The sequence below is a fragment of the Devosia limi DSM 17137 genome, assembly GCF_900128975.1.
Taxonomy (GTDB): Bacteria; Pseudomonadota; Alphaproteobacteria; order Rhizobiales; family Devosiaceae; genus Devosia; species Devosia limi.
The window spans coordinates 1-111,153 of the sequence record NZ_FQVC01000012.1 but is presented as its reverse complement, the minus strand read 5'-3'; the positions used below and the strand labels follow the sequence as shown (position 1 = coordinate 111,153).

The following is a 111,153-nucleotide window of genomic DNA, read 5'->3' as shown; positions in this document are numbered from 1 at the left end:
ATCGCCTTTATTCAGAACCGCTATATGCAGACCCCGTTCTGGCGCGCGGTGATGCAGGTGGTGCTGGGCGGATCGCTGGTATTTGCCGCGGGGATTTTGATCGGGAATGCGTAGGGCGTTTCCGCACGCCCGGCGCAGTCCTTAGACACGGAGTCATTCCCGCGCAGGCGGGAATCCATTCTTGGGTGCTGTGCTCGAGACGAATGGATTCCCGCCTGCGCGGGAATGACCCGGTGAAAGGGCAACGACCAATGTGATGGACTAGGCCACCTTCGGCCTTAGGGCCTCGAGGCGGTTGTCGAGAATGACGCCGATCTTGGCGCATTCGACGGCGATTTCGGCGATGAAGTCGGCGAGCATGTCGCGCTCCAGCGCGGCGAGGCTGCGGACGACCATGGCGGTGTCGCGGTGCAAAGGCTCGAAATCGGTGGGTGCGATTTCAACGAGGCGGCCGGCGGCGACGTCATCGGCAATGGCCGAGGCGACGAAAAAGCCCAGGCCTTGCCCCTTGAGGGCGAGGCGGCGGGCGGGGCCGGTGGGCAGATCGACACTGGTCTTGGCCATGCGCACCAGGGCGGCGGCGGTTTCGGGTTCGGCCTGCCACCAGCGCAGCGAGATGACGCGGGGCACCAGTTCGAGCACCTCCTCGATGCTGGGCCGGGCCGGCAGGCGGGCGGCGATTTCGGGGGCGACGACCAGCGGCACGCGCTCGCGCATGATCATCAGCGGCACGAGATCGACGATCAGTGGATCGAGATTGGGCCAGCACAGGATGCCCATTTCCACTTCGCGCTCATGCAGCATGGCGGCGATCTGGCTCTGGCGGCCCTCATTCACCACCACGTCGACGCCGGGATATTTTTCCTGAAAGCGCAGGAGGCTCTCGGTGATCAGTGGCGAGACGAGGCTGCGGAGCGAGCCGATGGCAATGCGGCCGCGCTCGACCCGGCGCAGGGCTTCGCGGGCCTCCTGCGCCGTGCCGATGATGCGGCGGGCAAAGGGCAGGAAGGTCATGCCCTGATCGGTGAGGGTGACGGTGCGGCCGCGCACGAACAGGGTGACGCCCAGCAATTGCTCCAGCGCGCGGATGCGCATGGAAGCGGTGGCCTGGGTGATGTTGAGATAGGCGGCCGCCCTGGTGAAGCTCTGGTCGCGCACGATGCGATCAAAGGTGCGGAGCTGATCGAGGTCCATCGGGATTGCTTATGACGCTGGGCAAATTGCGGGGTATTTTCAGCCTAGCATTGGCATGGGTGATGGAAAAGGGTGGAGGCTCTATCGCGGGGTCCATCCCGGGGGAGGCCGGGTTCATGCCGGTGGGCGTGGTGATGGCGGGAGGCTTTCAGCATGGATTCCGGCCTGCGCCGGAATGACCCGGTGGGTGGAGGATGACCCAGCCGATCAGCTTGACTGATTGCGGGCCCGCGATTCCTCGGCGATCTGGCGTTTTCTGGCCTTGGCTTCGGCGGCGAGGCGGGCGGCGTCATCGCCGAGATGGGCGAGGCCGCGGGATTTGGCGAGATCCATCTGGCGCTGGCGCTCGGTGGCGGCGGCGTGCTTGGCGGTGTCGCCGACGCAATGGGGGCAGGCAATGCCTTCGTGATAGGCCGGATCGGCGCGATCGGCTGCGGTCAGCGGGTGGCGGCAGGCGCGGCAGAGGGTGGCGTCGCCCTCGACAAGGCCATGGCCGACTGAGACGCGCTCGTCAAACACGAAGCATTCGCCGGCAAAGCGGCTGTCCGCCTCGGGGACCTGTTCGAGATATTTGAGAATCCCGCCCTTGAGGTGGAACACTTCTTCAAAGCCCTGGCTCAAGAGATAGGACGAGGCCTTTTCGCAGCGGATGCCGCCGGTGCAGAACATGGCCACCTTCTTGTCGCGGGCGGGATCGAGGTTTTCGGCGACGTAGTCCTTGAACTCGGTAAAGCTCTGGGTGGCCGGATCGAGCGCGCGGGCAAAGGTGCCCAGGCCCACCTCGTAATCATTGCGGGTATCGACCAGCACCACATCATTGCGATCGATCAGGGCGTTCCAGTCTTCGGGCTCGACATAGGTGCCCACCAGCCTGGCCGGATTGGCCTCGGGGGCACGCAGGGTGACGATCTCGGACTTGAGGCGTACCTTCATGCGCAGGAACGGCATGGCGGAGGCGTGGGAGAACTTGATCTCGGCGCCGGCGAGGCGTCCGGCGAAATCGGGACCGGTGAGGAGATAGGTTTCGAGCGCGTCGATTGCGTCCGCGGTGCCGGCGACGGTGCCGTTAATGCCTTCGGGGGCGAGGATCAGCGTGCCGCGGATATCGTGGGCGCAGCAGAATGTGGCCAGCAGCGGCTGCAGCGCCGGGGCATCGGGCAGATCGGCAAATTTGTAGATCGCCATGACCTTGTATGGAACATCGGCTTGGGGCAGATTGGTCATATCGATTTCCGGTGGGCACATTGCTACAGCTTTCTGCGCCCGCTCATACCATCCGCCCCGCCTGTGCGCCAAGCGCCGTGGACCGGGACAAATCGCAAATGTTCGGGAGATGATCATGACCTATCGGGCCGATCCGGCGCGCTATGACAGCATGCAATACCGCCATTCGGGCAAATCCGGGCTGCAATTGCCGGTGATCAGCCTGGGGCTGTGGCAGAATTTCGGCGGCACCCGCGACTATCCCGGCGCCATGGAAATCCTCGGCCATGCCTTCGATGCCGGGATCACCCATTTCGACCTGGCCAATAATTACGGGCCGCCTCCCGGCTCGTCGGAAGAATTGTTCGGGCAGGTGATGGCCCGCGATTTCCGCCCCTATCGCGACGAGATGATCGTTTCCACCAAGGCGGGCTACAATATGTGGCCGGGCCCCTATGGCGAATTCGGCAGCCGTAAATACCTGACCGCCAGCCTCGACCAGTCGCTGAAGCGGCTGGGGCTGGACTATGTCGATATTTTCTATTCGCACCGCTACGATCCCAAGACGCCGCTGGAGGAAACCATGGGCGCGCTGGCCCAGGCGGTGCGCGCCGGCAAGGCGCTCTATGTGGGGATTTCGAGCTATCCCCAGGCGGAGACGCGCGAGGCCTATCGCATCCTCAAGGAAATGGGGGTGGCCACCACCATCCACCAGCCGAGCTATTCGGTGATCAATCGCTGGATCGAGAATGACGGCACTATCGATGCCTGTGGCGAACTGGGTATCGGCATGATCGCCTTTTCGCCGCTGGCGCAGGGGGTGCTGTCGGGCAAGTATAATAGCGGGCAGGTGGAAGGCACGCGCGGCGAGAACCCCAATGGGTCGCTGCGGGCCAGCCATATCGAGCCGCGGGTGCTCGACGCCGTCGACAAGCTCGGGGTGATCGCCAAGTCGCGCGGGCAATCCATGGTGCAGCTGGCGCTGAGCTGGGCGCTGCGGCGGCCGGAAATGACCTCGGCACTGGTGGGCGTGCGCACCATCGAGCAGCTCAAGGACAATCTGGGCGTGCTGAACAATCTGAGCCTGAGCGCCGAAGAAATCGCTGCTATCGACGAGGCGACCAAGGGCGGGCAGATGGAACTGCATCCCAGCCCGCGCGGCTGGCTGCGCTAGGGTTTTTTGGGCGTGACGTAAGCGAGGGGTGGGCCGAGTGCCCGCCCTTTTTTTGTTGGCTGGTGGAAGGAGAAGGCGCCCCGGGTTTACGGTTGGTGCCCGCATGTCGTTAACTTCACCGGGCTGTCCCCGGGCTTGACCCGGGGATCACTCTGAGCGCCTGCCGGGGGAGAGTGGCCCACGGGTCAAGCCCATGGGCAGCGCGGTGGGGGTGGAGGGCTCTTTACGCATTAAGCACACGACGCAGCGATGGTTCCCTCACCCCAGCGCTCCTCCCAACACCTCCCAAAGGGGCGAGGGGCAGACGTCAGGCCAGCATGGATTGGTGGGCGGCGACGCCGGCGATGGAGCCGCTGGACAAAGCGAGCGGCACGCTGTGCATGCCTGACGCCAGATCGCCGCCGGCATAAATGCCGGGCACGCTGGTGGCTTGGCGTTCGAGCAGCTTTGTCGCCAGGCCGAGCGGGGTTTCGACCATGTCGACGCCGAGCTGGGCGTGCAGAGTGCAGGCCGGCGCATTGCGCGGATGGGCGAAGAGAGCATCGAGCCCGACCGAGCGGCCATCGGCGAGCGCAATGGCGCTGAGCTGGCCGGCCTGGTTTTCCAGTGCGGTCACCTTGGGATCGACGATGGTGACGCCCCGCGCCGCGAGGCGGTCGCGGTCTTCGGCTGGAATATCCTTGCCATCGGCAAAGAGGGTCAGATCGCGGCTCCAATCGAGCAGGAGGCTGGCCATATGCAGCGAGAATTCCGCGACATAGAGCAGGCCGAGGCGCTGATCGCCCACTTCAAAGCCATGGCAATAGGGACAATGCAGCACCGACTTGCCCCAGCTTTCGGCAAAGCCGGGCAGGTCCGGGAACTGGTCGGTGATGCCATAGCTCAGCACCAGGCGGCGGGCGCGCAGGGTTTCGCCATCGTCGCTGGTGATGCTGAAATCATCCATGGCGCCGCCGGCAGCGGCAGCCTTGGCATTGATGATGCGGACGCTGGGATAGGCGGCAAGTTCGGCGCGGCCGGCGGCCAGAATATCGCCCGGCGCCTTGCCGTCATGGCCGAGCACGCCATGGGAATGGGCGGCGAAGCGATTGCGCGGCAGGCCGCTATCGAGCAGGGTAACCTTGCGGCGGGCGCGGCCCAGCTGCATGGCGGCGGTGAGGCCGGCAAAACTGCCGCCGACGATGATGACATCATCCATGGGATGGAACTCCAATCTTGGAATGGGGCTTCAATGCTGCGGCAGCCGCGATCTCGGCCAGCGAGACGCGCTTGAGCCGGGCCGCCAGCAGCGCTTCGGCATCGGTGAGGAAATCGCCCATCAGCTGATCGACACTTCGAACGATCATGCAGGTCTGATCGCCCGGATCGCTTTCGGTGCGCAGCAACAGGCTTTCGCCCAGAGCGGCATAAACGTCGAACAAGGTGATTTCGGCGACCGGACGCAGCAGGCGCCAGCCGCCATTATGGCCTTTGGTGGAGGCGACAAGGCCGGCCTCGCGCAATTCGCCCATGACGCGGCGGACGACAACCGGATTGGTCATCAGGCACACCGAGAGCGTGGTGGAGGTCTGGGCTGCATCGGGCTGGGCTGCAAGGTGGACCAGAGCGTGCAGGGCGATGGAGAGGCGACTGGAGCGTTTCATGTAACTTTATTTGTTACATTTGGATATCGCTGTCAACCCGGCTAGGATGAGGTTTTAGCGCCGCGCCGGAGATTGCTGATGAAACTGCTCCTTGCCATGACCACGACACTCCTCACGCTGGTGACGCCCGCCCTGGCCTTTGAAGCGCCGGTGCAGGGCGTGATCGAAGGCTACAAGGCCAGCAAGCCGATGCGCATTGCCGATGTGGGCACGCTGATGCGCCATAGCGAGCGCTGGTGCTATCTTGAAGATGCCGGGAGCTGTGCCTGGTGGGATGTCTATCTCGAGGTCAGCGATACCGGCGCCAGCTTCGAGATCGGCAATGCCTGGGACGAGGCGGTCGATATCGCCTTTGTCGATCGCGGTGATTTTCGCGATGGGCGGTTCATCTGCGAAACCGGCGCCGACTGGGTGCCATCGGTGCGGGCGACAAGACGGGCCGACGGCAGCATGATCGGCGGACGGGAACTGGCGGCGCTGAAGGCCGAGATTGCCGGGCCGCAAAGCGCCGAGGTGCTCAACTGTTTTGATTATCTCTATATGGGCAGCGACGATCCGGAAAAGACGGTGACGCTGCTGCAGCGGCAATATGTCGATGATGTGCATCAGGCCGGTCGCGACACTCTGGTGACGCTGCATTTTGATCCCGAGAGCGCCGCCGCCCTGACATCGCGCTGGTAGGGTTTTGGGGTGAAGCTTCTCCGGATGGTCCATTTGCCCGCAGCGAGGAGCGACGATGGCGGGATCGGGGAGAGGCGTTGCAGATGCCAGCCCCCCGCTGCCGATTTCAGGCGCCCTGCTGGGCCAGCCATTCAGCATCCGGCTCGATCGGGGTGATGATGTCGAGCAGCACGCCATTGGGATCGGCCATGATGAAATGGCGCTGACCGAAGGGCTCGTCGCGCAGCGGCTGCAGGATGGAGAGGCCGGACGCCTGGGCTGCAGCATATTCGGCAGCGGCGTCCTCGACCTCAAAGCTCAGCAGCAGGCCCGTCGTCGGGGTGCGGCCGCTTTCCGGGATGGTTTCATGGTCATAGACAATCAGCGCCAGTTCGGTGGCGGCGTTATTGGAAGAGCGCAGCTGCACATACCAATCGCTGTCGAACAGGCGCTGGAAACCCAGATGACGTTCATAGAAAGCAGCGGCCGGGGCGACATCGCGCACCAGCAGGAGCGGGTAATCTCCGGTGATCTTCATATTGGCTCCTTGCGAATTGGCAGCACAAAGTACATGCTGCATGTATCTTTTTGATAACATACAGGCTGCATGTATGCAAGGCGCGGATCGAATGCTGAGTGGCAAGGCGGCGGCAACGCGGCAGATGCTGATTGCGGTGGCGCGACAGCTGTTTGCCGACAAGGGCTATGCCGAAACGGGCACGCCGGAGATCGTCGCAGCGGCGGGGGTGACACGCGGCGCGCTCTATCACCATTTCGCCGACAAGGCGGCCTTGTTCCGGGCCGTGGTGGAAGAAGAGCATGCGCTGCTGGCCATGGCGATCAATAGCGCCACGGCGGGCGACGACGAGACGGGCCCGGTCAAGGCGCTGCTGGCGGGGGGCGATGCGTTCCTGTCCGCCATGCAAGATGAGGGGCGCCGGCGGATCCTGCTGATCGATGCGCCTGCGGTGCTGGGGCGGGCGGAACTGGACGCAATCGACGGGCGGCATGGCTTGCGCACGCTGATCGAGGGGGTGGGCGCGGCGATGGAGGCCAAGGCGATCCGCGAGCTACCCGTGGTGCCGCTGGCGCATCTGCTCAACGCGCTGTTTGACCGGGCGGCGCTGGCGGAGGCCGAGGAATTGGGGGATTACCGCAAGGCGATCCGGGCGCTGATCCGGGGGCTGAAGGTTTAGGCTGTGGCGAGTGGAGCAGGAGATTACCGCCGGCGCGAGAATGACTCGGATGTAAGCCGCACGAACGCTCCACTGGGCTGTCCCCGGGCTTGACCCGGGGTCCCTCAGAGCGCGTGCCGTGGGGAGAGGGACCCGCGGATCAAGTCCGCGGGCAGCGCGGTGGATGGGGTGGGAATGGGTGTCAGAGCCAGGCCTTGCTTGCCCCGCTGCTCCAGCAGTCGCCCCCCTGCTCCAGCGCCTCCACCCGAGCGGCAAGCGTTTGAACGGCGGCCATGAGGGGGGCGAGGAAGGCGTCGTAGCGGAGGCCTTGTTCACTCTCGGGATCGGCGGGGTCGGCGAGGATATGACCGGCAAAATCGGGACAGTTGAGCTGGGCGAGCGTTGCGGCGACGTCCTGGGCGAGGAGGCCGTAATGCGTGCGGCGGCCGGGGCGGGGCTCGGGATCATTGCCGCCCACCAGCCAGCGATAGCGCACCGGATTGAGGGCCAGGATGAAATCGAGGCCGAGATCGGTGGGGGCGATGTCGGTTTTCTGCCTGGCATCGGAGGTCTGGATGGTGCCGGTGGCCGACCAGAGCGAGGACCAGCGGGCGCCGCTGGCGCCGAGCGTGGCGGCATTATCGGTCGTCGGGCGGATCGCGGCGGCGGCGGTGAGCGTGCCGGAGGCACTGTCGATGGTGATGGCGTTGAGCCAGGTGGCGCCGTCGGGGCTGACCTTGAGCCGCCAATTATTGTCCCCCATCAGCCCCATTTCGGCGCGGCCGGACCAATTGGCCTGAAACAGCAGGCTGGCCGTATCGGCTGAGCCTGCCTTGTTGAGCTTGAGTTGATGGCCATTGCCGGCATGGGTGAACAACGTTGCTGCCGCCGCGACGGCGAGGCGATTGGTGGCGTCGGCTGCGGTGTTGATGCCGATACCGGGCACCCCAGCGGGACCGATGGAGGCCAAGGCATGCCAGGCGCCAGCGTGGAAGGCCAGAAGGGCCTGTTCGGCCCTGACCCAGACCTGCCAGCCGGGGGCGGGATCGTAAAACAGCCAGGCGCCGGACTGGAAGGCGGCGATCTTGTTGCTGTGGCCGGCCCAGGCGCCGGTCGCGCCGGGGGCGACGATATGGGCCTCGCCCAGCACCGGGCTGGCGGGCGGAACCGTGAGATCGCGGGCATCGACCACCGGCTGAACCAGCGCATCGAGCGCCTGCAGGGCCTCGTTATGGGTCACGTGTTTCTGGGCCTGCTGGCTCATGATGAAGGGCAGGCTGAGGCGGGCGGTCTGGTCCATGGCAATCTCCCAATGCGTTGGGGTGAGTTTAGGACCGGGGTGATGGGGCGGGGATAAAGCGGAGATCCGCCACAGCTTTGATAGCGAGAAAACTGGATCCCGGCTGTCGCCGGGATGACGCCGTGGCTGGGGAGGTCCCGGAGCAAAACCGCCAATGCCATCCCGTTGCGGGGCATGGAAAATCCGATTAGGGTCCAGCCAAAGGGAGTGGTCTTACAATGGCATCGGATTGGTATTGTTATGTGGTGGAGAGCGAGTGGATGCCGGCCGATCTGGCGGGCGCGGCGCGCTATACGATCGTGCTGCACAATAGGAGCGCGGCACCGCTGAGCGGGTTTCGACTGGGGATGTCGGGGCCGGCGCTGGTGGTGGCGGAGGGGCCGCATCAGGGCTGCAGCGTCGTCACCAAGCTGTCGAATTATTGCGAGATCGCGCCGGAGGCCGGTTTTGTGCTGGCGCCGGGGGCGAGCTGGACCGCGAGCCTGACGCTGGCCTTTCCGGCGCGGCATTGGACCGATGGGGCCTTTACCGCCATGCTGATCACCAGCGATGGCCAGGCGCAGGCGGTGCTGACCAAGCCTGCCACCAATGCCGGGGCGACGACGCCGCCCAAGCGCGGGGTGATCCGGCATCCGGTCGCCGAGCCGGGTGTGGCGCCCTATGCTGTTATTCCCTGGCCCAATGACGTCGCGGCCAAGGGCAATCGCACCGCGCCATCGGGGCTGACGCTGAGCGCTGGCGAGGCCGAGGGGCAAGCGGCGGCGGCTGGTTTTGCCGATCTGGTGGGGCATTTGTTTCCCGGCGAGGCACTGGTGCGCAGTGCCGAGGAAGGTGGCTATCCGGTGGCGCTGGCTGTCGATGCCAGCCTCGGCGCGGAGGCCTATGCCATCAGTTTTGCGGCGGGGAGCGCCAGTGTGCGGGCCAATGGGCGGACGGGGCTGCTCTATGGGCTGATCACGCTGGGCCAGATGCTGCGTGGGGCGCGGCTTTATCCGCAGAGCTTTACCTTTCCCACCGGTGGCAGCATCAGCGATGCGCCGGGGATGGAATGGCGGGGCTGCCATTTCGACGTGGCGCGGCAGTTTTATGCCAGCGGGGAAGTGGCGCAATTCCTGCGCACCATGGCCTGGAACAAGCTCAACCGGCTGCACTGGCATTTGAGCGATGACGAGAGCTGGCGGGTGGAAATCGACGCCTATCCGGAGCTGACCAGCAAGGCGGCGTGGCGCGGGCATGGGATGAGCATTCCGCCGCTTTTGGGTTCGGGGCCGGAGCGGAGTGGCGGCTTTTACAGCAAGGCCGTGGTGCGCGAACTGGTGGCGCTGGCGGGATCGCTGGGGATCGAAGTCGTGCCCGAGATCGACGTGCCGGGGCATTGCTATGCGCTGATCCAGACCGTCTCGACGCTGCGCGACCAGGGCGAGAACGGGCAGTATTTCTCCATTCAGTTCTTTGACAATAACAGCCTCAATCCGGCGTTGGACCGGGTTTACGAGGTGGTGGAAACCATCTTTGCCGAGCTGATCGAACTGTTTCCCTCGCCCTGGTTTCATGTGGGCGCCGATGAGGTGCCGCATGATGCCTGGGACAGCTCACCCCAGGCGCAGGGGCTGATGAGCCGGGTTGGGGGCAGCGAGGCGCGGAACCTGCAGGCCTATTTCCTGCAGAAGGTGCAGGCGTTTTTGACCCAAAAGGGCAAGATCACCGGGGCCTGGGAAGAGGCATCGGAAGGCGGCGGCATCGACAAGGCGAATTGCTATCTGGTGGGCTGGCGCAATGTGGAGGCCAATCAGCGGCTGGCCGGCGAAGGCTATGATGTCGTGGTGTCGCCGGCGCAGCGCTATTATCTCGACATGGCCAATGGGCCGGACTGGTTCGAGCCGGGCGCGGCCTGGGCGGGCTGGTCCAGCCTTGAAATGACCTATGCGTTTGTGCCCGATGCCGGGTGGAACGCGGCGGAGCGGGCGCATTTCAAGGGCGTGCAGGGCGCGATCTGGAGCGAGCCGATGACCGAGCGGGCGGTGTTCGACCGGCTGGTCTATCCGCGGCTGTCGGCCATTGCCGAGACGGGCTGGACGCGGCCGGAGAGCAAGAGCTGGGCGCGGTTTGTGGGCAGCGTGGCGCTGATGCCGGCGCTCTATGGGATGCGGGAGTGACACGACGGGTCGCGCTGGTTCGCACGGAATGGAGTGCTTGCGGGGAGTGGCCCACGGGTCACGTGCGTGGGCAGCGCGGTGGGTGTGGGGAATTGGGAGCCGCAACGTGCATCATCACACCGGGTCATTCCCGCGCAGGCGGGAATCTATTCTTCCTCCCGGCGCCCATTCAAGAATGGATTCCCGCCTGCGCGGGAATGACTCCGGGGAGGTAGAGAGAGGAAAGATCACTGAGTGGCCCACGGGTCAGGCCCGAGGGCAGCGCGGTGATGGGGGTAGCATGGAGTTTCCGCCACCGAAGTCGGGCCAGCCGCACCCCACCCTTGATCCCTCCCCGCAAGGGGGAGGGATCAAGGGTGGGGTCAGGCGGGCGAGAGTGCGGCGGCGGGGCGGCGGGTGGTGATGATGAAGGTCACGATGAAGGTGGCGCTCATCAGCAGGACGATGGTGGGCGCGGGGGCGGAGTCGATGAAGAAGCTGGCATAGATGCCGACCAGCGAGCAGATCACCGAAATAGCGGTGGCGATCAGCATCATCGGGGCGAAGCGCTTGGAGATGAGGAAGGCGATGGCGCCGGGGGCGACCAGCAGGGCGATGACCAGCACGATGCCGACGGCAGTCAGCGCGGCGACGATGGTCAGCGAGAGCAGCGCCAGAAGGCCGTAATGCAGCAGGCGCACCGGCAGGCCGATGGCGCCGGCCTGTTGCGGATCAAAGGTGAACAGCAAGAGATCGCGCCATTTGGCGAGGACGATGACGGTGACGACGATGGCAATAGTGCCGGTCTGGATGATATCGCCGGTGCTGACGCCCAGGATATCGCCGAACAGGATGTGATCGAGATGCACATCGGTCTGGATCGAGGTGTAGAGCACGATGCCCAGACCGAACAGGCCCGAGAACACCACGCCCATCACCGTATCTTCCTTGATGCGGCTGTTTTCCTTGAGGAAGCCGGTGAGCAGCGCGCAGCCCATGCCGGCGGCGAAGGCGCCGACACCGAGCGGCAGGCCAACGATATAGGCCAGCACCACGCCGGGCAGCACCGCATGGGAGATGGCGTCACCCATCAGCGACCAGCCCTTGAGCACCAGAAAGCAGCTGAGTAGCGCCGTTGGCACCGCCACCAGCACGGCGATCAGCATGGCCTGGGTCATGAAGGGGAACTGGAACGGCCAGAGCGCGTAGGTGAGCAAATCGTTCATCGCTTGGTCTCCCCGCTGGTTTGCGCCGCGACGCGGCGGCGGGCGGCAAGCATGCCGTGCTTGGGGGCGAAGAAGAAGGCGAGGAGGAAGACGCTGGTTTGCAGCACGACGATGACGCCGCCGGTAGCACCATCAAGGAAGAAGCTGAGATAGGCGCCGAACAGGCTTGAAAGCGCGCCGACCAGGATGGCGATAAGCAGCAGGCGCGGAAACCGGTCGGTCAACAGGTAGGCGGTGGCGCCGGGGGTGACGACCATGGCAATGACGAGGAAGGCGCCGACGGTCTGCATGGCGGCGACAGTGCAGGCGCTGAGCAGGGTAAAGAAGATCACCTTGAGCACCGGCGGGTTGAGGCCGATGGAGCGGGCATGGCTTTCATCGAAGAAGGTGACCATCAGATCCTTCCACAGCACCAGCATGACGGCGAGCGACACCACCGCGATGATGACCAGTTGCAGCGTATCTTCGGGCGTGACCGCCAGGATATTGCCGAGCACGATGGTCTGGATGTTGACCGAGGTGGGCGAGATCGAGACCATGAACAGGCCGAGCCCGAAAAAGGCGGTGAAGATCAGCCCGATAATGGCATCTTCCTTGAGCTTGGTGCGCTGGGTGAGGAAGAGCATGGCGGCAGCGGCAAGGCCCCCGGAAAAGAAGGCGCCGAGCGAAAAGGGCAGGCCCAGCATATAGGCGCCGGCGACGCCGGGGACGATGGAATGGGAGAGCGCGTCGCCGATCAGCGACCAGCCCTTGAGCATCAGATAGGCGCTGAGAAAAGCGCAGACGCCGCCGACCAGGGCCGAAACCCAGATGGCATTGACCATGTAGCCATAGCCGAACGGCTCGAGCAGGAGGTCGATCATGGCTCGGACCGGCCCGATTGCTGGGGTTCCATGTTGCCGGCCTCGCCGTAGAAGACCAGCGGCCGCTCGTCATCGGTCAGCACCGAGACCTGGCGCGGATCATTGTCGGCATGCAGGCCCGCGCCGGCGAGAACGAAGTGGCGCAGCGCACCGCCAAAGGTGTCCTCGAGGTTTTCACGGGTGAAGATTTCGGCGGTCGGGCCATGGGCGAGGACGGTGCCGGCCTTGACCAGCACGGTGCGGTCGCAGAATTCGGGGACCGAGCCCAGATTGTGGGTGGAGACCAGCATGACCTTGCCCTCGTCGCGCAGCGCGGCAAGCAGGGCGATGATGGCCTCCTCGGTGGTGACGTCGACGCCGGTAAACGGCTCGTCGAGCAGGATCACCTGCCCTTCCTGAGCCAGGGCGCGGGCGAGGAAGACGCGTTTCTTCTGGCCGCCCGAGAGTTCGCCGATCTGGCGCTTGCGGAAATCCAGCATGCTGACCCGCTGGAGGGCCGAGGTGACCATGTCATGGTCGCTCTTTTTGGGGATGCGCAACATGTTCATGTGGCCATAGCGGCCCATCATCACCACGTCCTCGACCAGCACCGGGAAGTTCCAGTCGACATCTTCCGATTGCGGCACGTAGGCGACGAGATTGCGCTTGAGCGCCGCCTTGCCGGCAAGACCGAGGATTTCCACCCCACCTGCCGCCAGCGGCACGAAGCCCATGATGGCCTTGAACAGGGTGGATTTGCCCGAGCCATTGACCCCGACCAGCGCGGTAATGGTGCCGCGCGGGATGGAGAAACTGGCATGGCGCAGCGCCGTGTGGCCATTGCGATAGGCGACGGTGATGTCGTTGACGGCAAGGCCTGCGGACATCGGCTGGTTCACGGGGTCAGTCCTTCGACAATGGTGGAGGTGGTGACAGCCAGCAGGTCGAGATAGGTCGGCACCGGGCCATCGGCCTCCGACAGCGAGTCCACATAGAGTACGCCACCATATGCCGCGCCGGTTTCGCGCGCCACCTGCTGGGCAGGCTTGGCTGAGATGGTGGATTCCGAGAAGATGGCCGGGATGGCATTTTCACGAACGGCGTCGATGAGGCGGCGCACCTGCTGGGGCGTACCCTGCTGGTCGGCATTGATCGGCCAGAGATAGAGCTCCTTGAGGCCGAAATCGCGGGCCAGGTAGGAGAATGCGCCCTCGCTCGTTACCAGCCAGCGGCGCTCGGCGGGAATAGCGTCGAGCGCGGCATGGATGGGCGCGACCGTGGCCTGGATCTCGGCGGCATAGGCTGCGGCATTGGCATTGTAGGTCGCGGCATTGGCCGGATCGAATTCGACAAAGGCCTTGCGGATATTTTCGACATAGATCAGCCCGCCGGCGGGCGACATCCAGGCATGAGGATTGGGCTTGCCTTCATAGGGCCCTTCGCCAATGCCCATCGGGTCGATGCCATCGGTCAGCACGACGCTGGGCACATCGGACAGATTGGAGAGGAACTGCTCGAACCATTGTTCGAGATTGAGGCCGTTCCACAGGATCACATCGGCATCCTGGGCGGCGATCAGATCGCCGGGGGTGGGCTGGTAATTGTGAATCTCGGCGCCGGGCTTGGTGATGGAGACGATATCGGCGGCATCGCCAGCCACATTGCGGGCCATGTCGGCCAGGATGGTGAAGGTGGTGACGGCCTTGAGGCGGTGCGGCGCAGCATCCTGAGCATGGGCGGGTGCAGCAAACAGGACGGCAGCGGCAAGCGAGAGGACGGCAAGAACACGACGATGCATTGAATACTCCAGGACTGCGGCCCGACATAGATAGTGCAATTGCAAATCATTCGCAAGAAGACATTTGCAATTGCATTCCGTTTGCAGAAACGGCGTGGCGCGTGGTCGGGGATCACCACGCCCGCAGTCGAATGCCGGCTGCGCATGCCGCACGCCCATTGCTCCGCGCGAGCGGCCCAAGCGCGGGACGGCACATGAAGAATAGTGCGGGTGTGGGAGGCCAGGTCCGTCCCGGCGTGAGCGGATATTGGCATGAGCCGCGGCCTATTGCCTGGGGCGCTCACAGGTGAAGGTCGTCCAGACCGCAATTGGGCATCCGCGGCGATGGTCTGGATTGGCGTTAAAGATGATAGCCGCTGCCGCGCCTATAAGATGCCAAGCCGCTTGGCCTGCTGCCGTGCTTTCCGGCAGGTGTCGCGCGTGACGTTCGGGGCAAAGCGATCTCCCCATTTTGGCGCGTCCCGCTTTACGGCCGCCACAGAGACACCCCAGAGCGCCGCGGTTTGCTGGATCAGCGCCTCCAGCGCCACCGGATCATAGGGGATCTGGCACAGTCGATCACCATTGACCCAGAAACCTACCGCCGCGGCGGCGGAATCAAGGTCTGACCAACCAGGGGGGCTCAGTGGAGAAAGCAAAGACTCGCCCACCGCCGGCGCGACCGTCAGCGGCGCCAGTACGAGCATCAGCGCAAATCGTCTCATGCATCCCCCAACCGGTTTGACGATGGACACATCGCTATGGCCGCATGGGGCCAGCCATTGCCGCACCGCCAGTGGCGCGATCTAGCGGGCAGATGGGCGCAGCGGCGTCTGGTTGGTTCGCGCGCATGCTGCGGCGACCGGCGTGCGCCCCTTGAAATCGGGGTGCGAGCGCAAAGCCGTCAGAATTCGGCTCTTCTGCGAGTCAAACGTGGCTTTGCACATCACCATCTGGGTCAGTGCGCCGTTCAACGAGAAATAGTATGGCTGCGACCGCCCATTCCCTTCCGCGAAATAGACCGCAATTGCGGTATCCACCTTGAGGTCCTGCGCCGTGTATTCGATGGTTTGCGCGGCGCTGGCCGGGCTAAGGTGCATGGCCGCAGCGGCGGCAACAAGAAATGTGGTGACCAGTCCGGTTCGCATGTTCATCGGTATTGCCCGCGTGTTGTGAGGTCACCATGTCGGCTTCTCATAGTGACGGCATGACGTGACCGGCAGCTATTGGGAATTCTGACTATAGCCGTGACGAGCCGGACCGGGCGCCCCCTACTCTGCCTTGCCGTCCGCGACGCGAATACGGCGGCGGCAGGTTTCCGCGATCTTCTCGTCATGGGTGGAAATCAGAAACGTGGTCTTTTCGTTCTGATTGATCTCGGCGATCAGCGCCATGACCTGCGTCGCGGACGCGCGATCGAGATTGCCTGTCGGCTCGTCCGCCAGAACAAGCTCTGGCTGATTCATCAGGGCCCGGGCAATGGCCACCCTCTGCTTCTGTCCGCCGGACAGCTTGGTCGCCAGAAAGTCCATCCGACTTTCGAGCCCCACCCGGACCAGCAGTTCGCGGCCGCGCGCGCGTGCCGCTGCCGTTTCGCGCCCGGCCTGCACTGCCGCCGGAAAGATGACATTTTCCAGCGCGGTGAAATCGGGCAGCAGGTGATGAAACTGGAAGACGAAGCCGATATGGCGATTGCGGAACTCCGTCAGGTCGCGGTCGCCGGCCCGCGTCAGGTCCTGGCCCAGCATGACGTGTTCGCCGGAGGTCGGCTGCATCAGGGTGCCCAGGATGCTCAGCAAGGTACTCTTGCCCGACCCGGACGGGCCAAGGAGGGCGGACAGCTCACCGGTGGCAAGCGTGAGGTTCAGCCCCTTCAGAACGCGGGTTTCGGCCTCTCCCTCGCCCTCGCCATAGGTCTTTACCAGGTTGCGAACCTCGAGAAGGGTACTCATTGGCCGATCACCGAGACCGGATCGACACGAGCGGCAGCGCGCGCCGGCAGGATCGAGGCCAGGATCGCGCCAATGGCGGTCAGGCTGATCGCCAGGCCGTAAGCACCCTGGCGCACATCGACGGGCAGCCCGCCCGGCGGCGCCAGTTCCGGCACGGGAAAGGGCGAGAGTGCAGCATAGCCAATTCCTGCCCCGATCAGTCCGCCAAGGATGCCGATCAGCGCGCCCTGGGTGACGAAGACGAAAATGACGAAACCGCGCCCGGCTCCCATGGCCCGCATGATACCGATCTCGGGGCGACGCCGGTAGGTCGACAGCAGGAGGGCGCTGGCCACGCCGATAATGATGGTGACGAGCGCGAAGGCCTTGATCAGGTTGCCCGAACTGGCCTGTGCGCGCAGGCCATCAAGCAGTTGCGCATTACCCGCCGTCCATGGCGTTGCCTCGAGCCCGGTTTCGGCTGCGATGCGGGCGGCATAGGCTTCGGCCTGGTTGAGGTCGTCGAGCTTGACCTCGATGCGCGAAATCCCCTGCGGAAGGTCGAACAGCGTGCGGGCGGAAGACAGGCTGACAAAGGCCGCGCGGGCATCCAGGGCGTCAACGCCAAGCTCAAAGATGCCACTGACCACCAGCGAGCGTTCCACGCCGCGGTCAGACTGCAGCCGCACCACCTGACCGACGCCGATGCCCAGATCGCCCGCCAGGGTGCTGCCGATGATGATGCTGGCATTGCCCAGGTCGGTGGAGCCATCGACCAATGCCTTGCCGATATCGGCGATGGCGGAGACCTTGGCCGTCTCCACGCCGGTGACCCCAACCGGCGCGGTGATCAGGCCCCGCACAAGAAAGCCGTTGCCCACGATCTGCGGCGACGTGGCCGCGACGCCGGGCATGGCATCGATCAGGGGCAGGAACGCATCGGCAGTGCGCAATTGCGTGCGCTGGCTGGTCGCCCGCTGTTCAACCACCAGGGCGCCCGCGCTTTGGGGGAGCAGCGAGATAGGATCGCGCGCCGGCTCTTCGATCGTCACATGGGCGATGTTGCCAACGGTGCGCTGCACCAGGAAGACGGCCAGACCGCCGATCAGGGCGCTCATAAAAACAAACACAAAGACGCCGACGCCAACGCCGGCGATCAACAGGCCTGTCTGGGTCTTGCTGGCGGTGAGATAGCGCAGCGCGATCTTGAAGCCATAGAGCATGGTGCTACTCCGCCTCGACGCTTTGGCCGGCCGCGATGGCGGTTGGGTCGACAATGACCACGTCCCCCGCACTGAGCCCCTGCGTCACGATAACCCGCGGGGCCGGCCAATCGGAAAACTCGATCGGCCGCACCGCCGCCCGGCCATCGTCGAGCACGAGGACGTGGCTGTCAGTGCCTTGGGTGATGATGGCGCCGCGCGGGACGGTGAGCGCGGCGTCTGTCTCGGCGATGATGATATTGGCGTTGATGGTCAGCCCCACCGGGAGATCGACGGCCTCGTCGAAGGCGATCTTGATGGCACGACCGCCGGTGGCGGGATCGATAGAGGGTGAGGCAAACACCACGCTGCCATGCTGCGGCACCGTGTCGCCGACCGGCTTCAGCAGGGCCTTGAGGCCATTGCGGATGCGCGAGGAATAGAGCTCGTCCACGTCCGTCGCGACCAGAAGGTCATCGAGATTGGCAATGGTAAGGAGCTCGGATTGCGGATCGACGAGCTGGCCCCTGTCGACCTTGCGGTCGAGCACAACCCCGCTCAATGGCGCGACGATCGTGTATTGCGCCAGCTGGTTGCGCGCCTGCTCCAGCGCCGCCTGCAACCGGGCGACCTCGTTGGCGGCCGACAGAACGGCCAGAGCGGCGTCCTCTCGTGTCGATCGGGCAGCGTTCTCGCCCAAGGCGTTGGCGCGATCTGCATTCGCCTGGGCCTGAGCCTGGCTGACAAGGCCGGCGTCGAGCGCGGCACGCGCCTGATCCACCAGGGTCCTGGGTTGGGTGGCATCGAGCTGGATCAGCGTGTCGCCCGCCGCAACGCTGTCCCCCTCGTCAACCAGAACATCGCGTGCCTGCGCGGAGACCGCAGCGCGCACCGTGACCGTGTCGCGCGCCACCACACGGCCATTGACGGCCAGCACCTGCGCAAAGGGATCGGCGGACACAATCTCGACCGCTACCCGTGTTGGTTTGGGCTCCCATGGGCGCTCAAGAGAGGCATAGGTGGCACCGGCCAGCACCGCCAGGCCAGACAGGATCAGCCACCATGACCAGCGCCGCCTGGTCCGAGGAGCCTTTTGTGGATTTGTGACGCCGGCCATTTTTCTGTCTCGATTGATATACGAAATCCAATACGGGTGTAAGAACGTTTTGGATTGGCAGAACAGTCACGGATTGCAAAATAGCCATGCCCCGCCCCAAAGGCAGCCGAGATCGGGACTATGAGGCGCGACGGCAGGCCTTGATGGCACTGGCACGCGGGCATCTGTCCGCGCCTGCGGGACGCGGTGCGAGCTGGCGCGATCTGGCAGCGGCCTGCAAGGTTTCCGTTTCAACGATGAACCACTACTTTTCGAGCCGGGGCGAATTGATTGCCGCCATCATGCGGCATGCCGAGCAGGAAGGCGCGCCCTATCTGGTGATGGCCAGTACGCCATCAGGCGAATTTCAGGCTTCCATCAGCGCGCTTGCCACCATGATATCGCGCGGCTTCGAGCATGGCGTGCTGCCGCTTCAGGTCATCGGCCTGGCCGAAGGCTTTGCCGACCGGCAAATCGGCGACGCCTATCTCGGCCACCACCTCGAACCGGTTCTGGGCGCCATAGCCTCGCGTCTCGAGGCCCATATGGATGCCGGAGCCATGCGGCGCTGCAATGCCCGCTTTGCCGCGATTGAACTGCTTTCTCCCCTCCTGGTCGTTCATCTCCATCAGCAGGCGCTGGGCGGACATCGGACCTACCCCATGGCGATCCAGGACTTCCTCGAGCAGCACACCCGCAGCTTTGTTCAAGGCCACGCCCCCCAGGCGCCTGGCAATGCCGAAGGCCGCCGAGGTCCGTGACGAAACGGGCGCTTGCATTTCATACGGCGCCATATTATTAGCCGCCTTATGATAACAATCGACCATAAGCATTCTGCCCTGATCGCGGAAGCCGAGCGGCGCGGCACCGGGCAAGCGGACAATCTGCGGGCCTGCTTTGAAGTGCTGGCCCTGGCTGCCGCCATTGACCGGGACTGCGCCGCCAGGCTGGCGCCCTACCAGCTGTCCGAGGGCAAGTTCGTGCTGCTGTTCCTGTTGCGGGAACGCCAGGACGGGCTGTCGCCGCACGAGTTGGCCGAGCGGGCCGGCGTCACCCGGGCGACGGTGACCGGGCTGCTCGATGGGCTGGAACGCGATGACTATCTGCTCCGACAGCCCCATGAGAGCGACCGGCGCAAAAGCCGTATCGTGCTGACGGCCAAGGGGGAAGCTGCGGCGGCGGCATTGTTTGACGCGCATACGCGCTGGATTGCGCATTTGTTCGAGGATTTCACCGCCGAAGAGCGGCAGGTGCTGAGCGGCTTGCTGGCACGCGTGCGGGGCAAGCTGGGCGTTTCGGCGTGAGCAAGGGCGTGGCTGATATCGATCCGGGCCAGTTGGAGCGGCTCAATGCCGGGCTGGTTGAGGCGGCGACGCTGACCGAATGCCTCGCCGTCGATTTTGCGGCACTGATGCAGCAGGCCCTGCCTGACATGGGCAGCGCAGCGGTGCACAGCATGGCGGCGGCAGCGGGGAGCGGCATTTCCAAGCGCATGGCGCTGGCGGGGCAGCTGATCCTGGAACGGGGGCCGGACATGGCAGGCGCATTGCAGGCGCATGGCTCGGACACCGTGCGCGGCTGGGCCTGCTTTGTGATCGGGGCGCGGACCGATCTGGGGCTGGAGGAGCGGCTGGACCTGATCCGACCGCTGGCCGATGACAGCCATTTCGGCGTGCGCGAATGGGCCTGGATGGCAGTGCGGCCGCATCTGGTGGCGGAGCTGGAGCCGGCAATCGCGCAACTGGCCGGCTGGACGGACGATGCATCGGAGCGGGTGCGGCGCTTTGCCAGCGAGGCCCTGCGGCCGCGCGGGGTCTGGTGCGCCCATATCGCGGCGCTGAAGCAGCAGCCGGACCTGGCACTGCCGATATTGGAGCCGCTGCGGGCCGACCCGGCAACCTATGTCCAGCTCTCCGTCGGCAATTGGCTGAACGATGCCAGCAAGGACCAGCCGGACTGGGTGCAGGCATTGTGCGCGCGATGGCTGGCACAATCGCCGGTGGATGCCACGGCGCGGATCAGCAAGCGGGCGCTGCGGTCAATAAAAAGCTGAACCCGGCGGCCATCAGAAATATTCCTTGACTAGAATATTCCTTTTTGTGAATATTTAGGCATGGACATGATTTTAGCTGCCTTGGCCGACAGCGCACGCTGGCGCATTCTGGAACTTCTGGCGGAGCGGCCGCGCTCGGTCGGGGAGCTCGCCGAGCTGACCGGCGCGCGCCAGCCGCAAACCACCAAACACCTGCAGACCCTTGGCAAGGCCGGCCTCGTCACCATGGTCCCGCTGGGACAGCGGCGGGTTTACGCGATGACCACCGGGCCGTTGCTGGCGGTACAGCAGCGCCTGGGGGAATTGGTGGCGGTGGCGGAAATCCATGGCGGCGAAATCGACGTGGTGATGCGCTACCGCGCCGCCATCGAGGCTGACCGGGCCAAGGCGGACGGCGAACGCTGGGCCGATGGCCGCAGCTTCGTGTTCGAACGCCGGCTGGACGCACCGCCTGAACTGGTCTGGCAGCATTGGGTGGATGCCGAACGGCTGGCCAGCTGGTGGGCGCCGCCCTCGATGACGGTCACCGAATGCGAGCTGGAGCCCCGGCCGGGTGGCCGGGCCGTACTCGAATATCGCGATGCCGAAGGGCGCTATCGCTCGGAAGGACGGGTCGAGGCCGCCGAAGCGCCGGACCATTTGGTCTTTGGCCTGTCGGTGCTGGACGCGGCCGGGGCGATATTTTTTACCGGTCATTATGACCTGCGCCTCGCCGCCGTCGCGGGTGGCACCACGTTGCAGCTTGGCCTGCGCATCACCGAAACCAGCGTCGCTGCCCTGCCCTATATCGCCGGCATCGAAACCGGCTGGGGCCAGGTCCTCGATCAGCTCACCGGCGCCATCGCCACCTTCCAGAACACAGGAGCATCACAGTGACCAACCGCAAGGTGACTGCCAATATCAGCCTGACGCTTGATGGGCGCTATAGCGGCCCGAAGGGGCCATTCGATATGGGGGCGATCATTCCCTATGCGATCACCGATGTGGCGCGCAATCATCTGGGGCGCATCTGGGAGACCGCGACCATGGCCGTGCTGGGGCGCGTCAATGCCGAGGGGTTCCTGGGATATTGGCCGACCGTGGCCAATGACGAGACCGCCGATCCGCGTGACCGGGCCTATGCCAAATGGCTGACCGAAACGCAGAAAGTGGTGTTCTCCTCGACGCTGACCACGCCGCCGCAGGAGCGGACGCGGCTGGTCAATGCGCCGGCGGCCGAGGTCATTGGCGCGCTCAGGGCCAGCGGCAGCGGGGACATCCTGATCAATAGCAGCGCCAGCATCATCAGACCGCTGCTGGCGGCGGACATGATCGACCGGCTCTATCTGATGATCTGCCCCGAAATTGCCGGTGGCGGACAGCGAATTTTCGAGGACGGCCTGCCAACATCGCAATGGGCATTGACGCATTTCGAGGCCGGCACGCAGGGCGAGATTGCCCTGGTCTATGACCGCAGGCGCTAAGACCTAACCCGCTCCACCTGTATCCAGAATACGAAAAGGCGCCTTTCGGCGCCTTTTTGCTTGGCTTGGTGTCGCCCTAGAATTCGGACCAGTCATCCTTTAGAGCGGTATTGCCGCGGCTGAGATAGGAGGCTGCGGCGGCCTTGACCTTTTGCAGGCCGCGCAGAGCCTCGCCCTTGACCTCGGCCCGGCTGGGTTCGGGCCGGCGTTCCTGGCGCATGCGGCGATCATCGATAGTGAAGACCTCGACCACGCGATCGAGCTCGATGGCCTGCGCTTCGGTCTGTTCGATCGAGGCATTGATTTCCTCGACCAGAGCAGCGTTGTGCTGGGTCATCTCGTCCATCTGGCGCACGGCCACATTGACCTCTTCGATGGCCGAGGCCTGGACGCGGCTGTCCCTGGCAATGCCGTCCATCAGCACGTTGGTGGCACGAACGGATTCGAGCATCACGGCCAGCTTGCCCGAGGCTTCGGCGACCAGCTTGGTGCCGGCATTGACCTCGATGGCGCTCTGCTCGATCAGCACCTTCACTTCGCTCGATGCTTCCGCCGACGACTGGGCCAGGCGGCGCACTTCGACGGCGACAACCGCAAAGCCCTTGCCGGCTTCACCGGCGCGCGCCGCTTCGACCGAGGCGTTGAGCGCCAGCAGATTGGTCTGGAAGGCGATGTCGTCGATCATGCCGATAATGTTGGAGATCTTGGACGACGAGGTGGTGATCCGCTCCATGGCATCATTGGCCTTGTGCATGACCTGGCCACCCTCTTCGGCAGACTGGGACACCGCATTGGCCTTGCGCGAGGCCTCGTCGGCCTTGGCGGCATTGTCGACCACGGTCACCGCCAGCTGCTCCATGGCGGCCGAGGTTTCCTCGATCGTTGCGGCCTGCTTGGTGGTGCGCTCGGACAGGTCATTGGCACCCGCCAGAATCTCGTTGGTGGCGGTCTTGAGCGCGCCCGAGGTCTGGCGCAGCTGGCCGACGACTTCGGTCAGCTTGTCGGCCACGGCGTTGATGTCGGACTTGAGGGTCGCGAACGCGCCCTGATACTGGCCTTCCATGCGGCGGGTCAGATCGGTATTGGCGAGCGCACCCAGCACCTGGCTGGTTTCATCCAGGCCATTGTCGACGGTCTGGACCAGATTGTTGACCGAGCCGGCCAGCGCATTGAGCTCGGGATCGGGGAATTCGGCGCTGACGCGCTTGGAGAAATCACCGGCGATGGCGGCGTCAACGACTTCGCCGAAGGCGAGCTGGAGGTCGCCCATCATCTGGCTGCGAGCATCGCGGTCGCTGATGATGCGCGCGGCGTCCGCCTCGGTCATTTCGGCGACCTTCTTGCCGTTTTCACGGAACACTTCGACGGCGCGGGCCATGGTGCCCAGTTCGTCGGCGCGGTTGGTGCCGGTGACGACAGTGTCGAGCTTGCCATCGGAAATCTTGACCATCTGGGCATTCAGCGCATTGATCGGCCTGGTCAGGCTGCGGACCAGAAGCCAGCCCATCGCCATCAGAACGGCAATGATGGCCAGCGCGATGCCGCCGCTGGTGAGGGCGTTTTCCTTGTAGATCGCGTCGATATCGGTCTTCAGCACGCCGGTGCCGATGGCCCAGGACCAGGGGGCGAAATTCTGCACATAGGTCAGCTTCTCGATTTCCTCATCGGCATTGGCGCCGCTGAACAGGAAGGTCGTGAAAATCGAGCCCATGGTGCGGGCGCCGTCGGTATATTCCTCGATGAAGCGCTTGCCGGTCGAATCGACGCGGTCGCGCATGTTGGTGTTGACCACATCGGGATTGGTGTTCACCAGCATGACGTAATCATGGGTGACGGCAAAGACGTAGTCTTCCTTGGAATAGCGCATGGCGCCGAGACCGACCTTGGCCTGCGCCTGGGCCTCGGCAAGGGTGAGCTCACCAGACTCGACGCGCGCCTGATAACTATCGAGCATGCTTACGGCAGTCTCGATGACGCTCTGGATCTCGGTTTTCTTGAGAGCGATCAGGTTGGAATGGATGTTGTTCAGTTGAAAACTGACCAGCCCGACGAAACCGACGACGAACATAACCAGCAGGAAAGACATTCGGCGCGCGATGCTGCCGGTGACGAACTTAAGCATTATAGACTCTAGTGTGGATACGGACCCGCAGGCCCTGAGCGTTGCCGAAAGACCTGGATCGGCCATCGCAGAGAACGCATATTGAGTGCATCCCCCCTGCAAGGGCAAAACGTTAGCCTTGTGATATCAATGGGTTAGGCTTGGCGCATCTTGGTTAAGAATACGACAACGGCCATGCGGATGGTGACAGAATGGACAAGAGGTCGCAGCCAGTGGGGCGGGTCATGGTTGTTTGCGCCCCCGGCCCCCGGCAAGCGCGCGCGGCGCCGATGGCGGCGGCAGAGCGAGCAGCTGACTAGGCGCTCAGCATCTGAACGGCGTTGAACAACTCTGCTTCGTCGCGGGCGGCGCGGACCTTGTGGAGGGTCTCCTCGCTGCGCAGCGAGCGGGCGGCGAAGGACAGTACCTTCAATGCCGAAGACGCATCGCCCATGGGGCTGAGGACCAGAAAGACAATATCGACCGGCTCGTCATCGATCGCGTCGTAATCAACAGGCTGATCGAGCGTGGCAAGGAAGGCGAAGGGGGCCGCAATACCCGGCACGGGCGCATGGGGGATGGCGATCCCCCGGCCGACTCCCGTGGAGCCCAATTGTTCCCGACCATTGAGGGCCGCGAGCACCAGGTTTTCATCGATCCCGGTGGCGCGGGCCGCGCGGGTCGATAGCTTCTGCAGCAATTCTTCCTTGGTGCGCGCTGAAAGCCCGACCGTCACATTGCTGGATAACAGGCAATTTGCGGCAGTCATTGTTCGATCCTGTCAGGAATTCGGCAAGAGCGGGTCAGGTCCAGGCTCCATTATTATCGCACTGCCAACCCTTATAGCAGAATGCTGGCCGGATTGGACAGGGTAGCCAGTCCGGGCGGGGCCGGCGATGGCGGCCGGTCATGAAAGGACGGGCCGGCGGCGTCAGCCGGCGGATTCCGCTTGATGCGGAGCGGGCGGGCGGGCAGCTTGATCTGGTCTCTGCGGAACGACACGTTCAGGTTCGCAAATCCATAGGGATCGGAGCGCTCAGGACGAAATGCACTTCACGGTCACACGCGCGCGATATTCACCCGCCCGGCAGCGCCTGAGTTTTTCGGCGAGCGGGGAGCGCAATGGCGTGCGCTTCACCATTGTCACCGATGTCAAATGCCGCGACCCCAGGACGGCGGAGAATACGCATCTGGTCGCCCTGCTGAAGATCCAGGAATTGTTCCAGCGCTCGGCGCCATCGGGACGGTAGCGCCCCGATGTACTTCACCGGCCAGAAGGCGCATGGTTGGCACCCAAGGAGACTTCCCATGACATCTGCAGACAACACCGCGCCCTCGCGGCGCGCGGCGCGCCTCATTGGGGAACAACCGCAATGGTAAGCGGCAAGGATGACGGCGTGCGAGAGACCCACGAGTACACGGTGGAAGTCTATGAGCGGGGCAAGCATGGCAATGCGGTGGCCCAGGACGGCGCGCATCGCATTTCCGCCAATAGCGCACTCAGCGCCGCAGCGCGCCTGCTGGCCGAAAGTCTCAGCCCGATCGGCGACGTGACGACGCTGCGTGCCAAGGTGTGGCGGGTGGAAGAGGGCGGCAATGTGCTGACGACGCTGCTCTATCGGCGCAACTGATCCTGCCAGCCTTGCCCGCTCTCTGGCGGTGCGCGCCTGCGTCGCCTTGTCCGTGCGGCTGGTCCTGGTTAGGCAGGCAGCACCCACTGGACAGCTGATACGCCCCGATGGCGAGCAGACTTCAAGAAGCGAGACGCGGCATGCAAAAACACTGGTCGCAGGTCGAGTACCTGCATCAAACGGTCACCAATCCGAATATTCACCTGCGCGGTACCCATAGCTATTACAGCCATGCCTGGACGGGCAGCTTCGAAGACAGCGTGGTGCGCTATCACTATGGCGACGAATTCAGCCGCAATGCCTGGACGCCGCAATGGCCGATCGACCAGCTGCATATCGGCGACTATGTCTGCATCGGCGCCGAAGCCATCATCCTGATGGGTGGCAACAATACCCACCGCACCGAATGGTTCAGCCTCTATCCGTTTGGCGATGTCATCGCCGAGGCCTATGAGGGCAAGGGCGATACGCGCATTGGCGATGGCGCTTGGCTGGGGATGCGCGCGGTAATCATGCCGGGGATTACCATCGGCGAAGGCGCAGTCGTCGCCTCGGGCGCAATCGTCACCAAGGATGTGGCACCATACACCATAGTCGCCGGCAATGCGGCCAAGCTGGTGCGCGCGCGTTTTGACGAGGCGACGATTGCCAAGCTGCTCGCGCTCAATATTTATGATTGGCCGGTGGAAAAGTTCGACGCACTGCGTCCGACGGTCTGCGCCAGCGATATCGACGCATTGATCGCCGCCAGCGAACGCTGGGACGCGGCAACGGCCTGAATGCGCCGAATCCCCGCGCCTTAAACGGCGCGGGGGATCGGTGCGGCCTCGGGCGCGTCGGCAATTGCCCGGATGGCCTGATGCTGGCTCAGATGCACGCCACCCGACAGATGGGCCAGAAAGTCGGTGCCGGCCAACCGATCCATGACCGGGCCCTTGACCTCCGACAAGTGCAGCCGCACGCCCTGGTCGCCCAGCTGGCGGTGGATGGTCTCAAGGCTTTCCAGCGCCGACAGGTCGATGGCGTTGACCGCCGAGCAGAGCAGCACGACATGCTTGATGCTGGGATCGGCTGCGACCTGGCTCAGCACGAAATCTTCCAGATAGCGCGCATTGGCAAAATAGAGGCTTTCATCGACGCGGATCGAGAGCGTACCGGGCTGGGTCTCGACCTTGTGGCGCTTGACGTTGCGGTAATGCTCGGTACCCGGCACCTGGCCGACAATGGCGGCATGGGGCTGCGACGAGCGATAGAGAAAGATCAGGATCGAGGCGCCCACGCCGAGCGAAATGCCAACCTCGACACCGAGCAGCAGCGTGCCGGCCAGGGTGAAGGCGACTGCGGCGAAATCGGCACGGGAATAGGCCCAGCTGCGCTTCAGGATGGAAAAGTCCACGAGTGTCAGCACGGCGATGACAATGGTGGCGGCCAGGGTTGCCTTGGGCAGCAGCGCCAGGAACGGGGTCAGGAGCAGGGTGGCGCCGGCAATGCCGATGGCGGTGAAGGCGCCGGCGGCAGGGGTGGAGGCGCCGGCATCGAAATTGACTACGGAGCGGGCAAAGCCACCGGTAACGGGATAGCCGCCACCGAGGCCGGCGGCGATATTGGCGGCGCCGAGCCCGACCAGTTCACGATTGGGATCGATGCGTTCGCGGCGTTTGGCGGCAAAGGTCTGAGCGACCGAGATCGACTCAACGAACCCAACCACCGAGATGATCAGCGCCGGCACCAGCAAGGCCTGGACCGTATCGAGATTGAAGCTGGGCAGCGAGAGAAGCGGCAGCCCCTGCGGCACCTCGCCGACCAGCGCCACGCCCTTGGAGCTAAGGTTCGCCAGTCCCGACCAGGCCATGGTCAGGAAGACCACGAAGACCGGGCCAGTGCGGACGATGATATTGGCGAGGCCTTTGGCAACGCCGAAGCGGGCCAGCCAATTGCGCAGGTCCAGCCGGATCCATAACAGCAGGGCCAGCGCGACGACGCTGACAGCGACGGTGTCCATGTTGATGGCGCCGATATTGGCGACGATGGACATGATCAGCTCGGGCATGGCGTGGCCCTCGGTGCGGATGCCGAGCAGCCCCCCGACCTGGCTGGTGGCAATGATCAGGCCCGAGGCGGTGATGAAGCCGGAAATGACCGGATGGGACAGGAAGTTGGCGATGAAGCCAAGCCGCAACAGGCCCATGAGGGTGAGCATGACGCCCGATAGCAGTGCCAGCACGATGGCGGCGCTGGCATAGTCGGCCGATCCCTCGACGGCGACGCGACCGATGGCGGCCGCGGTCATCAGCGAAATGACCGCGACCGGGCCAACGGCCAGGGCCGTCGATGTGCCAAAGATGGCATAGGCGACCAAGGGCAGGACCGAGGCATAAAGACCAACTTCGGGCGGCAGCCCCGCCAGCAGCGCATAAGCGAGCGACTGCGGGATCAGCATGATGGTGACGATAACAGCAGCGATGAGATCGCTGGTCAGCGTGCGGCGATTATAGCGCGCGCCCCATTCCAGGATCGGGAAGAAGGTCTTGAGGTGCATCGGTTCTTACTTGGCCAGGGTCGCGTAAAGGTTGGCGGCACGGCCGCCGGAGCGGCAATAGCCCAGCACCGGGCCGGGCAAATCTGCCATTGCCGCCTGGAACCGAGCGATCTGCTCGGGCGTGGCGGGGCCTGAGATCGGGATATGGACGACGGAAAGGCCAGCCTGTTCGGCGGCAAGTGCGATCTCGGCGAAGCTCGGCTGGCCCGGATCCTCATTGTCGGGGCGAGCGCATAGAATGGCTGCATAGCCGGCGGCGGCGAGTTCGGGGACTTGGTCGGCCCGGATCTGGCCGGTTACGGCAAAATTGTTATCAATCTGGCGAATGGTCATTTTGGTGCTTTCTTTGCAATGGGGGATCAGAGGCCGTTGATCGGCACTTTGAGGAAGACCTTGCCGTCATCATCCTTGGGCGGAAGTTTGCCGGCGCGCATATTGACCTGCAGCGAGGGAATAATCAGCCGGGGCATGGCGAGCGTGGCGTCGCGGGCTTCGCGCATGGCAACGAAACTGTCCTCATCGGCGCCACGGCCGACATGAATATTGTGTTCGATTTCATCGGCCACCGTGGTTTGCCACTGAATGTCACGGCCATTGGGACCGTAATCGTGGCACATGAACAGGCGCATCTCGCCCGGCAGCGAAAGAACCCGCTGGATCGAGCGATAGAGGGTGCGCGCATCGCCGCCGGGGAAATCGGCGCGGGCCGAGCCACCATCGGGCATGAACAGAGTATCGCCGACGAAGGCGGCATCGCCAATCACATGGGTCATGCAGGCCGGGGTATGGCCGGGCGTGTGCATGACATGGGCGACAAGCCCGCCGATCTCGTAACTGTCGCCATCGGTGAACAGACGATCGAACTGGCTGCCATCGCGCTGGAACTCGGTGCCCTCATTGAAGATCTTGCCGAATGTTTCCTGCACCAGCTTGATGTTTTCACCAATGCCGAGCTTGCCGCCCAGCTTGCTCTGGATATAGGGCGCGGCGGACAGGTGATCGGCATGGACATGGGTTTCGATCAGCCATTCGAGCTTGAGCTGATGCTCCTCGATATAGGCGATGATGCGGTCGGCACCCTCATAGGCAATGCGGCCGGCGGCATAGTCGATGTCCATTACTGAATCGATTACCGCGCATGCGTTGGATTGGGGATCCTTGACCACATAGGAAATGGTGTTGGTCGGTTCGTCGAAAAATGCCGTGACCTCAGGTTTGATCGACAGATCCGGGGTGAAGGGAAGTGTAACCATGGTGTGTTTCCTTTCAGGCAGTTTGCGGCCGGGCGGCGGCGAGTGACCGCCGAGCCATCCGAGCGATGGCAATGCCAGCCAGCATCGAAGCAACGAAGATCCAGGCAGAGCTTTCGCCAAGCCCGAGCGCCGGAATGGCGCCGCCAGGGCAGAAGCCTGCAATGCCCCAGCCTACGCCAAAAATGGCCGCCCCGGCGAATAGCGAGCGATCGACCTTGCGTTTGGCAGGCAGGTGGAAGCGCGTATCCAGCACCGGCGCGGGGCGGCGCAGCACAACGCGGTAGCCGATGGCGGTTACCAGCAAGGCACTGGCCATGACAAAGGCCAGCGACGGGTCCCAGGCGCCGGCGACGTCGAAGAAACCGAGCACGACAGCTGGGTTGGCCATGCCGGACAGCACAATGCCGGTGCCGAAAACCAGTCCGGTCAGGCCGGCAAGCAGAATGGACTTCATGATGGGAATACCAGGTGGCGAATGACATAAACGGTGAGCACGGCAGCCGCCATGAAGGTGGCGGTGGCGAGGAGCGAGCGGGGCGACAGGCGGGCAATGCCGCAGACACCATGCCCTGACGTGCAGCCCGACCCCAGATAGGTGCCGATGCCGACGAGCAGGCCGCCGATAACAATCCAGGAGGTTGGCACGGGACTCTCAAAGCCGACAGCCGGACCGCCCAGCATCAGCAGCAGGGCCGGGGCGGCAATGGCCCCGACGAGAAAGGCGGCGCGCCAGCCCCAATCGGCAGAGACGGGCGGCAGCACGCCGGCCAGAATGCCGGAAATGCCGACAATGCGACCGTGAAATGCCATCAACAACACGGCCGAGAGCCCGATAAGGGCACCGCCAAGAACAGAAAGCAAGAGAATGGCCGTCATAGCAGACCGCTGGCGGCAGGGAGGGACATCAGAAATTCCTTGAATTTGGGCACAGGCCGGTGGTAATTGGATCAACGCTCATTCTAATATTAGAAATTTCTAATATGGTCAACATGAAAATCGAACGGCTCGAAGCCAATGCGGAAGAGGCCTCGCGCCTACTCACGGCCATGGCCAATCCGAAGCGCCTGCTGATCCTGTGCAACCTGCTCGATGGCGAGATGAATGTCGGCGAGCTGGAAGAGCGGATCGGCCTCGGCCAGTCGCCGCTATCCCAGCACCTGTCCAAGCTGCGGGCGTGGAATTTCGTCAAGACGCGGCGCGAGGGCCAGCAGGTCTATTACGCGCTGGCCTCGGACGCTGTGCAGCAGGTGCTGACAACGCTTTATGGCATCTACTGCGCTGATGACGTGGCGACGCAGAGATCAGAGCCGGGCAATGGCATTGGCCAACCGGGTCTCAAAGCGGGCTAGTTGATCGGCATCGACCGCCTCGGCGCCATGCAGCGATAGCATCTGAAAACGCGCCTGCGGGGCGCAGGCACCAAGCAATGCCGATTTGAGCATGGTGCGGACCGGGCGGCGCATGACCAGACGGTCGATCCACCAGGGCGAGCCGAGCGTCGTTACCACGAGGCAGGATTTGAGCCGGGTCAGGCGCGGGGTAATCGGCGTGCCGTGGTCATAGGCAAAGCCGGGTGCCCAGACGCGATCGAACCAGCCCTTGAGAATGGCCGGCACCGCAAACCACCAGGTGGGAAACACCAGCACCAGAACATCGGCGGCGGCGAGGCGCGCCTGTTGCGCGATGATATCGGGCGTCGGCGCCGGCGTGCCGTAATGATTGGTGCGCTCGCTGGCACTGAGGAGCGGATCGAAACCTTCGGCGTAGAGATCCAGCACATCAACGCTGGCGCCGCGTTGCTGCAGCGCCGTGGCGGTGACCCCGGCCAGATGGGCGCAGAGGCTGTCGCGCAGCGGATGGGCGAGAACGAGAAGGGCCTGCATACCAGCTCCAAAACCAAACCGCCGCGCTGGGGGCGCGGCGGCTGGAGCATTGATCAGGCCGGCAGCGGGGTCAATTGTCGTTGCTGCGGCGGCGATACTCGCTGGCGAGATAAATCACGCCGATGGAGAAGACGATGCCGATACCCATCTGCATCCAATCCACCCGGGCCAGCAGATCGGTAGCGAAGGCGGTGAAGTCGAACGGCAGGCCGCTGCCGAACCAATTGCTGATGTAGCCATCGACCAGTGGGAAAGCGGTGCGGTATTCGAAGAACTGCCAGCTCGACGAAATGAAGGGATGCAGGCTTCCCCCGAAAATCGCCCATTGCAGCACCGAGATCAAAGTCGGCAGCAAGAGGGTCAGCGGAATGGCCCAGCGGCCGACCACCGCGCCGAACGCCCCGACCAGAGCCATGAACGGCATATACCAGAGCAGGCCCAGCGCAAACGCCAGCAAGGTAGCGCCGGCGACATTGACGTAACTGAGCAGCACGCGCGCCGGCATGCCGGCATCGAAGGCAACGCTGGCCCAGCCCTGCCCGCCACCCAGCAAGGCGGCAGCCAGCACCACGGCGCTGAGCAGGCCACCGCTGATCAGAGCAGCAAGAAAGATGCTGGCCGGGAATATGGTCAGCGCCGCGACCAGCTTGGACAGCAGCACCTTGAAATCGCTGACCGGCATCGACTTCCAGAACAGCATGGCATTGTTGCGCTTGTCGGCGGCAAAGCCATCGGCGCAGTAGAAGAACAGGGCGGCGATCAGGTAGAGCGCCCAACCGAAGGAAAAGCCGAGAAAGCCGACCTCAAAGACAATGCTGGGGGTGAAGGTGGCCAATTGCCCCGAGGCGCGGAAATCGGCCTTGCCGACGGTGAAGGCCAGGATAGCCACACCCAGCCCCAGCGCCACCAGCACGGCAGGCGCGATCAGAAAAGCGCCGCGATGTTCGATGAACTCGCGACGGATCAAAGCAAGAAAGGCTTTCATCGAGCCGGCTCCGGATTGGCAGTTGGACGCTGCATCAGCGCGACGAAGAGATCGGACAGGGTAGGCGTGGAGAGCCGACCGAACGGCTCGAGCTGGGCGCGGTCAACGCCCTCAAAGATCATCACCGTCTGGCCGAAGCGGGTTTCCTCGAACACCGGGTGCAGCGCGCGGGCGGCCTCCATATGGGCGGGATCATTGACCACCAGCTGGGTGAACTTGTCGTTCACCGTCTCCATCTGCATGTGCAGGATCAGATCACCATCGCGGATGAACATGATGTCGGAGAGCATGAACTCGATCTCATCCACCTGATGGGTGGTGATGATCAGGGTGCGCTCCTCGGTCATGTAATCTTCGAGCAGGCGCCGGTAGAAGCGCTTGCGATAGGTGATGTCGAGCCCGAGCGTCGGCTCGTCAAGCACCAGCAGCTTGGCATCGATGGCCATGACCACGGCCAGATGCAGCTGGGCGATCATGCCCTTGGAAAGCTGCTTGATCTTGGCATCGGGGCGGATATCGGTGCCCTCGAGAAAGCTCTGGGCCTTCTGCTGCGAGAAATTGGGGTGGATATTTGCGAGCAGCGCGAACAGCTCGCGGACCCGCAGGAACCGCGGCAGGCTGGCAACGTCGGAAATGAAGGCGACGTTTTCCATCAGATGAGCGCGGCGGGCAAAAGGGTCTTCGCCGAGCACGCGGATGGTGCCCTGGCAGCTGGTGAGGCCCAGCATGGCATTGAGCGTGGTGGTCTTGCCGGCGCCATTGTGGCCGATCATGCCGTAGATGCGGCCGGGCGGAATGTCGAAATCCAGTCCGTGCAGGATCTCCTTCTTGCCGAAGCTCTTGCGCAGGCCACGGGCCGAGACGATGGGTTCCACGGCGGAGGTCAGGTCAGTCATTTTGGGTTTGCCCCTGAGACGGTGTTGCCGGTTTTTGCAGAAGTGTCGTCAGATCCAGCTGCAGCGCAGCGATCTGGGCCCGGATGCGGGGCCATTCCTCAGTCAGAAATTTATCGCGTTCATGGGCGAGCAGTTCGGCTCGCGCTCCAGCCTTGACGAACATGCCCAAACCCCTTCGTTTTTCCACGACCCCGATATCGACCAGAGCTTCAAACGCCTTGGTCACCGTCAGCGGATTGACCGAGAGGTCTGCCGCAATCTGGCGCACCGAAGGCAGGGCATCGCCCTCCCCGACCGACCCGCGCAGGATCATTTCGATAAGCCGCTGCCGGATCTGCACGAAGATCGGCTGGCTGGTGTGAAAGTCATCCATGTGTGGCGCCTATGTAGTGTGCTGGTTTTGTAGCACACTACGCATTCGAGTCAAGTGGGATGTTTGAGCAAGGAGATTTCTGCGCGGGAATGACTCCGGGGCGAATGCCGCTGGGGATATATCTAGCCGACGAGGACGGGCTGGGTGCAGCGAACGCCATAGACCCTAACGTCGGCCTCGCCGATCTTGAGACCAAGGGTTTGCAGCAGCTGGGCGACGACACCATCGAGGGCCGGGGTAATCGGCATCAGCAAGCCCTTGAGCAGGATGCCGACACCATCGAGCGACAGGCCAAGCCCCAGCACCGGCACCTGCAGCTTGAGATTACCGAGCAGGGACCCGCTGAGCGAACTGACAACGGTCGAGGTGTGCGCCGTCTTGACGGTGCCCGCGGCAATCTCGGCGGAGGAGAAGGTCAGCGGCACCGGAGTGATCTGGGCGATCTCAACGAGTGAGGAGGCCAGCACCTTGAGCACGGTCAGGCCGAGCAGCTTGACCTCGACCAGGGTGGCGAGGCCGACATGGGGCGGGGTGTTGAAATCGCCAAAGCTGGCGGCATTGACCACGCCGACCATGACCCGTGCCGCGCCGGGGCGAGTGAGAATGGTGGCGGCGCCGGCCGGATGGCCGGGTGACGGACAGGTCGCGCTGCCGACAATGCCTTCGGCATGGGCGAGCTCGATATACAGCGGCAGGTGCACCAGATTGCCGAGCAGGGCCGCCCCGCCGAGGACACTGGCATTGAGGCGCAGCCGCAACTGGGCAGTGCGCACTACGGTGCCGGTGGGACCGATAGCATACCAGCTGCCGCCCTGTGGCGGCTCACCGACCGCCAGCTCGGCCGTCAGCCCGAGCACGCCGGGCAGGCTGGCGCCGAGATCGAGCGCCACCTGACGATTGCCATCGCTGAGCCCGGCGCTGGCCGAGAGCAGTTCCAGCGCCGATATGCGTGTGAAGAGCCCCTGGCCCTGGCCGCTGCCGATGCGCAGCTGGGCGAGATCGCCCAGATTGAACAGTTTTGACAGCGGCACGCCGCCATTGTTGCCGGCAGCATTGGCGATGACCTGGGCGGCGGTGCGATCGGCGCCGGTCAGCACGGCTGCGAGGGCGGCGGCGATCTCGCCGTGATCGGCCCTGGCCTGCAGCAGATCGGCATAGGTGCCGGCGGTGATCCCCATCCTGAGCGCCAGCGCATCGAGAAAGGCGAAGGCATCGACCTTGGCATCGAGCAGATTGCGGTAATCGAGCGCGGTCAGCGCGATATTGGTGCCGAGCAGACTGTTGAGCACTCGATTGGCGATGCCGTCGGTGAGGCTGGCGAGGCGCGAGCCAATGGAAAACGATACCTGCGGCGTGACGGTGGCAGTGCCGATGGCGCCGATCATCGGCGCTTCGCTCCAGCCGCGCGCGAAGTGGAGAATGCCGCGGCGCTGGAAATGCACCCGCACCGCATTGACCGGGGTGGCGCCGGCGACAAAGCGGGCACTGGGCGCCAGCGCCGGATCGGGCCGATAGGTGCCGGTCTGCACCTGCAGGTCACCACTGGCAGCAGTGAGTGCCGCCAGGGTCACGGTCGGATCAATCAGCTGGTTTTCGACCAGCACCGCGCGGGCGACGGTGGCAGCATTGGTGGGATCGCGGGCGGCGGCCAGTACCGCCAGATCAACGCCATTCTGCAGGCTGCGCCGTTCGCGATAGAGCGACGCCGCATCCACCGCAAAGGCCGAGACGATGACCGACACCGAAAACCCGGCCGCGAACAGGATGGCCATATTGCCATTGCGATCGGCCAGAAAGCGCCGCCAGAGGTTCATAGGCCGCCCCGGCGAATGGTGGAGGTGAAGGTAATGGTGGTGCTGGGCAGCGGCAGCGGCGGATAAAGGTCCCAGATCGGCAGCCGGCTGGCATTGTAGCGCAGCGTCACCAGATATTGGCTGGGATCGCCAGGCTTATCGCCGATGCTGTAGGTGAGCTGGGCGGGGACGATCAGCAGGTAATCGCCGGCACTGGCCTTGAGATAGGCATCGACAAGGAGATTGCGCTCACTGGCATCGAGCCCGGCCACGGAGACGCGCGCCGCATCGGCGGCCAATTGCTGGATGGAATGGGCGGCACCGAAATAGACGCCATAGGCCAGCATGCCGGTCAGCATGAGGATGAAGACAGGAGTGAGGATGGCGAATTCGACCGCAGCGGTACCGCTGACATCGCGCCACCCTTCGCGCGCTTCCGAGGCCATGACCACGTCCCTAACCAGGCTATGAACGGGGCAGTCTGCCCGATCAGGGTTAGAACGGCTTCAACAACTCTCTCGGGAAAACTACGAGGGCCTGAACCCGGGAACGCACAGCGGAGTTGCTGTCGCCGAGAAGGTGACTTTCCCTCCCCGGTTTGGCGCGATAGGTTGCGCCGCCCTGACCTGGACCAGCCTGTTGCGTACCCGATCCTATATATTGCTCGATCCCGAGCCCGATGCCGCGCTGATGCGCTTCATTGCCATGGCTGCAGAAACCACCGGGTTTCTGAAAGGCGCGCAGGGCGGGCCGATGCCGGGATGGCATACGCCGGGGCGCGACAATGCGGCGGCGCTGCAGCGCCTACATGACGCGCTGGCGCTGCGCTATCCACAGGCCGGCAAGCCGTTCTGGGCGGTGCGGATGTGGACCAATCTGGTCTGGCAGCCGGCCTATCTGGCGGCGACGGCGGTGCATTACCACGGCGCCCTGCCCGACCTCAGCGCTATCAGCCAAAAAGTCGAGGGCGTTCATGTCGATGGCTATCGCCTGAAGCCCGGCCCGCAGCTCGAGGGCGACGTCGAGACTTTGATTGATGCGGCCGGGGCGCAATTGCGGGTGCTCAGCGAGGCGATGCTCGACGAGGTCAATGCCTTCGTCAAGCTCAAGCCGATCCCAGCCAAGCGGCTGCTGACCGACCGGATGCTGGGGATCATGGTGCGGCTGGCGCGGCAACGGCCGGACCTCTCGCCCGCCGTGATCGCAGGCTATTCCAACCGCTGGCTGGCGGCGATGGGGCTGACCGGTCAGGGGGAACTGGAATTCATCACCCTGCATGACGGTCGGCAGGCGCCGATCATTGCCCGCAAGGGGTGCTGTCTCGATTACCTGATCGAGCCGGATTATTACTGTGCCTCCTGCCCCAAGCAGAGCGACGCGGTTCGGCTGGCGCGACAAAAAGCCGATGCCGAGACGGCGCTGGCTGGGTAGTTTGTGTTTTGGGGCGACCCAGCAAGTGCACCCACCGGGCTGCCCACGGTTGCTTGACCCGTGGGTCGCTCTCACACGGTGTGGGCGGCGAGAGGCCCACGGGGCAAGCCCGTGGGCAGCGCCGTGTTTGGGGGAACACAGGAACTAGACAAAGGACATGGACCGGCACGCGGCACAGCCAAAAGCTAGTCGAATTCCTCGTTTGGATAGACGCCCCAGAGTTCCTCCTGGCGGAGGTAGCCGGAATAGGTGGAGGAGCGGCCGCCTTCGGGCTGGTGGGTGGCCGAGACTTCGCACCAGGAACCGTCGCATTCCTTGATGGCGACGCGCAGGCCCGGGCCAAGTCGGGCGCGTTCGCCACTGTCGTCGCTTTGCCTGGCGCGCAGCGCGATTTCGGCATTGGCCATCAGTGGGGTGACATAACCGACGCGATTGCCGGACAAGAGATTCTGGTGGACCCAGCCCTCGTCGCCATCGACATCGCGAATCTTGCGCCAGGTATCGAATTCCTGGACGATTTCGACCGGCATGCCAGCCTTGAGATAGACCCAGGCGACTTCATATTTGGTGCCGGGACCGACCCGCACATTGATGGGCGTCGACCGGGTCGAGGCGAAGCGCGGCAGCGGTAATCCACTGGGATTGTTGGCCTGCGCAAAGGCTGGCACGGACAAGGCCATGGTGAGCATGGCCAGGCATACCGCGACAAGGCGGGTGATGGCGCGGCTCAGATTGTGGCGGGAGGGGGCAAACACTAGGCCACCGATATGGTCAATCATGACTTTGCAGAAGGAACGGAATTGCCCTATCACTACGCGATGATCCTTAATGGTCACTGAAAAGGGGCGTCCGGCAAGCGCCCGCCCCACCTCATTCCGGAACGCATGACCAGCTCCAAACCCAAAATTCTGGTGACCCGACGCCTGCCCGAATCGATCGAGGCGCGCATGGGAACGCTGTTTGAAACCGATGTGAATGAAGCCGATGTGGCGCTGACCGGTGACGATATTGTGGCGGGGCTGCAGGGCAAGGATGTGTTGGTTTCCTCGATCACCGACAGGATCGACGCCGGATTGATCGCCCGCCTGCCCAGATCGGTGCGGCTGATCGCCCAGTTTGGCAATGGCATCGACAATATTGATGTTGAAGCGGCCTGGGCGGCGGGTCTGACCGTGACCAATACCCCCAGCGTTCTGACCGAAGACACCGCCGATATGGCCATGGTGCTGATGCTGGCGCTGCCGCGCCGGCTGGTCGAAGGCACCCAGATGCTGGTGCGTGATGGGGAATGGGCCGGCTGGTCGCCGACCTCGATGCTGGGCCGGCGGCTGCGGGGCAAGGCCCTGGGCATTGTCGGCATGGGCCGCATCGGCACGGCCGTGGCGCAACGAGCCAAGGCCTTTGGCCTCAACATTCACTATTTCTCGCGCAACCGACGGCCGCCCGGGGTGGAAGAACCGCTTGAGGCCACTTATTGGCCCGACCTCGATGCGATGATCGAAGCCGTCGACATAGTTTCGTTGCATACGCCCCATACCCGCGAGACCTATCACATCCTGAGCGCCGAGCGGTTGGGCCGGATGAAGCAGGGCAGCTTTGTGGTCAATGTGTCGCGTCCCGAGCTGATCGACGAGAATGCGCTGGTCGCCGAAATCGAGCGCGGGCATCTGAGCGGGGCGGCGCTGGACGTATTCGAGAACCGCAGCGGGATCAATGCACGGCTGCTGGCGCTGGCCGAGGCCAACAAGGTGGTGCTGACAGCGCATATGGCGTCGGCGACGCTGGAAGCGCGGATCGAGATGGGCGAGACGGTGATCGTCAATATCCGCACCTTCATGGATGGACACCAGCCGCCGCACCGGGTGCTGCCCGATGGCCGCCATGGGCTGGGCCGCAATACGCTCGCCTGACCGCGCGCCGCGCAGCTGCGTGGATTGACGAAAAAGCCCCAAGCGCTTAGATCGAGCCAATGAGCAAAGACCATAAGTCCACCGGGCCTACCCAGCGCATGCTGCGCGTCGGCGAACTCGTTCGCCACGCCCTGGCAAGTATTTTCGCGCGCGGCGATATCGAGGACGACGCGATGCGCGGCGCCGTGATCACCGTGCCCGAAGTGCGCATGACCAATGACCTCAAGATTGCCGATGCCTATGTGATGCCATTGGGCGGCCAGCATGCCGAGGAAATCGTCGCGGCGCTCAATCGCCACCGCAAGTTCATTCGTGGACAGGTGGCGCCGCAGCTCAATCTGAAATTCGCCCCCGAACTGCGGTTCTTCGTCGATGATACCTTCGAGGAAGCGGCGCGCATCGACGCCTTGCTGCGCTCGGACAAGGTGGCGCGCGATCTGCAAGACGACGATGAAAATCAAGATCGGGACGAGAACCAGTCTTGAGCGCCCCCAAGCGCGTCAAACGCGCCATTTCGGGTTGGGTGATCCTCAACAAGCCCTATGACATGACCTCGACCCAGGCCGTGGGCAAGGTGCGCTGGCTGTTTGGCGCCGCCAAGGCCGGTCATGCCGGCACGCTCGACCCGCTGGCCACCGGCATCCTGCCGATCGCCCTGGGGGAGGCCACCAAGGCCGTGCCCTATGTGCAGGACGGCACCAAGATCTACCGCTTTGCCATCGCCTGGGGCAGCAGCACCACCACCGACGACACCGAAGGCAGCGTCGTGGCGACCTCCGAGCATCGCCCGTCGCAGGCCGAACTCGAAGCGGTCTTGCCCGAATTTGTCGGGCTGTTCTCGCAGGTGCCGCCGATTTTTTCAGCGCTCAAGATCGATGGCGAGCGCGCCTACGACCTGGCCCGTGCCGGCGAAGCGGTGGAACTGGCAGCGCGCGAAATCCGCGTCGACGCAATCAGCCTGGTCAGCCATGGCAGCGAGACGACAATCCTTGAAGTGACCTGCGGCAAGGGCACCTATGTGCGTTCGCTGGCGCGCGACATTGCCGAGCGGCTGGGCACGCGGGGACATGTGTCAATGCTGCATCGCGCCGCCGTCGGCCCGTTTACCGATACCCAGTCGATCACCATCGAGATGCTGGAAGCGGTGGAAGGCGAAGCGCGCGATGCGCTGCTGCGCCCGGTGGCCGACAGCCTTGCCGGCCTGCCGGAACTGCGGCTCAATCCGACCCAGGCTGCCGCCGTGCGCCATGGCAATTCGGTCTTGCTGACCGGTGCGGGCGCGCCGGTGACGCTGGACGATGCCTGGGCCAGTTTCGGCGGACAGGTGCTGGCGACGGGCTGGGTCGAATTCGGCCAGTTCCAGCCCAGGCGGGTGTTCAACTGATCAGCGAAACGGCGGGGACTTGCCCCGCCGTCATTCTTCCTAGTTCAGGAAGAAAATGATGATGATGATCAACCAGATCGGCACGCCGAGCAGCCACAGGCCAATACCTCGAAACATGGATTTGTCCTTTCGTTAGCTGGGTTAGAAGCGACGGAAGATGTCGGCGAACATGGTGTTGCTGTCGCGGTGATTGCCACCCTTCTGGGCCGCCCAATAGGCACCGATGGCAGCGATCAGCAGCGATGCGGCCAGCAGGAACGCCGCGATGATGCCGGTATTGCGGGCAATGCGGGCGGCCTCCAGAGCGTTCTGGCGGGCAGCCTCGACATTGGCGATCACCTGATCGACGCGGGCGGTCGCCTCTTCGGGGGGAATGCCGGTATTGGCGGCAACCACATTGGCCAGATAGGCGCGGTCTTCGGCAGCGACAGTGCCGTCACCCAGGGCGGCCATTGTAAAGATCCGACCGGCTTCATCACGGGCCAGCGCAGCATCGACCGGCTGGCTCGAGCGGAACAGCGTATCGACGAAATAGGCATTGGGATCGAGCGAGCCTTCGGCGCCGTTGGAAGCGGCCTGCGTCGCGGTGGCGGCAGCGAGCCCCGCAGCATTGCCGACTGCACCGACACCGGCAACGGCGAGCACCGCGCCGAGCACGGCCGAGCCGGCCCAGACGAGAAGGCCATGAGCCCCGTCGCGCAGATCGCTCTCGTCTTCGGTGGCGTCGAAATTGCGACGGCGCAGACGACCGGTCAGATAGCCACCCGCCATCAGGCTGGAGACGAGAACCCAGATCAGCCAGGTGCCGGCGGCAATGCCGATAAAGATCGGCGAGGCGCCTTCGCGGGCGTTGAAGTCAAGGAAGTTCAGCCCGACAGCCGAGCCGAAGCTGAGCAGGACGATGGAAATGGCGGAAGCCAGCACGATGCCAGCAATCACCGCCGGCCAGTCGACATAGGAGGACTGGTCACGGGCGGATGATGTCGTCTCGACGACGGCTATTCCAGCCGGGGCGTCAATGGTCATGGCGTTTTCTCCAGTAAATGGGTGCGTCCCGAGTTCAAGCGAGGCCGATGAACGACAGGATGGCCATGACGATCACGACGAGGCCGACGAGATAAATGATCGAGTTCATGGGGTGAGCCCTTGTTTGTTGACGGTTAGGTCAGGACAACTGACGGGGCGCGCGTTTTGTTCCAGTAAGTCACCGCGAACCGAACAAAGAAAAAGGCGGGGTTGCCCCCGCCTTATCCTGTCAACCTGGCTTGAACCGCCTTAGAGGCCGTCAGTGACCACATGGCTGAAGGCGCCTTCGGGCTCCTTGGTGATGGCCGGGTTATCCGGCGAGACCGCCGAGAGCAGCGTGTCGACGGTCTGGCGATAGGCAGCTTCGTCCAAGGCGCCGGTAGAGCCTTCAGTCAGCTTGTTGATCTCGGAGACCTGATAGACCTGGTCTTCCAGGGTCATGGCGCCAGTCATGTCGTTATCAAGCACGATCTGGGCGGCTTCCTCGGGATTGGCGCGGGCATATTCCCAGCCCTTCATCGAGGCGCGGACGAATTTGGTCATCTTCTCGACAAAGGCGGGATCGGCCAGCTTGTCTTCCATGACATAGAGGCCGTCTTCGAGCATGCCGACGCCTTCATCGCGATAATTGAAGACGGTCAGCTCTTCTGGAGTAATGCCGGCCTTCAGCACCTGACCGAATTCATTATAGGTCATGGTGGAAATGCAGGCGGCCTGCTTCTGGATCAACGGATCGACATTGAAGGCCTGTTTCAGCACTTCGACGCCATCGGCCCCGCCCTCGGTGGACAGGCCCAGCTTGGCCATCCAGGCATAGAACGGATATTCATTGCCGAAGAACCAGACGCCGAGTGTCTTGCCGGGGAAATCGGCGGTGGTTTCGACGCCGGCTTCCTTGAGGCAGGTGAGCAGAAGACCCGAGGACTTGAACGGCTGGGCGATATTGACCAGGGGCACGCCGCGTTCGCGCGCGGCCAGGCCCGCCGCCATCCAGGTGGTGATGACATCGGCACCACCGCCGGCGATCACCTGTTCGGGGGCGATATCGGGGCCGCCCGGCTTGATTTCGACGGTCAGACCTTCCTCGTCATAAAAGCCCTTGGCCTGGGCGACGTAGTAGCCCGCGAACTGGCCCTGGGTGACCCATTTGAGCTGCAGGGTGACATTGTCCTGCGCCCATGCTCCCTGTGCTGCCGCAAGCGTCATTGCGCCAGCCATCGCGCCGATAAGAAGATGCTTCATATTCGACTTTCCCCTGAGTTTGGCATGTCTATGCACCACGCACAGACGGATGCCAGAAAGTGACACCCCTCTCGATGAGGGTGATCACTCCGTAAAAGAGCGAACCCGCGACAGCCGCCACCGCGATTTCAGCCCATACCATGTCGACATTCATCCGGCCGACTTCGGTCGATATCCGGAAGCCCATTCCCACAATGGGGGTCCCGAAAAACTCTGCGACAATTGCGCCGATCAAGGCCAGGGTCGAGTTGATCTTGAGGGCGTTGAAGATGAAGGGCGCCGCTGCGGGCAAGCGCAACTTCAAGAGCGTTTGCCAGTAACTGGCGGCATAGGTGCGCATCAGATCGCGCTCAATGCTGGAGGCGGCATTTAGACCGGCCACCGTATTCACCAGCATCGGGAAGAAGGTCATGATGACGACGACGGCGGCCTTGGATTGCCAGTCGAAGCCGAACCACATGACCATGATCGGCGCCACGCCAACGATGGGCAGCGCTGAAACGAAATTACCGAGGGGCAACAGGCCCGATTTGAAGAAGGGCGAGCGATCGATGAGGATCGCCACGACAAAGCCCAGCCCACAGCCCAGCGCATAGCCGATGAGCACCGCCTTGAGGAAGGTCTGCTGGAAATCGGCCAGCAGCGTCGGCACGCTGGAGGTGATGCGGGCCCAGATCATCGAGGGCGGCGGCAGGATCACCTGGGGCACATTGGCGCCGCGGGTCACCACCTCCCAGACGACAAGAATGGTGACGCCAAAGACGATGGGGATGAGCAGGCCCAGTCCGGCATTGTCGCGCGTGGCAGGGGCCAGCGCCCTGGACAGCCGCTCGACAAACAGCCAGGCAAACAGCCAGGCCGAAATCAGCGCCATCCAGAAGAAGGCCGGGGCCGGCACATAGACGCCGAGCGCGGTCAGAACGGCGACTGCGCCGAGCACGGCCATGGCGCCATCGAGCCACAGGCCCAGCGGCACCCATAAGCGGATCAGCGAGAAGGCGCCAACGGCCAGGAACGCCTTGAGCAGCAGGCCGGTTTCCAGCGGGGTGGCAAAGCTCAGTGCCAGTCCGGCAGTGCAGAGGCCACCTGCGACGAGAGCGAGAAAATATTGCAGCTGGCTCATGCCGGACGTGCCCCCATCTGACGGGCGACCAGTTTTTCGACCAGGCCCACGGAAATCACCAGGATCGCCGCAAGGATGGACGCGGCGAACAGGGCCGACCAGATCTGCACGGTCTGGCTGTAATAGGAGCCGGCGAGCAGGCGCGCGCCAAGCCCAGCCACTGCGCCGGTCGGCAATTCGCCGACAATGGCACCCACCAGGCTGGCGGCAACGCCCACCTTGAGCGAGGTGAACAGATAGGGCACCGAGGCGGGCCAGCGCAGCTTCCAGAAGGTCTGGCTGGGCGAGGCATTATAGGTGTGCATCAGATCAAGCTGGATGGCTTCGGGACTGCGCAGGCCCTTGACCATGCCGACCGCCACCGGAAAGAAGCTCAGATAGGCCGAAATGATGGCCTTGCTCATCAGGCGCGCCGGATCGGTGGGAATGCCCAGCGTGCCGGTGAAGATATTGAAGCCGATGACGACGATCAGCGGCGCCAGCGCCAGAATGGGAATGGTCTGGCTGGCAACAATCCATGGCATCAGCGAGCGGTTCATCGCCTCGCTATGCACGATCAGCACGGCCAGCGCGATGCCGAGCACCGAGCCCATGAGAAAACCCAGAGCGGTGGCCGAGAAGGTCACCCAGGCGTGAAACAAGAGGCTCCGCGGCTTGTTGGGAGCAACCAGAACCGTGGTGTTCCAGAGTTCGCCCATAACCTGGTGCATGGTGGGCAGCACGGGCTTTTCCTGGTTCCAGGTATCCTGCACGAACTGGGTCATGGGCACATCGGTGGTACCGGCGCGGCGGTAAACGTCGTTCTGCCACTGCGCATTCATGCCGATGGCAGCGGCATACCAGACGATGAGAAGGCCAATGAGGACGATGATGATGGGGAAGGCTTTGTTCATCGGTGGCCTTCCCTTTGCGAGACGCCACCCTTGATCTCTCCCCGCAGGGGGGAGTGTGTCGACTTTGACAGTGGCAAAGGAAGCGCCGCCATCACGCGTGCTCCTCGTAGGAGTGTCCGGCCCGCAGGCCGTCGCGCACGCGGGCGGCGATGGCGAGGAATTCGGGGGTTTCGCGGATATCGAGCGGGCGCTCGGCGGGGAGCGTTGACTCGATGACGTCGGTGACCCGGCCAGGGCGCGGGCTCATCACCACGATCTTGGTCGAGAGATAGACCGCCTCGGGAATGGAATGGGTGACAAAGCAGATGGTCTTTTGGGTGCGCGCCCAAAGCTTGAGCAGCTCGGAATTGAGGTGATCGCGGACGATCTCGTCCAGCGCCCCGAAGGGTTCGTCCATCAGCAGGAGATCGGCATCGAAGGCCAGCGCCCTGGCGATGGAGGCGCGCTGCTGCATGCCGCCGGACAATTGCCAGGGATATTTCTTCTCAAAGCCCGAGAGATTGACCAGATCCATAGTGCGCTTGATCCGCTCGGCCTGCTCGGCCGCGGAATAGCCCATGATTTCGAGCGGCAGGGCGACATTCTTTTCGATGGTGCGCCACGGATAGAGCGCCGGGGCCTGGAACACATAGCCATAGGCGCGCTTTTCGCGGGCCTGGCGCGGGGTCATGCCATTGATCAGCAGCGTCCCGGAGGTGGGCTGTTCCAGATCGGCAATCGTGCGCAGGAACGTGGTCTTGCCACAGCCGGAGGGGCCGATGAAGGAAACGAACTCCCCCTTGCCGATGCTGAGATTGACATTGCTCAGCGCATGGACAGGACCGTCATTGGTGGCAAAGGTCAGGCTGAGATCGGCGGCGGAAACCACCGTGGCGGGCAGCGGGCCCTTGTCCTCGATAGCGGCGGATGAAGCAGTCGTCACGGACAAGAGCAAGACCTTTCTCAGGAAATGGGTTTCTGCTGGGCAGAAGCGCAAGAATTTTCTGCACCTCTCCCCTCGGGGGAGAGGTCGGGCTTCGCAAAGCGAAGGCCGGGTGAGGGGGCCTTGGCCAGCCGCTCGGCTAGCGTCGCAAGGACACCATCGATATTGGTCAGAACGTCGTTGTTCCAGAAGCGGACGACAGCATAGCCGTGAGCGGCAAGCACCTGTGTCCGCTGATCATCGCGCGCCGATTGGCTGTGTTGGCCTCCATCGAGCTCAACGATCAAATCGGCCTCTCGGCAGGCGAAATCGGCGATGTACGGCCCGACTGGATGCTGGCGCACAAATTTGTGCCCGACCAACTGGCGGGCGCGCAAGCGCGACCAGAGCTTGCGCTCGGCATCGGTGGAATTGACGCGCAGAGTTTTGGCGGAACGGGCAGCAAATGTCGTCTTGAGCGAGGTCAAAAGGCCCCCTCCCCCGCCGCTCCGCGGCGACCTCTCCCCCGAGGGAGAGGTAAGGTATGCGCCAGACCCAAGCCCATGCTCAAACCCCCGTCGCGGGGATGCCCGATCGTTCCACCTTGCGGGGGGCAACGATGTCTTTCCATTGCGAGAGGGCGCGGTTGACCGGATTTTTCGCTTCGCGGGCGACGAACTGGCCATGGCCCGGCTCGGCCTTGATCTCGTCTTCGACGATCGAGACCTTGCCGCGGCTGAGGACGTAGCGGGGGAGCCCGGTCAGTTCGAACCCTTCAAACACGTTGTAATCGATCACCGATTGCTGCCTGGCGGCGGAGATGGTCTTGGTGCGCTTGGGGTCCCAGACGACGATATCGGCATCGGCACCGACGAGGATCGCGCCCTTTTTGGGATAGCAGTTGAGGATCTTGGCGATGTTGGTCGAGGTCACGGCCACGAATTCGTTCATAGTCAGGCGGCCGGTATTGACGCCACGGCTCCACAGCACCGGCAGGCGATCTTCCAGGCCACCAGTACCATTGGGAATCCGGGAGAAATTGCCGATGCCATTGCGTTTCTGATCGGTGGTGAAGGCGCAGTGGTCGGTGGCGACGACCTGCAGCGAGCCCGATTGCAGGCCGGCCCAGAGCGAATCCTGATGCGCCTTGGAGCGGAAGGGCGGCGACATCACCCGGCGGGCCGCATAGTCCCAGTCGGGGTTGAAATATTCGGTTTCGTCCAGCGTCAGGTGCTGGATCAGCGGCTCGCCGAACACCCGCATGCCCTTGGCGCGGGCGCGGCGGATGGCTTCGTGGGACTGCTCGCAGGAGACATGCACCACATAGAGCGGTACCCCGGCCATGTCGGCCAGCATGATGGCGCGGTTGGTGGCTTCGCCCTCGACTTCGGGCGGGCGTGAATAGGCGTGGCCTTCGGGACCATTATTGCCGGCATCGAGCAGTTTCTGGGTCATGGCGGCAACGACATCGCCATTTTCTGCATGGACCAGCGGCAGCGCGCCCAAGTCGGCGCAGCGGCTGAACGAAGAGAACATCTCGTCGTCATTGACCATCAGGGCGCCCTTATAGGCCATGAAATGCTTGAAGCTGGTAATGCCGCGATCGACCACTTCGGCCATTTCGCGCCAGACCTGTTCGTCCCACCAGGTGATGGCCATGTGGAAGGAATAATCGGTCGAGGCCTTGGAGGTCTTGTTGTCCCACATCTGCAGCGCTTCGAGCAGGCTCTGATTGGGATTGGGCAGGCAGAAATCGACCACCATGGTGGTACCGCCGGCCAGGGCGGCGCGGGTGCCGCTTTCGAAATCATCAGCGGAATAGGTGCCCATGAAAGGCATTTCGAGATGGGTATGGGGATCGATGCCGCCCGGCATGACATAGCAGCCGGTCGCGTCGAGCACTTCATCGCCGGCCAGGTTGGGGCCAATCTCGGTAATGGTGCCGTTTTCGATACGCACATCGGCGGCGTAGGTCAGGTCCGCCGTAACGACGGTGCCGCCTTTGATGACTGTGCTGGTCATGCTCTCTCCCTATCATTTGCTTACAAAGATCGCCGTGGGCCCCTCAGCGCCACGGCGATCCGCTAGACTATCAACTTACAATCCGGGCAGTCTCCACCACGGCGTGGAACAACACGTCGGCACCGGCCGCCGCCCACTCCCTTGAGATGTCCTCGGCTTCGTTATGGCTGAGGCCATCGACGCAGGGGCACATGATCATGGTGCTGGGTGCGACGCGATTGGCCCAGCAGGCATCGTGTCCTGCGCCCGAAATGAGGTCCATATGCGAATAGCCGAGCTTTTCGGCCGCGGCGCGGACGCGATCGACCAGTGTCGGATCGAAAGCGACGGGATCAAAATGCCCGACGGCCTCGACCGCATAACCGACGCCCATGGACTTGGCGATTGCCTCGGCCTCGGCTTCGATGCGGGCCCGCATGGCCGTGAGCTTGGCGAGATCGGGCGAGCGCAGATCGACCGAGAACACCACGGTGCCGGGCAGCACATTGCGCGAATTGGGTGAGAACTTCATCTGGCCGACGCCGGCAACAGCACCGGGCTGATTGTCCATGGCGACGGTCTGGACCATTTCGAGAAGGCGGGCCATGGCGAGGCCGGCATTGACACGCATGTTCATCGGCGTCGAACCGGTATGAGCTTCCTTGCCGGTCAGGGTGAATTCGAGCCACCACAGGCCCTGGCCATGGGTGACCACGCCGATCTGCTTGTTCTCGGCTTCGAGGATCGGCCCTTGCTCGATATGATATTCGAAATAGGCATGCATCTTGCGCGCGCCGGTGACTTCGTCACCGAGCCAGCCAATGCGCTTGAGTTCGTCGCCATAAGTCTTGCCGTCCTGGTCCTTGCGCCCATAGGCGTAATCCTGATCCAGAACGCCAGCGAAGACGCCGGAGGCGAGCATGGCGGGAGCAAAGCGGGCGCCCTCTTCATTGGCCCAATTGGTGACGACGATGGGGTGCTTGGTCTGGATGCCCAGATCATTCATGGTGCGCACGACTTCGAGACCGGCGAGCACGCCCAGTACACCATCATATTTGCCGCCGGTCGGCTGGGTATCGAGATGGCTGCCGATATAGACCGGCAGAGCATCGGGATCGGTACCAGGCCGGGTCATGAACATGGTGCCCATCTGGTCGACGCCCATGGTCAGCCCCGCCGCGTCGCACCAGCGCTTGAACAGGTGGCGGCCTTCGCCATCCTCGTCAGTCAAGGTCTGGCGATTATTGCCGCCGGCAATGCCGGGACCAATCTGGGCCATCTCCATAAGGCTATCCCAGAGCCGATCACCGTTGATGCGTAGGTTTTCTCCTGGGGCAGACATATGGTCGACTTTCTATTTGACGCTGGGGAACGAGAATTCGGCGCCGCCCTTGATGCCGGCGGGCCAGCGGGTGGTGACGGTCTTGAGGCGGGTATAGAAGTGAACGCCTTCCGGACCGTAAATGGCATGATCGCCGAACAGGCTCCGTTTCCAGCCACCGAAGGAGTGGTAGGCCACCGGCACCGGGATCGGAACGTTGACGCCCACCATGCCCACTTCGATCTTGTCGGCAAATTCGCGGGCGGCGTCGCCATCGCGCGTGAAGATGGCGGTGCCATTGCCGTATTCGTGGGTGTTGATGAGATCGACCGCCTCGGCATAGTCCTTGGCGCGCACCACCGACAGGACCGGCCCGAAGATCTCTTCCTTGTAGATGGTCATATCTGCCGTGACGTTATCGAACAGCGTGCCGCCGACGAAATAGCCGTTCTCATAGCCCTGCAGCGTGAAGCCGCGACCATCGACGACCAGATCCGCGCCCTGCGCGACGCCAGAGTCGATATAGCCCAGGATCTTGTCGCGGTGCATCTTGGTAACCACCGGACCCATTTCGGCGTCCTTGTCGGTGGCCGGGCCAATCTTGAGCGATTCAACACGTGGCTTGAGCTTGGCGACCAGCGCATCGGCGGTTTCCTTGCCAACGGGCACGGCAACCGAAATGGCCATGCAGCGCTCGCCGGCCGAACCATAACCAGCGCCCATCAGCGCGTCTGCCACCTGATCGAGATCGGCATCGGGCAGGATGACCATGTGGTTCTTGGCGCCGCCCAGCGCCTGCACGCGCTTTCCGGCTTTGGTGCCGCGTTGATAAACGTATTCAGCGATCGGGGTGGAGCCGACAAAGCTCACCGCCTTGATATCGGGATGGTCCAGAATGCCGTCGACCATTTCCTTGTCGCCATGGATGATATTGAGCACGCCCTCAGGGAGCCCCGCTTCCATGAACAGGTTCCAGGCCAGCATCGAGGCGCTGGGATCGCGCTCGGACGGCTTGAGGATGAAGGCATTGCCGCAAGCGATAGCGGCCGGATACATCCACATCGGCACCATGGCCGGGAAGTTGAACGGCGTAATGCCGGCGACGACGCCGAGCGGCTGACGATCGGAATAGGAATCGATCGACGGGCCGACATTGCGGCTGAACTCACCCTTGAGCAATTGCGGAATACCGCAGGCAAAATCGACACAGTCGATGCCACGCGCCACTTCGCCCAGAGCGTCGTCATGCACCTTGCCATGCTCACGCGAAATCTCGCGGGCCAGATCATCGGCATATTGGTCGAGCAGCGCCTTGAACTTGAACATGACGCGGGCGCGCTTCATCGGCGGGGTATTGCCCCAGGCGAGCTGCGCCTTCTTGGCCGAGGCGACGGCGTCGTTCAATTCGCTCAGCGTCGATAGCGGCAGTTCGGCCGAGACTTCGCCGGTGGCGGGATTGAACACGGGAACGCGGCGGCCGGTCGAGACATAGCGTTTGCCGGCAACGGCATTTTCGATGATGGTCATGGAATAGCCCTCAGAACCGTGCGGATGCCGTCGACCAGCTCGTCAATATGATGCTTCTGCACGATCAACGGTGGGCTCAGGGCGATGATGTCGCCAGTGGTGCGGATCAGGAAGCCGCTCTCGAACGCCTTGACGAAAGCCGAGAAGGCACGCTTGGTCGGCTCGCCCGCAATCGGCTGCAATTCGATGGCGCCGACCAGACCGATATTTCGGACGTCGATGACATTGGGCTCGTCCTTGAGCGAATGCAGTGCATCGGCCCAATAGGGCCCAAGCTCGGTGCCGCGTTGCAACAGCCCCTCTTCCTTGTAGGTTTCGAGGGTGGCAAGGCCAGCCGCCGAGGCAATCGGATTGCCCGAATAGGTATAGCCATGCATGAACTCGATGACGTGTTCGGGCCCCTGCATGAAGGTGTCGTGGATTTCCGAAGAGACCAGAACGGCCCCCATCGGGATAACGCCATTGGTCAGGCCCTTGGCGGTGACCATGATGTCCGGGGTCACGCCAAAGTAATCGGCGGCGAACGGGGTTCCCAGCCGACCGAAGCCGGTGATGACTTCGTCAAAGATGAGCAGAATGCCATGCTTTTTGGTGATGTCGCGCAGGCGCTGCAGATAGCCCTTGGGTGGGATCAGCACGCCGGTCGAGCCGGCCACCGGCTCGACAATGACCGCAGCAATGGTCGAAGCATCATGCAGCGTGACGATGCGCTCGAGCTCATCGGCCAGGTCCAGGCCATGGTCGGGCTCGCCCCTGGTAAAGGCGTTCTTGGCCAGGTTATGGGTATGGGGCAGATGATCGACGCCGGTCAGCAGCGTGCCGAACATCTTGCGGTTGCTGACAATGCCACCGACCGAAATGCCGCCGAAATTGACGCCATGATAGCCGCGCTCACGCCCGATGAGACGGAAACGGCTGCCTTCGCCCTTGACCCGATGATAGGCCAGCGCAACCTTGAGCGCGGTTTCAACCGATTCAGATCCGGAATTGGTGAACAGCACGTGATCGAGGCCCTGGGGCGCCAGCTGCACCAGCTGGTTTGCCAGCTCGAACGCCTTGGGATGGCCCATCTGGAAGGCGGGCGCATAATCCAGCTCAGCGGCCTGCCGCGCGATCGCTTCGGTGATCTTGGGGCGACAATGACCGGCATTGACGCACCAGAGACCGGCAGTACCGTCCAAGACCTGGCGGCCATCGGAGGTGGTATAGTGCATATCTTTGGCGCCCACGAACATGCGCGGTGCCTTCTTGAACTGCCGGTTCGCGGTAAACGGCATCCAGAAGGCGCTCAAGTCGTTCGGCGTGACTGCGGCAGAATTGGACACGTCGATCTCGCTCCCCTTTATTATGACTTAATTGGTCATATTTATTGGCTCTTGACGTGGGAACGTGTTACCAAGAATTTTGACCAGTTGGAAAAATGTTAGCACTCCCAGTGTTTCCCGCAAGGCGAAAATGGGGCCACCCAAGGTGAAAAATGTCGAGAGCGCAGTGATGGCCAAAGGTGAGGCCAAGCCAATTGCCGCAACCACCGCCAAGAGCGGTGCAAAGTCGCGGCCCCTGACCCGCATCCAGCGTGAAAAACAGGACATCATCCTGGAAGCGGCGCTCGACGTGTTCTCCATGCACGGCTTTCGCGGCTCGACCATCGACCAGATCGCCGAGGTGGCGGGGATGAGCAAGCCCAACCTGCTCTACTATTTCCCGCGCAAGGAAGAGATCCATCGCCGGCTGATTTCCGCTCTGCTGGTGACCTGGCTGGCGCCATTGCGCGAAATGGACGCCGCTGGCGACCCTTTCCCCGAAATCCGCTCCTATATAAGGCGCAAGCTGGAAATGGCCCGCGACTTTCCGCGCGAAAGCCGCCTGTTCGCCAATGAAATGCTGCAGGGTGCACCGCGCATCATCGAGATGATCGAGGTCGATCTCAAGAACCTTGTCGACGAAAAGGCCGATGTGCTGCTGACCTGGATGGACCAGGGCAAGATTGCGCGCACCGACCCCTATCACCTGATCTTTTCGATCTGGGCGACAACCCAGCACTATGCCGATTTCGACGTACAGGTGCGCGCCGTGCTTGGCCCGGCGCGCGGCGGCGAAGGGCGCTTCGAGGATGCGGCCCGCTATCTCGAGCACCTGTTCCTCTATGGCCTGACCCCGCGCCAGCCGGTGACGGTCAAGTAGCCGGGGACGGCCTGGCGGCCCGCTCCGGCGCCAGCGCCAGCACGACGAGGCCCAGCACCGTCACCAGGGCTCCGGCGACGACCGGCAGGCTGACCCAGCCATGGCCGAAAAGGCCTTCGAGCAGGATGACGAAGATCGGGGTCAGGTAGCCATAGGCAATGACTTTGGCGGCAGGCAGGTGCAGCGAGGCGAACTGGACGAAGAAGAAGCTCATGGCCGTCGGAAAAACCGCCAGATAGGCGATGACCCACCAGACCAGCGGCGGCAATGCGGTCCAGTCGGTGGCGAGAATTTCCGGAAAGCCATAGGCCGCGATCCACAGCGTTGTCGCCGAAAGGGTGAAAAAGCTCGCCAGCACCGCGGGCTCGCCGCGGCTGAACTTGCGCAGCAGCGGCGTATAGATGGCGTAGCAGACGCAGCCGGCAAAATAGATCACCTCCCCCTTGCCGATATCGAAGGCGCGCAAGGCGTCGAGATCGCCACGAAAGATCACCCAGACCGAGCCCAGACCGGCAAACAGCAGGCTGAGGAGCCCGATCGGACCGGTGCGCTGGCCCAGGATCAGGAGGCCGAGCCCCGCTGCCATCAGCGGAATGAGGGTGAATACGGCGCTGGTGGCGACCGGTGCGGTGAATTGCAGCGCGATGAACATCGAGCAGAAATAGATGGCCATCAATAGCCCCAGCACGCCAAAGCGCCAGGGCGCCGGTGGCAGTCGCATGGGCTGGCGGGCGACGGCGAAGGCCATAAGTCCCATCAGCATGGCACCGAGGAGGAAGCGGATGGCGTTGAGTGCGATCGGCCCGATCTCATCGACCACCAGCGCCCCCGCCGTGAACGAGCCGGCGATCATGGCGGCAAAGCCCAGCATGGCCAGATGGGCAAGCAGGCGTTGCGTGCGCGGATGGCGCAAGCCGGTTGATGGGGTGACGATCTGGTTCATGGCAAGGCGACCTCAAGGACAATCGGCCGACGCAGAGCGGCGGCCGATCAGGGATAGCAGCTGGGCGACGTCACCGCCCAGTCGGGATTGCGGGGGCGCCGTCACAGACTGATAGCGGCAACCAGCAGGAAGGCGCCGCCCAGGCCGGCATTCATGATGCTGGCGGTGACATGGGAAGCGCGGTCGGCACCCTCATAGTCCCAAAAATTGTGAAACAACACTGTCGCGAGCACGACAAAGACAATCAGACCAACACCGCCCAGCGCGCCGAACGGGCCGATGGCAGTCAATGCGCCGCCAACAATCTGCAGCCCGACGCCCATGATGGCGACGATGTTGGGCAGGGGCACACCCCGCGCCGTCAAAGCCTTGGTCAGCGCCCCGATATTGGGAATGTTGCGCAGGCCGAAAACGAAGAAGGAGCCGCCCAGCAACAGGCGAGCGAGCAGGATCAGTGTTGAATTGAGATCAGTTGGCACGGCAAACCCTCAACAGCGTGAATGGAGTCATCGTCCTATGACGAACGGTGGGCGGACATTTCGACAGGCAGGAGGCAAGACCCCTGCCGAAGCCGTCACGCCGCTTGCGGGTCGACGGGATGGGGCGTGCGGAAGCCGACCGCGATACGGTTCCACACATTGATCGCGGCGATGGCAACCGAAAGCGCGGTGATCTCGGCGTCGGAAAAATGGGCCCGGAGCGGTTCGAAATCGGCATCGGATGCCCGGCTCTGCGGCAACAGGGTCAGTGCTTCGGTCCAGCCGAGAACTGCCCGCTCCTGCGGGGTGTAAACGGGCGATTCCTGCCAGGTGGCAATCAGATTGATCCATTGCTCGCCAAGGCCGTCATGGCGCGCTTCCCGGGTGTGCATGTCGACGCAATAGGCGCAGCCATTGATCTGGGACGCGCGAATCTTGAGCAGGTGAACGAGGTGCACAGCCAGGCCGGAATGCTTGACGACGTAGGTGTCCAAAGCGGCAATGGGCTGCATGGCTGCGGGCGCGGCGACATAGGGATTGAGACGAGCTTGCATGGAAAGGTCCTCAGGGGGTTGATGTCGAGCGGCGCTGGCGCTGCTCCAGAAAGGCGCAGCCGCGCGCTTCAATAGCCGCGCCCAGCGGCGTGGCGGGATCGGTTCGCAGATCGGCCAGCGACACCTTGCGCAATTCGGCCCGGTAGGATTGTTCGGCCCGCAGCATGGCGACATTGACGGCGCAGGGCCGGGCGAAGAATTGGCTGTCGAGCGGATTGGGGCCCTGCTTGCGGATTTCGGCGCAGCGGAAGGCAGGCGCCGAACCCTCGAGCGCCAGCACAATATCAAGGAGGCTGATCGCTGCGGGCGCCCGCGCCAGCCGGTATCCGCCCTTGGGCCCAGGCACCGAGGCAAGAATACCGGCATTGGTCAGGGCCTGCAGATGCTTGAGCAGGTAGCTGGCCGACACGCCATGGAACTCGGCCAGCGCCGTCGCCGGCAGGACGCCATCCCGGTCAAGCCCGGCCAGCAGCAGCGTGCTGTGAATGGCCTGCTCGACCCCCTCGCCCAGTTTCATCGCTCAACTCCGTATCGTGGATATAATTTATCCACGATTCTGGTGTCCGGTCAAGCGGCGGGCAGGCCAAAAAAAAGGGGTGGCCGAGGCCACCCCTGCAGAGACTTGCTGTTACCGGTCTATTCCGCCGGTTCGACCACGGCCGGCCTGGCGTTGGGATTGTTGGGATGGCTGGTCCAGTTGGCATATTTGCCGGTGACGATGCGGCCGGTGCGTTCGTCGACCGAGCCAACCGGCAGGGCTTCCATGGTGATACAGTCATCGACCGGGCACACATTGACGCAGAGATTGCAGCCAACGCATTCGTCGTTCATCACCTCGAAATGACGCTTGCCGTCCTTCTGCTTGGTGATGGCCTGGTGGGAGGTGTCCTCACAGGCAATGTGGCAGCGGCCGCATTTGATGCAGAGATCCTGATCGATCTTGGCCTTGGCGATATATTCGAGATCTAGATATTGCCAGTCGGTGACATTGCGCACCGCCCTGCCAGTGATTGCCTCGAGGTCGCGATGGCCCTTTTCATCCATCCAGTTGGAAAGGCCCGAGATCATCTCGTCGACGATCTTGAAGCCATAGGTCATCACCGCAGTGCAGACCTGCACATTGCCGGCACCCAGGGCGATGAACTCGGCCGCATCGCGCCAGGTGGTGACGCCACCAATGCCCGAAATCGGCAGACCATAGGTTTCCGGATCGCGGGCGATTTCGGCGACCATGTTGAGGGCGATAGGCTTGACTGCCGGGCCGCAATAGCCGCCATGGGTGCCCTTGCCGCCGACGGTGGGGACCGGGGCGAAGTCGTCGAGATCAACTGCGACAATCGAATTGATGGTGTTGATCAGGCTGACTGCATCGGTGCCGCCGGCCTTGGCGGCGCGGGCAGGCTTGCGGATGTCGGCGATATTGGGGGTCAGCTTGGTGATCACCGGCATACGGGTATATTGCTTGCACCAGCGCACCACCATTTCGATATATTCGGGCACCTGGCCGACCGCGGCGCCCATGCCGCGTTCGCTCATGCCATGAGGGCAACCGAAATTGAGCTCGATGCCATCGGCCCCGGTTTCCTCGACCAGCGGCAGGATGGCCTTCCAGGCATTTTCCTCGCAGGGCACCATGATCGAGGCGACCAGCGCCCGGTCGGGCCAGTCCATCTTGACCTGCTTCATTTCCTGCAGGTTGAGCTGCAGGGAACGGTCGGTGATCAGCTCGATATTGTTGAGGCCGAGCAGCCGCCGGTCAGCGCCAAAGATAGCGCCATAGCGGGGGCCGTTGACATTGACCACCGGCGGGCCTTCCTCGCCCAGCGTCTTCCAGACCACGCCGCCCCAGCCGGCCTTGAAGGCGCGGACGACGTTATAGGCCTTGTCGGTCGGCGGGGCCGAAGCCAGCCAGAACGGGTTGGGCGACTTGATGCCGACGAAATTGTTCCGAAGATCAGCCATTTGCTCCTCCAGACAGATAGCGGTGCATGCTCTCGGCCGCGTCGCGGCCTTCGGCGACGGCGGTGACGGTCAGGTCATCGCCACCAGTGGCGCAATCACCGCCGGCCCAGATGCCGGGAACCGAGGTGCGCCCCTCATCATCGACCTCGATCTTGCCGCCGGCAAGGCTGAGGCCGCCGCCATCGCTGGCGAGGGTCTGGCCGATGGCCTTCAACACCTGATCGGCGATGACAATGGTGGTTTCGCCGGTTTCGACCAGGCGACCATCCACCAGCGTCGTATAGGCCAGCTCGATGCCGGTGACCTTGCTGCCATCGGTCAGCACGCGCTTAGGGGCCATCCAATGGCGAATGGTGACGCCCTTGGCGGATGCCAGATCCTGCTCGAAGGGCGAGGCGCTCATGTGCTCCTTGCCGCGACGATAGACCATGGTCACCTCGTCGGCACCCAGCAGTTTGGACTGTACCGCCGCATCGACCGCGGTCATGCCACCGCCGATAACGACGACACGGCGCCCCACCGGCAGCGCCGCCAGATCGCTGGCCTGGCGCAGTTCGGCGATGAAATCGACCGCGTTGCGGACCCCGGCGCTGTCCTCGTTTTCGGCGCGCAGCGCATTGACGCCGCCCAGCCCCATGCCCAGGAAGACCGCGTCATACTTCTCCTGCAATTCGTCGAGCGTAAAGTCCTTGCCCAAAGCCTTGCCGTTGATGATCTCGATGCCGCCAATGGCGGTGACATAGTCGACTTCGGCCTGCGCGAAGCCATCGGTCGACTTGTAGGAGGCGATGCCATATTCGTTGAGCCCCCCAGCCTTGGGGCGGGCATCGAACATCACCACATCATGACCCTTGACCGCCAGGCGATGCGCGGCGGCAAGGCCGGCCGGGCCGGCGCCGACCACGGCAATGGTCTTGCCGGTGGACGGCGCACGTTCGAAGAATTGCGCCTTCTGGGACATGGCGATATCGGTTGCGTAACGTTGCAATAGCCCGATCCTGACGGGCTTGCCCTCGGCCTCCTCGCGCACACAGGCTTCTTCGCAGAGCTGTTCGGTAGGGCAGACCCGGGCGCACATGCCGCCCAGAATGTTCTGCTCGAAGATGGTTTCGGCGGCACCCAACGGATTGCCGGTCGAAATCTCGCGGATGAACAGGGGAATGTCGATGGCGGTGGGACACGCGTTCATGCAGGGCGCGTCATAGCAAAAGTAGCACCGGTCGGCCTCGACAAAGGCCTCATGCCGATCCAGCGGCTCGTGCAGATCGGCGAAATTGGTTGCGTATTGACCAGGGTCTAATCGTCCGGGCGCAATGCCCTCCTTGAGAACACCTTGTGCCATCTTGACTCCCTTGCTGCTGTATTCCCCGAGATGAGGCTAACGCAGCTCCAATTTTTTATCAATTGGTCAAATAATGGATGATCCTGCATGCGTCCGGCCCTGTCTCCCGGCAAAACAGGGCGCCACAATTGCGCCACAATTGCGCAGCGGTCGCCATATTCAGATCAGAATTGATGCGGGAACCGCAGGAAATCGCGACATTTGGCGGCTTTCAGCGGAACTGTGGCAGCGCTGCCGCAGTAGAGCAAATGAATCCGCAACAACCCTGAATCAACTGCCCCCGTCCTACGAGTCAAATCGATGACGGATTCAAATCCTACACTTCGACGAAAAACGGTCGATGAGTAACGTGAGTATCAATCGGATTCCCACGGCAAATCCGCAACAGTTTCAGAACTGCGACCAATTGCGCCCAAGCAGCCCACATTATGGCCTGCCCCAAGCATTAATCAGCAGCTCACCTTAACATCGTGAGTTTTGAAGCTTGATCAGAAAAGTCCTGTCCGCCGCCGCCATTGCTGCTGCTCTCCTTTCCGTTTCGACAGCAGCCGCTTACGCCCAATGCGGTGGCGCATCCTGGTACGGCCCCGGCTTCCATGGGAAGAAGGCCGCATCGGGTCAAACCTTTAACGAGAACGCCATGACAGCGGCGCATCGTAGCCTTCCCTTCGGCACCAAACTGCGCGTGACCGACCAGCGCACCGGCAGAGAAGTCCAGGTCACCATCAATGACCGCGGCCCCTTCGTGGGCAAGCGCATCATCGACCTATCCAAGGCCGCAGCCACTGAACTGGGTTTCCGCAATCGCGGCGTCACCTCGGTCTGCATCGAACAGATCTGAGCCAGACTAATCAGCGTCAGCCGACCATGAGCGGGCCGCCCCAAGGGGCGGCCCTTCGTATTTGGCGCTTATGCCCGCAAGCCAAGCGCATCCACAGCCGCGACTTGCTCCGGCTCCAGCGGCCCCTGCCGTTCGGCGTCCAGCGCCTGGTCCAGTTCACCGACGTTTTTGACCCCCAGCACCAGCGTATCGACCCCGTCCATGCCCAAGGCATAGCGGTGCGCGATCATGGCGGGATCAGCACCCCATTGCCGACAGAGCGCCCGATAGGATGTGGCCCGGTCGAAGTCGGATTGATCGAAGCGGGCCTCACCCGGCAGCCTGCGGTCAAACCCCGCCGTCAGCGCCCCGGCCTGGACGGCCCGCACCCCCATAACGCCCACTCCGTTGGCCTTGGCCGCAGCGATGACGGCGCGGGGATCGCCGGGAATACCGGTGCCATTCATGGCGCCGGCGCTATCGAGCAGATTGGTGATGGCCTGCACTGCTGCAGGGCGGGTACCGGACGAAAGCACGGCGATGGCCGTATCCGTCAGATTGATGCCAGTAATTCCCCAGGCGCCGATCAGCCCTTCGCGTACCAGCCGTTCAAAGGCCGGCACCACCGCCTCGCGATAGAGGGTCAGGCCGGTGGAGCGCTGATCGCGTGGCGGCTCGGCGCTGGGATAGGTGAAATCGTCGGGACGGATTTCACTGTGTAGGAGCATCATGTCGACCCGCGCCAACCGCATGGCGGCAAGGCTCTGCTCCAGCGAGGCGCGCAGCCGCTGATAGACCTCACCGGCCGGAGGCGAACCCAGCCCGCATTTGGTGGTAATGCGAACCCCTTGCGGCAGGCGTCCCTCGAATGCCTTGGCGATCATCCGTTCGCAATTGTGGTAGCCCGGCGCGGTATCGATCAGATTGATGCCGGCATCGACGGCACGATGCAGGGTGTCGACAGAGTCAGCGTCGGAGGCAGCGCCCCAGCCCTGCCCGATGCCGCCACCGCCCAGGGTGAGGCGACTGACCGGGCCAAAATGTCCAAAATAATTCTGCTGCATGGATTTTCTCCTCGGGTGGGTGCGGTCAATTGCCGATGCGGTCGCGCACGAAGCAGTCGATTTCGCTGCGGGCAACGCCCATATCGGCCAGCAGGCGATCGTCGAGCATGGCGAGCTTGCGGATGGCGGCACGGTCCTGCTGCCAGGCCCGGAAGCGCCGGCCGAAACGCGTGAACATGAAAAGTCTCCCTGTCGGCTGAACAACGGCAAGGCGAAGCTGGCGCCGGCCACTGACGTGACCCGCTTTTCAATCCTGGCTGTATTTGACTTGCCGTCCGGCGCGACATCGGCGCCGCTACCGCCATACTTGCGCAAAATTGCCTGCTGCCGCTATGCTCAGGATCGCAATACATTTTGCAGAAATGAAAAATGGATTTTGGTTGGGACGACCTACGCGTATTTCTGGATGTAGCGCGGCTAGGCGGGCTGAGCGCGGCGACATCGACCACGGGGCTAAGCGCCGCCACGCTGGGCCGCCGGGTGATGGCGCTGGAGCGGCAGGTGGGCGAGCCGCTGTTTCACCGCAGCCAGACCGGCTATCGGCTGACCCGGGCCGGCGAGGAATTGCTGGCGCGCGCCGAGGATGTCGAGGCAGCGATGATCTCGCTCAAGCACTGGCGTGACGGCAGTGTCGGCGAGCGGGTGGTGCGGATTTCAGTGGGCCCCTGGACCTCGGCATTTCTGGCCTGCCATATCGGCGAACTCTGGACCACCGCCGACCGTTTTGGGGTGGAACTGGTCACCGCCAACCAGAAGATCGATATCGGCCGCCGCAATGCCGATCTGGGCCTGCGCAACGAGCGGCCGACCGAGCAATGGCTGGTGCGCCGCCAGATCGGCAAGGCAGCCTTTGCAATCTATTCGGGGGTGAACCTGATCAATGGCATCAAGGCCGGGCTGTTTGTCGGGGTCACCGGCGATAGCGGACATACCCACAGCTCGCGCTGGATCCAGGCGCATCACGGCGACCGTATCGGGGTGCGCGGCAATGATCCGATGAGCGTGCGCGAACTGGTGGCAGCCGGGGCGGGCCTCTCGGTGCTGCCGTGTTTTCTGGCCGATACCGATCCGCGGCTGATCCGGGTGGCCTCGCCCATCCCCGAACTCGAGACCGATCTCTGGCTGGTCAGCCATCATGAAGAGCGCCACACCCAGGCGGTGCGGATCGTTGCCGACCGGCTGGAAACGCTGATGCTGGGGGCGGCGCCGCTGCTGCGGGGCGAACAGCCGTTGCATGGAGTCTAGCGCGCCATTAGCACGCAATTAGCACTCGGGGCTTACCATGCGCGGTGGGAACGCAGCGGTCGAGGGACGCGACCAGATGAAAGCCACAGCCTTTGTCGTCGGACCGCAGGACGGCCCCGGCGCAGCCTTGATTGACTTGGCGAAAAGCCTCGATTTTGGGGCGGTGCTGCCCTATGGCGGCATTGCCCGGGCGGAGCAGCAGGCGCTGCAGACGCCCGTCTGCTATTTCCTGTTCGCGGCCGTAAACGATGTCGAGACGCTGCGCAGCGTTGCCGAAACCATCCGCTTTTGCCCGAGCCGCCGGGTGCGGTTTTCGCCACTGATCTATTTTTCCGAGAGCCCGCTCACCGACACGATCAGCCGGTGCATCAGCATGGGGTTTGATGATGTCATCACCATGCCGTTCACCCGCAGCCGCATGGCCGACCGCATCGCCCGGCAGGTCGGACGAAGCCTGACCTATTTCGAGACATCGGGCTATTTTGGGCCCGACCGCCGCGACCGCGTCACCGCCCCGGCCCAGGCCGCCGAAAGCCGGCTGGGCGGCCAGTTCCGCCGACTTGAAATCGTGCGCAATCTGATGACCGGCATCAATGTGCTGCGGGACGACCACTACGCCCAAGGCTGATAAGCACTCAGTCCTGTCACCGTGCTTCGCTCAAGCGCCCCTGTCACCCGATTGCATCGTTACAACAAAGTGCCTGAAACGGTTCAAAGCGCTATTTCGCTGCCCGGCGAATTGCACTAGCGTTTGAATATTGCGGTTTGCGAGTTCTTTCGGTCATGAAATTCGGCATCGACCTGCCCCCCCAGTTGCGGGTCTATGGGGCATTTTTCCTATATTCGTTTTGCATGGGGAGCCTGTTTCCCCGCATTCCCGATATCCGGGCCGCCATGGCGGTTGCCGAAGGCGCATTGGGGCTGGCGCTGATCGGCTCGGCTGTCGGCACATTGATCTCGCTGACTTTTGCCGGGCCGCTGCTGGAACGGTTCGGGCACCGCCGCACCCTGCTGGTCGCGACGCCGCTGCTGGCGCTGGCCTATGCTATTGCCGTCACCGCGACGACCCCGCTTACCTTCTTCCTGCTGCTGCTGCCCGTGGGCCTGCTGATCGGCGGGCTGGAGATCATCATCAACCTGGAAGCCGACCGCACCGAGCATGCCTTGGGCAGGCGAATCATGAATCGCGCCCATGCGTTCTGGAGCATCGGCTTTTTCACCTCCGGCCTTATCGGCTCCTTCATTGCCCAGGCCGGAATCTCCCCGCAGGTCCACCTGTTTGCCATGGTGCCGCTGGTGACCATCGGCGTCGCCGTGTTGCTGGGCCGGTTCGAACCGGCAGCACATCGCGTCAGCGCCAGCGACACTGCCGGCCCGCGCTTCGCGCGGCCCACCCTTGCCATCATCGTGCTGGTCTGCGTGACGCTCTCGGCCATGGTGCTGGAGGGTGCCGGTGCCGACTGGTCGGCGATCTACATGCGCGACGTGTTTGCCGTCGAGCCGTTCCTGGCTGGCTTCGCCGTGGCACTGGGCGCCGGCACTCAGGCGGTAACCCGCTTCTTCGCCGATCGCTTTGTCGAGCGCTACAGCCCGGTTCTGGTCGCGCGCACGCTGCTCGGCATTCTGGGGATCGGGACCTTGATGGTGTTCTATGCGCCCAATGCGGGCATCGCGCTTCTGGGTTTTGCCCTGATGGGCGTGGGCACCAGCGCCATCTTCCCGCTGGCCATGTCTGCCGCTGCCCAGCGCACGGATCGCCCCGCCGCGATCAATGTCGCGGCGCTGGCGCAGATTTCCTTCGTGGCGTTCCTGATGGGGCCGCCATTGCTGGGTTTCGTGGCCGAGCATTTTGGTATCCGCTGGGCCTTCGGATTTGGTATTCCCCTCGTTGTCCTCAGCCTGATTGCCGCCAGCGCGCTGGCGCCCCGTTCCAAGAAGATCACCTAGACCATGACGCCCGCACCCCAGCACCGGATCTATGCCTGCTTCTTCCTGTTCGCATTCTCGCTGGGTGCGCTGCTGTCGCGTCTGCCCGATCTGCAGGTGCAATTGGGCGTGACCCATAGCCAGCTCGGCATGACCATTATCGGCATGTCGATCGGCTCGCTGATTTCGCTGACCTTTTCAGCGCCGCTGATCGAACGGCTGGGCGCGCGCAGCACTGCCTTCATTACTGTTCTGGGCACTGCCCTGATCTATGCTGTGCTGCCCTGGCTGCCATCGGCGACCGGGGTCTTTGTCGGGCTGTTCCTAGCCGGCCTGTTGGCCGGCGCGCTCGAGATCAACCTCAATGTCGAGACCGACCGGCTGGAAGGACAATTCGGCAAGAGCTTCATGAACCGCGCCCATGGCGCCTGGAGCCTGGGCTTTTTCGTCACGGCCCTGCTCGGCGCCACCCTACGCCAGTCGGGCCTGTCGACGCAGTTGCACCTGGCTATCGTCGTTGCCGCGGTGTTTGGCATCGGCATCTGGATGATGAGCGGCATGGTCAGCGCGCCCAAACGCGCTTCCGCGCACCAGGGCGACACGCCGCGCATTGCCTTCCCCAATATCGGACTGTTGCCGCTCTGCCTGATCGGCATCGCCGCTTTTCTGGTCGAGGGCGCCGGCATCGACTGGTCGGCCATCTATATGCGTGACGTTTTCGCCGTCGAGCCGTTCATCGGCGGGCTTGGGCTGACGCTGTTTTCCGGCTTCATGGCTGCCACCCGCCTGACCATCGATCCCGTCGTCGATCGGTTCGGCCCCCGCATGGTGGCGATGAGCCTGCTCAGTCTGGCCGCTGTCGGCGTGCTGATGGTGGGTTTCGGCCCGACACCGGTGGTGGCGCTGACGGGATTTGCACTGATGGGCGTGGGCTGCAGTGCAGTCTATCCACTGGCCGTCTCGGCCGCAGCGCAGCGTACCGATCGCCCGTCGGCGGTCAATGTCGCGGCGCTCGGGCAGGTGACGTTTATTGTCTTCTTCCTGGCGCCGCCGCTGCTCGGCTTCGTTGCCGAATATCTGGGCATCCGCAATTCCTACCTGATCGTCCTGCCGGTGATCCTTGTCGGCCTCCTGGCCTGCCGGGCGCTGTCGACCAAGGCCGTGGCTACCCCACAGGGCATGCCGCCCGAACCAGCAACACCGCTGGGCTGAACGATGCCGGAACTGCCGCCCATCGTTGACCTGCGCCAATCGGCCACCGCGCTGCGCGTCCAGCGCGGGGTAATGCGCATGCTGCGCGAGCGCCATGACATGGCCTGCTATGCCGAAGTGCCGCTCAGCAATGGGCGACGTGCCGATGTGCTGGCTGTCGGTCCCAAGGGCGAGATCTGGATCATCGAAATCAAGTCCAGCCTGGTCGATTTCCAGGTCGACCGGAAATGGCCGGAATACCGCGCATATTCTGACAAGTTCTTTTTTGCCAAGCCGCCCGAACTCGATGCGGAGATCTTTCCCGCGAGCGAGGGCCTGATTGTGGCCGATGGCCATGACGGGGCGATCCTGCGCGATAGCCCCGATACCCCGCTCGCTCCGGCGCGGCGCAAAGCCCTGATGCTGAAACTGGCCCGCTTGGGGGCCGATCGCATCCATATATTGATGGATCCCGGCCCGAAGTGACGTCTATTCCCCGTTGGCGTATTGTCGCCCTGTTCTTTGTGCACGCCCTTGCCGTGGGCGCGTTGCATACCCGCATTCCCGATATCCAGCTGATGATCGGCCTCAGCGAGGCGCAACTGGGCCTGGTGCTGATGGGCCAGCCGCTCGGCGCGCTGATGATGTTTATCTTTGCCAGCCGGATCATCGAGCGGTTCGGGCCCCGCGCCGTCATCCTTGTATTGTTGCCACTGGTAACGGTTGCAGCTGCGATGGCCACATTGCTGCTCAGTCCCGTTGCCCTGTTCATTCTGCTGGCGATCAATGGCGTCGGCTTTTCGCTGACCAATATCGCCATCAATGTCGAAGCCGACCGGGTCGAGGCGGCGACGGGCGCGCGGATCATGAATACCTGCCATGGCGTATGGAGCCTGGGTTTCCTGCTCACCTCGCTGATCGGGGCGGCGCTGCGCGGCTTCGATATCGCGCCGGCAACTCATCTCTGGCTGCTGACACCCCTGGTGATCGCCCTGGTAATGGCGATTGTCGTGCCGATGCCGGTGGTGCCGGCCCGACCGCATGCCGGCGACGCCAACCGCCGCAAGCTCGCCTGGCCGACCCTGGCCACACTTGGACTTGTCGCCTTCGGGCTTGGCGCCGCGCTGAGCGAAGGCGCCTCGCGCGCCTGGTCGATCATCTACTTGCGCGACAATTTCGATGTCGCGGCCTGGGTGGAGTCCATGGCGCTGCCGGCTCTGCTGGCCACCATGACCATTGGCCGGCTGATGGCGGATCGCTGGATCGACCGTTTCGGTCCGGTGCCGGTGGCACGCGTTTTGGCCTCCATTGCCATTGCCGGCATGCTGCTGCTGGTGCTGTCCCCCAGCGCCTGGACGGCGCTGGCCGGGTTTGGCCTCGTCGGTCTCGGCATTTGCGTGCTCTATCCGCTGACACTGTCGGCAGCGGCCCGCCTGGGCGATCGCCCCGCCTCGCAGAACGTGGCGGCGACGACGCTGGTGTTCCAGCTGGTCAATCTGGGCGCCCCGGCGTTGATTGGCGCCGTGGCCCAGGGCATGGGCATCCGCTTCGCCTTCGCGCTGCTGCTGCCCATGCTGGTGCTGACCTGGCTGATGGCCGGCAAGCTGGCGCCCAAGCCTTCCGCCTGAGGTCGGCGACCTACTCGCCGTATTTCTCCCCGCCACCGCTACTACCCGTAGCGCTGGCATTTTCGCTGGCGGCGCGGCTTTCGGCCTCCAGCTGCGCCAGCCGCACCTGCAGCTCGCGCATGACGCGCAGCTTGTCGGCATCACTGCCGGCCTGCAGCCGCTGGCTGAGCCGGATGGTGAAATCGGAAAACGCATTGTGCCAGTCCGAGGGGATCTGTGCGTAATCGATGCGCGGCTTGGCCGGGTGCAGGACTGCAGCAATGCCGCCGGTGCGCAGCTCAAAACTGTCATCGAGCATGGGCAGGATCACCTGATCGCCGCCAAGGCCAATGGCGATCAGCGCGGCGCGGAGGGCAGCGCGTTCCTCGTCCTCGCCATGGGTCAGAAAGATGGCGCCATGCGCCGGCAGGCGGGCCTTGATCCAGGCCATCAGCTCGGAATGATCGGCATGGGCAGAGTAATTGCCCATGGAACGGATGCGGGCGCGCACCGGCACCAAAGTGCCATGAATGCGCACTTCCTTGGCGCCCGACAGGATGATCTGGCCCAGCGTGCCCGGCGCCTGATAGCCGACAAACAGCACGGTGGCATTGGAGCGCACCAGATTGTTGCGCAGATGGTGCTTGATGCGCCCGGCATCGGCCATGCCCGAGGCCGACATGATGATGGCGCCGCCCCGAATGGCGTTGATCGCCTTGCTCTCCTCGACCGCCTCGACAATGCGGAAACGCGGATCGTTGAACAGTTCGTCGGCGCCCAGCTCGACGTCCTCGAACATCTTTGAATATTTTCGGTAGACGCCGGTGACCTTGCTGGCCAGCGGGCTATCGAGAAACACCAGCTTGGGGTCGATATCGCCAGTCTTGATCAGATAGCCAATATCGTGCAGCAGCTCCTGGCTGCGCTCGACGGCAAAGGCGGGAATGACCAGATTACCGCCGCGTGCCAGGGCGTCATTGATCTCGCCCTTGAGCACTTCGCGCCGCTGCACCAGCGTATAATCCACCCGCTCGCGGCCACCATAGGTACTTTCGCAGAGGATGTAGTCAAAGCCCGCCGGACCTTCGGGCTCGTTGTAGAAGACCTTTTCATCGGGCCCGATATCGCCCGAGAACAGCAGCCGGATCGGCTTGCCATTGCTGTCATTGACCTCAAGCTCGATGGAGGCCGAGCCAATGATATGGCCGGCATTCCAGAAGCGGGCGCGCACGCCGGGACCGGGGGTGATCCATTCGCCATAGGCGCAGGTCTTGCGATGCTGCAGCGCCTCATTGGCGTCTTCCATCTGATAGAGTGGCTTGGCCGGCTCCTCGCCGCGGCGCCCGCGCTTCTTGGTCTCGCGCTCGGCCTCGCTTTCCTGGATGCCGGCGCTGTCGGGCAGGAGATATTCCAGAAGGCCCGCCGTCGGCTCGGTCATCCACATCGGCCCGCGCCAACCTTCGCGATAGAGCTTGGGCAGGAGCCCGGCGTGATCGATATGGGCATGGGTCAGCAGCAGGAAATCGATCGCCTTTGGGTCGAATGGCGTCGACTTGAGATTGAGATCGCGGACGCTCTTATTGCCCTGGAACAGGCCACAATCGACGAGGAACTGTCCGCCCGGATGCACGATGCGATAACAGGAGCCCGTAACGGTGCCCGCCGCACCATGGAAATGCAGGGTGACAGTCATCGGCAACTCCTCGGTTTTTCGCAGTGTTGTGCGGGGAGTGTGTCACTCAAGTGAAAGGGCAACAAGCCGGGGGGCGCGGAGCACTGTTTGCATGGGCGCGTCGTACCCATCACCGAACAACAAAACACCCCCGGACTCCGCCCGAGGGTGACAACATTTCGGCAGGACCAAGACCCCTAGCGCGGGGCGCGCTTGGCGAGAATGCGCTGCAGGGTGCGGCGGTGCATGTTGAGGCGGCGTGCCGTTTCCGAGACATTGCGATCGCACAATTCGTAGACCCGCTGGATATGTTCCCAGCGGACGCGATCGGCCGACATCGGGTTTTCCGGCGGCTCGGGCTTGTCTTCGCCCGTGGCCAGCAGGGCATTGATGACATCATCGGCGTCGGCGGGCTTGCTCAGATAATCGATGGCGCCGAGCTTTACTGCTGTGACTGCCGTGGCGATATTGCCATAGCCCGTCAGCACCACGGCGCGGGCATCGGGACGCTTCTGGTGCAGCGCCGAGACCACTTCGAGCCCGTTGCCATCTTCCAGCCGCAGGTCGACCACGGCATAGGCGGGCGGCTTTTCGGCGACTGCGGCGAGGCCGTCGGCAACGCTGCCAGCGATCCGCACGTCAAAACCCCGCCGCGCCATGGCGCGTTCGAGGCGCGAAAGAAAGGCTGCGTCGTCATCAACAAGCAGCAGGCTGGGGTCGGTCGCGAGAAGGTCTTCGATCGTGCTCATGGCCACTCACATAGGCGTTTGTGCTGCAAACGTCAAAACAGACGCGCAATTTTGACTGCGGCACAATTGTTTCAGCGGGTCTTCGGCTCAATCGCCTCCCGCGGCCAGACGATGCGCACCTGGGCATGGCCATTGGGCGAGATGTTCTGGAAGGCCAGCCGTGCGCCGGTTCGCTCCAGCAGGGTCTTGGCGATAAAAATACCCAGCCCCAAGCCACCGGGCTTATGCGCATCGGCGCCCTGCGGGTCGCGTGGACGGCTTGTGAGATAGGGCTCGCCCAGCCGGGCGATGAGTTCCGGCGCAAAACCGGGGCCGTCATCGGTGATCGATACCGAGATGGCGGCCTGGTCCCAACTGGCCTCGATCCGCACGGTCTGGTGGGCAAAGTCGGTGGCGTTCTCGATCAGATTGCCCAGCCCATAGAGCAGGCCGACGCTGCGCTGGAACACTGGCTCTGGACCGGTCGCCTGCTCGTAATAGAACAGGATTGCCTTGCCACGGCTTTCATTGGGGCGGGCAACTTCGGCCAACAGATCCGTCAGCGGCACCTGGGCAAAGGGGTCGCCGCCATCAGGGCCCAGATTGCGCAGCTTGGCGAGAATGGCGCGGCAGCGGGCCGCCTGCTGGATGATCAGTTCGACGTCATCGGCCAGATCGCTGCCCGGCTCGGCTTCGGCGCGCATTTCCTTGGCGGCCAGGGCAATGGTGGAGAGCGGCGTGCCCAATTCATGGGCGGCGGCGGCGGCGAGGCCATCCAGCGCGCTCAGCTGCTCCTTGCGCGACAGCGCCAGTTCGGTGGCCGCCAATGCATCGGCGATCTGGCGGGCTTCATGGGCAACGCGGGTAATATAGGCGGTGATGAACACCACGCCGCAGATGATCGAAACCCAGATGCCGATGACATAGATGCGGTTGAAGACGATGCGCTCGCCCGGCGCCCAGGGCAGCGGCCAATGCCAGACCGACAGGATCGAGGCGATGATGGCGGCGATCCCCGCAATCAGGAACGTCGCCCGCTGTGGCAGCGTCGTCGCCGAAACGGCAACCGGGGCCAGCAGCAGCAGCGAGAAGGGATTGTGCAGCCCGCCGGTCAACGCCAGCAGCCCCCCCAATTGCAGGCAATCAAAGGCAATCTGGCTGGCGGCGAACAGCGATGAGGGGCGATGCGCAGCGCCAAAGCGCAGGATCAGCCAGAGATTGAGCCCGACGGAAAGGCCGATCAGCACGAAGCATTCGAGCAGCGGGACCGGAAATCCCAGGCCAAAGGCGACGAACAGCACGCCGATGGTCTGGCCGCCAATGGCCAGCCAGCGCAGCAAAACCAGGGTTTCCAGGCGCAGCGGACGCCAGGTGGAGGGCAGGGGAAGGCCGTCGGCCTGGGTCAAACTCATCGTTCAGCCTGCCAGCATGCTGGTTTTCTTGCGCGCATGGGAATTGTCGATTTTCATTTCAAGAGGAAAAAAGTGATGGGCACATGCTTGATCCTGCCTAGCACGGGGCCACTTAAAGTTCATCGTGACTGGGAGAGTTTTCGAAATGAACACAGCAATCATCAAACCTCAATGGTCCCCCTTGACCATTGCCCTCATGGTCCTCGGCTTCATCATCTTCTGGCCGCTGGGTCTGGCCGTGCTTGGCTACATCATCTGGGGTGAAAAATTCGGCGGCTCCGCCGAAAAAGCCCAGGGCTACTTCAACAAGGGCCGCTCGTGGTGCACCTCGAACAGCAATCGTTCGGGCTTTAGCGGCCACCGCTATGCCTCGACCTCAAGCGGCAATGCCGCCTTCGACGATTACCGTGCCGAACAGCTGAAGCGCCTCGAAGAAGAGCGCGCCCGGCTCGACGCCGAAATTGAGGCCTTCCATGAATATATGGCCAACCTCAACAAGGCCAAGGACCGCGAAGAATTCGATCGTTTCATGAACGAACGCCGCGGCAGCCGCCAGGGCTTTGGCGACCAGAACGGCGACAAGAAGACCGATAATTCCGACAATGGCGGCAGCTGGGGCCAGAATACCTGATCCCAACCCGCCTGACCTTCTCCTCCTGAAGCCAGTCGTCCCCCTATAACGATTGAGCCACTGGCGCCCCCACCGGGGCGCCTTTTTTTGTTTTTTGGCATTTTGGCGCGGCGCGCACCGCTCTTGTTGAGACAAGCCCCGGCCCCCTCCACACCGTCATTGCCCGGCTTGTCCGGGCAATCCACCTGTCTCAGTGCAAGATGGATCACCCGGACAAGCCGGGTGATGACGATGGGGGAGAGCGTGGCGTTTCGCGCCCGCGCATTATCGGCGCCACGCTGTCCGCACGATGCTGTGTCCCAGCGGGGCTGGGGCCATGGCCCAAGACGCGGTAAACTGACCCCAATGATTCTGCGGATCCGATGAACCTGTTCTTCAAAGCCAAGCCCAAGATTCCGGCCTCGACCGAAATCAGCGTCGATGGACGGCTGGTCAGCGTGACGGTGCGCATTCATGCGCGGGCGCGCAGCTATCGGCTGTCGATCCCCCATAGTGGCGGGCCGGTGCTGACGCTACCGCCGCATGGGCGCTGGCCCGATGCCGAGGCGTTCCTGCACCGGCAGGCCAACTGGCTGGCGGCGCGGCTGAAGCGGGCGGCGGTGCAGGTGAGCTTTGCCGATGGCGCGGTGGTGCCACTGCGCGGCATCGACCACGCCATTGTCGGCACCGGCAGGCTGCGTGGTCGGGTCGAACTCGCCCTCGATACCGAGATGCCGACGCTGCTGGTCCCCGGCGAGCCAGCGCATCAGGCGCGGCGGCTGACCGACTGGCTCAAGGAACAGGCGGCCATCGATCTCACCCGGCAGACCGCCATTCATGCCACAAGGCTGGGCGTGACAGTCAAATCGGTCAAGATGCGCAGCCAGTCCAGCCGCTGGGGTTCCTGTTCGTCGAGCGGCAATCTCAACTACAATTGGCGGCTGGTATTGGCGCCCGAATTCGTCCTCGATTATGTGGCGGCCCATGAAGTGGCCCATCTGGTGGAGATGAACCACTCCGCTGCGTTCTGGGCCACGGTGGCGCGCACCCTGCCGGACATGGAGCGCGGGCGTGCGTGGCTCAAAGCGCATGGACGGCAGCTGATGGCGTATGGGGCGGAGTGAGTTTGGCGTTGCGCGGGTGACGGGGCGTTGATATCGCGCGTGCCGTCTTTGCCTCTCCCTTAAGAGCCCTCGCCTGCCCCTGCAGCAAACACCGTGCTGTCCCCGGGCTTGACCCGGGGATCACTCACCGCTTGTGCCGAATGGAGAGTGGCCAAGGGGTCAAGCCCATGGGCCGCCTGGTGTGGATGAGGGCTGGCGACTGGAAGATCGCGCCCGGAAATGGCTCGCCCCTGGACCCTCAACTCATCCCGGAGTCATTCCCGCGAAGGCGGGAATCCATTCTTCAAGTCCCATACTTAGCAAGAATGGATTCCCGCCTTCGCGGGAATGACTCGGTGGGCGTGGTGGGAATGGGTGCGGGCGTAGCATAGACAGGCCTAGGCACGGCCCAAAAATGCAAAGGGGACGGCGAGCACACGACCCGCCGTCCCCCAAAACTATCCACAAGCCCTTACTGCCCGAAGATCAGGTCCATCAGCGTGCGCTGGGCCGGCGCGCTTTCGTAGACGGGCTGCTGCTGGATCGGTTGCGGCGGGACTGGCGTGCTGGTCACGTAGACCTGCTGGCCCGTGGCCGGGTCGATCATCACCTGCAGTGGCTGGCCGGTATTGGGATCGATCGGCACCCCCTGCTGGGCGACGGGATCGCTCGGCTGACCGGGGATGATCACGAGGCCGGTCGCCGGATCCACCTGGAAGCCACCGCCCTGCGGCGCGGCTTCGGGCTGGACCTGGATCGGCATGCCGGTCTGGGGATCGAACTGGGCCTGCAGCGGCGCCTGGCCGGTGGCGGGGTCGATCGCCTCGCCAGCCGTTGCGGCAGGATTGGCAACCGGCTGGCCGGTGGCCGGATCGATATACTGCACCATTGGCACCCCGGTATTGGGGTCGATCACGGCATAGCCGGTGGCCGGATCGATGACCTGCTGGACAAGCAGCTGATTGGCCGACGTCACGCCACCCGGGATATCGGCGACCTCCAGGCCCTGGTGCGCCTTGGTCATGAAGGCGCTCCAGATGGCGACCGGAACGTTACCGCCCGATAGCGAGGTCCTGGTATTGTCGTCATTGCCCAGCCAGACGCCGGTGACCATGCGGGACGTGTAGCCAACGAACAGGGCGTCCTTGGAGTCATTGGTGGTGCCGGTCTTGCCGGCAATGGGCCAGCCATTGAGGTTGGCGCCGCGCCCGGTGCCCACTTCCACGGCGGTCTTGAGCATGTCGTTCATTTCGGCCAGCACGTCGGGTGCGATCACCTGACCGGGCCCGGCATTGCTGGCCTCGTAGAGGACGTCGCCATCGACGGTCTTGATGCGGGTGATCACATTGGGGATCACCCCCATGCCGCCATTGGCGAAGGGCGCATAGGCGCTGGTGAGTTCGAGCAGGTTCACTTCCTGGGTGCCCAGCGCGATCGAGGGCACCGCCGTCATCGGCGAGGAGATGCCCATGCGCATGGCTGCGTCGATAACCGCCTGCGGGGTGACGTCGATGGCCAGACGGGCCGAGATGGTATTGAGCGAATAGGCCAGACCCTGCCGCAGGGTGACGGTCCCGGCATATTTGCGCGAGGCGTTGCGCGGGCTCCAGCCATTGTAATCGAACTGGGAATCCTCGGCCAGGGTATCGGGCGTATAGCCCTTTTCCATGGCGGCCAGATAGACGAAGGGCTTGAAGGCCGAGCCAGGCTGACGCTTGGCGGTGACGGCGCGATTATACTGGCTGGTCTGATAGTCCACCCCGCCCACCATGGCGCGAATGGTGCCATCGACATCCATGGCCACGAGGGCGCCTTGATTGAACTTGCGCTTGGGGCCTTCGGAGGCAACCATTTCGCGCACAATGACTTCGGCTTCCTTCTGCAGGCGCCAATCCAGCGTGGTCTCGACGATCACGTCTTTCTGCACGTCGCCGATATAGGCCTGCATCAGGCTTTCCACCCAGTCGGCCACATAGGATTCAGAACCGGCCACCTTGGTGCGGACGGTCTGGTCGGGGTCGATGCGGGCGGCCGCGGCTTCCTCGGCGGTGATATAGCCTTCCTGGGCCATGGAATTGAGCGTCAGGCGCTGGCGCTCGATGGCGCGCTCCGGGCTGGCCTTGGGATTATAGGCAGAGGGTGCCGGCAGGATGCCGGCCAGCATGGCGGCCTGGCCCAGCGACAGATTGCGCGCGGAGACACCGAAATAGGTCTGGGCGGCGGCTTCGATGCCGGTGGCGCCGGCGCCGAAATAGACGCGGTTGAAATAGAGCTCGAGGATCTCTTCCTTGGTGTAGTTCTGCTCCAGCCAGATGGCGAGAATGGCTTCCTGCACCTTGCGGCCCAGGGTCTGGTCGGGGGTCAGGAAGAGGTTCTTGGCCACCTGCTGGGTGATGGTCGACGCGCCACGGGTGACGCCACGCGCCTGCACCGATTCAATCGCCACCGACAAAAGACCGATCGGATCGACGCCGAAATGGCTCATATAGCGCCGGTCTTCGCTGGCGATGATCGCGGCGGGCACGTAATAGGGCAATTCGCGATAGGTCACGGCTTCGCCGCCGGTCTTGCCGCGATTGGAGATCAGGCTGCCATCGGCAGCCAGAATGCGGATATTGGGCGGGCGATCAGGGATCGCCCAGGTATCGGACGAGGGCAGTTGCGCGCCGTAATAGACGATGACGCCCGCCACGGCGATGCCGCCCCACAGGCAGAGCACGAAGCCCCAATACAGGAGACCCATGAAAAAGCCGCCGGTGCGCGAGCGCCGACGTGGCTTTTTCGCGCGGGCCGGCTTGGCGGTGCCCCGCCTGGCTGGCTTGGCCGGTTTTTTGCCTTTGGGATCGGTTGGGCCACCGCCCGAGCGTTCGTCATCGACAAAGCCGCCAACGGCCTGGCCCATGGATGGCTCGACGCGTTCGCGCCCCTTGCCCCAGCCGCTCCGCTTGGCGGGCGCGGGTTTATCGCCCCCCTTCTGAGTGGAAGAGCCGACACGGTCGTCGGGGGAGATGCGAAAATCCATCGAGTGAACCCTGAAAGGTGCGTTTGGCGCCTTGTAACCGGTTCCGCCATCGGGGGGAACAAAAGGTTACTTGAACGTTAAGGCTGGTCCGGGCCGTCTCGCGCTGCGTCATCCCTTTTGGGGCTCTGGCGCGCGGCCTGCCTGAGCCTTTTCCGGGGAAATTGTGGCCGGTTTATGGGGCAAATTTCAAGTCCCGGCCCGGTGTTGCCGCTTGGATACAGATAAAGTGGTTGCAAGCGGCCGGATCAACTCAACGCTGACCCGGCCAATCGCCTATTCCCAGCTCAGCGAACCGCCGGACTGGTATTCGATGACGCGGCTTTCAAAGAAGTTCTTCTCCTTCTTGAGGTCCATCACCTCGCTCATCCAGGGGAAGGGATTTTCCGCCGGGGCAAACACCGGCTCCAGCCCCAGCTGGGCGCAGCGGCGGTTGGCGATGAAATGCATGTATTGCGCGCAGAGCTCGGCGTTGAGCCCGAGCTGGCCGCGCGGCATGGTATCGCGGGCATAGGCGGCTTCGAGATCGGCCGCATCGCGCAGCATGCCGCGCAGTTCATCCTGGAAGTCCGTCGTCCAGAGATGGGGGTTTTCCTGCTTGATCTGGTTGATGACGTCGATGCCGAAATTGAGGTGAATGGACTCGTCGCGCAGGATGTATTGGTACTGCTCGGCAATGCCGACCATCTTGTTGCGGCGGCCCAGCGACAGGATCTGGGCGAAGCCGGTATAGAACCACATGCCCTCAAAAATCACATAGAAGGCCACGAGATCGCGCAGGAACGCCTGGTCGTTTTCCGGGGTGCCGGTGGCGAAATTGGGATCGTCGAGGCTCTGGGTATGCTTGAGCGCCCAGGCTGCCTTGTCGGTGATGGACGGCACTTCGCGATACATGTTGAACAGCTCGCCCTCGTCGAGCCCCAAGCTTTCCACGATGTACTGGAACGTGTGGGTATGCACCGCCTCCTCGAAAGCCTGACGCAACAGATATTGCCGGCATTCGGGATTGGTCAGGTGGCGATAGATGGCCAGGACGATATTGTTGGCGACAAGGCTTTCGGAGGCGGCGAAGAAGCCGAGGTTGCGCTTGACCATGCGGCGCTCGTCCTCCGTCAGACCGTCCCTCGACTTCCACAGGGCGATGTCGGCCTGCATCGAGACTTCGGTGGGCATCCAGTGGTTGTTGCAGCCGGAGAGGTATTTCTCCCAAGCCCATTTGTATTTGAGCGGCAGCAGCTGATTAACGTCGGCGCGGGCATTGATCATCGCCTTGTCGCTGATCGAGACGCGCCCGCCAGAGCGGTCAATGGCGCCGAGCCCGGTGGCATCAGCGGCGTCGGTGGCTGGGGTGGTGGTTGGGGTGTCGTCCCAGTCGAGATTGGTCATGATGGCTCCTGATTTTTGCATTTGAACGAGGCTATCCTGCCCGCGGACTTGATCCGAGGGCCATGTCCAACATGGCGCGTGCGGGGGCTGGTCCACGGGTCAAGCCCGTGGACAGCGCGGTGCGTGGGGCGAAAGGCCCGCCCTACTGGCATGCCTCGCAGTCGGGATCGTCGATCGAGCAGGCCTGGCCTTCGATGACGAAGGGAATGTCGGCGATATCAACCGGCTTGGGAGCGACCGGCGCCGGAGCGATCACCGACGACACCGCATTCAGCTTGCCGTCCGTGCCCTTGAGCGTCGATTTTTCGACATGGGTGGCGGACCGAGAACGCAGGTAATAGGTGGTCTTGAGGCCGGCATTCCAGGCCAGACGGTAGAGCGCGTCGAGCGCCTTGCCGGAGGGATTGGCGATGTAGAGGTTGAGCGACTGCGCCTGGTCGATCCACTTCTGGCGGCGGGCCGCCGCCTCGATCAGCCAGGAGGCCTCGATCTCGAACGCTGTGGCATAGAGCGCCTTGAGATCGGCGGGGACGCGATCGATCTGGCCGAGGCTGCCGTCGAAATATTTGAGGTCGGAGATCATCACCTCGTCCCAGAGGCCACGGGCCTTGAGGTCGCGCACCAGGAGGGCGTTCACCACGGTGAAATCGCCGGACATGTTGGATTTGACGAAGAGGTTCTGGTAGCCGGGCTCGATCGACTGACTGACCCCGACAATGTTGGAGATGGTCGCGGTCGGTGCGATGGCCATGACGTTGGAATTGCGCATGCCCAGGGTGACGACGCGCTGGCGCAGGGCCGCCCAGTCGAGGGTCTGGCTGCGGTCCATATCGAGGCCGCCGCGGGCCTCGGCCAGCAGTTCGATCGAGTCGATCGGCAGGATGCCCTGGCTCCAGAGCGAACCGTCAAAGCTGGCATAGCGGCCGCGTTCCTCGGCCAGTTCGGTCGAGGCGTGGATGGCGTGATAGGCGATGGCTTCCATGCTGGTATCGGCGAAGGCGACAGCGGCGTCCGAGGCATAGGGAATGCCCAGCAGCTGCAGCGCATCCTGGAAGCCCATGAGGCCAAGGCCCACCGGACGGTGCTTGAGATTGGAGCGGCGCGCCTCGGGGATGGTGTAGAAATTGATATCAACCACATTGTCGAGCATGCGCAGGGCGGTGCGGACCGTGCGCTGCAGGCGGGCGTGGTCGAGGCCCGTGTCGGTGATGTGGGCGGCCAGGTTCACCGAACCCAGATTGCACACCGCAACCTCATCCTTGGAGGTGTTGAGCGTGATTTCGGTGCACAGATTGGACGAGTGCACGACGCCGATATGCTGCTGCGGCGAGCGGATATTGCAGGGATCCTTGAAGGTGATCCAGGGATGGCCGGTCTCGAACAGCATGGTCAGCATCTTGCGCCAGAGGTCGAGCGCGCGGACGGTGCGGAAGATCTTGATCTTGCCGGCGGCAGCATCAGCTTCGGCCTGCTCATAGGCCGATTTGAACGCCTTGCCGAAGAGATCGTGCAGCCTGGGCACTTCATTGGGCGAGAACAGGGTCCAATCGCCATTGGCTTCGACGCGCTGCATGAACAGGTCGGGCACCCAATTGGCGGTGTTCATGTCATGGGTGCGACGGCGGTCGTCGCCGGTATTCTTGCGCAGGTCGAGGAATTCCTCGATGTCGATGTGCCAGGTTTCGAGATAGGCGCAGACGGCGCCCTTGCGCTTGCCGCCCTGGTTGACGGCAATGGCGGTATCATTGGCCACCTTGAGGAAGGGCACGACGCCCTGGCTCTCGCCATTGGTGCCCTTGATATGGGCGCCAAGGCCGCGCACCGGGGTCCAGTCATTGCCCAGGCCGCCGGAATACTTGGCCAAGAGGGCATTGTCCTTGATCGACTTGAAGATGCCGTCGAGATCGTCATCCACCGTGGTCAGGAAGCAGGACGACAGTTGCGGGCGGCGGGTACCGGCATTGAATAGGGTCGGCGTCGAGGCCATGAAATCAAAGCTCGACAGCAGGTTATAGAACTCGATGGCACGGGTTTCGCGGTCGACTTCGCGGATGGCGAGGCCCATGGCCACGCGCATGAAAAAGGCCTGCGGCAGCTCGTAGCGGGTGTTTTCGACATGCAGGAAATAGCGGTCGTAAAGGGTCTGCAGGCCCAGATACTGGAACTGCAGGTCACGCGCCGGCACGATGGCGGCGGCAAGACGGGCGATATCGAAACGCGCCAGCTCTGGATCGAGCATGTCGGCATCGACGCCGGTCTGGATATAGGCCGGGAAATATTCGGCATAACGCGCCGCCATTTCCGACTGGGTTGCCTGGTCGGGGCGGCCATGGACGAAGCTCAGGACTTCGCGGCGCAGCTTGTCGAGCAGCAGGCGGGCACTGACCTGGGAGTAGTTCGGCTCGGTTTCGACCAGCGTGCGGGCGGCCAGGATCGGCGCCAGCGCCAGTTCGTCAAGCGAGATACCGTCATAGAGATTGCGGCGCGCCTCGCTCAGCACCAGATCGGCTGAGACGCCGTCGAGACCGGCACAGGCTTCGTCGATGATGCGGGCAAGGCGGGCGCCATCGAGCGTGACGAGATTGCCGGCAGCATCCTTCATGCGCAGGCTCGGCGCATCGGCGGGCGCGGGGGCGGCCTGGGCTCGCTTTTCGGCCTGATGGGCACGGTAGAGCACATAGGCGCGCGCCACCTTGTGGTGTTCGCCGCGCATCAGCGACAGCTCCACCTGGTCCTGGATATCCTCGATATGGAAGGTGCGGCCATTGGCGGCGCGGCGGGTCAGGTTGGCGACGATCTCGCCGGTCAGAGCATCGACGATTTCATGCACCCGGCGCGAAGCGCTGGCTTCGGTGCCTTCAACCGCGAGGAACGCCTTGGTCAGCGCAATGGCGATCTTGGAGGGATCGAAGGGCGAGGTCGTGCCATCGCGCTTGATGACATTGAATGCAGGCTCGGACCCGGTCCTGGCGAGATCGGCCAGCACGCTCGGCAGCGGCTTGGTGGTTTCTAGACTTTGCGACATCGGCACCCCGGATGTTGGGGACGGAGGCCGCAAGGACGCGTGCGTAATGCCGGCGGCCGAAAGCCACCTGCCCGCAAACGACCCATCGAGACACCCCGCCCGTGGATAATTTCTGCCGTCGCGGCAGGTCTCCTGACTCACGGCTCGACGCCCACTGCCACCTTCCCAAAACCCGCGGGTTTCAGTGGTTATGCTAGCAGTTGGCTCGCCGTTTACAGTTGCGGGGGCAGCGTCGGAATTACACCGGCTTCCCTCTTAGCCCACGATATTGATAGCGCGGGACCGCGACACACAACATATGGGGCCGCGCCGCTGATTCCGTCAATCGGGTTTTTTGGGATTTGGGCCTGTGGGTGGGTGGCACGGAGCATAGCCGACCCCTTCGCACCACCGTTGCAAAACCCACAGGGCTGTCCCCGGGCTTGACCCGGGGATCACTCCTCATACGTGCCGAGTTGAGAATGACCCACGGGTCAAGCCCGTGGGCAGCCCGGTGTTTGAGAACGGCATAAAGCCATCACGCGGCCTTGTCCAAGATGCCGCGCCCTGCCGGGGACATGGCGGCAGCCTAACCTGTCGCCGCCAGCAATTGGGCCAAGCGGTGAGCCGGACTTCCGGCAATCTCGACGATCCGGGGTCCGGCCTCGAGCAGGCCAAGATCGTCTTCGCGCAGCATGGCCTTGAGGCGGGTATCGACGCGGGCGCGCAGTTTTGGATATTCGATGGGGACCGTGATCTCGTCGGGGCGCGATAGCGGCAGGAAGACCAGCAGGTCGAGCGTGGCCAGCGCCTTTTCGATGCGGATCAACAGCTTGCCGGAGGGCGTCCATTCAAACCCCTCCCCGGCACTGACCACATCGAGATAGGCAATGAAATCGAGCGGGCAACGGTCATAGATGACGTCGGGCTGCGCAGCGGAGGCCAGGATCAGGCTGCAGCTCTGTTCGAGCTGTTCCTCGAGATCGGCGATATCAGCGCCATCGGCGAAGGGCGTGCCTTGCTGGACCAGTAGCCAATAGGGCTCGGCGACGCTTTCATAGGCCGGCGCGGCCGCGGCAAAAGCCTCGACGAGGGTGGTCTTGCCGGTGCCGTGAGTGCCGGTGACGGCCAAGCGCATGCGGGTCCAGTGCCTCCATTGCCTGCTGGTCCTAAGCCGCCGGGCCGGCCGAGGCAAGACGGTGCGCGGTCAACAGTGATATAAAGCTTTCTTTATATCACTGTTGACAGGGTAGTCCGGCTGGGGCAGTTTGGCGGTGTTCACGGTCCCTGCGAGGGGATAACCGGGAATTCGGTGCGTGGGATTCCACAAGTCCGAAGCTGCCCCCGCAACTGTAGGCGGTGACGAGCGCTCAATGGCCACTGGCATGTGCTGGGAAGGCGAGCGCCCGGACGACCCGCGAGCCAGGAGACCGACCATGGATTGCAATTCCAATGCGCCGTCCGGGGTGGGTCGGCATGAGGACAGACCAATGACGGCTCGTATCGACGCCCATCGCCATTCCAGCCCGCGCCATTCCATGCGAATGCGACGCTCGCGCACGGCCTGACGGCCGGGGCTTTCGCCCTAACCTATCCTTATTTCCGAACTGAACTGACCGGCGGACGCCTGTTCGCGCGCGGCCTTTTGGCCTGCGCGCCGCTGGCGGCACGCCCTAGCCCATAGGCATTGATATGACACGCTCATCCAATCTCGGTTTTCCGCGCATCGGCGCGCATCGTGAACTCAAGAAGGCCCTCGAACGCTATTGGCAAGGGGAAAGTGACGCGGCGAGGCTTCTCGCGATCGCCGCCGAATTGCGCGCCCGCCACTGGCAATTGCAACGGGACAAGGGGATTGAGGTGATCCCCTCCAATGACTTTTCGCTCTACGACCAGGTGCTGGACCTGACCGCGGTGCTCGGCGCGGTGCCCCCACGTTTTGCCGGGGAGAAAGCGGGGCTCGATACCTATTTCGCCATGGCGCGCGGGACGGCTGCAGCGCCGGCAATGGAGATGACCAAGTGGTTCGACACCAATTACCACTTCATCGTCCCCGAATTTCATGCCGGGCAGCGCTTTGCGCTGAGCGCCCGCAAACCCATCGACGAATTTCTTGAAGCGCGGGCGCTGGGCATTCACACCCGCCCGGTTCTGATTGGGCCGGTGACCTATCTCAGCCTCGGCAAGGCCAAGGATGCGGAGTTGGCGCCGCTGGATCTGCTGGACCAGCTGCTGCCGGCCTATGGCCAGCTGCTGGCTGAGTTGAAGGCGGCAGGCGCCGACTGGGTGCAGATCGACGAGCCGGTGCTGGCGCTGGACCTGAGCGATGCGCAGCGGGCTGCCTTTGCCAAGGCCTATGCGGCGCTGGCCCCGCTGGCGCCATCGATCATGCTGACCAGCTATTTCGAGGGCCTGGGCGACAATGCCGAACTCGCCACCAGCCTGCCGGTGGCGGGGCTGCATATCGACCTGGTGCGGGCGCCGGAGCAATTGCCGGTCGTCCTCAAGGCACTGCCGGCCGACAAGGTGCTGTCGATCGGCATTGTCGATGGCCGCAATATCTGGCGAACCGACCTGGCGAGGCAATCGGCTGTTGTCGATGCGGCCTGGTCGGTGCTCGGCCCGGAGCGGCTCGAAATCGCGCCGTCCTGCTCACTGCTGCATAGCCCGGTCGACCTGGCGGGAGAAACCGGCATCGACACCGAACTCAAGTCCTGGCTGGCCTTTGCCACCCAGAAGCTGGAGGAAGTGGTGGCGCTGACCACAGCCATCCAGCAGGGTCGCGCGGCAGTGGCCGAGGCATTTGCCGCCAGCGCCGCGGCAGTGCTATCGCGACGGACCTCGCCGCGCACCAGCAACCCGGCGGTGCGGGCCCGGCTGGCGGCGGTGACTCCGGCCGATCTCAGCCGGGTGAGTCCCTTTTCGACGCGGCGCGAGCGGCAGAAGCAGAAATTCGCGCTGCCGGCCTTTCCCACAACGACGATCGGCTCGTTCCCGCAGACCAGCGCGGTGCGTGAGGCGCGGGCAGCTTTCCGCAGGGGCGAGATCGGCGCCATCGCCTATGAGGATTTTCTCAAGACCGAGACCGAGAAGACAGTGCGCGTCCAGGAGGCGATCGGGCTCGACGTGCTGGTGCATGGCGAATTCGAGCGCACCGACATGGTGGAATATTTCGGCGAGCAGCTGGAAGGCTATGCCTTTACCCGCAATGGCTGGGTGCAATCCTATGGCTCGCGCTGCGTCAAGCCGCCGGTGGTTTATGGCGATGTTACGCGGCTGGCGCCGATGACGGTCAAGTGGTCGGCCTTTGCCCAATCGCTGACCGCACGACCGATGAAGGGCATGTTGACCGGGCCGGTAACCATCCTGCAATGGAGCTTTGTGCGCGATGACCAGCCGCGGTCGCAGACCTGCCGGCAGATCGCGCTCGCCATTCGCGACGAAGTGCAGGACCTGGAGCGCGCCGGCATCGGCATCATCCAGATCGACGAGCCGGCCCTGCGCGAGGGCCTGCCGCTGCGGCGGAGCGATTGGGCGGCGTATCTGGACTGGTCGGTCGATGCGTTCCGGCTGGCGGCATCGGGGGTAAGCGACGACACGCAGATCCACACCCATATGTGCTACGCCGAATTCAGCGACATCATGGACGCCATCGCGGCGCTGGACGCTGATGTGATCTCGATCGAAACCTCGCGCTCGGACATGGAGTTGCTCGAGGCGTTCACCAGCTTTGCCTATCCCAACGAGATCGGGCCGGGCGTCTGGGACATTCACTCCCCGCGCGTGCCCAGCCAGGCCGACATGGAAGCGATGTTGCGCAAGGCGGCGCTGGCGATTGCGCCCGAGCAGCTCTGGGTCAATCCCGATTGCGGGTTGAAGACACGCGGCTGGCCGGAAGTTGAGGCGGCGCTGGGAAATCTGGTGGCCGCAGCGCGGACATTGCGGGCGGGTACCGCGGCGTAGCGGGAGGGGCGCAGGGAAGGGCAAGTCATTCGGACGAGCCGGGTGACGACGCCAGAGCGGGATGGGCCAGGCCGAAGCTGAATGTCTCCACCATCACAGCGCTGTCCCCGGGCTTGACCCGGGGATCGCTCGCCACACGTGCCGGACCGATGGTGGCCCACGGGTCAAGCCCGTGGGCAGCGCGGTGGGTGGGATGGAAATAAGGCCGAAAACTGCGGCCTTGGCGTCAGGGGAATTGCCGAGCCACCGTCATTGCCCGACTTGTCCGGGCAACCCATCTTGCCACCAAGCAGGATGCTCTCCAGCTAAACGGGGTCATTCCCGCGCAGGCGGGAATGACCCGGCGGTTTGGCGCAGACCTGACGCGCCCCCCCTCCCACAAAACAAAAGCCCGCGCCGTAGGGCGCGGGCTCACGATCAAGCGGGATGAAGCGGACTAAACGTCCAGGTTGCTGACGCTCAGCGCATTGTCCTGGATGAAGTCGCGGCGCGGTTCCACGAGGTCGCCCATCAGGGCGGTGAAGATGGAATCGGCTTCGTCGGTTTCCTTGATCTCGACCTTGAGCAGCGTGCGCGCATTGGGGTCGAGCGTGGTTTCCCAGAGCTGGGAGGGGTTCATTTCGCCCAGCCCCTTATAGCGCTGCAGCGAGACGCCCTTGCGGCCGGCATCGGTGACGGCCTTGAACAGCGAGGCGGGCCCGAAGATCTGGGTCACGTCGCCCTTGCGGTTGAGCGTCGGGACCCCGCCGTAAAGCTCGTCGAGACGGTCGGCCAACTGGCGCAGCTTGCGCGCATCGGCGCTCTGCAGCAGCGGCTTGTCGATCTGGTGGGTTTCGGCGACGCCGCGCACGGTGCGCGAGAAGGCCAGAGCGTCCTCGTCGGTGATGACGCCGGTCCAGCCGCGTTCGAGTTCGTCCGAAATGCGGTCGAGGCGGTTGGCGATGCGGCCCATCGTGCCTTCGATCCGGGTCGGATCGCCGAGGCCATCGGGATCGAGACCGCCCACGATGGCCGCCTGCTCGACAAGGCTGCGATTGTAGCGGGTGTTGAGATTGTTGATGGCATGCACGATGTCGCGGGCCTGCTGCAGGATGTTGAGCAGGTCGGCACCGGCATGGGCAACGCCATCGCGGGTGGTGAACACGGCATCGTCAAGCCCGGTGGAGAGCAGGTAGTCTTCCAGGGCCCGCTCATCCTTGAGGTATTGCTCGGACTGGCCGCGCTTGACCTTGTAGAGCGGAGGCTGGGCGATATAGACGTGGCCGCGCTCGATCAGCTCCGGGGTCTGCCGATAGAAGAAGGTCAGCAGCAGGGTGCGGATATGGGCGCCGTCGACGTCGGCGTCGGTCATGATAATGATCTTGTGGTAGCGCAGCTTGTCGGCGTTGAACTCTTCGCGGCCGATGCCGGTGCCGAGCGCGGTGATCAGCGTGCCGACCTGGTCGGAGCCGATCATGCGGTCAAAGCGGGCGCGCTCGACGTTGAGGATCTTGCCGCGCAGCGGCAGCACGGCCTGGACCGAGCGGTCGCGGCCCTGCTTGGCGGAACCACCGGCCGAGTCACCCTCGACGATGAAGATTTCAGACTTGGCGGGATCGCGTTCCTGGCAATCGGCGAGCTTGCCGGGGAGCGAGGAGATTTCCAGAGCGCCCTTGCGGCGGGTCAGCTCGCGCGCCTTGCGGGCAGCTTCGCGGGCGGCGGCGGCTTCAGCCACCTTGCCGACGATGACCTTGGCCTCGTTGGGGTGCTCTTCGAACCACTGGCCGAGCTTTTCGTTGACGACGTTCTCGACCACCGGGCGCACCTCGGACGAGACGAGCTTGTCCTTGGTCTGGCTAGAGAACTTTGGATCGGGCACCTTGACCGAGAGCACGCAGGTCAACCCTTCGCGTGTATCGTCGCCGGTCAGCTGCACCTTTTCCTTCTTGGAAATGCCCGAGGTTTCGGCGTAACCGGTCACCTGGCGCGTCAACGCACCGCGCAGGCCCGCGAGGTGCGTGCCGCCATCGCGCTGGGGGATGTTATTGGTGAAGCACAGCACATTCTCGTGGTAGCTGTCGTTCCACTGCAGCGCCACTTCGACGGTAATGCCGTCCTTTTCGTGCAGGATGGTGATCGGACGCTCGATCACCGGGGTCTTGGACTTGTCGAGATAATTGACGAAGGCCTCCAGGCCCCCCTCGTAATACAGCTCGACTTCCACCGGCTCGGGGTGGCGGCGATCGGCGAGCAGAATGCGGACGCCCGAATTCAGGAATGCGAGTTCGCGCAGGCGATGCTCAAGCGTCTTGAAATCGAACTCCACCATGGTGAAGGTCTCGGTCGAAGGCAGAAAGGTCACTTCCGTGCCGTTGCGCCCTTCATAGGTGCCGGTCACCTTGAGCGGCGCATCGGCGTCGCCATTGGTGAAGGAAATCTCGTGCACCTGGCCGTCGCGGCGCACCTTGAGCTTGAGCCATTGCGACAGCGCGTTCACCACCGAGACGCCCACGCCGTGCAGGCCGCCGGAAACCTTGTAGGAGTTCTGGTCGAACTTACCGCCGGCATGCAGCTGGGTCATGATGACTTCGGCCGCCGAAATGCCTTCGCCGCTATGGATGCCGGTCGGCATGCCGCGGCCATTGTCGGTCACCGAGACCGATCCGTCGGCATTGAGCGTTACGGTCACCCGGTCGGCATGGCCCGCCAGAGCCTCATCGATGGCGTTGTCGACCACCTCATAGACCATGTGGTGCAGGCCCGAGCCGTCGTCCGTATCCCCGATATACATGCCGGGGCGCTTGCGCACCGCGTCAAGGCCTTTGAGCACCTTGATGCTGTCGGCGCCATAGTCGGAGGGATTGGATTTTTCGGTATCGGTCATGGGGTCCGAATCAGGGTCGATTACAGTGAATTTGTTGTAGCGGATAGAGGGTATAGACCCAAGCAAAATGGCCGTTTGCGGGCCGTTTGCAGGGGAATCAGCCCGTATTGCGGATCAGTCCCTGAACAGGCGTCCGTCGCGCACCGTAACGGTCTGGGCGCGATCGCCCAAAGCCTCGAACAGCAGGGCGTCGGTGCCGGTCAGAAAGCACTGCGTTCCCAGCCCGTCGAGCGCCAGAAACAGCGCCCGCCGCCGGTCGGGATCGAGATGGGCGGCAATCTCGTCGAGCAGCAGGAACGGGGTAATGGCGGTGCGCAGCTTGACCAATCTGGCATGGGCCAGGATCAATCCGATCAGTAGGGCTTTCTGCTCGCCCGTCGAGCCCAGGGCGGCAGGCATGCCCTTTTGGGCATAGGTCACTTCCAGGTCGACACGGTGAGGTCCGGATATGGTGCGTCCGGCGGCGCGATCAAGGGCGCGCGAGCGGCCCCAGACTGCCACCAGTTCGGCTTCCAGCGCCGATGAGGAGGCCGGCTCATGGCGATCCTCGAACAGCGGCGTCAGCGCCAGATGGGCGGCCGGAAAGCTCGCGTCATCCAGGCTCTCGGCAATAAGGGCCTGCAGGTGCTGGAGGCTATCGGTGCGGGCCAGGTGAATGGCGGCGGCCAATTCGGCCATTTGCGCCTCGATGGCGCTCAGCCAGCGGGGATCGCCATCCTCGTCGAGCAGCCGATTGCGCTGTCGCATGACCTTCTCGAAGTCAGAGACAGCCGAGGAGTGCCCGGGAATCAGCGTGGTGACCAGACGGTCCAGAAACCGGCGCCGCTCGCTGGCGGGACCCGAGAACAGGCCATCCATGGCCGGCGTCAGCCAGAGAATGCGCAGGTAATCGCTCATCGCCTCGATCGAGCGGGCATTGGCGCCATTGATGCGCACGCGCCGGCCCGCCTCGCCGGGCGAGGCGCCGGTACCGATATCGGCGGGACCGTCATTGGTTTCGATGGTTGCTGCCACCGCCCAGCCGGCATCGGAGCCCTGGGCCTGGACCATGTCGAAGGCTGCCCGGCGCAGGCCACGGCCCGGCGACAGCAGCGATACGGCTTCGAGCAGATTGGTCTTGCCGGCGCCATTGGGCCCGGTCAGCACCACATGGCGCTGATCGAGATCGAGCGCCGCCGCGGTATAGTTGCGAAAGGCGCTGAGACGCAGGCGGGAGATGTGGCGGATCATGGCGTCGCGGGCCCACGGAGTTCACTCACCTCGCTCCTCAGGGGGGCGGTCGACCCAAAGGATCGGGCGAGGAGGGCGATACTGCCAAACCGAGCGCGCCCCAGCATGGCACTCCCCATTCTGGCCCTCTCCCGTGAGGGGCAAGGAGACGACGGAACGGCCATGGCAGCGATGGAGGGCATGCCGCCCTCCTCCTTGCCCCCTGACGCGGGAGCCGGCGGCTCCCAAAGCTTGGTCAAATCCGTTTGGCCCTACACGCGCATCGGCATCAGCACGTAGAGCGCCCGGGTTTCACCTTCATCGCGCACCAGCGTCGGCGAGCCGGCGTCGTTGAACATGAAGACGGCGCTTTCCGAGCGGATCTGGCCGACGATATCGAGCAGGTAACGGGCGTTGAAGCCGATCTCGAAGCCATCGGTATCGAACTCGACGGCGAGTTCTTCACTGGCGGTGCCGTGATCGGGATTGGTGACCGAGAGCTCGAGCAGGCCATCCCTGGCCGAGAGCTTGACGGCCTTGCCGCCGCGCTCGGAGGCAATGGTGGAGACGCGGTCGACAGCGGTCGCAAAGGCGGCGCGGTCGACATTCATCTGCTTGTCGTTGTTCTTGGGGGTCACCCGATCATAATCGGGGAAGGTGCCCTCGATCAGCTTGGACAGCAGCACGACCGAACCGACGGTGAAGCGGATCTTGGTGTCGGAGACCTCGACGGCGACATCGCCATCAGCGCCATCGAGCAGCTTCTGGACTTCGCCAACGGTCTTTTTCGGCACGATGATGCCGGTCATGCCTTCCGAGCCAGCCGGAGCGTCGATTTCGGCGCGGGCCATGCGGTGGCCATCGGTGGCCACGGCGCGCAGCACGGTGCCGCCGGCGCTGGAGGAGACGGCGTGGAAATAGATGCCGTTCAGGTAATAGCGGGTCTCTTCATTGGAGATGGCGAACTGGGTGCGCTCGATCAGCTCGCGCAGGGCCGCTGCCGGCATGGAGAATTCGTGCGAGAAGCTGCCCGACTTGAGATCGGGGAAGCTGTCGGGCGACAGGCATTGCAGGTTGAAGCGCGAGCGGCCCGAGGTCAGCACCATCTGCTCGCCGCCATCGGTCTCGAGGCGCACTTCGGCGCCGTCAGAGAGCTTGCGGACGATTTCATAGAGGGTGTGTGCCGGAATGGTGGTGGTACCAGCCGTGCTCACCATGGCCGGAATGGCTTCGGTCACTTCGATATCGAGATCGGTGGCGCGCAGCTCGACCTTGTCGTCGCTCGCCTTGAACAGCACGTTGGCCAGGATGGGATAGGTATTGCGGCGCTCAACCACCCGATGCACATGGCTCAGCGACTTGAGCAGATGGTTGCGTTCGAGCGTAACTTTCATCAGTCCGATATCCTCAACTCACGCGCGCCGCTGCACCGCGGCAAGCCCATACGGGCCGGGCGATGACCTTACAAATTAGGGACATAAACGCAAGGGCAGAGGACGGTTTTGCCCAAGGGCAATCATCGCCGGGCCCGCGGGGCACCGGCGATTGCCTTATCGCGGCGCTGGCCGCTAGATAGCGGCATGACCCCGCGCACCCAGCCCTTCCTCCTGCGCCCCGCCCGAGCCGATGATCGCGACGCGATTGCGGCAATCTGGCACAGCGGCGCCAGCCTGCCCCATGTCGGCCCGGCCGCCCTGCCACCGCTGCAGGCGCTGCGTCAGCGGGTCGATCAGGAATTTGCCGAGGGCTGGCAGGTCACCGTCGCCACACAGGGCGACGTCATTGTCGGCTTTTTGGCGCTGCTGCCGGAAGCCGGCATTCTCGATCAATTGTTCGTCCGCAGGGATGCCTTTGGTGGCGGCATTGGCCGGGCGCTGTTTGCCGAGGCGATTGCGGCAATGCCGATGGGCTTTACGCTGTTCACCCGCCCAGGCAATGCGCGGGCGCGACGCTTCTACGAAGCAGCGGGCATGACAATGCTGCGGGAGGAAATCCACCCGCGCTTTGGCGATACGATCATGTTTTATGGATGGCAGCCGGACTAGGTGATTGCGGCGGGCCATGCCCGCCGCCCAAACCCTATTCTTCGAGCATGCGCTTGAGCAGCTCGATCTCCTGGCCGAGCTCGACATCGTCCTTGATCATCTGCTCGACCTTGCGGACCGAGTGCAGGACGGTGGTGTGATCGCGGCCGCCAAAGCGCCGGCCGATTTCGGGGAGAGAGCGGCTGGTCAGCGCCTTGGCCAGATACATGGCGATCTGGCGCGGACGGACGACGTCGCGCGAGCGGCGGGCCGACAGCAGTTCATTGCGCGGCACCTTGTAGTGGCGCGAGACAATCTTGAGGATGTCCTCGATGCGGACGCGGCGGGCTTCGCGCGAACGGATCAGGTCGCCCAGGGTCTTTTCGGCCAGCGGCACGGTGATCAGTTCACCGGTCAGCTGATTGGCGGCGACGAGGCGATTGACCGCCCCATCGAGATCGCGGCCATGGCTGACCACGACGCGGGAAACATAATCGATGACCGGCACCGGGAAGTGCATGCCGAAACGGGCGGTGGCCTGATCGGCGCGGCGCTGCACGATGGCGCGGCGCAGTTCGACGTCAAAGGTGGTGATCGGCACGACCAGCCCGCCCGAGAGGCGCGAACGGACGCGTTCATCAAGCATTTCGAGATCGCGCGGCGGCGCATCGCCGGCCACGACGACCTGCTTGGCACCGGTGAGCAGCGTGCCCAGCGTATGACCGAATTCGGTGGCCGACTTGCCCTGCAGGAACTGCATGTCGTCGATCAGCAGCAGGTCGACACGGCGCAGCCATTCCTTGAACGCCAGCGCCGACTGGCGCTGCACGGCGGTGATGAAATGGTACATGAAGTGGTCGGCGGTCAGATAGACGATATTCTTGGTGCTATCGGCCTGCTGGGTGGCATGGGCGATGGCATTGAGCAGGTGCGACTTGCCCAGACCGACGGTGGAATGGATGTAGACCGGATTGAAGGTCACGGTGTTGTTGGCAGCCGCCTGAGCGATCTGCTTGGCCACGCCGAGCGCCATCTCATTGGGGCCACCGGCCACAAAGGTCTCGAAGGTCATGCGCTGGTCGATGGCGCTGCCGGAGAGGGCGTCGCCCTTGGTGGCGGTATTGTCGCGGATCAGGCGTGGGGTCGACAGGGCCTGCGGCGCCACGATGGCAGCGGCAGCCATGGCAGGCGCCTCGCTGCTGGGCGCGACATCCTGGACCTGGGTAATGCGCGGACGGGCCTGGCCGTTGACGCGCATGGTCACCTGCAGGCGGGCAATATCGGGGGCATCCTGCTGGACAGCCTCAAGAATACGGTCGGCATAATTGGATTGAATCCACGAGCACAGGAACCGGGTCGGGGCCGACAGATGCACCAGGTCGTCGACGATTTCTTCAAGTTCGAGACGGGCGAACCAGGAGGTAAAGACATCCTCACCCACCGACGCCTTCAAGCGGGCGCGCACACGGATCCAGAGGTCGCGCTGCGGCTCGGATGGGTTGTCGGACTGGGCCATTGCAGACGTCTCGCCTTTCGATATCGGTTTGGAGGAAGCGCGACTGGACCGATCCCAATCTTCACTTCCGGCGGTCGCCTGTAACGTCATTGTGTCGTGCCCCATTCAATGGTTTGCCATGCAGTCCGCAAAACTGCGTGGCGTCTGAATTTTTTCACTGATGCACGCTCGGCCGGGCCGTTTCATGCATAGCTTCGCCCCCCTGCGTCCTTCGTTGAGAACGCACTGATCCGCCGGTGGTTTAACCACCGTCCGTCGATTGATACTTTCACTTGAGCCTGGCCTGACGTGGCCAGCGATCTACTAAATTACCTACGCCGCTCCGGCTGACTCGACCGCACAAAGTGCCGCCATTGTTACCGTCACTGCCCCATCCAAATCCGGCATTGCTGCCTCGACCGGTCCTGTCAATCGCCCAAAAAATGTTCTCGTCAGCTGTGGTGGACGTGCCTTGCTGCCGTCCTTTTGTAAGCTAACGAGGCCATTCTAGTGGGACGATTTTGGCCTCGCAACACGTGAATCGTTGAAATAGGGGCTTGACTCTGGACTAGTGAAAACGGGCCCCAAGACAGCAAATCCGGCGCCCAAACCAAGACCCTGTGACTCAACACAGAATCGTCCGCAGATGACCCAAGAAGGGTTAAGAAATTTATTCCGACGCCGTCACGCGATTGTCGCACCCTGTCGCAGCTGAACGGGTGAAGTCCCAAAGCAAGCCTTTGAAGGACTTATGAGATCGCCGGATTGGTCTTGCGGATGCGCAGCTGTGCACAAGTGTCGCGTCGGTGTCACAACCGGGCCGGATCGGAAAACCTTACCTGCTCCCGCGCCAAACAAAAAGGGCCCCTTGCGGAGCCCTTCACATCGACCGTGCCATCAAGATGGCTGCGGGTCATCCCATCGCCAATCAGGCGCTGAGAGCCTTGACGCGGTGGTTGAGGCGCGAAACCTTGCGGGCCGCCAGATTGGCATGCACGATGCCCTTGGTTGCGGCGCGGTTGATTTCCGGCTCGGCAGCGCGCAGCGCTTCCATGGCCAGCTTGTGGTCGCCGGCAACAATGGCTTCTTCAACCTTGCGGATGAAGGTGCGGACGCGCGAGCGGCGCGACTTGTTGACCGCAGTGCGGGCTTCGATCTTGCGGGTAGCCTTTTTGGCTGAAGGCGTATTGGCCATAACGGTCCTCTTGGCGTCCAACCGGCCGATAGCGCACGAAAGTCGCAGGCGTCCGGAGATAAAATGAAATCGGCGGCTTATCGAGTGCCGCCAAGTTGGGCGGTCTATAGGGGATGGGGCGGCCAGCGTCAACTGGATTCAGGGATTGGCCTGCTGGCTTGCTGTTATGGCTGCTTCTGGCACGCCGGGCAATAGAAGGTGGAGCGCCCCGATTGCACGATGCGCACGATGGTACCGCCACACATCGGGGTGGGGCATGGCTCGCCTTCGCGGTCATAGACGGCGAAGCGATGCTGAAAATAACCATTGCCGCCTTCGGCATTGCGGAAGTCGCGCAGCGTCGAGCCGCCCACTTCGATCGCTTCCACCAGCACCTGGCGCACGGCGCTCACCAGGTCTTCCAGCGCGCGCTTGGGCTGGCCCCTGGTGGTGACCAGCGATCCCGCCTGTATCGTGGGCAGGATATGGGCGCGGTGCAGTGCCTCGGCGACATAGATATTGCCCAATCCGGCGACGACGCGCTGATCGAGCAGCGCCGCCTTGATTGGCGCCTTCTTGCCCGTGAAGGCCGCGGCCAGCAGATCGGCATTGAAGGCATTGGACAGCGGCTCGGGCCCCAACCCGGTCAGATAGGGGCTGTCCTCGGGTCGGTCATAGAGATCGACAAAGCCAAAGCGGCGGGGATCGGCATAGATCAGGTGCGACTTGCCATGCTCGGGGTGATCGATGATCCAGACCATATGATCGTGCTTGGGCACGTTTTCGGTCTCATAATAGCGCGGCGGCTTGTCGATGCCGTGCTCGGCGAAACGATAGCTGCCGGTCATGCCGAGATGGCTGAGGACCGTCTGACCACTGGAGAGCCCGATCAGCAGATATTTGGCGCGACGGCCCACCGAGGTAATCGTCTGGCCCTGCAGCGCCGGCACCAGATCCTTGGGAAAGGGAAAGCGCAGATTGGCGCGATTGAGCGTGACGCTCTCGATGCGCGCCTGCGCCAGCCATGGCTCGAGCCCGCGTCGGACGGTTTCGACCTCTGGCAATTCTGGCATGTTAAGCTCCTGGACCTGTGCGGCTTTGTGCCATGGCAATGCGCGGGCAGCTTCGATATGGTGCGCGCGATCAGTAAACGCATGAGGCTGACGCCATGACCGCGGCGCGCGAGACAACCCATTTCGGCGAACAGACAGTGGCTCTGGAGGACAAGCAAGGGCTTGTCAACGCGGTGTTCCACGGCGTGGCTGATCGCTATGACCTGATGAACGACCTGATGAGCGGCGGCATTCATCGCGTCTGGAAGGACGCCATGATCGCCGATCTGGCGCCGCCCAAGGGCGGCAGCCGGCCCTATCGGGTGCTCGACATGGCCGGCGGCACCGGCGATATCGCCGAGCGCATCATCAATGCGTCGGTGGGCTATGCCGAAGTCGTCGTCAGCGACATCAATTCCGACATGCTGCGGGTCGGAGCCGAGCGGGCCAAATCCTGGCGCTATCCAGCCCAGGCCAGCTTTGTCGAAGCCAATGCCGAAGAGCTGCCTTTTGCCGATAACAGCTTTGATGCCTATACGATCGCCTTCGGCATTCGCAATGTGCCCCGCATCCAGAAAGCGCTGAACGAAGCGCATCGCGTGCTCAAGCGCGGCGGGCGCATCATGGTGCTGGAATTTTCGCAGGTCGACGTGCCGGGCCTCGACAGCTTCTACCGGGTGTTTTCCGACCGCGTCATCCCGCCGATGGGGGGCCTGGTGACCGGCGACAGCCAGCCCTATCAATATCTGGTGGAATCGATCCGCAAGTTCCCGACGCCGGCCGCGTTTTCGGCGATGCTCAGCGAAGCCGGCTTCAAGCGGGTCAAGCACACCCCCTATAGCGGCAATATCGCGGCGCAGTTCAGCGCCTGGAAGCTCTAGCGCCCATGATCCTCTCCGCCTATTTCCGCCTTGCCCGGGCCGGTTACGTGCTGGCGCGCGAAGGCGCCCTGTCGATCATTTCGGCTGATGACCTGCCGCCGCCACTCAAGCTGGGCATCTGGTTCGGCCGGTTGATCGAGCGGCCCTCGGTGCGCAAGACCGGGCAGGTCGAGCGTCTCAACCGGGCGCTCAACCTGCTGGGCCCGACCTATGTCAAATTCGGCCAGACCCTGGCCACCCGCCCCGATGTGGTCGGCGCCCAGGTGGCGGCAGATCTGGCCGGCCTCCAGGACAAGATGGAGCCCTTCGACGCGGCTCTGGTGCCCCGCATTCTGGCGGCTGCGCTCGATGGCAAGGCGGCGGAGCTGACCGAACTGTCGCCGCCGGTGGCCGCCGCCTCGATTGCCCAGGTGCACAAGGCGCGGCTGGTGCCGGCCGATGGGCTGCCGCGCAGTGTCGCGGTCAAGGTGCTGCGCCCCGGGGTTACCCAGCGCTTCATGGCCGATATCGAGAGCTATTATGCCGGCGCGCGCCTGGCCGAACGGCTGGTCGGCTCGACCAAACGCCTGCGGCCGACCCAGGTCGTCGCCACCCTCGACCGCTCGGCCCGGCTTGAACTCGACCTGCGGCTGGAAGCCGCCTCGATTTCCGAATTTGCCGAGAACATCAAGGACGACAAGGGCTTCGTCATTCCAACCGTCAGCTGGGATCATGTCGCCCAGAATGTTTTGACCACCAGTTGGGTCGATGGCATTCCGATCCGCGACCATGCCGCGCTCGACGCGGCCGGGGTGGATCGCAAGGCGCTGGCCGCCAAGGTGCTGCAGAACTTTCTCAAGCACGCCATTCGCGACGGCTTTTTCCATGCCGACATGCATCCGGGCAATCTGTTCGCCGATCCGCGCACCGGCGACGTCATCGCCGTCGATTTCGGCATTATGGGCCGCATCAATCGCCGCGAGCGGCGGTTCCTGGCCGATATCCTTTATGGCTTCATCACCCGCGACTACATGCTGGTGGCGCGGCGGCATTTCGATATCGGCTATGTGCCCGAGAATCAGTCGGTCGAGGATTTCGCCCTGGCCATCCGGTCGATCGGCGAGCCCTTGCATGGCCGTACCGCCGCCGACATTTCGATGGCACGGGTGCTCGGCCAGCTGTTCACCATCACCGAGTTGTTCGACATGCAGACGCGGCCAGAACTGGTGCTGCTGCAGAAATCCATGGTCCTGGTCGAAGGCGTGGCGCGGGCACTTGATCCCCATCTCGATATCTGGACGGTCGCCGAACCGGTGGTTGGCGACTGGCTGCGCCGTGAAGAAGGCCCGCTGGGCAAGGTCGAGGACGCCAAGGATGGCTTGCGGATCTTTGCCGATGCCGCTCGCCGCGTGCCGGTTATCCTCAACCAGGCCGAAGCCGCCCTCAATGATTATCACGCCGAAAAGCACCGCCGCGACGTCCTGCCCCGCTGGATGATGCCGGCACTGGCCTGGCTGGGCCTGGCCCTGCTGGTCGTGCTGATCTGGAAGGTCGCGCTGCTCTAGCCGAGCGAACACAGCCACGCCATCGGCTTGCCCGTTCCGAGGCTTCCCCATAGATTGCCGCCTCAATGCGGCCATGGCCGCGTCGGCTCGGAGATGGATATGAAGCTCAACCTGATCGGCAGGCTGGTCGGCGTGCTGCTGCTGAGTGCCGGCCTGGCCGGATGCCTCGATGCCAGTGTCGATGTGGCCGTTACCAGCGAGACCACAGCCAAGGCTACCATGACCCAGGTGATGGGCGCCGATTTCTATTCCATGGTCAAGGTGAGCGGCGAAAACGCCAAGGCGAGCAAGGACGAAGACGAGTTCTGCGCCGAGGGCAAGCTGACCGAAGCCGCCGATGGCAGCGCCACCTGCACTATCACCGAGGAAGGCAGGTTTGCCGACCTGACCATGGGCAATGACCAGCAAACCATCACCTTCACGTCGGCGGGCCCCGGACTTGTGCGCGTCGCCCTGCCGACTGCCGATATGAAGGCCGAAATCGGCGCCGGCGATGACATGGATGCCGAGACCAGGCAGATGATCGAAGCCTTTTTCTCCGGTCATGCGGTGACCATCCGCTTTTCCGGCGCCGCAGTGGTCGAGACCAATATGACGCTGGCGGCCGACAAGCGCTCGGCCGAGCAGGTCATTCCCTTTCTCGATCTGATCAATGGCGCCCCCGACATGCCCGATGAATTGTTTGCCGTAGTGCGTGTGCCATGACCCTGCCCATTGCCGTTTCCTTCCGCTGGCTCCCCCATGGCGAGGGCCTGGCGATCCCGCGCCAGCAGACCGCCGGCGCCGCCGGGGTCGACCTGCCGGCCGCGCTAAGCGCCGATGAAGTGATCGAGATCGCACCCGGCCGCATGGCCATGCTGCCCACCGGCTTTGCCATTGCCCTGCCGGAAGGCTTCGAGGCGCAGATCCGGCCGCGCTCCGGCCTTGCGGCCAAGCATGGGGTGACGGTGCTCAATGCGCCCGGTACGGTGGATGCGGACTACCGTGGCGAGGTCAAGGTAATGCTGATCAATCACGGCCAGCTTCCCTTCGCGGTGCGCCGGGGTGACCGGATCGCCCAGATGGTGGTGGCCCCGGTCAGCCGCGTAGCCTTTGTGCAGCAGGAGACACTCGATGATACCGAACGTGGCGACAAAGGTCATGGTTCGACTGGGCGCTAGCCTCGTCGCTCTTCTGGGACTGGTTGCGCCGACATGGGCTGGCGACCGGGCCAGCATTGACCTGCTCGGTTTTTCCGAGGATGGCCGCTATTTTGCCTTCGAGGAATTCGGCATCCAGGACGGTTCCGGCTTTGCCTATGCCTCGATCTATCTGATCGACCTCGACAACGACCGCTGGGTGGCCGGCACGCCGATCAAGGTGCAGGCCGATACCGAGCAAGCCACGCTCCATGCCATCCGCAGCGAGGCGCTGGCGCAGTTTGCCGGCCAGATCGAACAGCACGCCATCCATGAACCGGCCGAGTTTCTGGCGGTGAACGGCGATGGCGTGCCCGAGGCCGATGGCAGCGCGCTGCGGTTCGCCGGCGTCGGCTTCATGGGCCCCGGCACGGTGCAGGGCGATCACCGCCTGGCGCTTGAGACCTTTGCGCTGCCCAGTGCCAAATGCGAGGCCTATACCGACAATGAGATCCTCGGATTCGCGCTGAGCGTTGACGGCAAGGAGCTGCATCGCGACACCAGCCTGCCTGCCTCGCGCGGCTGCGCACTGGCTTACCGCATCTATGGCGTGGCCGTGCCCTATCCCGGCTGGTCGATCGAGGGTGGCGTGGCGCTGATTTCGGTCTATCCCCATGGCTTTGAGGGCCCTGACCGGCGCTTTCTGGCGGTTCCCCTTGGCAAGTGAGACCTTCTCAGCGGCCGAAACCCGCCGCTATGCGCGCCACCTGGTCCTCAAGGGCATGGGCGGCGCCGGCCAGCAGGCGCTCCGGGGCGCCCGCGTGCTGGTGGTGGGAGCTGGTGGGCTTGGCAGTCCCGTCATCGCCTATCTGGCAGCCGCCGGCGTCGGCACGCTGGGCATAATCGATCATGACACGGTCTCGCTCTCCAACCTGCAGCGCCAGACGGTGCATCGGACCGGGGACGTTGGGCGCAACAAGGCCGAGAGTGCTGCAGGGTTTGCCGGGGCGCTGAACCCGCATGTGGGGCTGGTGGCACATGCCGAGCCATTGACCACGGCCAATGCCGAGGCGGTAATCCGGCAATATGATCTTGTGCTGGATGGCACCGATAATCTGTCGACCCGCGCCATTGTCGCTGCGGCCTGCGAAGCGCTGGCCCGGCCGCTGGTGTCGGGTGCGGTCTCGATGTTTGACGGGCAGGTCACGGTTTTTGCCCCGCACCTTTCTCGCGCCGATGGCAGCGCCGCCCCGCGCTTTGCCGACCTCTATCCCAGCGACGCCGACGATGCCGACCTGCCCAGCTGCGAAGCCACCGGGATTCTGGGCCCGCTGACCGGGGTCATCGGCACGCTGATGGCGATGGAAGCGATCAAGCTGATCACCGGCATCGGCACGCCACTGATCGGGCGGGTGCTGATCTATGACGGCAAGGACGCACGATTCTCGGAGTTTTCGTACTGAGGGGGAGGCTTGTGGTTCAAAACCATGGCCCCCTGCGCGCGGCCTCCCAATCACCGCGTCATTCCATCCATCCACCGGGGGTCATTCTCTATTCCACCGGGTCATTCCCGCGCAGGCGGGAATCCATTCTTGCTAGCCGTAAACACCCAAAGAATGGATTCCCGCCTGCGCGGGAATGACTCCGTGGGGGTGAGGCGAGTTGTGCAGGTGGAACATGGTCGGGCAGAGGGTGATGACGACCCTCATCTGTCCGCCCTTCCCAAAAGCTCCTCCACCCACTGCGCTGCCCTCGGGCTTGACCCGAGGGCAGCGCAGTGATTGATGGATATGTCAGGCGACGGCATCGGTCGGGGCGCGGCTCCTCACTGCACCATGTCCCCAGTCACCGCAGCACCAGTCACCGCGTCAGTCTCCCCACCCACAGCGTCATTCCCGCGCAGGCGGGAATCCATTCTTGTGAGCAGCGAACAACCCAAAGAGTGGATTCCCGCCTGCGCGGGAATGACTGCGTGGGTGCGAGCACGGATCAGCGCAAGCGAAAGCCCACCCGCGGATCAAGTCCGCGGGCAGCACTGTGGATGGGAAATGGAAATAACGCCTAGGCGTCCGGGTGCTTGAACACCAGGGCGGCATTGGTGCCGCCGAAGCCGAACGAGTTGGACAGCACGATGCCCAGATCGGCATTGTCGCGGCGCTGCTGCAGGATCGGCATGTCGGCGAAGGCCGGGTCCAGCGTTTCGATATTGGCGCTGGCGGCGATGAAGCGTTCGCGCATCATCAGGATCGAATAGATCGCCTCATGCACGCCGGTGGCGCCCTGGCTGTGGCCGGTCAGCGACTTGGTGGCCGAAATTGGCGGGCACTTGTCCTCATTGCCGAACAGGGAACGGATGGCTTCCATTTCCTTGAGGTCGCCCACCGGGGTCGAGGTGGCATGCGGATTGATGTAGTCGACCTTGGCTTTGACATTGCGCAGCGCCATGCGCATGCAGCGCTCGGCGCCTTCGCCCGAGGGGGCAACCATGTCGAGGCCATCGGAGGTCGCGCCATAGCCGATGATTTCGGCGATGATATTGGCGCCGCGCGCCTTGGCATGTTCCAGCTCTTCGAGCACCAATACGCCGGCGCCGCCCGAAATGACGAAGCCATCGCGGTTGAGGTCATAGGCGCGCGAGGCACGTTCGGGGGTCTCGTTGAAGTTGGACGACATGGCGCCCATGGCGTCGAACAGGTTCGACAGCGTCCAGTCCAGATCCTCGTGACCACCGGCAAAGACGATGTCCTGCTTGCCCATCATGATCTGCTCATAGCCATTGCCGATGCAATGCTTGGACGTCGCACAGGCGGCCGAGATCGAATAATTGATGCCCTTGATGCCAAAGCTGGTGGCCAGGGTGGCCGAAGCGGTCGATCCCATCGCCTTGGGGACGGCCAGCGGCCCGATCCGCTTGGGGCTCTTTTTTTCGCGGGTCGTATCGGCGGCTTCGACAATGGTGCGGGTGGAGGTGCCGCCCGAACCCATGACGATACCGGTCATCGGATTGGAGATGTCGGATTCTTCCAGACCCGCATCGGCGATGGCCTGCTGCATGGCCAGATAATTCCAGGCCGCGCCCTTGCCCATAAAGCGGGTGACGCGGCGATCCAGGATTTCGAACGGATCGATGCCGGGATTGCCGTGGACCTGGGAGCGGAAGCCGAGATCGACATAGTCCTGGGCCCGGGAGATACCAGGCCGAGCCGCGCGCAGGCTCTCGATCACGGCCGGCACGGTGTTGCCGATCGATGAAATGATCCCCATGCCGGTGACGACTACACGTCTCATCTTAGGCCTCGCTCCTAATGTTCAAGTCGCCCTTGTACGGGCGATTCATGTTCTGGATATGGACGAGCGCCGATCAGGCGCCCTTCTGGTCCCGCAGCTGGCTCTCGGTGAACAGGCCGACCCGCAGGTCCTTGGCTTCGTAGATCACCTTGCCGTCAGCCTTGACCCAGCCATCGGCGATACCCAGCGTCAGGCGCGAACGCATGACCCGCTTGATGTCGATACCATACTCGACCAGCTTGACGTCGTCAGTGACCTGTCCCGTCATTTTGATCTCGCCGCCCAGGGCGCGGCCACGACCGGGCGAGCCGGTCCAGCCCAGGAAGAAGCCCGTCATCTGCCAGACGGCATCAAGCCCCAGGCAGCCGGGCATGACCGGATCGCCGATGAAGTGGCACTTGAAGAACCAGAGGTCGGGATGGACGTCGAGTTCGGCGGTGACCGAGCCCTTGCCATACAGGCCGTCATTGTCGGCGATGTGGGTGATGCGATCGAACATCAGCATCGGCGGAGCGGGCAACCTTGCATCGGTCTGACCCGGCAATTCGCCGCGGCCATGGGCCAACAGTTCTTCGTAACTGAATTGGTGTGCGCGCTCGGCCATACAAAGCCCCCGGTTAACTAACGGTTCCTCGTAGCGGTGCCAGCAAAGGGGGTCAAGTGATGCCAAGGGCGCACAGCTGCGTGTGCGGCGGCGCGCCGCTTGTGCCAAACCCCCGCCATAGCTATAAGGAAACGAGTTTTCCGGCCCTTTTAAGCCTTCTAAAGGACCCAATGTCAGATCGCACTCAGACCGCCCGGCCTCTTCCATCACGCAAGCCCTGCCTTACCGCAGTCCTGCGGATGGCCGGCCTTCGTCCGACCCGTCAGCGCGTCGCGCTTGCCGAACTGCTGTTTGGCGGCCCGCATCGGCATGTCAGCGCCGAGCAACTGCATGGCGAGGCCAATGACGCCAGCGTCAATGTCTCGCTGGCCACCATCTACAATACGCTGCACCAGTTCCACGAAGCAGGCCTGCTGCGCGAAGTGGCGGTGGATGCCTCGCGCTCCTATTTCGATACCGACACTTCCGATCACCACCATTTCTATGTCGAAGACGAGCAGCGGATGATCGACATCCCGGCCGCTTCGGTCGAATTCAAGAGCCTGCCACAGGCCCCGCGCGGCATGGTGGTCAGCCATGTCGACGTCGTCATCCGCGTCCGCAAGCAGCAGGGCTGAGGCTGCGTCAGCCAGGGCGTTTGCCGCACCAATCAAACTATCGGCGGAACACCTCTCCGGATGACGACTGGCGCCCGCCAATCGCCCTGCGGCGCGACGACGCTGTTGCGCCGAAAATTGCCAGCCGTGACAAACCCTGCCCAATTGCCCCATATTGCGGCGGATTCGGAAACAGCGCCAAGGGTGGTCGATGAGCCATAAAGTCAATCTCAAAGCCTATTTCGAGCGAATCGGTTTTGCCGGATCGATCGCCCCGACATTGGCGACTTTGGAATTGCTGCATGGGCTGCACCCCGCCGTCATACCCTTTGAAAACCTGAACCCCCTGCTTGGCCTGCCGGTGCCGCTCGACCAGGCGAGCCTGGAAAAAAAGCTGCTGGCCGAGCGCCGGGGTGGGTATTGCTACGAACACAATCTGCTGCTGATGCGCGTCTTGCGCGAGCTCGACTACAAGGTCATCCCCCTGCTGGCCAAAGTGCTGTGGAACAATCCCGACGCCACCGATATCGCGCTCAGCCATATGGTGCTGGCGGTGGAGATCTCCGGCCAGACCCATATCGCCGATGTCGGCTTTGGCGGGTTGACGTTGACCGCGCCGCTGCGGCTGCGCCCCGATATCGAGCAGAAGACCCCGCACGAAACTTGCCGGCTGACCGGCGGCGATCCCGAATGGCGGCTTGAAGCCAAGATCGGCGAGGACTGGAAAGCCCTCTATAGCTTCGAGATGATCGAGCGCACCGACGCCGATTACGATGCCTCCAACCTCTATCTCTCGACCGACCCGGCCTCAAAGTTCCGGCAGGACCTGCGCGTAGCCCTGTCGCCAGAGGGCAAACGCCTTGCCCTGCTCGAGAACCGGCTGACCGTGCATGGCCCCGAAGGGCAGACAGACCAGCGCTTCATCACCAATGTCGCCGATATGCGCGAAGTGCTGAGCGAGACGTTCGGCATGGGCCTGCCGGCCGCCGAACTGCTCGATCCCAAGCTGCAGGCCATTATCGACAAGGCTGGCCTCGGGGTGATCTGATGGCGCCAGTCATTCCCAATCCCGACCGCATCCGCAGCTTTACCGATCAGGCGGGGTTCGAGGCCTGGCTCGCGCAGCACCATGACCGCGAAAGCGAACTCTGGTTGCGCATCTACAAAAAGGGCTCAGACATCCCGACCATTACCTATCACCAGGCGCTGGACGTTGCCTTGTGCTGGGGCTGGATCGACGGGATCAAGAAATCCCATGACGAGGTCTCGTTCCTGCAGCGCTTCACCCCGCGCAGGGCCAGGAGCATCTGGAGCCAGGTCAACCGCACCCATATCGATCGGCTGATCGAGGCAGGCCGGATGACCGAGCATGGCCTGCGGCACGTCGATGCCGCCAAGGCCGACGGGCGTTGGGACGCCGCCTATGCCGCGAGCTCGAAGATGGAGATCCCCGACGACCTGATGGCAGCGATCGCTGCCGATCCCCGGGCGCTGGCAAGCTTTGAAAGCCTGAACAAGACCAACCGCTTTGCGATGGCGTTCCGCGTGGGCAATCTGAAAACCCCAGCCGCCCGGCAGAAGAAGATCGATGGCTTTGTCGAGATGCTGGTGCGCGGCGAAACCATCCACCCCAATGGCAAGGCCGGCAAGGCGTGACCCGGCGCGTGGCTCTGCTGCGGGGCGTCAATCTGGGCAAGCGCCAGGTCAAGAGCGCCGAATTGGCTGCGGCCTTTACCGCGATGGGCTTTGATAACGTCAAGACGCTGTTGGCGAGCGGCAATGTGCTGTTCGATGCCGAGACCGCCGAGCGCGGCGCCATCGAAGCTGCTCTGGGCCAGACTTTCGGCTTTCCCATCGCAGTGGTGCTGCGGACCCAGGACGAGTTGCGGGCGCTGATCGCGCTCGACCCCTTTTCCGGGCGGACGGAAGATGCCGATACCAAACTCTATGTGACGCTGCTGGCCGAACCCGATGCGCGGTCCCTGCCAATGCCCTGTGCCCTCGCGGGTGATTTCGAGGTAGTCAAACTCACCGAGCGCGAGGTATGCATCCTGGCTTTCCGACTGCCCTCCGGGCGGTTTGGCGCAGGCATGGAGCAGATCTGGAAGCATTTCGGCAAGAAGCGTCTCTGGACCTCGCGCAACTGGAACACCATCATCAAGGCTGCCTCATGATCACTGTCTTCGGCTCTACCAATCTCGACCAGGTCGGCACAGTTTCGCGCCTGCCCAGGCCCGGCGAAACCGTGGCCGGCGGCACGTTCTCGATGGCAGCCGGCGGCAAGGGCGCCAACCAGGCACTGGCCGCCCGCCGCGCCGGTGCCGAAGTCCGGCATTTTTCGGCCGTGGGCGCCGATGCCTTTGCCGATGCAGCGCTCGAACTGCTCAAGGCCGATGGCGTCGATCTCTCCAATATGCGCATTGCCGAGGGCCCGACCGGCATCGCCATGATCTTTGTCGATACCCGTGGCGAGAACGTCATTGCGGTGCTGCCCGGTGCCAATGGCACCATGACCCCAGCCGATGCCGAAACTGCACTCAAGGGCATGGACGCAGGCACCGTGCTGCTGCTGCAGCAGGAAATCCCGCAGGCGGCGACCGAACGGGCGCTGGACCTCTCCAGGGCGCAGGACGTGATCTCGATCCTCAACACCGCCCCCTTCATCGACAGCACCAGGACGGTGGCCCCCAAGGCGACAATCCTGATCGCCAACGAAACCGAATTTGCCCTGCTCACCGGCCGTGGCATAGACGAACTCGACGCCGCCATGCAGGACTGGGCCAGGGCCCATGACCAGACGGTGATCGTCACCCTGGGCCCCGACGGGGCCAAGGCCGCGACGCCCAACGGGCTGATCCAGGTTCCGGCACTGCAGGTAACGCCTGTCGACACCGTCGGCGCCGGCGATACCTTTTGCGGGTATCTTGCCGCCGGGCTCGATGCCGGGCTGGAGCTGGAAGCCGCCATGCGCCGCGCCGCAGTGGCGGCGAGCCTGGCCTGCCTCAATCCCGGCGCCCAGCCGGCTATCCCCTATGCCAGCGACGTCGCCGCCGCGCTGTAACAGCACAGGGGCCATCCAAAACAAAAAGGCAGGCCCGAGGGCCTGCCTTTTTCTATGCGTGGTGGTCGATGCCTTACTTGGGCGCCAGGACCATGACCATCTGACGGCCTTCCGAGCGGGGCTGGCTTTCGACCTTGGCCACCGGCTCGAGCAGTTCCCGGACCTTGAGCAGCAGCTGCATACCAATGTCCTGGTGGGCCATTTCGCGGCCACGGAAGCGCATCGTTACCTTGACGCGATCCCCTTCGGCGATGAAGCGCTGGGCAGCCTTCATCTTGGTCTCGTAATCGTGGGTATCGATATTGGGCCGGAGCTGGACTTCCTTGACCTCGATCACCTTCTGCTTCTTGCGCGCCTCGGCAGCTTTTTTCTGCGCGGCATATTTGAAGCGTCCGAGGTCGAGCATCTTGGCGACCGGCGGGCTGGCGTTCGGAGAGATCAGGACCAGATCCAGTCCCTGTTCCTGGGCCTCTGTGAGAGCCTCACGAGTCCGGACGACGCCCCGGTTCTCGCCTTCAGCATCGATGAGTTGAACATCGGGGCTGGTGATATCCTCGTTCGAGAGCGGCCCATCTTTCTGGGGCGCAACTGGTCTCATGGGACGACGAATGGCAGAGTTCCTTGTGTTGACAAGCCAAGTGGTGAAATCGAGCGTAAAATCGTGTCACGGCGGCCATAAGTCAACAGGTAAACCGATGGAATTTGAAGCCTGTTGCGCCTAGGAAACGCCCATATGGCCGCGCTATGGCCAAGTATAGGATCCTTCATCGGAAAGTGCCAGCCATGACCAGCATCGAACGATCAACTCTTGTCGTCGGAAGCGGCGCCGAGAGTCGCGACATCGCCGTGCAAACCCGCCCCGGTGGCAATCCGGGCCTGTTCTGGCTCGGCGGCTATCGCTCCGACATGATGGGCAGCAAGGCCATGGCTCTCGATGCCCTGGGCGCCGACAAGGGTCTGGCCGTCACCCGCTTCGACTATTCCGGCCATGGCGCCTCGGGGGGATCGTTCGATGATGGCAGCATCAGCCGCTGGCTGGAGGAAGCCCAGGCAGTCTTCGCCACGACCAGTGGACCCCAGATCATCGTTGGCTCCTCGATGGGGGGCTGGCTGGCGCTGCTGCTGGTCCGCGCCATGCAGGCGGCAGGGCAATCCCGCGCCAAAGGCCTGGTGCTGATCGCCCCGGCCGTCGACATGACCCATGACCTGATGCTGCCCGACTTTAGCGCCGCCGACCATGAATCGCTGCAAAATCTCGGCTATGTCGACCAGCCCTCGGCATATTCCGACACGCCCTATCGCATCACCCGCAAGCTGATCGAGGATGGCGAGCACCACCGGCTGTTCGGCGGCGTCATCGAAACCGGCTGCCCGACGATCATCCTGCAAGGCGGCGCCGATCCCGACGTGCCGCAGGCCCATGCCATCAAGCTGGTCACCCATATCCTGCACGATCCGGTGACCCTGACGCTGATCCCCGATGGCGATCACCGGCTGAGCCGGGATCAGGACCTGGCGCTGCTGAAAGACGCGGTGTGGCGGCTGGCGGGCGAGTAAGTAGCGCGTGGGGAGGGCGCCGGCGTTCAGGTCAGCGGATCGTAAAGTAGATAGCGGGTAGAGCGATATCTCGCCTCCCCACTGTGCTGTCCCCGGACTTGATCCGGGGACCACTCACCTCTCACGCCGCGCCGCGAATGACCCACGGGGCAAGCCCGTGGGCAGCACGGTGGTTGCTCCCCATCACCGGGTCATTCCCGCGGAGGCGGGAATCCATTCTGTTTTGGGATTCGTACCGAGTTGAAGAGTGGATTCCCGCCTGCGCGGGAATGACTCCGTGGAAGGTGCTACCGCGTCACCAGCTTGCTCTTCTGCATCCCAGCGGCATCGAAATTGTCCGGGGCCAGCCATCGCTCATATTCAGCCCGGATCGCAGGCCATTCACTGTCGATGATCGAGAACCAGGCCGTGTCCCGGCTCTCGCCCTTGATGATCAAGTCCTGGCGGAACAGGCCCTCATATTGAAAGCCGAAGCGCAGCGCCGCGGCTTTGGAGGGTTCATTGTTATTATTGCACTTCCACTCGAACCGGCGATAGCCGAGGTCGTCAAAGGCGTGGCGGGCGAACAGGAACAGCGCTTCGGTGGCCAGCGGCGAGCGGGCCATGGGCAGGCCCCAATAGACCCCTCCAATCTCGATCGAGGCATGCTGGGGGGCGATGCGCATCCAGGCCTGCTGGCCGACTGCCTTGCCGCTGGCCTTGTCGATCACCGCCACATAGCGGTCTGCACCGGCATTGGCATCGACGATCCGGGTCTCCATCTCTGCCAGCGAGGTCGGCGCGTGGCTGAACAGCCAGCGATAGCGTTCGGCGCCGCCCGGCATGGTCGAGACCGCGAACAGATCCGCTGCGTGGCGGGCATGGAACGGTTCCAGCCGGACAAAGCGGCCATCGAGCACGATGGCCTGGGGCGCCGATTTGGCGGGCGAAACACTCATGCGCTTTCCTCGCTGAAAATGGCGCTGAGGCCATCGCGAAAGGTGGGATAGAGCAGTTCGATCTCCAGCGCCTGCTTGATCGCGACATTGGAGACGCGCTTGTTATCGGCGTAGAAAGAGCGCTGCATCGGGGTCATGTCAGCAACATCGAAAGCAACTTCGGGCGGCGGCTCGACGCCAGCGAGATCGGCGGCAAAGCGCACCAGATCCTGCGGTGGGGCCGGCTCGTCATCGGCGAGGTTGAAGGTGCCGGCCAGCCGTTTTTGTGCGGCGAGCGCGGTCACGCGGCCAATATCGGCGACATGGATGCGATTGAACACCTGGCCCGGCTTGATCACCCGGCGCGCCGTGCCATCGGCCAGTTTGTCGAAGCTGGAGCGGCCGGGGCCATAAATGCCGGCCAGCCGCAGGATGGCCAGCGGCACGCCGCGTTCCGATGCGTAGTCGCGCCATTCGTCCTCGGCCAGCACGCGGCGATCCGAGCGCTCATTGCGCGGCACCAGCGGCGCAGTCTCGTCGATCCAGCTGCCGCCGAAATCGCCATAGACCCCGACGGTGGAATAGTAGCAGAGCCATTCCAGCTCCGGCGCCGCATCGAGATCGGCGCGGTGATGGGCCAAAGCCGGATCGCCGGCGCTGCCGGGGGCAATCGAGAACACCACATGGCTGGCGCGACGCAGGTCCGGCCCCAGTGTCGGTCCCGGCGCGGTGCCGTCAAACACATGGGCGGCAATGCCTCTGGCCCGCAATGCCGCTGCCTTTTCGGCGGTACGAACCGTTCCGGCCACGTGGACCGGCTCGCCGATGCCAGCAAAGGCCTCAACTGCCGCCAGCGCTGAAAATCCGAGGCCGAAGATAAACACGTTCATGTCAGAGGTCCGCCGTCCATTCGCTGCGTACCGAGCTATCGCCTTCCTTCGCCAGATAGGCAAGACTGAGCCGCTGGGCACGCTCTGGGGTCAGGCGCCGCAAGGCCCAGATCGCGGCGCCGCGCACCAGGGGGTCGTCGGCATCGAGCCGATCCTCGGCGAGCCCCGCCAGTTCCACATTGCCGCTATTGCCAATGGCGATCAGCACATTGCGCAGGAACCGGCCATGGCCAATGCGCTTGACCGGCGAACCGGCAAACAAGGTGCGAAAGCCCTCGTCATCGAGCCGCGCCAGTTGCGCAAGAGTCGGCCGCTCGAGATCCGCGCGTGCCCGCAGCTTGGCCTCGCGGCTGACCTTGGCAAATTTGTTCCAGGGGCAAACCGCCAGGCAATCGTCGCAGCCATAGATGCGATTGCCCATCGGCACCCGGAATTCGAGCGGGATCGGGCCCTTGTGCTCGACGCTGAGATAGGCGAGGCATCGGCGGGAATCGAGCTGGAACGGCGCCGGAAACGCCTGGGTCGGGCAGATATCGAGGCACCGCGTGCAGGAGCCGCAGCTTTCGGCATGCGGCTGGTCGGGTGGCAGTTCAGCCGAAGTGAAGATGGCGCCCAGAAACAGCCAGGAGCCAAATTCGCGGCTGACAAGAATTGTGTGCTTGCCCTGCCAGCCCAGGCCTGCCGCTTCCGCCAGCGGCTTTTCCATCACCGGCGCGGTATCGACGAACACCTTGACGCCTTCGCCGGAGCGGCGTGACAGCAGCCCGGCCAGTTCCTTGAGCTTGCCCTTGATGATCTCGTGATAATCGCGATTGCGCGCATAGACCGAGATCGAGCCGAGATCGCGCTCACCCAGAATGGCCAGCGGATCGGTCTCGGGGCCGTAATTATAGCCAAGCAGGATGATCGAGCGGACTTCGTCCCATAGCGCCGTCGGGCTGGCGCGGCGCTCGGCGGTTTCGGCCATCCATTCCATGTCGCCATGCCAGCCGGCGTCCAAAGCCGCCTGCAGCTTTGCGGGCAGGTCGGGGCGGGCCGAGGCCGGCGCAATGCCAAAGCTGTCAAAGCCCAGCGCCCTGGCGCGGGTCCGCAGCTCGGCGACAAGTTTATCGGCGGATGGCGTTACAGTTTTCACAGGGTCATTCCCGCGCAGGCGGAAATCCATTCTGCCCGCTCTGTCGGCACAACTCAAAGAATGGATTCCCGCCTGCGCGGGCATGACCCGGTGCGGTAATCAAAAATCCAGATCGGCATAACCGCGCTGCGGCGGCATCGCGACGACGCGGTCATTGAGCAGGGTGCGGAAGGCGGGGCGCGACTTGATGCGCGAATACCAGTCGCGGGTTTCGCCGGCCTTGCCCCAATCGATATCGCCGAGATAGTCGAGCGTCGACAGATGCGCGGCGAGGGCAAAGTCGGCCAGGGTCATGGTGTCGCCGGCCAGCCAGGCGCGGGTGGCGAACAGCCAGTTGAAATACAGCATATGCTCGTTGAGGTTGGCCTTGGCCACGCGCAGCACCGCCGGATCGGGCGTCGCGCCGCGCTGGTCGCGCTTGACGATCTTCTCCTCGAGCACATAGCGGGTGACTTCGTCATTGAGCTTGAAGATCACCCATTCGATCAGCCGCCACATTTCGGCGCGCTGGCCCGGCTCGGCCGGGATCAGCCCCTCGACGGCGCTGGGCGTATAAAGATCTTCGATGGTGTGGATCGAGGCGAGCAGGCCGACAATGGGCGTGTCGCTATCGCCGATCAGGACCGGCAGCGTCGCGGCCGGATTGATCTCCAGCAGCTCGGCTTCGCGCAGCCAGGGCTTGATCTCCTCCATGTCCAGCGGCACGCCATATTCGGCACACATCAGTCTTACAAGACGCGAGGACGGATCCAGAGGGTGATGCAAAAGGCTCGGCATGCGGGTTTTCGCTCCTCCGGTTTTCGCTTGATCAATGCCCTGGCCTTGGCGCTATGCGCGAACACCATTAAGAGCAGGGCCCACAGATAGCCCACAAGATGAATTAGGGGATCAAATGAACGCCGATCAAGGTCTTTTTGTGCCACTGATCCTGGGAATTCTCGAAGGGCTTACCGAATTCTTGCCGGTCTCCTCCACCGGACACCTGCTGCTGGCTGGGCATTTCTTCGGTTTTACCCAACCGGCGACCTTTATCGTGCTGATTCAGCTGGGTGCGATCCTGGCTGTGATTACCGTGTATTTCGCCAAGATCGGCGAACTCATCCGTGATGCGCTGGCCGGCAAGCCCTATGCTTGGCACTTCGCCGCCGCCGTGGTGATCGCCAGTTTCCCCGGCGCCTTGGCCGGCGTGCTGTTCCGCGACTACATCCAGACGGTGATCTATGAATCGCCGCTGGTGATCTGCCTGAGCCTGCTCATCGGCGGCATCGTGCTGCTGATCGTCGACCGCATGCCGATCAAGCAGAAATACGACGATATCTATCACTACCCCTGGTATCTGGCGCTGATTGTCGGCCTGTTCCAGATGATCGCGCTGATCCCGGGCGTATCGCGTTCGGGCGCCACAGTGGTGGGCGCCATGCTGTTTGGTGCCAGCAAGCGCTCGGCGGCCGAATTCACCTTTTTCATCGCCCTGCCGATCATGATCGGCGCCTTTGGCTATGATCTCTACAAGAGCCGCAATCTGATCGACATGGATCTGGGCCTGCATATCGCCATCGGTTTTGCGGCCTCGTTCGTGGTCGGCGCGCTGGTGGTGCGATACCTGCTGGATTTCGTCTCCAGGCATGGCTTCGCCCCCTTCGCCTATTGGCGCATCCTTGTCGGCCTCGCCGGTCTTATCGCCCTGTGGCTGACAGCATAATATTGCCGCGGTAATCGAGCTTCCTGCCGCGCAGAGAACTCTGCCCCACCCACCAGGCTGCCCACGGGCTTGACCCGTGGGCCATTCTCCACCCGGCACGCGTTACGAGTGGTCCACGGGTCAAGCCCGTGGACAGCGCGGTGGCTGGGCGATAACGGCGCCGTGGTGGGCTTTTCCACGTGCCGAACCGGCAAGGCAGGCAAGGCAGCCCCCTCACAGCAAGTCCCGATAGGCTGTGCCAGCCCAGATCCCTCCACGCCGTCATCACCCGGCTTGTCCGGGTGATCCACCTCCCCCAAAATAGAAATTGCCCGGACAAGCCGGGCAATAACGGACGTATGGTGGGGAAGCGTGGGGGCCCGCGCAAGACCCCGGCCAAACCCTAGCGCTTGGCGGGGTCGACGCTCTTGTATGTCGCTGGAATCGAGAAAAACGCCCGTGGAATGTCCACGCCCTTTTCCACGTCATAGAGCGAGAAGGTCAGCTCGGCCCCGCTGGGCTCGACCAGGCTCCACTGCACCAGGTCCTTGGTCTCGACGTCAAAGATCAGCGACACCTGGACGGTACCCGCCATGGTCTCATCGATCAGGGTCACGGACAGGTAGCCGTCCGAATTGGTCACATCGACCAGATTGGCCTCGAACAGATTGATCCTGTCGCCGAGGAACTGGCGCAGCGGGATCGAGTCCTGCGGATAGGCGTAATAGGTCTCTTCCTGGCGGTTGAGCACATAGAAGCCGCGGCCGACCGAGACGATCTCCTCGCGGCTGGGCGGGTTATAGCGGAAGCGCACCTTGTCCGGGCGTTCGAGAAAGAACGTACCCTCGGTGCGGCCACCGGAGGTATCGATCTGCAGGAAGCGGCCAACCATGGTGCGGATGGCCGAATTGTGCGCGGAAATATCGGTGATGAGCTGCTGCTCTTGGGGCGTCAGCGCACGGTCGAGCGCCAAGGCCGGCAGGGCCGGCATGGCCGAGGCAAGAGCGACGGACAGGCCGAGCAGCATAACATCGCGGCGAATCATGGGTTTGGGTCCCTGGCTGATTTTCTGGTTGAACGTAACCTAGAAATCAATTGCGGCAACAGCGGGAAGGTTCCCCCTCGCTGCCGCCCGCCGGCAGGATATGCCGCGCGTCCTGTTGCCGCGGGCAAGCGCCTGCGGCCCGAAGTTGCGCAAGCGCTCCAGCCAGCCGGTTGCAACCAATGCGAAGCCCCTAGGTAGCGGACTCATAAAAGCGCATCCAGAGGCGTGAACAAGCGATGAGAACGGCGGCGAGATAGTTGCGCGCCGTCTTTTCGTATCGGGTTGCGATCTTGCGGAAGTGTTTGAGCTTGTTGAAGAACCGTTCTACGAGGTTGCGCTGGCGGTAGATGGCTGGGTCGACGCTGCGCTGCTGCTTGCGGTCCCGTTGGGTTGGGATGTGGCCGCGGCCGCCTCTTTGCTGGATCATCTCGATAATGGCTTGCGCGTCGTAGCCGCGGTCCGCGACCACGTCACCGACGACTGCTCGTGTTGCCAATAGGGCGGGAACCGCTGCTTTG

The 111,153-nt window shown here is 63.5% G+C and carries 112 protein-coding genes and 2 riboswitches (1 of these 114 only partly in view); of the genes, 43 read left to right on the top strand and 69 right to left on the bottom strand.

Annotation, left to right across the window (positions count from 1 at the left end; translation table 11 throughout):
* Positions 1–114, top strand: partial view of an iron exporter MbfA gene (mbfA, locus tag BUA69_RS17010; RefSeq protein ID WP_046133906.1) — the 3' portion only. 870 nt of this gene lie to the left of the window's left edge; 114 of the gene's 984 nt are visible here — the last part of the coding sequence; its start codon lies beyond the left edge, outside the window; it ends in the stop codon at positions 112–114.
* Positions 115–261: 147 nt separating this feature from the next.
* Here the strand turns inward: mbfA and BUA69_RS17005 are convergent, their stop codons facing one another.
* Entirely contained in the window at positions 262–1,194 is a 933-nt protein-coding gene (locus tag BUA69_RS17005; protein WP_046133905.1) for a LysR family transcriptional regulator, read from the bottom strand.
* A 207-nt stretch (positions 1,195–1,401) separates the two neighbouring features.
* Entirely contained in the window at positions 1,402–2,418 is a 1,017-nt protein-coding gene (gene trhO, locus BUA69_RS17000; RefSeq protein WP_046133904.1) for an oxygen-dependent tRNA uridine(34) hydroxylase TrhO, read from the bottom strand.
* Positions 2,419–2,533: 115 nt separating this feature from the next.
* Between trhO and BUA69_RS16995 the strand changes: the two genes are divergently transcribed.
* Entirely contained in the window at positions 2,534–3,571 is a 1,038-nt protein-coding gene (locus tag BUA69_RS16995; RefSeq protein ID WP_046133903.1) for an aldo/keto reductase, read from the top strand.
* A gap of 307 nt (positions 3,572–3,878) precedes the next feature.
* On the opposite strand, the gene BUA69_RS16990 is transcribed toward BUA69_RS16995, so the two are convergent.
* Both BUA69_RS16990 and BUA69_RS16985 read right to left on the bottom strand, forming a co-directional pair.
* Entirely contained in the window at positions 3,879–4,769 is an 891-nt protein-coding gene (locus BUA69_RS16990; protein WP_046133902.1) for an NAD(P)/FAD-dependent oxidoreductase, read from the bottom strand.
* On the bottom strand, positions 4,762–5,214 hold the full coding sequence (locus tag BUA69_RS16985) for an Rrf2 family transcriptional regulator (protein ID WP_046133901.1): 453 nt from the start codon (positions 5,212–5,214) through the stop codon (positions 4,762–4,764). The genes BUA69_RS16990 and BUA69_RS16985 overlap by 8 nt, the downstream gene beginning before the upstream one ends.
* Positions 5,215–5,292: 78 nt before the next feature.
* On the opposite strand from BUA69_RS16985, the gene BUA69_RS16980 reads away from it, so the two are divergent.
* Entirely contained in the window at positions 5,293–5,895 is a 603-nt protein-coding gene (locus BUA69_RS16980) for a hypothetical protein (RefSeq protein ID WP_046133900.1), read from the top strand.
* A 106-nt stretch (positions 5,896–6,001) separates the two neighbouring features.
* On the opposite strand, the gene BUA69_RS16975 is transcribed toward BUA69_RS16980, so the two are convergent.
* Positions 6,002–6,412: a VOC family protein gene (locus BUA69_RS16975; protein WP_046133899.1), complete on the bottom strand. Its 411-nt coding sequence runs from the start codon at positions 6,410–6,412 to the stop codon at positions 6,002–6,004.
* A 91-nt stretch (positions 6,413–6,503) separates the two neighbouring features.
* Here BUA69_RS16975 and BUA69_RS16970 point away from each other — a divergent pair, with 91 nt between their 5' ends.
* Positions 6,504–7,070, top strand: coding sequence for a TetR/AcrR family transcriptional regulator (locus tag BUA69_RS16970; protein WP_244468689.1), 567 nt, complete (start codon positions 6,504–6,506; stop codon positions 7,068–7,070).
* Between the two features lie 181 nt (positions 7,071–7,251).
* Here BUA69_RS16970 and BUA69_RS16965 read toward each other — a convergent pair whose 3' ends face one another.
* A complete protein-coding gene (locus BUA69_RS16965; RefSeq protein ID WP_052950369.1) occupies positions 7,252–8,349 on the bottom strand; it encodes a DUF2793 domain-containing protein in 1,098 nt (365 codons plus the stop codon).
* Between the two features lie 218 nt (positions 8,350–8,567).
* Between BUA69_RS16965 and BUA69_RS16960 the strand changes: the two genes are divergently transcribed.
* The gene (locus BUA69_RS16960) at positions 8,568–10,505 is read left to right on the top strand and encodes a beta-N-acetylhexosaminidase (protein ID WP_052950368.1); all 1,938 of its coding nucleotides are present in this window, start codon (positions 8,568–8,570) and stop codon (positions 10,503–10,505) included.
* A gap of 362 nt (positions 10,506–10,867) precedes the next feature.
* On the opposite strand, the gene BUA69_RS16955 is transcribed toward BUA69_RS16960, so the two are convergent.
* The 9 genes from BUA69_RS16955 to BUA69_RS16915 all read right to left on the bottom strand — a co-directional run bounded on the left by BUA69_RS16955 (position 10,868) and on the right by BUA69_RS16915 (position 18,579).
* On the bottom strand, positions 10,868–11,710 hold the full coding sequence (locus BUA69_RS16955; RefSeq protein ID WP_072866605.1) for a metal ABC transporter permease: 843 nt from the start codon (positions 11,708–11,710) through the stop codon (positions 10,868–10,870).
* The gene (locus BUA69_RS16950; protein WP_046137015.1) at positions 11,707–12,573 is read right to left on the bottom strand and encodes a metal ABC transporter permease; all 867 of its coding nucleotides are present in this window, start codon (positions 12,571–12,573) and stop codon (positions 11,707–11,709) included. Before BUA69_RS16950 ends, BUA69_RS16955 begins: the two co-directional genes overlap by 4 nt.
* On the bottom strand, positions 12,570–13,439 hold the full coding sequence (locus tag BUA69_RS16945; protein WP_046137016.1) for a manganese/iron ABC transporter ATP-binding protein: 870 nt from the start codon (positions 13,437–13,439) through the stop codon (positions 12,570–12,572). The genes BUA69_RS16950 and BUA69_RS16945 overlap by 4 nt, the downstream gene beginning before the upstream one ends.
* A gap of 8 nt (positions 13,440–13,447) precedes the next feature.
* Positions 13,448–14,350, bottom strand: coding sequence for a metal ABC transporter substrate-binding protein (locus BUA69_RS16940; protein WP_046137017.1), 903 nt, complete (start codon positions 14,348–14,350; stop codon positions 13,448–13,450).
* 365 nt (positions 14,351–14,715) lie between these two features.
* On the bottom strand, positions 14,716–15,054 hold the full coding sequence (locus BUA69_RS16935) for a hypothetical protein (protein ID WP_143154562.1): 339 nt from the start codon (positions 15,052–15,054) through the stop codon (positions 14,716–14,718).
* 81 nt (positions 15,055–15,135) lie between these two features.
* Complete coding sequence (locus BUA69_RS16930) at positions 15,136–15,483, bottom strand: hypothetical protein (RefSeq protein WP_046137019.1); 348 nt, start codon at positions 15,481–15,483, stop codon at positions 15,136–15,138.
* A gap of 117 nt (positions 15,484–15,600) precedes the next feature.
* A complete protein-coding gene (locus BUA69_RS16925; RefSeq protein ID WP_046137020.1) occupies positions 15,601–16,281 on the bottom strand; it encodes an ABC transporter ATP-binding protein in 681 nt (226 codons plus the stop codon).
* Positions 16,278–17,483 carry an ABC transporter permease gene (locus BUA69_RS16920; RefSeq protein WP_046137021.1) on the bottom strand — a complete coding sequence of 402 codons (1,206 nt, stop codon included), beginning with the start codon at positions 17,481–17,483 and terminating at the stop codon, positions 16,278–16,280. Before BUA69_RS16920 ends, BUA69_RS16925 begins: the two co-directional genes overlap by 4 nt.
* A 4-nt stretch (positions 17,484–17,487) precedes the next feature.
* Positions 17,488–18,579: an efflux RND transporter periplasmic adaptor subunit gene (locus BUA69_RS16915; protein WP_082093990.1), complete on the bottom strand. Its 1,092-nt coding sequence runs from the start codon at positions 18,577–18,579 to the stop codon at positions 17,488–17,490.
* 143 nt (positions 18,580–18,722) lie between these two features.
* On the opposite strand from BUA69_RS16915, the gene BUA69_RS16910 reads away from it, so the two are divergent.
* The 5 genes from BUA69_RS16910 to BUA69_RS16890 are packed head-to-tail and all read left to right on the top strand — an operon-like array spanning position 18,723 to position 22,074.
* Positions 18,723–19,319, top strand: coding sequence for a TetR/AcrR family transcriptional regulator (locus tag BUA69_RS16910; RefSeq protein WP_046137022.1), 597 nt, complete (start codon positions 18,723–18,725; stop codon positions 19,317–19,319).
* Positions 19,320–19,367: 48 nt separating this feature from the next.
* The gene (locus BUA69_RS16905) at positions 19,368–19,862 is read left to right on the top strand and encodes a MarR family winged helix-turn-helix transcriptional regulator (protein WP_046137023.1); all 495 of its coding nucleotides are present in this window, start codon (positions 19,368–19,370) and stop codon (positions 19,860–19,862) included.
* Between the two features lie 8 nt (positions 19,863–19,870).
* Positions 19,871–20,611 (top strand): DNA alkylation repair protein, encoded by a 741-nt coding sequence (locus tag BUA69_RS16900; protein ID WP_244468824.1) that lies wholly within the window; start codon positions 19,871–19,873, stop codon positions 20,609–20,611.
* A 60-nt stretch (positions 20,612–20,671) separates the two neighbouring features.
* Positions 20,672–21,487 (top strand): metalloregulator ArsR/SmtB family transcription factor, encoded by an 816-nt coding sequence (locus BUA69_RS16895; protein ID WP_046137025.1) that lies wholly within the window; start codon positions 20,672–20,674, stop codon positions 21,485–21,487.
* Positions 21,484–22,074: a dihydrofolate reductase family protein gene (locus BUA69_RS16890; RefSeq protein ID WP_046137026.1), complete on the top strand. Its 591-nt coding sequence runs from the start codon at positions 21,484–21,486 to the stop codon at positions 22,072–22,074. Before BUA69_RS16895 ends, BUA69_RS16890 begins: the two co-directional genes overlap by 4 nt.
* A gap of 76 nt (positions 22,075–22,150) precedes the next feature.
* On the opposite strand, the gene BUA69_RS16885 is transcribed toward BUA69_RS16890, so the two are convergent.
* Both BUA69_RS16885 and BUA69_RS16880 read right to left on the bottom strand, forming a co-directional pair.
* Positions 22,151–24,196 (bottom strand): methyl-accepting chemotaxis protein, encoded by a 2,046-nt coding sequence (locus BUA69_RS16885; RefSeq protein WP_052950778.1) that lies wholly within the window; start codon positions 24,194–24,196, stop codon positions 22,151–22,153.
* Between the two features lie 295 nt (positions 24,197–24,491).
* Positions 24,492–24,944 (bottom strand): PTS sugar transporter subunit IIA, encoded by a 453-nt coding sequence (locus BUA69_RS16880; RefSeq protein WP_046137027.1) that lies wholly within the window; start codon positions 24,942–24,944, stop codon positions 24,492–24,494.
* A 277-nt stretch (positions 24,945–25,221) separates the two neighbouring features.
* Here BUA69_RS16880 and BUA69_RS21080 point away from each other — a divergent pair, with 277 nt between their 5' ends.
* From BUA69_RS21080 to BUA69_RS16865, 3 genes are all read left to right on the top strand, one after another.
* Entirely contained in the window at positions 25,222–25,425 is a 204-nt protein-coding gene (locus BUA69_RS21080) for a hypothetical protein (RefSeq protein ID WP_046137028.1), read from the top strand.
* Between the two features lie 123 nt (positions 25,426–25,548).
* A complete protein-coding gene (locus tag BUA69_RS16870; RefSeq protein ID WP_046137029.1) occupies positions 25,549–25,806 on the top strand; it encodes a hypothetical protein in 258 nt (85 codons plus the stop codon).
* A gap of 140 nt (positions 25,807–25,946) precedes the next feature.
* Positions 25,947–26,585: a CatB-related O-acetyltransferase gene (locus tag BUA69_RS16865; RefSeq protein WP_046137030.1), complete on the top strand. Its 639-nt coding sequence runs from the start codon at positions 25,947–25,949 to the stop codon at positions 26,583–26,585.
* Positions 26,586–26,605: 20 nt separating this feature from the next.
* Here BUA69_RS16865 and BUA69_RS16860 read toward each other — a convergent pair whose 3' ends face one another.
* From BUA69_RS16860 to BUA69_RS16840, 5 genes are read right to left on the bottom strand one after another with little or no spacing between them, the layout of a single operon-like run.
* On the bottom strand, positions 26,606–28,345 hold the full coding sequence (locus BUA69_RS16860; RefSeq protein WP_046137031.1) for a SulP family inorganic anion transporter: 1,740 nt from the start codon (positions 28,343–28,345) through the stop codon (positions 26,606–26,608).
* A gap of 6 nt (positions 28,346–28,351) precedes the next feature.
* Positions 28,352–28,678: a protein tyrosine phosphatase family protein gene (locus BUA69_RS16855; protein WP_046137032.1), complete on the bottom strand. Its 327-nt coding sequence runs from the start codon at positions 28,676–28,678 to the stop codon at positions 28,352–28,354.
* Between the two features lie 26 nt (positions 28,679–28,704).
* Positions 28,705–29,598 carry an MBL fold metallo-hydrolase gene (locus BUA69_RS16850; protein WP_046137033.1) on the bottom strand — a complete coding sequence of 298 codons (894 nt, stop codon included), beginning with the start codon at positions 29,596–29,598 and terminating at the stop codon, positions 28,705–28,707.
* A gap of 13 nt (positions 29,599–29,611) precedes the next feature.
* Positions 29,612–30,052 carry a DUF6691 family protein gene (locus tag BUA69_RS16845; protein ID WP_046137034.1) on the bottom strand — a complete coding sequence of 147 codons (441 nt, stop codon included), beginning with the start codon at positions 30,050–30,052 and terminating at the stop codon, positions 29,612–29,614.
* Positions 30,049–30,474, bottom strand: a complete 426-nt coding sequence (locus BUA69_RS16840; RefSeq protein ID WP_046137035.1) for a YeeE/YedE family protein — start codon at positions 30,472–30,474, stop codon at positions 30,049–30,051. The genes BUA69_RS16845 and BUA69_RS16840 overlap by 4 nt, the downstream gene beginning before the upstream one ends.
* A 104-nt stretch (positions 30,475–30,578) precedes the next feature.
* On the opposite strand from BUA69_RS16840, the gene BUA69_RS16835 reads away from it, so the two are divergent.
* Positions 30,579–30,947 (top strand): ArsR/SmtB family transcription factor, encoded by a 369-nt coding sequence (locus BUA69_RS16835; RefSeq protein WP_046137036.1) that lies wholly within the window; start codon positions 30,579–30,581, stop codon positions 30,945–30,947.
* Here the strand turns inward: BUA69_RS16835 and BUA69_RS16830 are convergent.
* The 6 genes from BUA69_RS16830 to BUA69_RS16805 all read right to left on the bottom strand — a co-directional run bounded on the left by BUA69_RS16830 (position 30,900) and on the right by BUA69_RS16805 (position 35,974).
* Entirely contained in the window at positions 30,900–31,481 is a 582-nt protein-coding gene (locus tag BUA69_RS16830) for an NAD(P)H-dependent oxidoreductase (RefSeq protein WP_046137037.1), read from the bottom strand. The two genes, BUA69_RS16835 and BUA69_RS16830, sit on opposite strands and share 48 nt — an antisense overlap.
* Positions 31,482–31,551: 70 nt before the next feature.
* Positions 31,552–32,466 (bottom strand): hypothetical protein, encoded by a 915-nt coding sequence (locus tag BUA69_RS16825; RefSeq protein WP_046137038.1) that lies wholly within the window; start codon positions 32,464–32,466, stop codon positions 31,552–31,554.
* Positions 32,463–33,362: an ABC transporter ATP-binding protein gene (locus BUA69_RS16820; protein WP_046137039.1), complete on the bottom strand. Its 900-nt coding sequence runs from the start codon at positions 33,360–33,362 to the stop codon at positions 32,463–32,465. Before BUA69_RS16820 ends, BUA69_RS16825 begins: the two co-directional genes overlap by 4 nt.
* On the bottom strand, positions 33,355–33,735 hold the full coding sequence (locus tag BUA69_RS16815) for a GntR family transcriptional regulator (protein ID WP_046137040.1): 381 nt from the start codon (positions 33,733–33,735) through the stop codon (positions 33,355–33,357). The genes BUA69_RS16820 and BUA69_RS16815 overlap by 8 nt, the downstream gene beginning before the upstream one ends.
* Positions 33,736–33,857: 122 nt before the next feature.
* The gene (locus BUA69_RS16810; RefSeq protein ID WP_046137041.1) at positions 33,858–35,549 is read right to left on the bottom strand and encodes a pilus assembly protein TadG-related protein; all 1,692 of its coding nucleotides are present in this window, start codon (positions 35,547–35,549) and stop codon (positions 33,858–33,860) included.
* Positions 35,546–35,974, bottom strand: coding sequence for a TadE/TadG family type IV pilus assembly protein (locus BUA69_RS16805; RefSeq protein WP_046137042.1), 429 nt, complete (start codon positions 35,972–35,974; stop codon positions 35,546–35,548). The genes BUA69_RS16810 and BUA69_RS16805 overlap by 4 nt, the downstream gene beginning before the upstream one ends.
* 193 nt (positions 35,975–36,167) lie before the next feature.
* On the opposite strand from BUA69_RS16805, the gene BUA69_RS16800 reads away from it, so the two are divergent.
* Positions 36,168–36,959 (top strand): siderophore ferric iron reductase, encoded by a 792-nt coding sequence (locus tag BUA69_RS16800; protein ID WP_143154560.1) that lies wholly within the window; start codon positions 36,168–36,170, stop codon positions 36,957–36,959.
* Between the two features lie 185 nt (positions 36,960–37,144).
* Here BUA69_RS16800 and BUA69_RS16795 read toward each other — a convergent pair whose 3' ends face one another.
* Positions 37,145–37,738, bottom strand: a complete 594-nt coding sequence (locus tag BUA69_RS16795; protein ID WP_046137044.1) for an SH3 domain-containing protein — start codon at positions 37,736–37,738, stop codon at positions 37,145–37,147.
* A 105-nt stretch (positions 37,739–37,843) separates the two neighbouring features.
* Between BUA69_RS16795 and BUA69_RS16790 the strand changes: the two genes are divergently transcribed.
* Genes BUA69_RS16790 through truB form a run of 3 tightly spaced genes read left to right on the top strand, consistent with a single transcriptional unit; the run spans position 37,844 to position 40,253 of the window.
* Positions 37,844–38,869 carry a 2-hydroxyacid dehydrogenase gene (locus BUA69_RS16790; RefSeq protein WP_046137045.1) on the top strand — a complete coding sequence of 342 codons (1,026 nt, stop codon included), beginning with the start codon at positions 37,844–37,846 and terminating at the stop codon, positions 38,867–38,869.
* A 59-nt stretch (positions 38,870–38,928) separates the two neighbouring features.
* Entirely contained in the window at positions 38,929–39,354 is a 426-nt protein-coding gene (rbfA, locus tag BUA69_RS16785; protein ID WP_046137046.1) for a 30S ribosome-binding factor RbfA, read from the top strand.
* Positions 39,351–40,253, top strand: coding sequence for a tRNA pseudouridine(55) synthase TruB (gene truB / locus BUA69_RS16780; RefSeq protein WP_046137047.1), 903 nt, complete (start codon positions 39,351–39,353; stop codon positions 40,251–40,253). Before rbfA ends, truB begins: the two co-directional genes overlap by 4 nt.
* A 141-nt stretch (positions 40,254–40,394) precedes the next feature.
* On the opposite strand, the gene BUA69_RS16775 is transcribed toward truB, so the two are convergent.
* The 10 genes from BUA69_RS16775 to aptA all read right to left on the bottom strand — a co-directional run bounded on the left by BUA69_RS16775 (position 40,395) and on the right by aptA (position 51,564).
* Entirely contained in the window at positions 40,395–41,279 is an 885-nt protein-coding gene (locus tag BUA69_RS16775; RefSeq protein ID WP_046137048.1) for a hypothetical protein, read from the bottom strand.
* A 249-nt stretch (positions 41,280–41,528) separates the two neighbouring features.
* Complete coding sequence (locus BUA69_RS16770; protein WP_046137049.1) at positions 41,529–42,521, bottom strand: ABC transporter substrate-binding protein; 993 nt, start codon at positions 42,519–42,521, stop codon at positions 41,529–41,531.
* Between the two features lie 28 nt (positions 42,522–42,549).
* Positions 42,550–43,395, bottom strand: a complete 846-nt coding sequence (locus BUA69_RS16765; RefSeq protein ID WP_046137104.1) for an ABC transporter permease — start codon at positions 43,393–43,395, stop codon at positions 42,550–42,552.
* A 245-nt stretch (positions 43,396–43,640) separates the two neighbouring features.
* Positions 43,641–44,537, bottom strand: coding sequence for an ABC transporter permease (locus tag BUA69_RS16760; RefSeq protein ID WP_046137050.1), 897 nt, complete (start codon positions 44,535–44,537; stop codon positions 43,641–43,643).
* Between the two features lie 91 nt (positions 44,538–44,628).
* Entirely contained in the window at positions 44,629–45,435 is an 807-nt protein-coding gene (locus BUA69_RS16755) for an ABC transporter ATP-binding protein (RefSeq protein WP_072866606.1), read from the bottom strand.
* Between the two features lie 44 nt (positions 45,436–45,479).
* Entirely contained in the window at positions 45,480–45,926 is a 447-nt protein-coding gene (locus BUA69_RS16750) for an endonuclease domain-containing protein (protein WP_072866604.1), read from the bottom strand.
* 79 nt (positions 45,927–46,005) lie between these two features.
* On the bottom strand, positions 46,006–47,460 hold the full coding sequence (gene hydA, locus BUA69_RS16745; RefSeq protein WP_046137051.1) for a dihydropyrimidinase: 1,455 nt from the start codon (positions 47,458–47,460) through the stop codon (positions 46,006–46,008).
* Positions 47,461–47,530: 70 nt separating this feature from the next.
* Positions 47,531–48,781, bottom strand: coding sequence for a Zn-dependent hydrolase (locus BUA69_RS16740; RefSeq protein WP_046137052.1), 1,251 nt, complete (start codon positions 48,779–48,781; stop codon positions 47,531–47,533).
* Positions 48,782–48,793: 12 nt separating this feature from the next.
* Complete coding sequence (locus tag BUA69_RS16735; protein WP_046137053.1) at positions 48,794–50,287, bottom strand: CoA-acylating methylmalonate-semialdehyde dehydrogenase; 1,494 nt, start codon at positions 50,285–50,287, stop codon at positions 48,794–48,796.
* A complete protein-coding gene (gene aptA, locus BUA69_RS16730) occupies positions 50,284–51,564 on the bottom strand; it encodes an omega-aminotransferase AptA (protein WP_143154564.1) in 1,281 nt (426 codons plus the stop codon). The genes BUA69_RS16735 and aptA overlap by 4 nt, the downstream gene beginning before the upstream one ends.
* A gap of 217 nt (positions 51,565–51,781) precedes the next feature.
* Here aptA and BUA69_RS16725 point away from each other — a divergent pair, with 217 nt between their 5' ends.
* Positions 51,782–52,471, top strand: coding sequence for a TetR family transcriptional regulator C-terminal domain-containing protein (locus tag BUA69_RS16725; protein WP_046137107.1), 690 nt, complete (start codon positions 51,782–51,784; stop codon positions 52,469–52,471).
* Here the strand turns inward: BUA69_RS16725 and BUA69_RS16720 are convergent.
* From BUA69_RS16720 to BUA69_RS16695, 6 genes are all read right to left on the bottom strand, one after another.
* Entirely contained in the window at positions 52,464–53,414 is a 951-nt protein-coding gene (locus BUA69_RS16720; RefSeq protein ID WP_244468826.1) for a DMT family transporter, read from the bottom strand. The genes BUA69_RS16725 and BUA69_RS16720 overlap by 8 nt on opposite strands.
* Positions 53,415–53,515: 101 nt before the next feature.
* On the bottom strand, positions 53,516–53,893 hold the full coding sequence (locus BUA69_RS16715; protein ID WP_046137055.1) for a DoxX family protein: 378 nt from the start codon (positions 53,891–53,893) through the stop codon (positions 53,516–53,518).
* 95 nt (positions 53,894–53,988) lie between these two features.
* Positions 53,989–54,447, bottom strand: a complete 459-nt coding sequence (locus BUA69_RS16710; protein ID WP_046137056.1) for a carboxymuconolactone decarboxylase family protein — start codon at positions 54,445–54,447, stop codon at positions 53,989–53,991.
* A gap of 10 nt (positions 54,448–54,457) precedes the next feature.
* Positions 54,458–54,964 (bottom strand): RrF2 family transcriptional regulator, encoded by a 507-nt coding sequence (locus tag BUA69_RS16705; protein WP_046137057.1) that lies wholly within the window; start codon positions 54,962–54,964, stop codon positions 54,458–54,460.
* Between the two features lie 119 nt (positions 54,965–55,083).
* Positions 55,084–56,409 carry an NAD-dependent dihydropyrimidine dehydrogenase subunit PreA gene (gene preA, locus BUA69_RS16700; RefSeq protein ID WP_046137058.1) on the bottom strand — a complete coding sequence of 442 codons (1,326 nt, stop codon included), beginning with the start codon at positions 56,407–56,409 and terminating at the stop codon, positions 55,084–55,086.
* The gene (locus tag BUA69_RS16695; RefSeq protein ID WP_046137059.1) at positions 56,402–57,751 is read right to left on the bottom strand and encodes an NAD(P)-dependent oxidoreductase; all 1,350 of its coding nucleotides are present in this window, start codon (positions 57,749–57,751) and stop codon (positions 56,402–56,404) included. Before BUA69_RS16695 ends, preA begins: the two co-directional genes overlap by 8 nt.
* Positions 57,752–58,235: 484 nt before the next feature.
* On the opposite strand from BUA69_RS16695, the gene BUA69_RS16690 reads away from it, so the two are divergent.
* Positions 58,236–58,592, top strand: a complete 357-nt coding sequence (locus BUA69_RS16690; protein ID WP_046137060.1) for a septal ring lytic transglycosylase RlpA family protein — start codon at positions 58,236–58,238, stop codon at positions 58,590–58,592.
* 68 nt (positions 58,593–58,660) lie between these two features.
* Here BUA69_RS16690 and BUA69_RS16685 read toward each other — a convergent pair whose 3' ends face one another.
* Both BUA69_RS16685 and BUA69_RS16680 read right to left on the bottom strand, forming a co-directional pair.
* Positions 58,661–59,635: an aldo/keto reductase gene (locus BUA69_RS16685; protein ID WP_046137061.1), complete on the bottom strand. Its 975-nt coding sequence runs from the start codon at positions 59,633–59,635 to the stop codon at positions 58,661–58,663.
* A 25-nt stretch (positions 59,636–59,660) separates the two neighbouring features.
* On the bottom strand, positions 59,661–59,813 hold the full coding sequence (locus tag BUA69_RS16680) for a YjiS-like domain-containing protein (RefSeq protein ID WP_082093992.1): 153 nt from the start codon (positions 59,811–59,813) through the stop codon (positions 59,661–59,663).
* A 191-nt stretch (positions 59,814–60,004) separates the two neighbouring features.
* Here BUA69_RS16680 and BUA69_RS16675 point away from each other — a divergent pair, with 191 nt between their 5' ends.
* The 6 genes from BUA69_RS16675 to BUA69_RS16650 all read left to right on the top strand — a co-directional run bounded on the left by BUA69_RS16675 (position 60,005) and on the right by BUA69_RS16650 (position 65,625).
* Entirely contained in the window at positions 60,005–60,880 is an 876-nt protein-coding gene (locus tag BUA69_RS16675) for a LysR family transcriptional regulator (protein WP_046137062.1), read from the top strand.
* Between the two features lie 76 nt (positions 60,881–60,956).
* On the top strand, positions 60,957–61,508 hold the full coding sequence (locus tag BUA69_RS16670; RefSeq protein WP_046137063.1) for a response regulator: 552 nt from the start codon (positions 60,957–60,959) through the stop codon (positions 61,506–61,508).
* A gap of 155 nt (positions 61,509–61,663) precedes the next feature.
* Positions 61,664–62,827 (top strand): MFS transporter, encoded by a 1,164-nt coding sequence (locus BUA69_RS16665; protein ID WP_046137064.1) that lies wholly within the window; start codon positions 61,664–61,666, stop codon positions 62,825–62,827.
* Between the two features lie 3 nt (positions 62,828–62,830).
* Complete coding sequence (locus tag BUA69_RS16660) at positions 62,831–64,018, top strand: MFS transporter (RefSeq protein ID WP_046137065.1); 1,188 nt, start codon at positions 62,831–62,833, stop codon at positions 64,016–64,018.
* 3 nt (positions 64,019–64,021) lie between these two features.
* Positions 64,022–64,483 (top strand): MmcB family DNA repair protein, encoded by a 462-nt coding sequence (locus BUA69_RS16655; RefSeq protein WP_046137066.1) that lies wholly within the window; start codon positions 64,022–64,024, stop codon positions 64,481–64,483.
* On the top strand, positions 64,480–65,625 hold the full coding sequence (locus BUA69_RS16650; RefSeq protein ID WP_046137067.1) for an MFS transporter: 1,146 nt from the start codon (positions 64,480–64,482) through the stop codon (positions 65,623–65,625). Before BUA69_RS16655 ends, BUA69_RS16650 begins: the two co-directional genes overlap by 4 nt.
* Positions 65,626–65,635: 10 nt before the next feature.
* On the opposite strand, the gene BUA69_RS16645 is transcribed toward BUA69_RS16650, so the two are convergent.
* The 3 genes from BUA69_RS16645 to BUA69_RS16635 all read right to left on the bottom strand — a co-directional run bounded on the left by BUA69_RS16645 (position 65,636) and on the right by BUA69_RS16635 (position 69,416).
* Complete coding sequence (locus tag BUA69_RS16645) at positions 65,636–67,297, bottom strand: MBL fold metallo-hydrolase RNA specificity domain-containing protein (protein ID WP_072866603.1); 1,662 nt, start codon at positions 67,295–67,297, stop codon at positions 65,636–65,638.
* A gap of 176 nt (positions 67,298–67,473) precedes the next feature.
* Positions 67,474–68,025, bottom strand: a complete 552-nt coding sequence (locus BUA69_RS16640) for an ActR/PrrA/RegA family redox response regulator transcription factor (RefSeq protein WP_046137068.1) — start codon at positions 68,023–68,025, stop codon at positions 67,474–67,476.
* Positions 68,026–68,096: 71 nt separating this feature from the next.
* Positions 68,097–69,416, bottom strand: coding sequence for an ActS/PrrB/RegB family redox-sensitive histidine kinase (locus BUA69_RS16635; RefSeq protein WP_046137069.1), 1,320 nt, complete (start codon positions 69,414–69,416; stop codon positions 68,097–68,099).
* 145 nt (positions 69,417–69,561) lie between these two features.
* Here BUA69_RS16635 and BUA69_RS16630 point away from each other — a divergent pair, with 145 nt between their 5' ends.
* The gene (locus tag BUA69_RS16630) at positions 69,562–70,047 is read left to right on the top strand and encodes a DUF2852 domain-containing protein (protein ID WP_046137070.1); all 486 of its coding nucleotides are present in this window, start codon (positions 69,562–69,564) and stop codon (positions 70,045–70,047) included.
* A gap of 362 nt (positions 70,048–70,409) precedes the next feature.
* Positions 70,410–71,150: a M48 family metallopeptidase gene (locus BUA69_RS16625; protein ID WP_046137071.1), complete on the top strand. Its 741-nt coding sequence runs from the start codon at positions 70,410–70,412 to the stop codon at positions 71,148–71,150.
* A 451-nt stretch (positions 71,151–71,601) separates the two neighbouring features.
* Here BUA69_RS16625 and BUA69_RS16620 read toward each other — a convergent pair whose 3' ends face one another.
* From BUA69_RS16620 to BUA69_RS16605, 4 genes are all read right to left on the bottom strand, one after another.
* Positions 71,602–74,151: a PBP1A family penicillin-binding protein gene (locus BUA69_RS16620; protein ID WP_052950779.1), complete on the bottom strand. Its 2,550-nt coding sequence runs from the start codon at positions 74,149–74,151 to the stop codon at positions 71,602–71,604.
* A gap of 273 nt (positions 74,152–74,424) precedes the next feature.
* Positions 74,425–75,534, bottom strand: a complete 1,110-nt coding sequence (locus BUA69_RS16615; protein ID WP_046137072.1) for a ribonucleotide-diphosphate reductase subunit beta — start codon at positions 75,532–75,534, stop codon at positions 74,425–74,427.
* Between the two features lie 142 nt (positions 75,535–75,676).
* Complete coding sequence (locus tag BUA69_RS16610) at positions 75,677–78,559, bottom strand: ribonucleoside-diphosphate reductase subunit alpha (protein WP_046137073.1); 2,883 nt, start codon at positions 78,557–78,559, stop codon at positions 75,677–75,679.
* Positions 78,560–78,664: 105 nt separating this feature from the next.
* Positions 78,665–78,861, bottom strand: a riboswitch (cobalamin riboswitch).
* Positions 78,862–79,127: 266 nt separating this feature from the next.
* Positions 79,128–79,676: an AAA family ATPase gene (locus tag BUA69_RS16605; RefSeq protein ID WP_046137074.1), complete on the bottom strand. Its 549-nt coding sequence runs from the start codon at positions 79,674–79,676 to the stop codon at positions 79,128–79,130.
* A 126-nt stretch (positions 79,677–79,802) separates the two neighbouring features.
* Positions 79,803–79,991: riboswitch (cobalamin riboswitch) on the top strand.
* Between the two features lie 239 nt (positions 79,992–80,230).
* On the opposite strand from BUA69_RS16605, the gene metE reads away from it, so the two are divergent.
* The gene (gene metE / locus BUA69_RS16600) at positions 80,231–82,501 is read left to right on the top strand and encodes a 5-methyltetrahydropteroyltriglutamate--homocysteine S-methyltransferase (RefSeq protein ID WP_046137075.1); all 2,271 of its coding nucleotides are present in this window, start codon (positions 80,231–80,233) and stop codon (positions 82,499–82,501) included.
* A gap of 436 nt (positions 82,502–82,937) precedes the next feature.
* Here metE and gyrB read toward each other — a convergent pair whose 3' ends face one another.
* From gyrB to dnaN, 3 genes are all read right to left on the bottom strand, one after another.
* Positions 82,938–85,364, bottom strand: a complete 2,427-nt coding sequence (gene gyrB, locus BUA69_RS16595; RefSeq protein WP_046137076.1) for a DNA topoisomerase (ATP-hydrolyzing) subunit B — start codon at positions 85,362–85,364, stop codon at positions 82,938–82,940.
* Positions 85,365–85,478: 114 nt separating this feature from the next.
* Positions 85,479–86,594 carry a DNA replication/repair protein RecF gene (gene recF / locus BUA69_RS16590; RefSeq protein WP_046137077.1) on the bottom strand — a complete coding sequence of 372 codons (1,116 nt, stop codon included), beginning with the start codon at positions 86,592–86,594 and terminating at the stop codon, positions 85,479–85,481.
* Between the two features lie 251 nt (positions 86,595–86,845).
* Positions 86,846–87,967, bottom strand: coding sequence for a DNA polymerase III subunit beta (gene dnaN, locus BUA69_RS16585; protein ID WP_046137078.1), 1,122 nt, complete (start codon positions 87,965–87,967; stop codon positions 86,846–86,848).
* Positions 87,968–88,153: 186 nt separating this feature from the next.
* Between dnaN and BUA69_RS16580 the strand changes: the two genes are divergently transcribed.
* Positions 88,154–88,618 carry a GNAT family N-acetyltransferase gene (locus BUA69_RS16580; RefSeq protein ID WP_052950780.1) on the top strand — a complete coding sequence of 155 codons (465 nt, stop codon included), beginning with the start codon at positions 88,154–88,156 and terminating at the stop codon, positions 88,616–88,618.
* A 34-nt stretch (positions 88,619–88,652) separates the two neighbouring features.
* Here BUA69_RS16580 and dnaA read toward each other — a convergent pair whose 3' ends face one another.
* The 3 genes from dnaA to mutM form a co-directional block, all read right to left on the bottom strand.
* On the bottom strand, positions 88,653–90,113 hold the full coding sequence (gene dnaA, locus BUA69_RS16575; protein ID WP_046137079.1) for a chromosomal replication initiator protein DnaA: 1,461 nt from the start codon (positions 90,111–90,113) through the stop codon (positions 88,653–88,655).
* A 907-nt stretch (positions 90,114–91,020) separates the two neighbouring features.
* Positions 91,021–91,287, bottom strand: a complete 267-nt coding sequence (rpsT, locus tag BUA69_RS16570) for a 30S ribosomal protein S20 (RefSeq protein ID WP_046137080.1) — start codon at positions 91,285–91,287, stop codon at positions 91,021–91,023.
* A 164-nt stretch (positions 91,288–91,451) separates the two neighbouring features.
* A complete protein-coding gene (gene mutM, locus BUA69_RS16565; protein ID WP_046137081.1) occupies positions 91,452–92,339 on the bottom strand; it encodes a bifunctional DNA-formamidopyrimidine glycosylase/DNA-(apurinic or apyrimidinic site) lyase in 888 nt (295 codons plus the stop codon).
* Positions 92,340–92,434: 95 nt separating this feature from the next.
* Here mutM and ubiE point away from each other — a divergent pair, with 95 nt between their 5' ends.
* The 6 genes from ubiE (at position 92,435) to BUA69_RS16535 (ending at position 97,324) form a co-directional block, all read left to right on the top strand.
* The gene (ubiE, locus tag BUA69_RS16560) at positions 92,435–93,199 is read left to right on the top strand and encodes a bifunctional demethylmenaquinone methyltransferase/2-methoxy-6-polyprenyl-1,4-benzoquinol methylase UbiE (protein ID WP_046137082.1); all 765 of its coding nucleotides are present in this window, start codon (positions 92,435–92,437) and stop codon (positions 93,197–93,199) included.
* A 5-nt stretch (positions 93,200–93,204) separates the two neighbouring features.
* Positions 93,205–94,743, top strand: coding sequence for a 2-polyprenylphenol 6-hydroxylase (ubiB, locus tag BUA69_RS16555; RefSeq protein WP_046137083.1), 1,539 nt, complete (start codon positions 93,205–93,207; stop codon positions 94,741–94,743).
* Between the two features lie 99 nt (positions 94,744–94,842).
* Positions 94,843–95,448: a hypothetical protein gene (locus BUA69_RS16550; protein WP_046137084.1), complete on the top strand. Its 606-nt coding sequence runs from the start codon at positions 94,843–94,845 to the stop codon at positions 95,446–95,448.
* On the top strand, positions 95,445–95,903 hold the full coding sequence (gene dut / locus BUA69_RS16545; RefSeq protein WP_046137085.1) for a dUTP diphosphatase: 459 nt from the start codon (positions 95,445–95,447) through the stop codon (positions 95,901–95,903). Before BUA69_RS16550 ends, dut begins: the two co-directional genes overlap by 4 nt.
* Complete coding sequence (locus BUA69_RS16540) at positions 95,857–96,588, top strand: DUF2259 domain-containing protein (RefSeq protein ID WP_082093993.1); 732 nt, start codon at positions 95,857–95,859, stop codon at positions 96,586–96,588. Before dut ends, BUA69_RS16540 begins: the two co-directional genes overlap by 47 nt.
* Positions 96,536–97,324, top strand: coding sequence for a HesA/MoeB/ThiF family protein (locus tag BUA69_RS16535; RefSeq protein WP_046137087.1), 789 nt, complete (start codon positions 96,536–96,538; stop codon positions 97,322–97,324). Before BUA69_RS16540 ends, BUA69_RS16535 begins: the two co-directional genes overlap by 53 nt.
* Before the next feature lie 598 nt (positions 97,325–97,922).
* On the opposite strand, the gene fabB is transcribed toward BUA69_RS16535, so the two are convergent.
* Both fabB and fabA read right to left on the bottom strand, forming a co-directional pair.
* Complete coding sequence (gene fabB / locus BUA69_RS16530) at positions 97,923–99,149, bottom strand: beta-ketoacyl-ACP synthase I (protein WP_072866602.1); 1,227 nt, start codon at positions 99,147–99,149, stop codon at positions 97,923–97,925.
* 73 nt (positions 99,150–99,222) lie between these two features.
* Positions 99,223–99,753, bottom strand: a complete 531-nt coding sequence (gene fabA / locus BUA69_RS16525) for a 3-hydroxyacyl-[acyl-carrier-protein] dehydratase FabA (RefSeq protein ID WP_046137089.1) — start codon at positions 99,751–99,753, stop codon at positions 99,223–99,225.
* Between the two features lie 170 nt (positions 99,754–99,923).
* Between fabA and irrA the strand changes: the two genes are divergently transcribed.
* The 5 genes from irrA (at position 99,924) to BUA69_RS16500 (ending at position 103,410) form a co-directional block, all read left to right on the top strand.
* The gene (gene irrA, locus BUA69_RS16520; RefSeq protein WP_072866601.1) at positions 99,924–100,370 is read left to right on the top strand and encodes an iron response transcriptional regulator IrrA; all 447 of its coding nucleotides are present in this window, start codon (positions 99,924–99,926) and stop codon (positions 100,368–100,370) included.
* A 190-nt stretch (positions 100,371–100,560) separates the two neighbouring features.
* Positions 100,561–101,397, top strand: a complete 837-nt coding sequence (locus tag BUA69_RS16515; protein WP_046137091.1) for an arylamine N-acetyltransferase family protein — start codon at positions 100,561–100,563, stop codon at positions 101,395–101,397.
* A complete protein-coding gene (locus BUA69_RS16510; RefSeq protein WP_046137092.1) occupies positions 101,397–102,005 on the top strand; it encodes a YdeI/OmpD-associated family protein in 609 nt (202 codons plus the stop codon). The genes BUA69_RS16515 and BUA69_RS16510 overlap by 1 nt, the downstream gene beginning before the upstream one ends.
* Entirely contained in the window at positions 102,002–102,523 is a 522-nt protein-coding gene (locus tag BUA69_RS16505; RefSeq protein WP_052950781.1) for a DUF1697 domain-containing protein, read from the top strand. Before BUA69_RS16510 ends, BUA69_RS16505 begins: the two co-directional genes overlap by 4 nt.
* The gene (locus BUA69_RS16500; RefSeq protein ID WP_046137093.1) at positions 102,520–103,410 is read left to right on the top strand and encodes a ribokinase; all 891 of its coding nucleotides are present in this window, start codon (positions 102,520–102,522) and stop codon (positions 103,408–103,410) included. The genes BUA69_RS16505 and BUA69_RS16500 overlap by 4 nt, the downstream gene beginning before the upstream one ends.
* Before the next feature lie 73 nt (positions 103,411–103,483).
* On the opposite strand, the gene infC is transcribed toward BUA69_RS16500, so the two are convergent.
* Positions 103,484–104,020: a translation initiation factor IF-3 gene (gene infC / locus BUA69_RS16495; protein ID WP_072866600.1), complete on the bottom strand. Its 537-nt coding sequence runs from the start codon at positions 104,018–104,020 to the stop codon at positions 103,484–103,486.
* Between the two features lie 173 nt (positions 104,021–104,193).
* Between infC and BUA69_RS16490 the strand changes: the two genes are divergently transcribed.
* Entirely contained in the window at positions 104,194–104,967 is a 774-nt protein-coding gene (locus tag BUA69_RS16490) for an alpha/beta hydrolase (protein ID WP_046137095.1), read from the top strand.
* Between the two features lie 287 nt (positions 104,968–105,254).
* Here the strand turns inward: BUA69_RS16490 and BUA69_RS16485 are convergent, their stop codons facing one another.
* From BUA69_RS16485 to BUA69_RS16470, 4 genes are all read right to left on the bottom strand, one after another.
* Positions 105,255–105,905, bottom strand: a complete 651-nt coding sequence (locus BUA69_RS16485; RefSeq protein WP_046137096.1) for a GNAT family N-acetyltransferase — start codon at positions 105,903–105,905, stop codon at positions 105,255–105,257.
* Complete coding sequence (locus BUA69_RS16480; RefSeq protein WP_046137097.1) at positions 105,902–106,774, bottom strand: SDR family oxidoreductase; 873 nt, start codon at positions 106,772–106,774, stop codon at positions 105,902–105,904. Before BUA69_RS16480 ends, BUA69_RS16485 begins: the two co-directional genes overlap by 4 nt.
* A gap of 1 nt (position 106,775) precedes the next feature.
* Complete coding sequence (gene queG, locus BUA69_RS16475) at positions 106,776–107,939, bottom strand: tRNA epoxyqueuosine(34) reductase QueG (RefSeq protein WP_046137098.1); 1,164 nt, start codon at positions 107,937–107,939, stop codon at positions 106,776–106,778.
* A 69-nt stretch (positions 107,940–108,008) separates the two neighbouring features.
* Positions 108,009–108,686: a glutathione S-transferase family protein gene (locus BUA69_RS16470; protein WP_046137099.1), complete on the bottom strand. Its 678-nt coding sequence runs from the start codon at positions 108,684–108,686 to the stop codon at positions 108,009–108,011.
* 115 nt (positions 108,687–108,801) lie between these two features.
* On the opposite strand from BUA69_RS16470, the gene BUA69_RS16465 reads away from it, so the two are divergent.
* Positions 108,802–109,611 (top strand): undecaprenyl-diphosphate phosphatase, encoded by an 810-nt coding sequence (locus BUA69_RS16465; protein ID WP_046137100.1) that lies wholly within the window; start codon positions 108,802–108,804, stop codon positions 109,609–109,611.
* 382 nt (positions 109,612–109,993) lie between these two features.
* On the opposite strand, the gene BUA69_RS16460 is transcribed toward BUA69_RS16465, so the two are convergent.
* The gene (locus tag BUA69_RS16460; RefSeq protein WP_046137101.1) at positions 109,994–110,635 is read right to left on the bottom strand and encodes a LolA family protein; all 642 of its coding nucleotides are present in this window, start codon (positions 110,633–110,635) and stop codon (positions 109,994–109,996) included.
* Between the two features lie 190 nt (positions 110,636–110,825).
* The coding region (locus BUA69_RS16455; RefSeq protein ID WP_072866599.1) for an IS5/IS1182 family transposase at positions 110,826–111,153 on the bottom strand (328 nt) is incomplete at its 5' end.

What these genes read in the sequence shown, in the direction of transcription:
- BUA69_RS17005 (WP_046133905.1), bottom strand. Translation starts at nt 1,194, where the DNA reads ATGGACCTCGATCAGCTCCGCACCTTTGATCGCATCGTGCGCGACCAG.
- trhO (WP_046133904.1), bottom strand. Translation starts at nt 2,418, where the DNA reads ATGACCAATCTGCCCCAAGCCGATGTTCCATACAAGGTCATGGCGATC.
- BUA69_RS16995 (WP_046133903.1), top strand. Translation starts at nt 2,534, where the DNA reads ATGACCTATCGGGCCGATCCGGCGCGCTATGACAGCATGCAATACCGC.
- BUA69_RS16990 (WP_046133902.1), bottom strand. Translation starts at nt 4,769, where the DNA reads ATGGATGATGTCATCATCGTCGGCGGCAGTTTTGCCGGCCTCACCGCC.
- BUA69_RS16985 (WP_046133901.1), bottom strand. Translation starts at nt 5,214, where the DNA reads ATGAAACGCTCCAGTCGCCTCTCCATCGCCCTGCACGCTCTGGTCCAC.
- BUA69_RS16980 (WP_046133900.1), top strand. Translation starts at nt 5,293, where the DNA reads ATGAAACTGCTCCTTGCCATGACCACGACACTCCTCACGCTGGTGACG.
- BUA69_RS16975 (WP_046133899.1), bottom strand. Translation starts at nt 6,412, where the DNA reads ATGAAGATCACCGGAGATTACCCGCTCCTGCTGGTGCGCGATGTCGCC.
- BUA69_RS16970 (WP_244468689.1), top strand. Translation starts at nt 6,504, where the DNA reads ATGCTGAGTGGCAAGGCGGCGGCAACGCGGCAGATGCTGATTGCGGTG.
- BUA69_RS16965 (WP_052950369.1), bottom strand. Translation starts at nt 8,349, where the DNA reads ATGGACCAGACCGCCCGCCTCAGCCTGCCCTTCATCATGAGCCAGCAG.
- BUA69_RS16960 (WP_052950368.1), top strand. Translation starts at nt 8,568, where the DNA reads ATGGCATCGGATTGGTATTGTTATGTGGTGGAGAGCGAGTGGATGCCG.
- BUA69_RS16955 (WP_072866605.1), bottom strand. Translation starts at nt 11,710, where the DNA reads ATGAACGATTTGCTCACCTACGCGCTCTGGCCGTTCCAGTTCCCCTTC.
- BUA69_RS16950 (WP_046137015.1), bottom strand. Translation starts at nt 12,573, where the DNA reads ATGATCGACCTCCTGCTCGAGCCGTTCGGCTATGGCTACATGGTCAAT.
- BUA69_RS16945 (WP_046137016.1), bottom strand. Translation starts at nt 13,439, where the DNA reads ATGTCCGCAGGCCTTGCCGTCAACGACATCACCGTCGCCTATCGCAAT.
- BUA69_RS16940 (WP_046137017.1), bottom strand. Translation starts at nt 14,350, where the DNA reads ATGCATCGTCGTGTTCTTGCCGTCCTCTCGCTTGCCGCTGCCGTCCTG.
- BUA69_RS16935 (WP_143154562.1), bottom strand. Translation starts at nt 15,054, where the DNA reads ATGAGACGATTTGCGCTGATGCTCGTACTGGCGCCGCTGACGGTCGCG.
- BUA69_RS16930 (WP_046137019.1), bottom strand. Translation starts at nt 15,483, where the DNA reads ATGAACATGCGAACCGGACTGGTCACCACATTTCTTGTTGCCGCCGCT.
- BUA69_RS16925 (WP_046137020.1), bottom strand. Translation starts at nt 16,281, where the DNA reads ATGAGTACCCTTCTCGAGGTTCGCAACCTGGTAAAGACCTATGGCGAG.
- BUA69_RS16920 (WP_046137021.1), bottom strand. Translation starts at nt 17,483, where the DNA reads ATGCTCTATGGCTTCAAGATCGCGCTGCGCTATCTCACCGCCAGCAAG.
- BUA69_RS16915 (WP_082093990.1), bottom strand. Translation starts at nt 18,579, where the DNA reads ATGGCCGGCGTCACAAATCCACAAAAGGCTCCTCGGACCAGGCGGCGC.
- BUA69_RS16910 (WP_046137022.1), top strand. Translation starts at nt 18,723, where the DNA reads ATGGCACTGGCACGCGGGCATCTGTCCGCGCCTGCGGGACGCGGTGCG.
- BUA69_RS16905 (WP_046137023.1), top strand. Translation starts at nt 19,368, where the DNA reads ATGATAACAATCGACCATAAGCATTCTGCCCTGATCGCGGAAGCCGAG.
- BUA69_RS16895 (WP_046137025.1), top strand. Translation starts at nt 20,672, where the DNA reads ATGGACATGATTTTAGCTGCCTTGGCCGACAGCGCACGCTGGCGCATT.
- BUA69_RS16885 (WP_052950778.1), bottom strand. Translation starts at nt 24,196, where the DNA reads ATGCTTAAGTTCGTCACCGGCAGCATCGCGCGCCGAATGTCTTTCCTG.
- BUA69_RS16880 (WP_046137027.1), bottom strand. Translation starts at nt 24,944, where the DNA reads ATGACTGCCGCAAATTGCCTGTTATCCAGCAATGTGACGGTCGGGCTT.
- BUA69_RS21080 (WP_046137028.1), top strand. Translation starts at nt 25,222, where the DNA reads ATGCACTTCACGGTCACACGCGCGCGATATTCACCCGCCCGGCAGCGC.
- BUA69_RS16870 (WP_046137029.1), top strand. Translation starts at nt 25,549, where the DNA reads ATGGTAAGCGGCAAGGATGACGGCGTGCGAGAGACCCACGAGTACACG.
- BUA69_RS16865 (WP_046137030.1), top strand. Translation starts at nt 25,947, where the DNA reads ATGCAAAAACACTGGTCGCAGGTCGAGTACCTGCATCAAACGGTCACC.
- BUA69_RS16860 (WP_046137031.1), bottom strand. Translation starts at nt 28,345, where the DNA reads ATGCACCTCAAGACCTTCTTCCCGATCCTGGAATGGGGCGCGCGCTAT.
- BUA69_RS16855 (WP_046137032.1), bottom strand. Translation starts at nt 28,678, where the DNA reads ATGACCATTCGCCAGATTGATAACAATTTTGCCGTAACCGGCCAGATC.
- BUA69_RS16850 (WP_046137033.1), bottom strand. Translation starts at nt 29,598, where the DNA reads ATGGTTACACTTCCCTTCACCCCGGATCTGTCGATCAAACCTGAGGTC.
- BUA69_RS16845 (WP_046137034.1), bottom strand. Translation starts at nt 30,052, where the DNA reads ATGAAGTCCATTCTGCTTGCCGGCCTGACCGGACTGGTTTTCGGCACC.
- BUA69_RS16840 (WP_046137035.1), bottom strand. Translation starts at nt 30,474, where the DNA reads ATGACGGCCATTCTCTTGCTTTCTGTTCTTGGCGGTGCCCTTATCGGG.
- BUA69_RS16835 (WP_046137036.1), top strand. Translation starts at nt 30,579, where the DNA reads ATGGTCAACATGAAAATCGAACGGCTCGAAGCCAATGCGGAAGAGGCC.
- BUA69_RS16830 (WP_046137037.1), bottom strand. Translation starts at nt 31,481, where the DNA reads ATGCAGGCCCTTCTCGTTCTCGCCCATCCGCTGCGCGACAGCCTCTGC.
- BUA69_RS16825 (WP_046137038.1), bottom strand. Translation starts at nt 32,466, where the DNA reads ATGAAAGCCTTTCTTGCTTTGATCCGTCGCGAGTTCATCGAACATCGC.
- BUA69_RS16820 (WP_046137039.1), bottom strand. Translation starts at nt 33,362, where the DNA reads ATGACTGACCTGACCTCCGCCGTGGAACCCATCGTCTCGGCCCGTGGC.
- BUA69_RS16815 (WP_046137040.1), bottom strand. Translation starts at nt 33,735, where the DNA reads ATGGATGACTTTCACACCAGCCAGCCGATCTTCGTGCAGATCCGGCAG.
- BUA69_RS16810 (WP_046137041.1), bottom strand. Translation starts at nt 35,549, where the DNA reads ATGAACCTCTGGCGGCGCTTTCTGGCCGATCGCAATGGCAATATGGCC.
- BUA69_RS16805 (WP_046137042.1), bottom strand. Translation starts at nt 35,974, where the DNA reads ATGGCCTCGGAAGCGCGCGAAGGGTGGCGCGATGTCAGCGGTACCGCT.
- BUA69_RS16795 (WP_046137044.1), bottom strand. Translation starts at nt 37,738, where the DNA reads ATGATTGACCATATCGGTGGCCTAGTGTTTGCCCCCTCCCGCCACAAT.
- BUA69_RS16790 (WP_046137045.1), top strand. Translation starts at nt 37,844, where the DNA reads ATGACCAGCTCCAAACCCAAAATTCTGGTGACCCGACGCCTGCCCGAA.
- rbfA (WP_046137046.1), top strand. Translation starts at nt 38,929, where the DNA reads ATGAGCAAAGACCATAAGTCCACCGGGCCTACCCAGCGCATGCTGCGC.
- BUA69_RS16775 (WP_046137048.1), bottom strand. Translation starts at nt 41,279, where the DNA reads ATGACCATTGACGCCCCGGCTGGAATAGCCGTCGTCGAGACGACATCA.
- BUA69_RS16770 (WP_046137049.1), bottom strand. Translation starts at nt 42,521, where the DNA reads ATGAAGCATCTTCTTATCGGCGCGATGGCTGGCGCAATGACGCTTGCG.
- BUA69_RS16765 (WP_046137104.1), bottom strand. Translation starts at nt 43,395, where the DNA reads ATGGCGCTGATTTCGGCCTGGCTGTTTGCCTGGCTGTTTGTCGAGCGG.
- BUA69_RS16760 (WP_046137050.1), bottom strand. Translation starts at nt 44,537, where the DNA reads ATGAACAAAGCCTTCCCCATCATCATCGTCCTCATTGGCCTTCTCATC.
- hydA (WP_046137051.1), bottom strand. Translation starts at nt 47,460, where the DNA reads ATGACCAGCACAGTCATCAAAGGCGGCACCGTCGTTACGGCGGACCTG.
- BUA69_RS16740 (WP_046137052.1), bottom strand. Translation starts at nt 48,781, where the DNA reads ATGTCTGCCCCAGGAGAAAACCTACGCATCAACGGTGATCGGCTCTGG.
- BUA69_RS16735 (WP_046137053.1), bottom strand. Translation starts at nt 50,287, where the DNA reads ATGACCATCATCGAAAATGCCGTTGCCGGCAAACGCTATGTCTCGACC.
- aptA (WP_143154564.1), bottom strand. Translation starts at nt 51,564, where the DNA reads ATGCCGTTTACCGCGAACCGGCAGTTCAAGAAGGCACCGCGCATGTTC.
- BUA69_RS16725 (WP_046137107.1), top strand. Translation starts at nt 51,782, where the DNA reads ATGGCCAAAGGTGAGGCCAAGCCAATTGCCGCAACCACCGCCAAGAGC.
- BUA69_RS16720 (WP_244468826.1), bottom strand. Translation starts at nt 53,414, where the DNA reads ATGAACCAGATCGTCACCCCATCAACCGGCTTGCGCCATCCGCGCACG.
- BUA69_RS16710 (WP_046137056.1), bottom strand. Translation starts at nt 54,447, where the DNA reads ATGCAAGCTCGTCTCAATCCCTATGTCGCCGCGCCCGCAGCCATGCAG.
- BUA69_RS16705 (WP_046137057.1), bottom strand. Translation starts at nt 54,964, where the DNA reads ATGAAACTGGGCGAGGGGGTCGAGCAGGCCATTCACAGCACGCTGCTG.
- preA (WP_046137058.1), bottom strand. Translation starts at nt 56,409, where the DNA reads ATGGCTGATCTTCGGAACAATTTCGTCGGCATCAAGTCGCCCAACCCG.
- BUA69_RS16695 (WP_046137059.1), bottom strand. Translation starts at nt 57,751, where the DNA reads ATGGCACAAGGTGTTCTCAAGGAGGGCATTGCGCCCGGACGATTAGAC.
- BUA69_RS16685 (WP_046137061.1), bottom strand. Translation starts at nt 59,635, where the DNA reads ATGCAGCAGAATTATTTTGGACATTTTGGCCCGGTCAGTCGCCTCACC.
- BUA69_RS16680 (WP_082093992.1), bottom strand. Translation starts at nt 59,813, where the DNA reads ATGTTCACGCGTTTCGGCCGGCGCTTCCGGGCCTGGCAGCAGGACCGT.
- BUA69_RS16675 (WP_046137062.1), top strand. Translation starts at nt 60,005, where the DNA reads ATGGATTTTGGTTGGGACGACCTACGCGTATTTCTGGATGTAGCGCGG.
- BUA69_RS16670 (WP_046137063.1), top strand. Translation starts at nt 60,957, where the DNA reads ATGAAAGCCACAGCCTTTGTCGTCGGACCGCAGGACGGCCCCGGCGCA.
- BUA69_RS16665 (WP_046137064.1), top strand. Translation starts at nt 61,664, where the DNA reads ATGAAATTCGGCATCGACCTGCCCCCCCAGTTGCGGGTCTATGGGGCA.
- BUA69_RS16660 (WP_046137065.1), top strand. Translation starts at nt 62,831, where the DNA reads ATGACGCCCGCACCCCAGCACCGGATCTATGCCTGCTTCTTCCTGTTC.
- BUA69_RS16655 (WP_046137066.1), top strand. Translation starts at nt 64,022, where the DNA reads ATGCCGGAACTGCCGCCCATCGTTGACCTGCGCCAATCGGCCACCGCG.
- BUA69_RS16645 (WP_072866603.1), bottom strand. Translation starts at nt 67,297, where the DNA reads ATGACTGTCACCCTGCATTTCCATGGTGCGGCGGGCACCGTTACGGGC.
- BUA69_RS16640 (WP_046137068.1), bottom strand. Translation starts at nt 68,025, where the DNA reads ATGAGCACGATCGAAGACCTTCTCGCGACCGACCCCAGCCTGCTGCTT.
- BUA69_RS16635 (WP_046137069.1), bottom strand. Translation starts at nt 69,416, where the DNA reads ATGAGTTTGACCCAGGCCGACGGCCTTCCCCTGCCCTCCACCTGGCGT.
- BUA69_RS16630 (WP_046137070.1), top strand. Translation starts at nt 69,562, where the DNA reads ATGAACACAGCAATCATCAAACCTCAATGGTCCCCCTTGACCATTGCC.
- BUA69_RS16625 (WP_046137071.1), top strand. Translation starts at nt 70,410, where the DNA reads ATGAACCTGTTCTTCAAAGCCAAGCCCAAGATTCCGGCCTCGACCGAA.
- BUA69_RS16620 (WP_052950779.1), bottom strand. Translation starts at nt 74,151, where the DNA reads ATGGATTTTCGCATCTCCCCCGACGACCGTGTCGGCTCTTCCACTCAG.
- BUA69_RS16615 (WP_046137072.1), bottom strand. Translation starts at nt 75,534, where the DNA reads ATGACCAATCTCGACTGGGACGACACCCCAACCACCACCCCAGCCACC.
- BUA69_RS16610 (WP_046137073.1), bottom strand. Translation starts at nt 78,559, where the DNA reads ATGTCGCAAAGTCTAGAAACCACCAAGCCGCTGCCGAGCGTGCTGGCC.
- BUA69_RS16605 (WP_046137074.1), bottom strand. Translation starts at nt 79,676, where the DNA reads ATGCGCTTGGCCGTCACCGGCACTCACGGCACCGGCAAGACCACCCTC.
- metE (WP_046137075.1), top strand. Translation starts at nt 80,231, where the DNA reads ATGACACGCTCATCCAATCTCGGTTTTCCGCGCATCGGCGCGCATCGT.
- gyrB (WP_046137076.1), bottom strand. Translation starts at nt 85,364, where the DNA reads ATGACCGATACCGAAAAATCCAATCCCTCCGACTATGGCGCCGACAGC.
- recF (WP_046137077.1), bottom strand. Translation starts at nt 86,594, where the DNA reads ATGATCCGCCACATCTCCCGCCTGCGTCTCAGCGCCTTTCGCAACTAT.
- dnaN (WP_046137078.1), bottom strand. Translation starts at nt 87,967, where the DNA reads ATGAAAGTTACGCTCGAACGCAACCATCTGCTCAAGTCGCTGAGCCAT.
- BUA69_RS16580 (WP_052950780.1), top strand. Translation starts at nt 88,154, where the DNA reads ATGACCCCGCGCACCCAGCCCTTCCTCCTGCGCCCCGCCCGAGCCGAT.
- dnaA (WP_046137079.1), bottom strand. Translation starts at nt 90,113, where the DNA reads ATGGCCCAGTCCGACAACCCATCCGAGCCGCAGCGCGACCTCTGGATC.
- rpsT (WP_046137080.1), bottom strand. Translation starts at nt 91,287, where the DNA reads ATGGCCAATACGCCTTCAGCCAAAAAGGCTACCCGCAAGATCGAAGCC.
- mutM (WP_046137081.1), bottom strand. Translation starts at nt 92,339, where the DNA reads ATGCCAGAATTGCCAGAGGTCGAAACCGTCCGACGCGGGCTCGAGCCA.
- ubiE (WP_046137082.1), top strand. Translation starts at nt 92,435, where the DNA reads ATGACCGCGGCGCGCGAGACAACCCATTTCGGCGAACAGACAGTGGCT.
- ubiB (WP_046137083.1), top strand. Translation starts at nt 93,205, where the DNA reads ATGATCCTCTCCGCCTATTTCCGCCTTGCCCGGGCCGGTTACGTGCTG.
- BUA69_RS16550 (WP_046137084.1), top strand. Translation starts at nt 94,843, where the DNA reads ATGAAGCTCAACCTGATCGGCAGGCTGGTCGGCGTGCTGCTGCTGAGT.
- dut (WP_046137085.1), top strand. Translation starts at nt 95,445, where the DNA reads ATGACCCTGCCCATTGCCGTTTCCTTCCGCTGGCTCCCCCATGGCGAG.
- BUA69_RS16540 (WP_082093993.1), top strand. Translation starts at nt 95,857, where the DNA reads ATGATACCGAACGTGGCGACAAAGGTCATGGTTCGACTGGGCGCTAGC.
- BUA69_RS16535 (WP_046137087.1), top strand. Translation starts at nt 96,536, where the DNA reads ATGGCTTTGAGGGCCCTGACCGGCGCTTTCTGGCGGTTCCCCTTGGCA.
- fabB (WP_072866602.1), bottom strand. Translation starts at nt 99,149, where the DNA reads ATGAGACGTGTAGTCGTCACCGGCATGGGGATCATTTCATCGATCGGC.
- fabA (WP_046137089.1), bottom strand. Translation starts at nt 99,753, where the DNA reads ATGGCCGAGCGCGCACACCAATTCAGTTACGAAGAACTGTTGGCCCAT.
- irrA (WP_072866601.1), top strand. Translation starts at nt 99,924, where the DNA reads ATGTCAGATCGCACTCAGACCGCCCGGCCTCTTCCATCACGCAAGCCC.
- BUA69_RS16515 (WP_046137091.1), top strand. Translation starts at nt 100,561, where the DNA reads ATGAGCCATAAAGTCAATCTCAAAGCCTATTTCGAGCGAATCGGTTTT.
- BUA69_RS16510 (WP_046137092.1), top strand. Translation starts at nt 101,397, where the DNA reads ATGGCGCCAGTCATTCCCAATCCCGACCGCATCCGCAGCTTTACCGAT.
- BUA69_RS16500 (WP_046137093.1), top strand. Translation starts at nt 102,520, where the DNA reads ATGATCACTGTCTTCGGCTCTACCAATCTCGACCAGGTCGGCACAGTT.
- BUA69_RS16490 (WP_046137095.1), top strand. Translation starts at nt 104,194, where the DNA reads ATGACCAGCATCGAACGATCAACTCTTGTCGTCGGAAGCGGCGCCGAG.
- BUA69_RS16485 (WP_046137096.1), bottom strand. Translation starts at nt 105,905, where the DNA reads ATGAGTGTTTCGCCCGCCAAATCGGCGCCCCAGGCCATCGTGCTCGAT.
- BUA69_RS16480 (WP_046137097.1), bottom strand. Translation starts at nt 106,774, where the DNA reads ATGAACGTGTTTATCTTCGGCCTCGGATTTTCAGCGCTGGCGGCAGTT.
- queG (WP_046137098.1), bottom strand. Translation starts at nt 107,939, where the DNA reads ATGGATTTCCGCCTGCGCGGGAATGACCCTGTGAAAACTGTAACGCCA.
- BUA69_RS16470 (WP_046137099.1), bottom strand. Translation starts at nt 108,686, where the DNA reads ATGCCGAGCCTTTTGCATCACCCTCTGGATCCGTCCTCGCGTCTTGTA.
- BUA69_RS16465 (WP_046137100.1), top strand. Translation starts at nt 108,802, where the DNA reads ATGAACGCCGATCAAGGTCTTTTTGTGCCACTGATCCTGGGAATTCTC.
- BUA69_RS16460 (WP_046137101.1), bottom strand. Translation starts at nt 110,635, where the DNA reads ATGATTCGCCGCGATGTTATGCTGCTCGGCCTGTCCGTCGCTCTTGCC.